The sequence below is a fragment of the Mycolicibacterium arabiense genome (assembly GCF_010731815.2).
Taxonomy (GTDB): Bacteria; Actinomycetota; Actinomycetes; order Mycobacteriales; family Mycobacteriaceae; genus Mycobacterium; species Mycobacterium arabiense.
On the sequence record NZ_AP022592.1, the window covers coordinates 1 to 115343 of the forward strand.

Genomic DNA, 115343 nt, shown 5'->3' on the forward strand with positions numbered 1-115343 from the left:
TCGAAGATCGTCGCCGACCGCAAACTTGGCACGATCTTCGTTTCCGTGGACGGTCGGCTCCATCCGGCGCTGAATTTGATATCGGCGCGGCTGATTGCCGGGGAGCCCGCAGAGCCGACATTCGTCAGCCCCGACGACCTCGCCAAGTGGCCTCGGGGTCCGTTGGTCGGCATCGAAGGCGCCCCCACCGAGCCTCCTCGAGTGCTGACGCCAGAAGTGTCGCGCTGGGCAGTGTGCGACACCGCGTCGGAGTCGATGAGCGGCCGCCCCGTCATCACCGGGATCAACGGCGAGCTGACCATGGGGGACCGGGCGCGCGATGTCGGCAGCGATACCGCCGTGCTCGGCACATTCAATGGGCAGGCGTATGTGATCAACAACGGCGTGCGCATGCCGGTGGATCTGTCCGACCGGGCGGTGACGGATCCGATGGGCTTGGATGCCGGCGCGCCGGTGCAGTTGTCGCAGGCCATGGTCGATGCCCTTCCTGCCGGGCGTCCGCTAACGGTGCCCGCGGTGCCGGGAGCCGGTGAACCCACCACGGTAAACCTGGGCACGCCTGCGCCTTTGGTCAACGGATCGGTAGTGGTGTCCCAGGACGTCGCCTCGGGCAACGATCAGTTCTACGTCGTCTTCGACGATGGCGTACAGCCGGTGTCGTCGGTCGTGGCGGCGATGCTGCGGCAACGCGATTCGTTCGGTGCCTCACAGCCGCCCCGCATCTCGCCGGACATCTTGGGTGACGTGCCGGTTCGAGAAGTCTCGACGTGACGGGCTATCCCGCCGAGCCACTCAAGGTAGTGGACTGGCGCGCCGACCCGTGCTGTGCGTCGCATGGGAGCGTGGAGCAACGGACCGGCAAGCCCGCCAGCGTCTCGTGGTCGGTCGCGCCCTGCCGGTGACCGCGGAGCAGGAATCCCACCTGGTGCCCTCGTCGTCGGGGCTGAGGACCAGGGCCGCTTAGCCGATCAAGTCCTCCTGTCCAACAGTGCGGCGACGTGGGTGTCAACGACCGGTGCAAGCGCTGACTCCACTCGCCGAGAAACACTGTGGCTGATCAGCGAGTCCGGCGCGCTACGGCGTCCCCTTCGATGATGAAGCGCTGCAGGGACTGGGGCTCAAGAACGAGGCGCCACGCCTTGCGCCGTGGCCACTGCTGAAGGTGTGGCCTGCGGGCCCCGAACTGTCTCGGCAGGCGGCGATGACGATGCACGACACGTTGGCCGGCTCGGCCCCGATCACCGAACAAGGACGGTAACGCAGATGGCGACAGTCAAGCCCCGCCAAGGCGCGGTGAAGGTGCCGCCCACGATGGGTGGCCGGGTATCAGTGGCGGAACCGCTGGAAGCTCCGCGTCCGATACCCCGAAGTAAGGCCGCGATCATCCTGCCGGTGGTCATGGGGGTTGCCTTCCTCGGCATCATGGCACTGATGCTTTCGCAGCCCGGTCTGCGCAGCGGGACGATGGGCATGATGACCCTGCTGTTCCCCATCATGATGATTATCTCGATGGGGTCCTACATGTTCACCAATCGTGGCGGCGGTGGTGACAAGCAGCTGACCGGGCCTCAGCTGGAGCAGGCGCTCCGCGACTACGCCATGAATCTCGATGAGACGCGTGAGGTCGTGCAGGATGCCGCCCGCGCTCAGCACGCTCAGTTCGAGTACCTACACCCGGAGCCGGCGCTGCTGTCCGGGTTGGTGGGATCGGCGCGGATGTGGTGCCGCACCCCCAATGACCCGGTGTTGAAGGTGTTCTACAGTCAGGTTCGCATGGGGTGGGGCACCTCGAAGGTGGTCAAGGAGTTGGAGACCAACGAGCTGGGCCGCCGGGAGGACTACGAGCCGGTCACCTATGACGCCTCGTCGGCGTTCCTGCAGACCCAAAGCAAGCTGCATAAGGCACCAAAGCCGTTGCTGCTGCGCACACCGCTGGTATGGCGCTGATCGGCCGCGACGGCATGGACACGGTGTACGGGCTGGCGCGCGCCATGATCTGCCAAGCGGCTGTTGCTCATTCGCCCCGCGACTTCAAGATCATGATCGTCACCGACGACATTGCTCGCTGGGAATGGTGCAAGTGGCTGCCGCACTGCGCGCATCCGACGCAGCGCGACCGCGGCGGCCCCACCCGGATGGTGTGGTTGACCGGGGAGCAGATGGACGCGGCAGTAGGCACGGAGTTGCACGGCCGCGACGCCTTCCGCACGGGCGCCACCACGACACCGCACTGGCTGGTGATCGACGACCGCCGTCGCCGAGGCGATGATCGGCATTGGGAAACGATGACCCGCGCCAGCGGCGTGGCGGGGGTGACGTTCGTGGCTCTCTCCGATGAGCCCGGCCGCGGTGTCGGATTCGAAGACACCAATACGTTCTGGGTCTCGCAGAATGAGGTTATCCATCGGGGCCAGTGGTTTTGCCGCCCCGACACCATGGATCTGGCCAGCGCGCGGGTGCTGGCGCGCAAGATGGCCCGCTACCGCGTCGAGGGCGAACGATCACGCAGCGTCATCGACGACGACGCCCTCGACGCCGATCTGTACAAGATCATAGGCATCGACGATCCAGGCAACCTGGATGTCGAGAAGCTCTGGGCGCCAACGTTGTCGGGTCCGCCCTTCGAGGGCAATCCGTGGGGCGCCAAGTGGATGCAGTTCCCGATCGGTGTGGATCCCAACGGAGCACCGGTCTATATCGACTTCAAAGAGACCCATGAGGGCGGCATGGGACACCACATGGTGATCGCCGGAACGACGGGCTCGGGCAAGTCCTCGTTTCTGACGACTCTGATCCTGTCTGCCGCGTTGACTCATTCACCGGAAACGCTGGTGTTCGCGTTCTTCGACTTCAAGGGCAAGACGACGGCCAACATGGTAGCCGGGCTCCCGAACGTCGTTGCCGCCATGGGCAACTTGAAGGACGATTCACTGTGGATCGAGCGCATGGGCGACGTCATCAACGGCGAACTGGAGCGCCGCAAGTCACTGCTCGACCGAGCCGGGATCAGCGAGGTGGCCGAGTACGAGTATCGCCGCATCCATCTCGGGCACCGCCTGGAGCCGCTGCCCGTGCTCATCATCGTCATCGATGAGTTCACGCAGATGTTCATCGAAGCACCCGACTCGAAGAAGATCGTCGATGAGATCGGCCGCCAGGGCCGCGCCTTGAACGTGAAGATGATCTTGGGGTCCCAGCGTCTCGGACACGAGATGCAGTCGGGCATCATGGCCAACATCCCGATCCGTGTGGGTCTGCGGACTCTGGACGCGGGTGAGTCGATGGCCATCATCGGAACCGACGAGGCCAAGCACCTTCCCGAAAAGCCCGCGGGCGCAGGTCTGTTGCGCGTGCAGGGTCGCGATCGGCTGGTGCGCTTCCAGTCCGCGTTCGCCCGCAAGGTTTACCACCCGCCGCGACGGGTGGTCGCCGAAGCGGTGCGCACCCAGGCGGGATACATGGCGCCGGAGGTGTTCACCGCCGCACCGATGGCAGCGATTCCCACCGCACCCAAGCTCGCGGCTGCCCCGGTGGAATCGACCGACACCGTGCTCGGCGCGGACGGTCAGCCGATCCGCGAGATCGAGGCCTCCATTAAGTCGCTCCGCGAGCAGACCAGAGTGCCTGTTCACCAGATGTGGCTTCCGCCGCTTGAGCCGGTCCCGGTCGGGGAGCTGGTGCGTCGTCTGCGGCGCAAGCCCTGGTACCAGGACTACGGACACACTGCGGGTCTGCAGTTCCCCATCGGGATGGAGGACCGACCCTTCCAGCACGCCCAGCGGGTGTACTCCCTGGATTTCTCCTCGGGCAATTGCGCAGTCATCGGCCAGCAGAGTTCCGGTAAGACCACCGCGTTGACGACGATCATTACCGGCGCCGCGATGATGTATCACCCGAAGCGCGTCCAGTTCGTGGTGATCGCCATGGGCGGTCCGCTTCTCAACGACGTCGAGGCCCTGCCCCACGTCAGCTCGTTCGCTCGGGCGGGGGACCGGGAGCGGGTGCAGCGCACGATCGCGGAGATGAAGTTACTGGTCGAGGAGCGCGAGGAGGCGTTCAGTCGACTTGGATTGACCATCGAGAGCTTCCGCGCCCGCAAGTTCGGCGGGGAGGCCGGCCCGGTACCGGATGACGCGTTCGGTGAGGTGTTTCTCGTCATCGACGGGTGGCAGCAGTTCCGGACGACTTTCGGTGAGGACATGATGTCCGAGCTTGGTGTGATCATGGAGCGCGGCAACAGCTTGGGCGTGCGCGCCATCGTCGCCGCGGCTGGCTGGATCGCCGGCGGATTCCCGTCCTGGATGTCGAACTCGTTCACCCTCAATGTTGAACTGTCGCTGGGCAGTCAAGACGATCCGTCGAAGAACAATCGCGATGTCGCCAAGAAGGTTCCCTTCGGTAAGCGTGAGCTGATCGCCGATCCCAACGACGAGAACGCCGAAACCGTGACCGAGACCATCAGCGGTCGCGGTACGTCGATGGCGGGCTACCACTTTCAGGCCGCATTGCCCGTCTTGTCCGCACCGGACGGCCGGACGATAGGCCCCCGCGAAGCCGCTGCGGTCATCACCGAAATGACCGGCATCGAGCAGGTCGCACGGGTCAGGATGCTGCCCAGCACGGTAGGTCTCGAGCAGGTGTTCGCCGCCCAACGCGACGCGCGCCCGGGACTGGTCCCGTTCGGCATCTCCGAGGTAGGCCTGGTGGCGGCGGAAGCCGACTTCAATCGGTCACCACATCTGCTGTTCATCGGCAATCCCGAGTGCGGCCTCTCCAACTCGCTGGCAGCGGTCGCACGATCGATCATGCGGTGCTACCGGCCTGAGGAGGCCCAGATCTATGTCGTCGACCCCGGCAACTCCTTAGTCAGAGTCGTTCAGGGCGAACACCTTGGGCGCTACATCGGCGAAGACGGGGTGGAATCCGAGGGCTACACCTACTACGAGGACGATGTGCGGGCGATGACCCGACACATCGACGCGCTGCTAGCTCCGCGAATGCCCCGCGGCCGAGCCGGGCAGGAAGAACTCGCCCAGGCCACGCGGTCGTGGTCGGGACCGGAGATCTTCGTCCTCGTCGACGACGAGCAGATCGTGGCGGGATGGAGCGCTGGTGCCAACATGTTCCGCGCCGATGGGAAGGGCCCCGCGGTGGAGGGATTGACCAAGTACATCGACCGCGCACGCGAGGTCGGGCTGCACCTTATCGTCGGACGGCGCTTCCCGTGGGGACCGGCCATGTCGTCCCCGCTTGCCGGCCGACTCATCGCACAGACCGCACCGACCGTCGTCTTGGACGGCGCGCGCGCATGGGCGAGCCATCAGAGGCGTGCGCGCAGCCAGGCAGCCGGTAGGTCGCGGCATCTACGTCACCGACCGGCTCTCTGCACCCGCCCAAATCGCAAAGGTCCTGCCCTTGAGTGATCCGGGACAACGGCTCGGAGAGGTCGTGGACGCAGCAAGACTGGATTTGGGCTTGTCCAAGATGGACCTGGCCAAGGTCGCCAGAGTGGGGCGCTCCACCATCACCGACCTAATCAACCGCGGAAAGGTCCCCGGGAAGTCACGCGCGCCCGCATAGAAACCGCGCTCGGCTGGACTGCAGGCAGCTTCGGGACAGTCCTCGACGGCGCCGATCCGAAGCTGCGCTCAGATACCGAGTATCCGATGAGCGGGACCACGAAGGTCCTCGTGGAACAGCTTTCGCAAATCTCGCTGGAAGCCCACGCCGGGGCGGCGGCCGCGGAGACGCTCAGTAGGCGCCTAAGCGTGATTGGCGAGCTTGCGGAATCGGCAGCGCAGCTCGCGGCACGCACCCGCTAAAACAAGTGTCGAGACCATGGGCCAGTAGCGGGGATAATGACAAAGTGACGAAAAGTCCGCACTAAGAGCGGACAGCCGGCGAATACCAAAGTTGTTGAATGCCAATGTGGCTGCGCTGGTGGCAGCCCTTGGCGATCCGCTCTAGTCTCGGCTTATCAAGTTCCAAGGTCCTTAGGGGGCTCATCGTGACCTTTTCGTCGATCCGGTCGGGGTTGCTGCTCAATCCGTAGCTGAAGCTACCGGGACAGCGACAACCGCCGGTGTTCTCACCGGTTCCGCGCCGGCCATGACCGCAGTCGTCCCGATGGGAAGTGAGGAGGTGTCGGCCCTCCTGACGACCGCCATCCAGGCGCACAACGCGCAGTTCCTCGCCCAGACCGGAGTCAACGTCGCGGATCGAGCGATGTTCGCCAGCGACGTCGCGATCTCCGGGGTGATGTCCACCGCGACCGAGGCGGTCAACCAAGCCTCGCTGCTGCTCTGAGAACATGCCGGTCCAATATTGGGGACTGACCCCGGAGGTCAATGCGATTCGGCTGACCACCGGGCCCGGGGCCGCGGCGATGGCACCTGTTCTGACTGGCTATCAGGCCGCCGGGATCACGCACATGCAGCAAGGTGCGCAAATGATGACCACGGCCGCCTCCACTGCCGCCAACAGCTGGTGGGGCCAGGGCGGTACTTCCATGACGGCGGCGGCTGTACCAAAGTCGGAGTGGCAGATCGAGGCCGGTGCTCACGCAGCGAAGGCGGGCGCGCTGATCGGCGAGGCCGCGGCGGCTCACTCTTGCGCGGTCGCCGCGACCATCCCGTACCCGGTGGTCGTCGCGAACCGCATCCGCGAGGCGACGCTGCAGGCCACCAACATCATCGGGCAGAACACGCCGGCCATCGTCGAAGCGGACGTCGAGTACGGCGAGTACTGGGCCCAGAATGCGACGGCCATGACCGGCTACGCCACCGCGGCGGCGGGGATCGCCTCCGGGCTCAGCGTCCCGTTGCGGCCACCGATGGCGACGGCGGGGAATCCCGCGGCTCTGGCCGCTGGGATGGCCAGCATGGGCGCTCAAGGGGTTCAGTCAGGCGTACAAGCATCCATGCAAGGGCTCAGCGCCCCGCTGCAGGCCGCCGGTCAGGCCGTCTCCTCGGCAGCTCCGGCGGCACTGTCGGCGGCCACCAGCGCCGGAACGGGACAATCGGGAGCACAGTCGGGTGGCGATGTCGGCACCACGGGTGCCCCGCAGCTGGGTCAGCCCGGCGGGAGCGAGCTGCTCGGGTCTAGCCAGTCGATGATGGGCATGGCCAGCTCGCTGCCCCAGATGGCCCAGGGCATGACCCAACCTCTGTCCCAGCTCGCGCAAGCACCCCTGCAAATGGGTGGCCAGCTCAGCGGCTTGATGGGATCGATGGGCGGCATGGGTGGCGGGCCCGGTGGCGGCCTGTCGGCCAGCTCGCCCGGCGCCAACCTGGCTTCGTCGATGAGTGGGGTCAACGGAGGGTTCGGCGCTGGCGGTGGACCGGTATCGGCGGCGCTGACCAAACCCGCTGGCACCGGCATGAGTAGCGGCACCATCGGCATGCCCTCGGCCTGGTGGGGCCCGGCCTCAGCGGCGGACGGCTCCGGGGCTACCGGGCAGAACAAGCCGACAGCAGCAGCGCGAGAGGGTATGCCGGCCATGGGATCTGGTGCACCCATGGGCTCTGGAATGCCCGGGGATGATGCCAATGGGCGCGGCCCAGGCCGGACAGCGCCGCGACCAGGGCGCAGGCCGCAGCGAGGACGACACCTCGCTGTCGGTGGTCCTCGACGACGCTGAGGCGATCCCCATCCTGACCGCCAATGGTGTGGTCTACACCGACGGGGGGAGGGTGATCGGCTCGCCGGCAACCGGCGCAACACATGACGACAACAACTCGCACACATCCCACGCGGGAAACGAAAGGAAGTGGACATGTTCCAGACCGACTCAACCAAGCTGCGCAACGCGGCAAGCAGCCTGGACGAAATCAAGAACCAGACGCTTAATGCGCTGGGTCGCTACGTCACGATGAACCAGGACCTCGGCGGTAGCGCATTCGTCGGTGTCGCCTCGGTGGCCTCGATGAAGACCACCGAAGAAGTCGCCACCACCGGCCGCAACGTGTCGGCGCGATTCGATCAGGTGATCCAGGCCATGCAGATCGGCGCCAATGAGTACGACCGCGTCGAGGCCGAGAACCAGGCCCAGCTGTCCAGCGTCGCCACCCAGGCGTAACCCACCCACCGACAACGAATTTCAAAAGGAGATCCCCATGGAGGGTATGCGGTACGACCACGCGAAGATGGCTGACCACGTGGCTGCGCAAGCCGGGTTGGTCGCCCATCTGAACGGCCTCAAGGACCAGGCGCTCAACACGCTTGCTCAGACCCAGGACTTCTGGACCGACAAGGGCGCCAACGCCTACGCCGAGGCCCAGCGCTCCATCGTCCAGGCCTACGAGCAGGTCTTCGAGACCATCAACCGGCACGGTCACGCGACCGGCGGGGCGTCGAGCAATACGTCGGTCGGCGACGCAGCGAACGCCGCCCGCTTCGTCGGCATCTGAGTAGGGACTGACCCATGGGAGCGCAGCTGTCGACCAACTCCGAAGGACTGTGGCTGACAGCTGCGCTCTCTGGGGTCACCAGACTTCCCGCAGCACTGCGGGTCCGACCCGTGGGCGACACCGAAGCCATGCTGGCCTCCCATCCGGGCCTACCCGTTCTCGAGGAAGCGGGGGTGTGCCAGGGGCGCACACTAGATCCCGACGTACAGGAATGGCTTCTCACCCTGGGCCGCTGCGACATCGACGTGTCGATCAGGGTGACCCGACCGGTTGAGCGCGCCGAGCGCCTCACCGGCCCCCCCGAAATCTTTCAACCGCCGGCGGATCCGCTCAAAGAGCCACTCGCCGCTGCCGCCGCGCTACGCGAATGGCGCGCACACCAAGCAGCCGATCGCACAGCGGTCCTGTGCCGCCGAGACGGCAAATGGGTTGTCGCAGCGCGCGTCTGGCAGACCGGCGAGGAGCTCGTCGACGAGGTGACCATCAGCCCTCTGGAGGGCGAAACGACGCTGATCCAGGCCGTCAACGACCTACTCGGCGAGGAACTTCCGGCCGACTTCGAGGGCATCAACATCGAGGCTCAACGCCTGGAGCCGGTGCTGGGGAGCTGGCAATCCGACCCCCAGGGCTACGACGTGATCGGCGAGCTGCTGAAGTTGGGGCTGACCGCCCGCCAAGCTCGCGTCGTCGTCGCAGTCTCCGACACCGGCGCGGTACGAGCCGCCATCGGCGCCACCCAGTATTCACTCGATGGCCCGGAGTTTGCGGCCACCGGAGCGATGGTTGTCGACTCCCTGATGGGGCGAGTGGTCGTCTCCTCCAGCACCGGTGACGATCAGCAGCGCTGGACGATGCTGTTCCCCGGCACCGCGGCGCGCGTCGGACGCGCCGTCAGTGACGTCCTGCAGGCTCTGCCCAGCGGCACGGGCTGGGAGCGGCACCAAAGAAATCAGACATTTCACGCACGCTAATGTGCCTAACGTCGTGGACGCCTGAATTCTGAGATTGATAGCCTCTGTGCGACACAGATATTCACCGATTCGAGGAGCCTTCAATTGCTCCCCGGTGGAAGTCGGCAGGAGGGCGGGGCTAAATGACCGAGTCCAGAGATCAACGATTCTTCGACGCACTGAACAACGCCGGAGACGACGAAGACGACGACCCGACGATGGTTGTACCGAAGACTGCAAGGCCGGGTGGTGAAGCGCGGCCAGCAGCACCGACCGATCCGCCGCCAGGGCTTGCTGGAGATGAGTCGCAGGACGACCCGGCCAGCGGCAGGCACCACATCGACCCTCCGAACGGCGCGGCCGGTGATGCATGGGGTCAGCCGGCGGGGGCGGCCGACTGGGGCCAGCCCGGGCAGCAGGCAGGATTTGACCCGCAGCCAGGGGCACCCATAGAGGCCCACGGTGTGGCCGATGCCTCACCCTCCGATCGTGCCCAGCAGCCCAAAGAATCCGCGGCACAGAACTTCACACCTCCGCAGGACTTCACGCCGCAGAACCTTCCACTCCCGACGAGGGAGCCGGTCGGCCCACCACAGAGCTTCCCGCAGTCGGTGAGCGAGCCGGTCGGCCCACCACAGAGCTTCCCGCACTCAGCGGAGCGGTTGCGCGAGACAGCGGAACCAGCGTGGCCGCCTCGCGGTCCGACCGACCAGGGTCGCGCGCCAGCACCGCCGCCGCCGTGGGAGCAGTCCCGGCCCAGCGGACAACAGTCGCCTCCCACAGGGAGCGCGGACTCGCAGGAGGCACCGGCGGCGCGGCCCGAGCCGCGCCCAGTCCCTCCGGAGGAGCGCACCCAATTCTTGTCGCGAGACATGCTGCGAGAGGCGCTGCCCCGCAATGCAACACCGCCTCCGTCTGCGGGTCGGCCCGGCCAAGGCGGTCCGCCGCGCCCCAGCGCAGGACAACGACAGCCAGCCGCCGGCGGGCTGGACCGGGCGGGGGCCGGAACTGCCGCCTGCAGAACCGAACGCCAGCGGACCGCGTCCGCCGGAATGGGACTGGTCCCAGAGTGGGGGAACTGGTTGCGCGGAACTGCGTAGCGAGCAGATCTCGGCCTCGGAGAACAATGTCCCTCGGAAGATCCCGTCGTCGCGAGGGTGGCGAAAATGGCTCTACTACGGCACGTTCAAGCTCATCAACACCGGCGAGTCGCCAGACGAACAGTTGCTGCGCAACCTCGACGCCACGGTCGCCGGCCATCTGCGCGGCACGTACTCGATCGTCGTCCTGGGCGGCAAGGGAGGCGTGGGTAAGACCACCACCACCGCGGCAGTGGGGTCGACATTTGCCTCGCTGCGCAAGGACAAGACCATCGCCATCGACGCCAACCCCGACCGTGCATCGAACTTGGCCGACCGAATCGACCCCAGCGCGACGAACTCCTACAGAGACGTGCTGTTGGATCCGAATCTGCAGCGGTACAGCGATATTCGCTCTCATGTCGGACAGAACGACCCCGCAGGTCTGGACGTCCTCGGCAACCGGCATCAAAGCGATCGCCAGCCATTGACGGCGCGAACCTATCTCGACACCCACGACCGGCTGCAGCGCTTCTACAGTGTGCTGATCAGCGACTCGGGCACCGACGTCGACCACCAGGTGATTCCCGGCTTGATGAGCCGGGCGGACGCGCTGATCATGGTGGCGTCGACGGCTCCTGACGGCGCCAAAGGTGCTGCCGAGCTGATGGACTGGGCGTATGAGGCTGGCTATCACCGCCTGCTTCAGCGCACCGTGGTCGTCATCAACGACGTGCGGGGGGAGAGCGGAAAGTCTCACCGCAAGTTGGTCGACTCGTTGGTGGAGAAGTTCTCCCGGTGGGTCGGCCAGCAGCGGGTGTTCGTGGTGCCGTTTGATCCTCACATCGCCTCGGCCGGGGTGATCAAGCTCAACGAGCTGCGTCCAGAGACTCGGCGACGGTTCTTGGAGATCACGGCCCAGGTGGCGTCCGGTTTCAACGCCAGCGAGGACCGCCGGTGAGCCGGCCGAGCCCACCGCCCCGGCATTGTGCCGGGTGGCGCTTCTGGTGGGGGAGGACTTCGAGATCGACTACTCGCTGCCCGCTGGGGTGGCGCTGATCGCCGTCACCGAGGATCTGGTGGCGCGGGTCAACGAGGTACTCCGCGAACGGGGCCGCACGATGCTGGACCCCGAGCGGAGCTACCGGTTGTGCCGCGCTGACGCACAACCACTGGACCCGCAGAAGACGCTCGACGAGTGCGGCGTCCTCGACGGTGAGCAGCTGTGGTTGTTGCCGGCGGCCTCGGCCGAAACCTACGAACCTGTCACCGAAATGGTCTCGACCGCCATCGCTCGCGCGGCCAATCAGCTGCTGGCACCCTGACCCCGACGTCGGCCGCAAGGTCGTGGGCTGGCTCACCGCAGGGATCGTGGGGTGGGCCTGCCTCATCCTGGTGAACTGGTGGTGGAGCATCGGCGGCACGGACGCTCACTACGGCTGGATCGGCGCGGCCTCGGCCTCGGCACTTTTGTTGGCGCTGCTCGCGGCCGCCCGCGGGCTGAGCAAGGCCAACGCGGACACGGTTGCTGGCCGGGAGCGCCGCGCAACGGGTCACGCGCTGTCCTGGATCGCCCTCATCCCCGCCGCCGCCGCAGCGGCGATGTCGCTGCCGGGAACACCGGGGCTCTGGCATGTGGCCGCAGCGCTTGTCGCGGTCATCGTCGGCGTCATCGTGCTTGCGACGGTGTGGGGGCGCCACATCGTGGCCATCGCCGCGATGCTGACCGTGAGCGTGTTCGCCTTCGCTGCCGCCGTGGTGGCCGCCTCCACCTGGGAGGTCCGTCCAGAGCGCGTCGCGGTCATCGCCTTGATCGGGGTTATCGTGGCCGTCACCTGGGCCACGACCACGGCCGTCGCGGCATCGGGCGTGCCGACACCACTGTTTCCGTCCGTCACCAACCGCGGAGTGTTCGAGCGACTGCCCGGTCAGCCCGCCGACACGGTGTCACCAGTCGGGCCGACCGGGGTGGCCACCGCCGAGCAGGTGCGGGCATGGGTGATGCGCGGCAACAACACCATGACCGGAATGATGATCGGCCTGGCCGTGGTGACTCTGGTGGCCGCGCGTTACGCGGTGGTCCCCGGCCAGCCGGGCGGATGGCGCTACACCGCGTTCGTCGGCGCGGTCTGCGTGATCCTGGTGCTGCGATCGCGGTCCTTCGTCGACCGCTACCAGTCGGTCACGCTGATGATTGCTGGTGTAGGAGCAGCCGCGGTGGCAATCGGACGTTACGCCGCCAGTGATGCCACCAGCCTCAAGGTCGCGCTGGTCTGCGTCGGGGTCACCCTCGGCATCGCGGTCATGGGTTTGGTCACGGCGCTGGTTGTGCCCTTCCGCGAATACACCGCTCCGATGCGACGTTTCGTGGAGATCATCGAGTACGTGCTGCTGCTCGCGCTGCTGCCGTGGGCGTTGTGGCTGCTCAACCTGTACCCGGTGATCCGCAACGCCGTCAGGCACGGGATATGACCGGCACGCCCCTTGGTGCACGGATGCGGGCCGGTGCCGGTCTGGCGGGCACTGTCGCCCTGCTCGCCGCCACCAGCGTGGGGGCGAGCTGGGCGATCACACCACCGGTGGTCCCAGCCGACCCCGCACCCGCCCCCGATCAGCCGATGAGACAGACCCGAGCCTGCACGCTGACCGGCGTCACCCGGGCAGCGATCTGCGTGAGCTTCCCCGGCGCTGGCGCTGCTGGACATGCCCGCGGCGTGGCAGGAGTCGACCGGAGCGGGGGTCGTCGTCGCCGTGATCGACACCGGGGTCGCACCGTCCCCGCGCCCCCACCTCGTGGCAGGCGGCGATTACGTGATGGGTCAGTACGGCGACGGGCTGGCTGACTGCGACGGTCACGGCACCCTCGTCGCGTCGTTGATCGGCAGCGCACCCTCAGGGGCGCGGCTGCCGGTCCGCCCGGCAGGCGCTCAAGTCGCACCGCCGCCGCCGGCCGCGCCTGCGCCGCAACCGATCCCGCCGCCGCCTCCACCTCCCACGATCACCGTCACCAAGACAACCACCGAGCCGCCGCCACCGCCGCCGCCCGGGCCGCCGCCGGCGTGGGGGCCCGGGCCGCAGGTCCCGCAGGCACCGCAACTCCCGCTGCCACAGGTGCCGCCTCCCACCGGTGGCCCGGATGGTTTGATCGGGATCGCACCGGATGCGGTGATTTTGGGGATCCGCCAGAGTTCGCAGAATTACGGGTTAAAGGACCCTCGGCTCGATCAGGACCAGGAGCAGGCGCGCAGGACCGGTGACATCAACACGCTGGCACGGGCGATCGTGCATGCCGCCAACCTCGGCGCGCGGGTCATCAACATTTCGCTGGTGTCGTGCATTCCGGTGACCAAACCAGCCGATCAGGCGGTGCTGGGCGCTGCGCTGCGCTACGCCGCCGTTGATCGCGACGTGGTGATCGTTGCCGCAGCTGGCAATGCTGGCACCCAGGGCTGCACGCAGAACCCGCCACCGGCGACCGGAGCGTCGGGATGGGACGACGTGGTCACCATTGCCTCGCCAGCCTGGTTCGACGACTACGTGGTCGCCGTCTCGGCCACCGACAACTTCGGTGCCCCCTTGATGAGTCAGGCCGCGTCGCTGCATGGGCCGTGGGTGGATCTGGCCGCACCCGGATCCGACGTCGTGGGTCTGTCGACCTCGGGCAACGTCATCAACGCCTCGATCGACGAGGACAAGTTCAAGCCCCTCATCGGATCGTCCTTCTCAGCCGCCTACGTCTCTGGTGTCGCAGCCCTGGTGCGCGCGAAGTTTCCGCAGATGCCCGCCACCGAGGTCATCCACCGGCTCACCGCCACCGCACACGCTCCCGCCGGCGGACGGGACAACGTGATCGGTTACGGCGTGGTCGACCCGCTCGCGGCGCTGACGTGGGACGTTCCACCCCCCACCGGCCAAGGCGCCGGTGCCCACCGAGGCGCCCTTGCACGTACCGCCACCGCCACCGCCACCGGATCCCCGGCCTGCTCGCATGCTGGCCGCTCAAATCGGGGCCGGGATGGTCGTGGTTGGCGCGGTGTTGTGGGGGGACGACTGTCTGGCGAAGGAAGCATCAGCGATGAAGGAACGCACATGGAGTGCGCGAGCCGACCTTGGCGCCGCGCTGCCCACCGAAGTCCTGGCAGTGCTGGGCACCGCGATCGCCGTCGCCTTCGACGGGCCGTGGTGGGCGGGCGCGGCCGGCGGTGCTGTCGTGGGTCTGCTGCTGTTCGTGGTGACAGTGTCGCGGCTGACGCCGTGGCAGTGGCTCAAGCGGGCCATCGGGCGTCTGCGCCACAAGGAGCACCGCGTCGAGGCCGCAGAGTTCGTCGACGTCGACAGCGACGGGAAGCCCCTGGGTGTGCGCGTCGACGAGCACACGACGGTGACGATGGTCCATGTGTGGGGGCGGCCCTACATACCCACCCTGTTGCGACCGCAGGGCGCGGAGACTCCAAACACTCTGCCGCTGAGCGTGATCGCCGAGCAGATGCAGCGCTTCGGGCTCGGTGTGGACGTCGACGTGATCGCCCAGGGCCGCCGCACCTCCGGCGACAGCTACGGCCAGTTCTACGCCCAGCTCCTGGCTGACCGACCCGCGGCCGGACAACGCAGCACCATGCTGGTGATCCGCATGGACACCCGCTCACCCGACACCACCGCCGGGCTGATGTGGCGCACCGACACCGCGGCCGCGGTCGCGGCAGTAACCCGGCGCATCACGCGCGCTTCGCCAGAGTGGCTGCCGCGCAGAGCCGATGACGGCTGCCGACATGCGCCAGGCGGTCCTGGACATGCACGGTGGCAGCAAGGAAGACATCGAGAGCACCTACCGGGAAGGGTGGAAGGACCTCACCCACCGCGGGAATCACGTCACCAGTTACTACCTCAGCGCCGAGGACCTGACTGCCGAGCGGCTCGACGACATGTGGGCGATCTCCTCCGAGCACACGCTGCTGGCGCTGCACCTGCGCCGCTCGAGCGAGGGGATCACCGTATCGGCGACGGTGCGGTTCACCACCGCTCAACCGCTGCTGGCGCCTCCGGCGGTCATCCTCAACCGCTACAACGGTCGGCAATGGTGGGCGCTGTCCGCGCTGCTGCCCGGCGCTGACCGCATCAAGGACATGCCGACACGAACGTTGACCGCTGACCTGGACACCGCCGTGGCCATCGGCTCGTCCGGGGTGATGCTCGGCAAGGTCGACGACGCGTTCATGCTCATGCCGTTGCGCGACCCGGCCGGCCCCACCCGCATCGTCATCGACTCCGACGACGACCTGGCGGTCCGCCAGCTCATCCGCCGAGCCTCGGCCAGCGGCGAGTTCGTCGCGGCGTACGACCCCCGCCGCCGCTGGACCATGGCCGCAGCGTCCTCGCGGATCTGGAACACCACCGATCTGCGCGCCCAACCGCCACGCCCACCAACGGTGGTGGTGCACAACGGGTCGGCCAATCCCTACCCCGGCGCACTGGTCAGCATCAGCGTGGGCGCAGGTCCTCGGTCGGTCGAGCCCGATGTCCGCATCACCCAGCGCAACGGACGAATCCGGGTCGAGACCGAACGATTCACCGCTCGCCTCGACGCGGTGGCGTTCCGCAACGAGCAGACATTTCTGAACTAGGTGAATGATGATGACCTAGTAGTAGGTTCCGTTGATGTGTGTCCGATTGTTGGACAACATCTTTGAGACACCGGTAACGCAGGAGCGACCCGGGACCCGACCTCGTCCAAGACCGTGGTCGAACGCCGGGTACAGCCCAGCCAGGGCATCTGAGGTGGAGTACGTCTACAACGTGATGGTGCGCAGGCACTTCAACTTCCCGAACAACGACGCACTCGGATATGGCTGGGGTATCTGCGACAAGCTCGGCCGGGGCGTTCCATCCCCGGTGGTCATGGGCAACGTGAGCGCGAGGTCTTCCCCAACGACGAGCAAGCGGCCAACTACGTCGTGTCCTACGCGGTCGCCATACTCTGTCCAGCTCAGATCTGGCAGCTGCGCACCTCGGCCGCAGGCTACGTACCGTCAGGATGACCCGACGAGTCGCCGATCAGTGCCGAGTTGGTCGAATGCAGGTCCGCAGGTCGTCCGAGATCGCCGATAGGAGTCCGTCCTGGCAGTGTTTAACGACCCACCGATCGTTTGACTTCGCCTCGGTTTGAGGAGACTCGACGCAATGGGGTGGGTAGCTACGCGAGTACTACCGTGGCTGCGATCGCATGCGGGTCATATCAATCGCCGATTCGCGTTTGCTGATCCAATTTTTGACGCTACGCTCGCAGCACCATTTTGGGGAGATCGTCAAAGGGGGGAGAGTTCGACTCGATGATTGCCATCGTCGATACCGTCGATGATGCCGTCGACGCACTTCTCGGTCACCAGCCTTCCAAGGTGAAGACCGCCAGTAGGATCGAATCTCTTGGCCTCGGTCCGATTATGCAATCGGCTCCGTCGATAAACTTGCGGTGAAACTGACGGTGAACCAGGACGATTCAGGGTCTCCGGCGGCCGTAGGGCCCGAACCAGCCGCTCCCTCTATCTATCACCTGTGGAGGACAGCCGACGCCGCCGAAACACCGCGTATCGCCGCGCAGCTGCGGGTACCGGGGCCTTAGCGCTGCGATGCCGCTATGAGCTGCTTGTCGGCGGTAGCACCGTGGGCGCGCCGAGCGCTCTATTCGACATCACCGAGGAGCAGTGGCGAACCGAGTTGAATATCTTTGACCGTGCTGAACGCGCGCTGCAGTCCGGCGACTCGACCTCAGCTCGGGATTCGTTCGCGGAGGTGATCGATTCTCATGATCGGCAGCGACATCCCTTGCCGGCTATCGACGCTCGGATCGGGATGGGTGACGTCGACCGCCAAGACGAGCGCATCTCGCCGGCGCTGCGCCATTATGCTGCGGCCCTGAACGACGCGCGCGAATGCGGATACCAGTATGGGCAAGTGCGCGCAGCGATACCGCTTGGGTATCTGCATCTACGAGTCGGCAGCGCCGAAAGCGCTCGCGAAGAATTTCTCGCCGCAGAAGAGCTTGCTCGCCAACATGACTGGAGATTGGACCGCGCAAACGCGTCGGCCGGTCTCGGAGAAGCGCACCATCTCCTCAACGAACCCGTCAAAGCTTTCAAAGCGCTGCTGAACGCGCTCTCAATGTACGAGGCGCTCGGATCACGCGAAGGTATCGCCAATGCGACAGTGCAGTTAGGCGAGACGTGTCGCCGTCGCGGATGGCTGGAGGACGCCAAAGGTTGGTATCGACAGGCTGTCGATGCTGCGGCCGGACTTCCTGTCGCGCTGACCAATGCCTGGGATGGGCTCGGGGAAGCGCACCTCGCCGATGGTGATCGCGAAGCGGCGGTCGCTGCCCACACGACTGCGCTGTCGACCGCCGGGCCCAACTATCCGCGAGGAAGGGCGCATGCGATACATGGGTTGGCTCGGTGCGCGGCTAACGCCAAAACCTGGCGTTCGGCGATTCCGCACTACACCGACGCGGCTGAGTTGTACCGAGAAATCAACGACCTCACAAGCGCGGCCAGCGCCGAGTCCGGACTGGCGCGATGCTATGAGGAGTTGGGCGACATCAAGCAGGGATTGCGCCACCGACTCGCCGCGGTCGGACATGTCGAGACTGCCCGTGCGTCGCAGGCCGCCCATGCGCAGCAGGGAGAGTACTTCGCGAGATTCAGCACCGCCCATGAGATGGCCTTACGTGCAGCGGTGATGGCAGGCGACCCTGCCGCGTTCGTCGCGGTGTTCGAGTCAATTGCGGGCCGTCGCCTTGCGGGCCTGATTGCCAACATTCCAGAGGGTTTCTACGGGCCGCAAGGGTTGGGGCGACTCGTGTTAGAGGCCGAATCTCCGGTCAATCGCAGGCGATTGCTCACGCGCACGCTTAACGACGTCGGTCTGCGGCGAGACGCGACCGGCACTCGCCGAGACGAGTTCGACGAATCTCTTGCAGGCTTGTATACGCCGTTCGATCCCAACCATGTGGATGAACTATGGACTCGCGTCGAGACGGGCGAGGCATACGTATTACTCGTCGTCGTCTTGCACAAGCTCGAAGCCCTCGCCTGGTTCCTCAGGCCACCGCAAGCTGGCTTGGTGCATATCGGGCTGACCGACCTTTCAAATACCGTCACTGAGCTGGTCGGTTCGCTGCATTCGGCGGGGCTGCCGCTCGATGCTCTCCCTAACGACGTCGCCGCGCTCAGCGCGCTCATGCCAAACGAGGCGCTCGAATTGGTCGAACGCGATGTGCCCTTAGTGATTGTGCCCGCGGGCCAGCTGTGGGCTGTGCCGTGGACCGCGGTTCCGGTTTCGGTTTCGGAATACCTCGGCGAGCGCAACCCGCTGTCGGTCGCCCCCTCCTTGACGGCCGTGGCCCACAGCTGCGGCGGGCTTCGCGATCCCGCTGGACCGACCACGGCACATTGGCGCAGTCCACTGGTCAGTCAACACCGCCTCAATGTCTACGCCGGGCGGGCTGGATCGACCCGAGCGTTGACGACTGCCGCCGATTGCCGATCGGCGATCCTGCACGCCGAACACGATCTCGTTGTCGTGCTCTCCCACGGTCGGCCAGTGGGAGATCTGATGCATTGTCTGGAACTTGACGAACACGTCGCGCTGACTCCCGCCGACTTGATGCGTGCCGAGCCACCACCGGCCCTGGCATTGATCGCGTGCTGGGGGGCACATTCCCCGGGGCAAGGGTGGGGTGACCCGTTGTCGATCGCCACCCTCGCGTTAGCGCGGAACAGCCGCAGGATCGCCGCCACAGTTTCGGAGCTGCTCGACGACGCTGCCAGTTCCCGTTTCGTCAACATGTTCCTCGATTACGCTCAGGCGCAACCGATGCCGCAGGCACTTCAACGGGCGACCCAGCGCTGGATGTCGCACCCCGGCTATCGCAACGGCTACCTATCGCGGTGGGCGCCGCTTGTCGTTGTAGGCACATGGTGAAAGGACATTGATGACCGCACTTCCCAATTACGAGACAGACAATCCGAGCGCATACGAGTGGACGGACAAGGCGTTCGATTTGCTCGTTGCGACGAAACTGCGTGCCTCGATCGTGAAGCGCCCCGGCGGGGTCCATGTCGCTGAAGCCCGCGGCGACTGCCCGCGTTGCGAACACGACGTTGACTTCTCCCAACAACTCAGCGCCCCGTTGCCGGGTAAGTCCGGGGGGCTGGGTCGAAGCATCATTACCCTGCCGGCACCCGCCGAATACGCAATTATTGACGTGCGCTGCGACTGCAACGGTTCCCATCCCGGCCGACCGGAGGGAGTGCACCGCGGCTGCGGTGTCATTTTCTCGGTTGAGGTGCTGCGACCGTGACTGCAGCCACTCCACCGCCCTATCGGAAACCCGTCGAAGGACCGGGGGCAGCAAGCCGAGTCAACATGGAGCAATGGGACGCACTCGTCGACAGCAGCATCGAACGTGCCACCGCCACCGCGGAAAAGTGGCGCACCGGGCTCGCCGCCTTCGTCACCGTGGTCACCTCAGTGCTGCTGTTAAAGGGTCCTGACGCCCAGAAGATCGCTCTCCCATGGAATCTCGCCGTCGTCATCCCGCTGGTTGCCGGAGCCGGCCTGATGATCCTGGGCCTGTGGCGGGCACTGGAAGCCAGCGCCCCCAGCCTGACAACCGTTGACTACACGTCGGTTGTGGCCACCTACGGGACGGTGCGTGCTTATCTGGTTGCCGCCGCCACCGCGGTGACAGCGCAGGTGGACAAAGCGAAGTTCTGGGTGGCGTGGGCCTTGGTCGCCTTCGCCTTCGGGATCGTTGCCTGGTGGCTCGTCCCGATAAAGGAAGACGCACCGAAACCCCTCATGACGGTGACTGACCATCGAGGCATCGTGGTGGCTTGTGGCACCTTCGTCGAGTCCAAAAACAACACCATCACGCTGCGTCCGAGGGGGACCGATACCACGGTCACAGCCGTGTTGCGTGATGTTAGCGCCATTGCCGTCGCGGACAAGTGCGGTGAAAGCAGCGACGGCGGGTGAGCCTCTCTGTGCGCCGAAGTCGTGGGCAGCCAACGGCGAGTCTTGAAGGCGACGGAGTTGGGCGTTATCGGCGAAACCGCCGCGTCCCTGCAGAAGAAGTCGTGGTGACGAACAGACCGGCGCGAGACTCGCCCACGGGTCCCGATCCGAGTCAAGATCTGGCTGGAATGCCCGGGCCGGCCCGCGCTCACTTCGTTGTCTGCTGGGCGGCCCTGTATTCGGCGCGCACGCGGTCGTAGTCTTCGTCGGTCAGCGAGACGAGGTGGGTCACGGCGGCTGGTGACCACGCATACGAGACCCCCTTGCTGTGTTTCCAGGCATACGTCTCTTTGCTGCGCAGGTCTTCCTTCCAGGAGAGCACCTGATGGTCGTAGGTGGTGAGCGTGCGGCCTTTTCGTTTGGCGTTCACCCGATCCAGCAGCTCCTTCAAGCTGAAGGGGTGTGTGACGTTCGGGTCGGTTTTTTTCACCACGACCTGTCCGGTTGCGTCCGGGGACACCGCGACGACGAGATCAGCGCTGGTCATCTTCTTCACCGACCGTAGATTGATGTCGTAGATAGTCGCGATTCGGGCGACGTCACCGCCGGCGGTCTCTACCGCATCCATCATGGAGCGCAGCTCGCTGATGAACTCCTGAACCTCTCTGACCATCGTGGAGCTCGTATCGACACGCATGAAGGACACAGCATCTGCGGGCGCCGTGGCACCTAACGGGAGCAGCTGCCAGGTCATTGAGTTGGCAAGATCTTTTTTAAACGTCGCCAGCATGAAATCTCGATAGTTCAACACGTTCTGCTGCAGGAACGGGTGAATGACCGCACCCAACCCTCGGGCGTTGTAGAGGTGAATGGCGCGGTTGCGGTACTCGGACAGGGCTTTAACGTTGGCCGTGACCCCCGTGCCATCGATGCCCTGGGGCCACAGACCGTAGTGCCCCACGCGATTCAATGCGTCGTCCAGCCCGATCGTGCGGTACTTCTCGTCGGGCTTCTTGGGGTAGTAGATCGAGGACCGGTTGCGGCGCAACGCCGCCTTCAGCGCCAGCTCCCACGCGTTGACGACCAGCATGACTGCCAGCTCATCGCGGTAGGTGATCTGCGGCTTGTTGTACAGCTCGACCGCGGCGAGCATTGCGGCCATCGAGTTGTCCGCCAGCCGCCGGATCGACACATACGGCGCCGCCATGGAGGCTCCCTCCCAGTGATCAGTCGGTGAGACCGCTCCATGCGCCGGCAACTGGTGCCAACCCATTGAGCGCGCAAGCCCTTGAAGTTACTCGCGGGGGTGACCGTACCGGGCAAGGGTGCGGCGGTGCGGAGTTAGTTGCACTGGGAGTGAGCGCTTCATTGGCGTGAAACGACAGGCCGGGTGAGTCGTTCTGAATTTTGGACACGAACGTGAGACAAATCGCGGTGGACACGGGCTGAGACGCCGCGCGTCACCGCAGTTCAGCGACATGCGATTGGACATGAAGTTTGAGAAGTCACAAGGGTAGCCCGGCTTTGGTCACACGGGCGCCGTCGGCGAAGGTCGCTGACTCCCGGGATCGTGCCGACTGTTTCGGGGGTTACTATCATTCGCCCCGTGGCAACAGCGAACGAGTTGAGGCGGTGGGGGATGGTTTTGGATCAAATCCTCATCCCCTACGACCAACCCATGTCCGTCGTCCGCATGCTCGCGGAAGCCGGCAAGCCCTTTCCCCACCCCCAAGCTGTGCACGTTGCAGCTCAGATGCTTGTGCGGCCACTTATTGCAGCGTGGGAGGCGAATCCTCCAGAGGAAGGCAGTGACCTGTGGAAATGGATTTTCCCTGCACGTGCAGCCGCCACAAACATGGATCCGCGCTCGACGAACACCAACCAATTCGTCACCTATATCGAACTCGCCAGAAAGGCGCGTGAACTGTTGGCAACAGGCGGTGGTGAACCGCTCTCCCTAGACAGCCTGCTGAATGACCTCACCCTCGACGTCAAGCTCGCAGTGCTCGTCGCACGCCTCGGCCATAACGGGATCTTGCAGCTCATCGACCGCCGAATCTCAGCAGCTGCACGCGCCGCCACCCGGCAAGAGGCCGAGCCTGGGCCCCACCTGGACCTCTTGACGCTAGAAGCCACCGAGGCACCAAGCTATCGGACAATGAGCTACTCGGACATCCGCGCTATGGCAGATCCGGGCGTCGCCACTATAGAGGAGTACCTGCATGGCGATCCAAAAGCAGAACAAGCTCCCATTCTCAAATACTTCGCCGCACAGTGGGTCACGCACATAACCACCCTCTGGGACGAGCACTACAGGCCCGCGCTCGCCGAACTGCATAGATGCGAAAAGAACGACATTGGATCAGAACTGTTCGCCGATCTGAACAAGATGCGACAGGATTACGTCCACAACCAGGGAATCGCGAGCAGTAGACAGTCAAAGAATAAGCGGCTGAACTGGTTTGAAGAAGGCGACCAGATGATTCCGACTTCCGAAGACTACGAGAAGTTGTTCGCGGAAGTACGAGCAGAGTTGGAGTTCCTGCGGAAGGCGCCCACGCCCAAGACGACACCCAATCGAACGGCGATCAAAGGGACGGTCCCGGTCGACCTTCGCAGCATGTTCAAGACGACTGCGGCTGCCGCGGGTTTAGGCGCCAACGCAGCTTTGGAAGAAGCGGTACAGCTATGGATCTCATCCAAGCAGGCGGACTAAAAGTTTCTGAAAACGGCTACCCATTTGGACCACGCTCAGCGTCGTGGCGTGCCCCCGCTACGCGCACGGAATGACCACAGGTTAGTGGCTAAGAAGGTCGGCGGGGTAGGTCATGATGGCACCGCCAACCGCCGCGATGAACCACATGGTTCCGATCGCCGCGATGGCTGCGGGGATCGCCAGCCGTACCGATTTGACCGGCGCGGGACGCCGCCGTGGGACGCGGGGGGCGTCTGCAGGTCGGTTGCTGGTCGGCGGCGAAGGGTCGAGCAGAGTCGGCATGGACACCGGAGTGGGGCCGAGGATCAGGGTGTCGTCGATGTCGCGCTGGGCGGGAGTCATCGGCCACCAGTCGCTGGAGCCGTCGATGGCCAGCCAGCCCTCCAGAACGCCGTACGCGGCGGCGGCGGCGAAGGTGGCCGGCACTTGGGCTAGCAACCACGGAACGAGCAGTGTGCTCATCAGTGACGGAGTGGGGTCGTATAGCAGCGGCAGCGGTGCTCCGCTGAGGACGGCGGCCCAGGTGAGCGCAGCGATGGGGTAGGACTGGAGGCGTTCGGGGATCAGCCCGACGATCACCGCGTAGAACACTCGCCCGACGGGCCATCCGATCGGGGCGGCGGCAGCGATGGCGGCGACGACACCTGTCTCCAGCGCCCCCGTGGTGGTGGATGACGTTCGAAACACCAGGGGTGCAGTGACCTGATCGTCGTGGGGGTCGGGCCGGGCACCGACTCTGGCCCGACTGCGTGCCCGGATGCGCTTGCCGAGCAGTTCGGCGCGGCGCTTCTGGAACATCCAGATCCCGGCGTGCGCGGCTATCCAGGCGCGACGTTCTTCGTCGAAGACCTCAGCGGGCATGGCTTGACCCGAGCAGATCCGCGACGAGCTGGTCGGCGGTGTGCAGCTGCGTGCGGAGGCTTTCCAGGACCGCGACCACGTGTTCGTGCGCGGGGCACCCAGCCTCTGGCGCGGGGATGTGCGAGGTCGGCGTACCGCCGTCCATGGCAGTTTCGGCCGATCCCGGCGCCCAACCCAGGGCGCGGTCGATGCGCTCAAGGGTGGTTCGAGACAGCCCCCGCGTGCCGGTGAGGGCCTTGTTCATCGTCGATGGCGAGGGGCCGCCGCGGGCGAACATCTGCGCCCGACTGATGCCCAAGGCGCGTCGACGCTCGGTGACGAAGTGGTGCAGTCGCTCGATGCCGTGTTCTGGTGCCTCCATGGCCTGACAGAATCATATTCACCCTTAGTCGTCCATGACTGTGGATATATTTGGCCCTTAGTAGATACGGTTCGGGCACTGAATTGAGTATTGGTGGCGCGAGGAGGCTAGACGTTGAAGATCGTGCTGATGGTGGCGGCGGGGATCGCAGTCGGGCTGACCGTCGTCATCGCCGTCCTCGTCCAGGTAGTCGCTGCGCTTCTCCAAGCACTCGAGCGACTGGCACCTCTGCTGGTGGCATTGGCGGTGCTGGTGCTGGTGTTGCACGTCGTCCGGCGGCGGCGTGGCGACGGGGGCCATCGCCCTGACACGGCGTTCCTGCTGCCCGCGACTCCGCTGCCCTCGTTTCGGCCGGAAGTGCCCGTGGTGGTCGCTCCCGAGCTGCCGTGCGTGGCCGACGATCAACCGTATCTGCGGTGGGGTCCACGCGTGGACGGGGATCTCGATGCGCCGCCGGTCACCTACAACGCTGGGGCGCGCGTGGCTCGCACGCGTGCGGGCACTCACCCGTCGCGCCCGGGCCGGGGTCGCCGACCATGACGCGCGGAATGAACAACGACGAGTGGCTCAAGCGCATCGGCGCAATCACGGTCCACGACGGTGATGAGGACGACGTTCCCGCGGTCGACGAGGACCCGCAGCCAGCGCTGGCAGGTGTCGACACCGCCGAGGAGGGCGCGCTCGACGAGACCGGCGACGATTTCGGCATCGCCGACGAGGAACCACCTTTCACCTCTGACGACGACTACGACTATCAGAGCCGCGACGTGCTGCTGGGCTCACCGTTCGACGGCGTCGATTCAGTGGTCGACCTCGACGACGCCGTCGGAGGTGAGTCCAGCTCCGACGATTCATCGCCGCGGCGCTTTACCCCGTGGGTGCTGGCGGCGTTCGGTGCCGTAGCAGTCATCGCGACGATAGTCACCCTGGTCGTCACGATGGCCAACTCGTCGGGCGCCGAATCCGCTAGACCCGCTCCGGCTCCGGTAGCACCTCGCGTGGTCGAGGTGGCTCCGCCAACTGCGCCCAACGTCGATGGGCCGCTGCCCTTTACGGCGTCCTCTGATTGCCCGCCTGGGTCCACCGCGGCCCAATCGGTCGCTGACCCGAACTCCACCACGCCGTGGGTGTGCGTGCGTTCGGTCGACGGTCAGGTGCTGGAGATCGACCTGGGCCGCACCTTCGTCATCACCGCGGTGTCCATCGTGCCGGGCGCGGTCAACAAGACCGAGACCAATCCCGACCAGCCTGACCCGTGGCTGCAGCATCGCGTGGTCACGCGGGTGCAGTGGCAGTTCAACGACACCGACCGCACGGTGAAGAACCAGAACACCGGCAACGTTCGCGGCGAAGCCGTCGAGCCGATCCGCCCCGGCGTCCTCGCGTCGAAGATCACGGTGATCATTCAAGAGACCAACCGCCCGCCGGCCATCGCACCGACGAACACGGCAAGCCCGCCCCCGCCTGGTGCGGGGCCGTCGATCCTCGGCGACATCCTCGGCGGCAACCAGAGTACGGCCGCTCCTGCGCCAGAACCAGTGCTGCCTGGCATGGGCGGCTCCGAGTCGTCACGCGATCCAGCAGACGGGACGTTCGCGGTGTCGAGCATCAAAATTATTGGCCACAAGGCGGTTTGACATGCAACTGACCAACACCTGGCGGCGACGGCTCACGACCACCGGCCTCGGGAGCGCCAAGGTCATCGTGACGATCCTGGTCATTTGCTCGGTGATCAGTGGCGCGTCCACCGTGTGGCGGTGGGTGTTTCCGCCCGACGTGACACCCGCGGCGGTGACAGCCCGCTCCGTCGGCAACCAGACCGCGATGGTGGAGAGCTACGCGATCGACTGCGTGACGGTGCTTCTGACCGCCAGCACCAGCCGCGCCGCAGAGGTGGCGCGCTGCTTTCCCAACAGCACCGACATGGCGCTGCCCACTACCTCCCCGCTGATCGTGTCCGCCCAGGCCGCATCCGCGACGTTCGTCGGCCAGACCGCGCCCGACGTGGAGACCTACGGGGTCATCGTGGCGGTCACCGAGCAGTCCTACACCAACGCCCCGCCGGTGCGCAGCTACTACCAGCTGCCGGTCAGCGTGTACGCCGGCGGTGCGCCGCGGGCGATGGCCAAGCCCGCCCGCCGTGACCCGCCGCCCCCGGGAGTGGATGTGTCGCTGGACTATCCGGTCACCATCACCAACGACGCCGCCTTGGCGGCGGTGATCAGCGGGTTCATCACGTGCTACCTCACTGACGCCGCCGGAATCGAGCGGTTCGTCACCGTGGACTCCGGGCTGGGCCCGCTGCGCGCCTACTCGGCCGCCACCGTCTCCTCGATCCGAGCCCAGCAACCGGTTCCGGAAGCTCCGGCCGAGGCTGCCGAGCTGCGGGTGTGGGTGACGGTCAGCGCTCGGGCAGCCGACTACACCACCACTCCGTTGGAGTACCCGCTGACGCTGCGCGCCACCGGGGGAGCGTGGTCGGTGGCCGGCATCGACACGGTTCCGGCGATCGACTCTGACGCCCCTGCGGTCCCGGTCGCCACGGGTAGCCGATGACACCCACGCGTGGCCAGCGGCACCAAGCCGCCGGCTCAGTTCAATCGACATCACCCTGAAAGGAACACCCAATGGATATCTCCACGAACACAACGGTTTTGGCGGCGCAAGGAATCGTCGGCATGTCCCAGGAGCTGTTCTCCATCGTCGTCGTCGTGGGCGGCATGGCGGCGATGGCGCTGGGCATCGCCGTCGGGCTGCGCAACGGCTTCAAGCAGGGGATCGGGTCGGCGATCGGCGCCGTGGTGGGCGGCATCATCTTGTCGCTGATCATCGCCAACGTCGCCGGATTCCAGGAGTCCGGCAACCAGGAATTGGAGCAGCGCGGCATCGTCTCGGTTTACGGGCACTGACACATCGCCATGTCTGAACTGGCCGCGTCGCTCGTCGGCTGCCTCACCGTCGCCGCACTGATTCACGGCGGAACCGGGCTGATAGACCACGCGAACGACAGGCCGATCTCCGTGAGCTACCACCACCTTCGGGAGAGCTGATGCCCATCAACGACGAGGTTCCTACCGGCGAACCGGCGAAGGTCTTCACCGGAATCCGCGACGTTCCGATCTACGCCGGGGAGTCCTCGACCGGCAACCGCCTACCGGGCGGTCCCTACCGCAGCGCCGAACTCATCGCGATAGGCATGATCATGCTGCCCGCGCTGTGGTGGTTCCGAACCCACCAAGACGCCGGCTTCACCGTCCTGGGTGCCGCAGCGGTGCTGGCCCTGGCCGTCACCGTGATTCTGCGGATGTTGCTGCCCAAGCGGCGGCCGTCATTGGCCGCCCGCGCCAGCTTCGCCCTGGCCTTGATTCTGCCCAAGCACGCGTGCGCAGCAGCGCCTCAGACCAGGAGCGGTCGTGGCACGCAACGCTGATCCGCGCGTCGATCACCTCTTCGATCCGCCGCTGGCGGTGATCGGCAACCTGCGCTTCACCCGCGGCGGGGTCTATGCCGACTACCTCATCGACGGACTACCGCTGGTGCTACGCCCACTGCGCACCCACGAACGGGGCAGCCGGTTTTATCGCAACCTGGCCCGCGCCCTGCCCTCGGGGTGGTCACTGTCGGGCCTGCTGGACACCACCGACCCGAATCGCCTGATGCGCAACATCGTCGGCAACCACGGTCACCGACCGGGATGGGTGGAGCACTGCCGGCAGTGGGAGCCGACGTTCAACCCCGCCGCAGCCCCCGACGGCGCATCGATCTTCGTGGAGGAGCGCCGGCGGGGCTGGCTGACCTTCCCGGTCGACAGCGGTCGCGCCGGCCGCACCCCGGCCGGGGCCGCGACCAAGGCCAAGGACTGGGTGGCTGGGCGCGACGTCGACTCCGACACGTCGGTGGCCGCCTACGCACGCCTCGCTGCTGAGGTGGTCGCCTCACTGCCCCAACAGTTCAGCGTCCGCCCGGCCAGCCCCCTACAGGTTCAATGGCACCACCGCCACAACCTCTTTCGTGGAGCACTGCGCGACCCGATGCCCCCGGCCGCAGCCGGCCCGGACCGGCTCACCGCAGCGGACTTCCTCCGCCCAGCCCTCGACGAAGGCGCCAACGCGGTCCGCTCGTCGTGGTGGCCGACGATGCGCCCCATCGTGCGCCTCTACGACGCCGACCACCCGGAAGGACCGTGGAGCTATCAAGCACTGCTACCGGTGACGCACTTCCCCGACACCGGCCTGCGGTTCACCAAGGCGGCCTACCTGTACGCGCTCGACAACGTCGACACCGAGGCAGCCATCGACTGGATCCAGCACGTCACGGTGCGCAGCCCCGAGCGCGCCGAGGCGCTCAACGCGCGCGCGGCCAAGAACATCAAAGACCAGATGCGTCAGCGCGGCCGCATGATCGAAGAGGACGACGAACTCGATAGCAAACTGGCCAACACCCGCGAGTACAACGCGCAGATCAAGGCCAACCCCAGCGAGCGCGAACTAGACGTGGCCACCCTGATCGCGGTGGGCGCACCCACGGTGGAGATGTGCGAGGACGCCGTGAAGCAGGTACGCCACGAACTCGACCAGGCCGAAATTGCAGTCAGCCGGTGGCGCGGAGCACAGGCCAAGCTGTGGGTGGCCTTCAACCCCGGCAGCGAGAAGCACGCCCACCTCGACGAGTTCCGCGACCCCACCTCCGCGCACCTGTGGGGCCGATTCACACCGCTGATCTCGACCCGCGTCGGCGACTCCCGCGGCACCCCGCTTGCGGAGAACCAGAACACCCTGCGGCGCAGCCTGATCCTGCACGACCCCGAAGGATGCGCCCAGCGGCAACGCAATACCGGCCTGATCGTCATTGGCGATCCCGGCGCCGGAAAGTCCAACCGCGCCAAACTCTCCGGCATCGAAGTCGTGCTCCGAGGCGGCAAAGTCGACGTGTTCGACCCCGGCACGCACGGCGAATGGGGACAAGCGTTCCGCAACGTCACCCACACCACCGTGATCGACCTGGCCGATTCGCGGTTCAGTCTGGATCCGCTGCGCATGTTCGATTTCGACGAGGCGGGCGCGGTGGCCGCCGACCACATCCTGCCGATGATCGGGGTTCCCGCCGACAGCGACATGGAGAACCGCTTCACCCTCCTGGTGAGCCCGCACATGCGGCAAGCCAACGGTATTCACTCGATGCGCTCGCTGATCGGCTACCTGCGCGCCCAGCCCGACGCCAACAACGACATGCTGCTCGCGCGCCTGGAGGCCTGGGCCACCCAGCCCGCAGCGTGCGCCATCTTCGACGAGACCCTCCCGCCGTACTCGCCGTCCCAGTCGCTGGCCACGGTCTGGCTCACCCACCGTCTCGGGTTGCCCGACGCCGACGACATGCTCAACCCGCACCTCTACGACAAGCTGCCCAAGGGTGCGCGCGCGGGCATGGCCATCTACGGCCTGATCATCGACACCGTGCAGCGCCACCAGTTCCTGCACCGCGAGCAGTTCTCCACGATGATCTTCGAGGAGGCCGCCGAGTTGATGGTCTACCCGGCCGGCGCTCGGACCGCACACCGCATCACCCGCCAGGGCCGCAAGCATGCCACCGGAATCTGGCTCATCTCCCAGGACTACCGCGACTTCGCCCGCATGGGGGACAAGTTCATCACCCAGAAGTGGCTGTTCGCGATCCGCAACGAGGAGCTGGCGACCAAGACACTGGAGTGGGCCGGGGTGGACCCATCGCTGTACCCAGAGGTGGTGCAGTCCTACTACGAGGACACCAGCCCCGCCGAGTCAGCCGACGACGAAGACAGCGACGACGAAGCCTTCGGCAAGGTTCACCCCTCGCGGATGGGGGAGGGCTTCATCGTCGACGAGCGCGGCCGCCGGGCCCGCTGCCGCTTCCTGGGTGCCCCGACGACGCAGCTGGCCGCCGACGTCGACAGCACTCCGCCCCAGGAAGTGTTCGCATGACCTCCTCCGGTGCGCTCACCCTCTGGTTGGCCGACCATCCCCGGGTCCGCCGCACCGTGGTGGCGATGACCCTGACCTACACACTGTCGCTGGTTGGCTTGCTGTGCGCCCCCAACGCCGTCGCCGCCGGCGGATCGGCAGCCCTGGGCTGGACCGGGCTGCGCGACACCGATGGAGTACCGATCGGCTATTACTTCCTGTCGCTGGTGTCGGTGCGCGAGGCCGCGAGCAACAACGGTCAAGAAGTCTCCATGATCGACCCGAGCACCTGGATGCCATGGATGGCCGCGGCGATGGAGCGCGCGGTCGACAACGCCACCGCCGCATGGTGGTTGGGCATGATCGCCGGCACGTTCATCTTCATCATGGCCGCCGCACTGTGGTTTCTGCGGTTCGCACTCTCCACGGGCTGGCTGGTCGCCATCGCCACGTTCGGCCTGCCGCTCTACAACGCCGTCAGCGCGCTAGTCAGCTCGATGATGCTGGGACCCATCGCCATCACCATCTGCGTGATCGTCGCCGGCTATCACATACTGCGTGGACACCCAGGCCGAGGCTGGGCGATGCTCGGCACCGCCATCGTCCTCACGGTGCTGTTGGCTACCGTGTTCTCCGACCCCATCGGTGACCTCTACAGCGAGCACGGCCTGCTGGCCCTGGGGCGCGGAACCGGCCTGGAGATCGCTCAAGCCGCGATCGGGGCACCGTTCGCTTCGGGTGCATCCCTGGACGCCAAGCTCGATGCGCTGATGTCCCACGTCGTGACCGCCGGGGTCCGGCACCCGCTGCAGGTCCTCAACTTCGGGATGGTCGTCGACGACATCGGCGGATGCCGTCAGGCGTGGAGCGCGGCGACCATGGCCGCCCGCGGCGTGGACGGTGATGGGCCCGCCCACGCGATGACCACCTGCGGCGCACCCCAGGCGCTGGCCTACGCGCAGCGCCTCGGGGGCTCCGACGCCACCATCGGCCTAGCACTGCTGGTGGTGGCGATCGTGGTGGCGTTCTTCTACTTCTACGTCGGCCTGTCGGTGATGCTCGTCGGCATCAAGTCGCTGTACTTCGGCATCCTGGTCGGACCATCCTTCTTGCTCGGCATGATGGGCTTCGGACGGGCGCTCGCGTTCGCCAAGCATTGCGGCACAGAGCTATTCATGCACGTCATCCAACTGATGGTGTTCGAGGTGTACCTCGCGGTCTCCGCGATCGGTCTGACCTGGGTACTGACCACCGACGCCCTTGGCGCCTCCACGGCGACCGCGATTCCGCGCGTGCTGATCATGGCCGTTGCCGCCGGGGTGCTGTGGCTGGGCTTCCGGTTCGTCGACCGCTCCTTCCACACCGACAGCATGGGCACCATCGGTCGCCAGGTCAGCGGCGCGTGGCACGCCGGCACTGGCGCCGTGCGTGACGAAGCGGGCTCCTACCGCGACAAGGCTCAAGGAGTGAGCGAGCGCCTCGGGCGCCGCGGCCGCGGCGAGCCTGCAGATGCCGGTGATCAGGACTCCGGCAACGGCTCAACGACACGGCCCATGCCGGGCATGGAGTGGTTCAAACCCCGCGCCACGAGCGCCGCCCGCGCACACCACGCCCCTGCTGATGCGACGAACACCAGCGGCGGTGGCGCGGCGCAATCGGGGGTGAAGTCCGCGGCGACGTCCGCAGCTGCCACCGCAGCGATGACGGCGGTGAAGGTGGCCGCCCCCGAGGTGGCCGTGCCGGTCGCCGCAGCGACGAAAGCGGCTGGGGTGGCGGGAACGGCCGGGCACGTGCTCAAGACTCCCAAGAGCGCCAGCAGCGCGGCCTCCGGGCTTGCTGGGCAGGGTGGCGCAGAGCCCTCCCCGGGGGCACCGCTGCGGCCGCCACGTCCCGATGCGGTCAGCTCATCACCACCCGTTCGCGAGCCCGCGCAGGCATCGACGATGGCCAGCCGCAGCACCGGCCAGCCGTCTGGCGCGCAGCCCGCCACCAATGCCCGACCACCGCGCACGAACGCGGCCTCGACGGGGACAATCGACACCGACACCCCACGTCAGCACGACGACCCGCAGCCCCGCGCTGCCCGACCGCCGCGACCACCCCGAGAGATTGGGTCATAGACGATGAGTGATGCGCGTGACTACCTCGACGCTGGAATAGATGCCCTGGGCTTGCTCGGCAATCCGGCCGACCCCTCCGCCGCCCGTGACAGGTTCCGTAGAGCGGTCAGCATGGACCCGAGTATGTGCGACGCGTGGCTCGGCCTGATCGCCACCGGCGACCATTCCAGCGAGACGCTGCGCCACGCCCACGAGGCCAGCGCCACGGTGCACCGCGAGACCCGCCGACTGGGATTGCAGGACACCGCCCTAGACGCGTCGGTGGCCTCGCCGGGCTTCATCGAGGTGTTTCCCTACACGCCGGCTTCGATCACGCTGGCCTACATTGCGGCCCTGCTCACCGAAGGGGACTACGACACCGCCGAGAAGCTGCTGGAGTCCTACGACACCGCCAGAGAGCCGCAGCAGTCCCCGATTTGGCGCTGCCTGGGCGTAACCCTGCAGTACGTCACTCAACGATGGACCGACGTCGCCGAATGGGCTGCACGCCCGGTCTCGGGGACCTCGCCGGTCGTGGACGCCGCCACGGATCTGATGGCCGGTATCGCCCATGTCGGTCTGGGGGAGTTCGACGCCGCCCTGGCTCTGCTGAGCGGAATCCCGCCCAATCAGGTCAGCCCCCAGGCCGCCGCCTACGCCGCCCTCTACCGCGGACTGGCACTGCGCTGCTTGGGCCGCGACGGCGATGCCCGTATCGAGCTGGGCAAGGCCAGTATCGGCGGGCGACTCCTTCCCGACGCCAGCGCCGCCCTGGCCGATACCACGTTCGGGCCGAAGGTCACCACGGCCGAGGCCATCGCCGCCCGGACCAGTCGCTGGGATCCGCAGTCCGGGCCGAGCACCGATGAGCTGCGCGAGGTCGAACAAGCCAAGGCCGCCCAAGCCGTCCTTGAGGAAGCCGAGCACGACCTACAAGCGTTCATCGGGCTGGGCAGGGTGAAGGCCCACATCAACAAGCTGAAGTACGTGCAGGTCTATGACCGGGCCATGGCAGCACGCGGCGAGGGGGTCGGGCAGCGCAACGCCCTGCACATGACCCTGATCGGACCGCCGGGAACGGCCAAGACCTCCATCGCACGCGTCATGGGCAAGATGTACTTCGGCCTGGGCATTCTCAAATCCTCAGAGTTCATCGAGGTTTCGCGCAAGGACCTCGTCGGCGGGGTCATTGGTGAGACCGAGGCCAAGACCGGGGCGTACCTCGACCGCGCCAAGGGGAAGACGCTGTTCGTCGACGAGGCCCCCGAGCTCTACAAAGCCGACAACGAGCGTGACTTCGGTCGCATCGCCCTCGACGTCATCATGAAGTTCGCCGAGGACCACCGCGACGACACCATGATCGCGCTGGCCGGGTACGCCGGCGGGATGAACCGGCTGCTGTCGGCCAACCCTGGCCTGCGGTCGCGGTTCCCCACCCAGCTGGAGTTCAGCTCCTACAGCGCAGACGAGCTGGCCCAGATCGCGTCCCTGTTCGCCGAGAACTACCGCGTCCTGGTCGACCCCAACGCCGTTGAGTCCTTTCAGCGGATCACGCACTGGCTCACCGCCACCTCGACCAACAACCCCGAGGACCCCAGCGAGACACTTATCGACATCGCCGGCAACGGCCGCTACGTGCGCAACGTGATGAGCGAGGCGGTGGAGAAGATGAAGGCCCGGGTGGCCTCCGACACCTCGATCGACCTGGCCACCGCCGACTTGAACATGCTGCGCACCGTGATCGACGCCGACATGATCGACGCCATCAAGGGAATCCTCGCCAGCGCGGGAATTCAGCCGCGCGAACAGACTTCCTGACCATGGCCCGCGCCGCAGAAGTAGCCGCGCTGAAGGCGATCGAGGACGCCTACGCGCGCTGGACGGTCGTCAGCGAACAGCTGCACCAAGCCGTCGGCGAGGCCGCCGAACTGCACGCCGGTGCTCCCGTGGCTGCCCTGCGTGCGGACTTCGACGCCCAGATCGCGGTCACGCGGTCTGTGGCCGCGTTCGCGCATATGTGCCCGAGGTCTGGTCCCGACGTCGTAGGTCTGCCCGGCGCCGCGTTCATTCAGGCCCTCTATCAGGTCGTCGAGAGCCAGCCCGGCCTCGACCAGGATCTGGTGGAATTGACCCGCCGCTGGGAGACATGGTTGGCCGCGGTGGGTAATTGGGCAGCCGACGGGGGCCACCCACCGCCGGCGCGGCCCACCTCACCTGCCCACAGCAGAGTCTTGGCCGCAGTGGACGACTGGTGGGGGTTCGGTGCCGATCGCCTGCATGACCAGATGGTGCTGTCACTGACCACTCACGGGCATCAGCTCACCGAAGCAATCACCACCGGCGCCGAAGGCGAGGTCATCCAGTCGGCCCACGTGGTGTTCGACCGCGGCCCGCAGACCGGTGACGACGACCGCACTTCCCGCGGACCGCTGGCCCGGCTGCGCGCGCTGCTCGGGCACCGCGACGGCCTTTGAGCCCCCCAGGAGCAGCATGAGCGCATCGAACACACCCGGCTCTGCAGCTTGGCCAGCGTCACGGGTAAGCGATGCTAGGTCTATGTTCGCGGTCGGCTCTCTGGTGGCGGGATATCGGATAGAGCAGGTTCTCGCCACGGGTGCCACCGGAACGGTGTACCGGGCCAAGCATCCGACGTTGCCCCGCCGTGATGCGCTCAAGGTGCTCAGTGCCGACCTCTCTCGCGATCCCGCGTTCCGTGAGCGCTTCATCCGCGAGGCCGACATCGCCTCGCTGCTCGATCACCCCAACATCGTCTCGATCTATGACCGAGGCGAGGCCGAGGACGGTCACCTGTGGATCGCCATGCAGTACGTCGCCGGCACCGACGCAGAAGCGGCACTACAGGCCGGAACGATGACCGCCGCACGGGCCATTCGCATCGCTGGTGAGGTCGCCAAGGCGCTGGACTACGCCCACCAGCGCAACGTCGTACATCACGACGTGAAGCCAGGCAACGTGTTGTTGGCCAGCGGGTCCCACGCCGACGAACACGTGCTGCTCACCGACTTCGGGGTGGCGCGTGCAGCGGGAAGCTCCCACGAGCCCGGCAGGCCCGACAGCGATTCGACCGTGGCCGTGACACTTGCCTATGCCGCTCCCGAAGTCATCGCCGGGGACGCCATCGACCGGCGGGCCGATATTTACTCGTTGGGGTGCACGCTGTTTCGCATGCTGACCGGCAAGCAGCCGTTCTACACCGCCGAGGGAACCACCGCCGTGGCGCGTGCACATCTCTACCAAACACCACCGCGGGTCTCGGACCACCTCCCTGGGGCAACCCGACAGCTAGACGTCGTGGTGGCCAGAGCCTTGGCGAAGTATCCCGAGGACCGATTCGGCTCGGCGCGGGAGTTCGCCGCGGCCGCCGCCGCGTCGGCGGCGTCCCTCACGGGCGAACGCCCCGACCCTTCCTCATCGCGTGGCGGCCAGGCGCGACATGGCACCACGTTGTCGTTGGATCCGCTACGCCGCAACGTAGCTGAGCGCGTGCGAAGTGTTTCCGAGCAGATCCGCAGCGCGCACGGACCGCTGCGGCAGGTACGAGAGCGGCCCGTCGTCGTCATCTGGGCGGTATTCGCCGTACTTGCAACCATTTCCGTCATCCTGTGGGCGAAGCTGCTGTGGCCGCCCTCAAGCGAGCCCGAAGGGACCTCCGCAGCGACGTCCCCCGCCACCACCACGTCGTCGGCCACTGCTGGACCAGCCGCGCTCGTACGCCTGCTGCCGCCGGGTTATTCGCGCGGCACCTGCGCACGTGTTCCTACCGCTTCCGACGTGACAGCCGCCGTGTCCTGCGGACCCAACGCAGACCCCGGCGGTCCCACGACGTCGACCTACACGCTGAGCCGCGATCTACCCGCGCTGCGCAAGGCCTTCACCGACGTCGTGAACCGATCCGCTCCGGTGATCTGTCCGCCCAACATCCAGTCACCCGGTCCCTGGCGGCGTAATGACAGCCCGACCGTGGTGCGGGGGACGCTGTTCTGCGGGGTTCAGGCGGGGCAGCCGATCGTGGCATGGACCGATGAGCAGAAACGGCTGCTCGGCGTCGCCCGAGCCCAGGCGCCGGGGGCCGCCCTCGACGCTCTGTACGCATGGTGGTCCACCCACTCATAACGCCGGCCCGACCTGGCCGCGTTCAACTGGGCAGAATCACCAGTTGCACACTCCCTGCTGGCATCCGGAGGGCTAGGTGTGGTGGTGTCTCGGCACGTTGGTTACGCGGTCGGAAGATGGAGGGCATGGATCTCACCCCCCTAGCCGCGGACGTGAACGCGGCCTGCCGCCTGTCGGGTCAGTTCCAGCTGCGGTCGGGCCAGAACTCGAATGAGTACTTCGACAAGTACCTCTTCGAGACCGACCCAGCACTACTCAAACGCGTTTCCCAGGCAATGGTCCCGCTGATCCCGTCCGACACTGAGTTACTCGGCGGGCTTGAGCTAGGCGGAGTGCCAATAGCCACCGTTCTCAGCCAGTTGACCGGGTTACCAACAGTATTCATTCGCAAGGAAGCTAAGAAGTACGGTACGCGCCGGCTCGCTGAGGGAGCCGATGTTGCTGGCCCGAGCCGTCACTCTCATCGAAGATGTGATTACCACCGGCGGCGCCGTGCGCAACGCCGCGCTCGCACTTCGCAGCGCCACCGCGGACGTCTCGACCGTCATCTGCGCTATCGACCGACGACCTGAAACTGGCAGTGTTCTCGACGACGTTTCAGTCGCCGTCCTGGCCGTTATGACCAAGAACGAGCTGGACACCGCCCACAACCTTCGTGCCTGACGCGCCACCAACCTCATGAGACGACACAACTAGGCCGAGGCCCTCGCGGTGCGGTTCCTTCGTGCGGTGACGGCGTTGTCGTAGATGTCGAGGAACTCGCTCCAGTCTGGAATCTGCACGCGGCGTCCTGCCGTTCCGCGCAGCAGCACTTGGGCCTCTTCGAGGCTCTGGGGCAGCAGCTCTTGCCAGTCGATGATGGAGCCGAGTTGTGAGGACTGTGACCGGCTTCCACCGTTCGGTTCATAGGATTCGGTGCGCCGCGTGGCCAGTCCCTGCCAGTGCGAGGCCTGTTCGAGCAGGTGACGTTCGTGGGCGCCGTACATCACGACGGTGCCGGGGAAGATGTCGCGCAGGGCGTCGGCGTACTTCGGTCCGTAGACGACGTCGAAGTGGCTGGAGGCTTGCACGGTGGCCATGATGTTCACGCCCAGGCCGGCTGATTCGCCGACGTAGTTGAGCAGGGCCGGCAGTGGGCAGGAGTTGCATACCTCGTCGAGTTCGAGCAGTAGCCGGTGTTCGAGTTGGTGCTGAGCGGTGCGCTTGCGGAAGTGGCGGATGATGGAGTCGATGAGCGCTACCGCCGCGCCGGCGACAGTGCCGGTGTTGGGGGCGATGACGAACAGGCTCGCGTCGGGAACGTCGAGCATCGACACGTCGAAGGCTTCGATGCTAATTTCATCGACCGCACTGAGGCCATCGAGGTGGGCGGTGGTGCTGAGCCCGAGGCGAACCCAGGGGGTGACGGCTTTGGAGACGGTGATCGCCACGCTGTCGCGCATGCGACCGTCCAAGGTCAAGACTCGCTGCATGGGGTCGGCCAACTGCGGGTGCGGACACAGCGCCGCGGCGGTCACCCACGATGGGGTGGCCTCCAGCGTCATCTGCGTACCGGCTTGGTCGTCGTCGTCGATGCCGAGGTTCTCCACCGCTTCGAGCACCCAGGGCATCCCTTTGGTGTTGCCCTGGGGGCTGGCGGCGTAGAGCAGGCACGCCAGTGGGCGGCTGGCGGTGGATTCCCAAAGCCCGCCGGCGGCCACGGTCTGGCCGCTGGAGGCTCCTCCGAACCCGACACCGGAAGTGGCGAGCATCGTTTCGGCGACGGTCAGGGCTTCGTCGGCCGAGGTGATCGACATGGTGGGGTCGCTGACCATTGACCGCACGCCGTGGGGCCAGACCAGAGTCTTCTCCGGCCGCAGGTCGATCACGCCGGTGGGACCGAGACCGCGGCGCATCAGGACCAGCTCGGCGAGGTCTTCCTTGCTGGACACTGCGACCAGCGGCCCGGGGTGCAGTACGGCCGCCGGAGCCAGCAGGCGGCGTGTTTTTCCGGTGCGGGTGGGGGCGCTGATCGCCAAATGCGGTGCGCCTTGCACCTTCTCGTACTGCTCTTTGTCGTTGACGACCAGCCCGCAGTACGGGCTGTAGGGCTCGTGGCGCGTGCTCATGGGGTCATGGTGGCGGGCGGTGCGCGCGAGAGTCCACCACCAGAGCCGGATTCGTGGCTGTTAGTCCTCGATGCTGGCGCCGAGGGCGGGGTCGCGGTCGGCCGAGCGGGTCTGGGTACGCCACCCCAGGGCGAGGTGACGACGTTGGGCGGAGCGGACCGCCGAGGCTGCGGTGTCGTACTGGCTGAGCAGCTGCTGCCACGGTTCGCTGAGGCGTGCGCGGCCGAGGCGGTCGGCCAGGGTGACCGCCGGAGTGGGTGCCAGGAGCGGATCTTCGGGCGCGACCGGGCCCACCGTGAGCGCAGAGTTCGACGGCAGCGAGTGAGTGAGGAGCTGCAGCGCGGGGGCGCTGGGCCCACGGCTGGCGCCGTGGTCGAGGAGGATCACCCGAGCGTCGGCCGCGGCGGCGTGGCGGGCGATGTCTGCGAGCTGATCGGGTTCGGCGGTGGCGGGGTCGTCGATCACGACGATGGCCCCGGGCGCCAGAGTCCAGTGCTGCTCGCTGACCTGGCGGTGGGCGTGACTGATCGTGGTGATGGTGTCGGCCAGCTCGGCGCCACGGGCCGTCGCCGCGCTGGTATCGCTCGCTGCGAGCCACAAGACCTTGCGATCACCGGCGTTGGCGGTGCTGCGCAGGGTGGAGAGCGCCGCGGTTGTCTCCCCGTCTGCGATGTCGGCGCGGACGATGGCGAGTCGATATGGCAGTGCCGCTAGGGATTTGAGTCGGCCGGCTGTTTGGGCGTCGAGTGCCGAGACAGCCGCGTCGGGGATCTGCAGGGGAGTGCGGTTGAGGTCGAGGTCACCGGCGACCTGGAGGAGAGCCACTTCGGAGCGTGCCGAGTACAGAAGCTGCTCGAGGGTGTCGGAGGTCGCGGTCTGAGCGGCGGCGAACGCGCTGGCGATGTCGCGGTCGGCGCGTTCGATGTCGCGGCGCAGCGCCTCACGTCGCTTGCTGAGTTCGGCGCGGGCGGTCAGGTCCGCGCGTTCGGCGTCGCCGCGTGCGGCGGCGACGTCGCGCTCGGTGACGATCTTGTCGGCACCGCCGGCGGCGGCGGCCCGGGCGGCCTGGGCGTCGGCGAGGGCCTGCTGGAACTGCAGCGACGGCGGCTGATCGGGGAGCAGACCGGTGTAAAAGGCGAGGTGCTGGCGGGCGGAGGCGATGTCGAGTTCGTCAGCATCGGGGGTGGCCCGCAGGAGGTGGAGTTGGGCTCGGGCGTGTTCGACCAGGAGCAGGGCGTCGTTGTATGCGGCGTCGGCGTCGGCCCACTGCTCCATCACCGCGGTGACGGCGTGGCTGTAGGGGCGATCGGCATCGACTTGGCGGCGCATGCGCAGCAGATCGTCGGCGGCGGCGCGTAGCGCCGGGCCGTTTCCGGTGCGAATTTCGGCGTCCAAAGTTTTTATTTTCTCGCTGACAGTCCGGTATACGGCGCGCAACGAAATGAGTGTTTCCATGGTGATGCCCCATTCCGGTGCAGGGCGATTTGCTGACAGGTCTTCGAATCGGAGATCCTCGAATTCCTGGGGCCCGTATTCGAATGCGTCGAATTCATCGGGCGGGGCGATGTCGAAGTAATCGTCGAAGGGCGGGTGCTCGTCGATGTGCGCGTAGGGGTGCTCGGGGTCGGGCGGGAAGAGGACTTCGTCGGCGGGATCCGGCGGGGCGTCATCGGGGACGGGCAGGTCCTGGAAGTCGGTGCCAAGGCGGGCGTGGAGGCGGTGGGTGAATGCATCGACGGTGTAGGTGATCAGGCGGGCGTAGTCGCCGGGCGGGATTGGGTGGTCCTCGTCGCTGGCGTCGGCGAGGTGTTCGGCGGCGACGTGGAGCAGGTCGCGGGGCGTCCACGTTCGTGGGTTGGCCGCGCTGATGGCAGCGACCAGACCGGGCCAGGCGGGATCGGAGGTGATGGTTTCGGTCAACGCGGCGCCGAATACGGCGTCGACGTCGGTGATCCAGGCGGGCCGCAGCCGTGAATGGGTGGTGGCCAGGGTGGCCGTGGGGGACAGGGCTCCAGCGATGCGCCACCACAGGGCCGCGGCGGGCAGCTCGTCGGGCAGCGGGCCTTGGCGTGCGGCGGTGGTGATGATCTGGCGCAGATCGGGGGTGGTGCGGGTGGCCTGGGCGAGCTGAGCGGCCAGTTGGGGCCAGTAGGCATCGGCGCGCAGGCGCGGATCGATGGCGTCGATGAGGTCGTTCCACCGGGTGGTGTCGGCACTGCGCCGCCCAATGCCGGCGGCGGCGTGGCGCTGCAGCAGGGCCTGGACGGCGCGCGTGCGCACCGGGTACTGACGGGCGCCGGTGAGGCGGGTGTCAGCCTCTTCGACACCGGTGGCGGCGCGGAACACCGCGATCTCGGCGGTCAGAGCCGGATTGACCGTGATCAGGGGCCGCGCCCAGGTAGGGGCGGTCGCATTGGTCCAGCCGCGTGCGCGCTCGCGGATCTCCTCGGCCAAACTCTCGACCAGTTCCTCGCGGCGGGCCAGATAGCCGCCCCACTGCGGGTCGTCGGCCAATGCTCGGGGGACGGCGGGAAGCCAGCGCAGGACCCCAATTCCGGCGGAATGCGTGCCGGCGGGGTCGATGCGGTGATCCAGCACCGCCGCGGGGTCGGCGGCGTCATCGACGCTGCCCTTGGCTAGCGCCTCAGTCAGCAGCTCGCGCGGATCGGCACCACCGAGGGCCAGGACCGAAAGGTTGCGGCGCAGCACCGGCCAGGCGTCACGCTGGCTGAGCCGGGGAATCACCTCATCGGCCAAGGCGTCGAGACGGTCCCGCGCCCCGGTGCCCAGCCGGTTCTCGGCGGCAGCGCCGAGCGCGTCGTAGTACATGTCGGCTGCCGCCTGCAGACGCGCGGCGGGATCGGCGGCCTGTCGGGCGGCGGTGGTCGCAGAGACCTGTGCGCCGTCTCGGGCCAAGATTCTGGTCAACACGTCGACAGCGGTCTCGGGGTGGGTGGCTTTGGGGGAGAGCAGCCGGTGCGGGTCGCCCTCGGCGGTCGAGAGGTATAGGTGGTTTTCGTCGGTGCCGCGAGTCATCGCGACGTAGAGGTGCTGGCGGGTCAGCATGTCCGAGCCGACGATGTGGCAGGTGCCCTTGGTGTCTCGGCGGCCGGCGGTCAAGCCTTGGGCGGAGTCGATGGTGGCCGCGTAACCCAGGGTGACGTGCTCGGCGGTGTAGTCCGCCGGCAGTGTGACGATGCGCCCGCTGCGCAGATGACGGGCCTTGAGCGCGCCATTGGGGAGGACTTCGGTGATGGTGTAGCGGTAGCCGTTGCGGACGAAGTCGTTGCGGCCGATCGTGATTCGGCGGTTGTTCTTGCGGGTGCGGATGGTGTCTCCGACGCTGCCGTGCAGCTGATCGGCCAGCACCACCGTGGCCGCCCGTGCCGCTTCGGGGTCGGCGGCCAATCGATCGGCACGGGCGCGGGCGTTGAGTTCGTTGATGACGTCGTTGGTCGGCGCGAGCAGGATGGAATCCCCACCCGCAGCCAGGTCGGCCCGCCAGGCCTCGTACGCCATGTCGGCGGCGGTCTCGTCGGTGCCGACGTGGATGCGGTGGCGGTCGATGTAGAAGCCAATCCCGGCCGGGTCGGCGTCGTGTAGCGCGAGCCCGGCGGCCGCTTCGGCCGGGGATTTGAACCGCACCACTTCGCTGAGGGTGAGCGCGTCGGTGGCCTCGGCGATGTCACGCAGAACCCCGCCGGCCGAGATCGACGAGAGCTGTCCGTCATCACCGACCAGGCGCACGCTGGCGCCCTTAGACAGTGCGTCGGTGATCATTGCGTCCAGCCCGGCGGTGGCGGCCTTGCCGGCCTCGTCGACCACGATCAACGTCTCAGGCCCAACGTGGGTGAACCATTCGGGCACGGGGGACGTCGCGGCCTTGGCCGGGTCGGCCGACCACACGTACTTGTCCAAGGTGTCGGTGGTGGCGCCCAGGTCCTCCCCGAGCACGATCGCCGCGTCGGCGGTCGGGGCCAAACCGATGACGTGTCCGCCCGAGCTGCGCCACGCATGCGCCAACGCCGCCATCGCGGTCGTCTTGCCGGTTCCTGCTGGGGCCAGCGCAAGCGCGACACGGCGCCCGCAGGTGGCCATCTCCGAGACCAGCGCAGCCTGACCGGGATTGAGCGTGCGACCCCGCGCGGCCGAATCTGCGAGCGCCATTTCGACATCGGCGGCGGTCGCGACACGGCCGTCGCCGCGATGCACCGCATCCAGGATTCGACGCTCGGCGGCCAGCGTTTCGCGGCTGGTGTAGAACTCCACACCGTGACGGCTGTAGACGCTGGCACCGTCGCGGCGACGCATTGCGACAGGCTCACCCAGGTCGGCGTCGGCCACGCGGGCATGCGGCACTGAGAACGCGTCCCCGAGGGCGGTATCGGTGAGCCTCTCGACCAATGCGACATCGTGCGCCACGTCGTGTGCGCGGGCCATCCGCAGCGCTTCGGCGCGCACGTGATGACGCTGCCAGGTGGCCCGGGTTTCGGACACCGTGGCGACGAGTTCGCCGGCGCGCGACGCGATCCACTCCTCGTCGATGACGGGCGCGGAGCGGGCACGGTCGGGGCCGGCGAGTACACCGGCCAACATCTGATGCAGACCGTCACGCCCAAGGACCTCAACGGCTTGCGTGCGCCAGACGTCGCGCTGCTCGGCCAGCGAGCGTGGCTCGTGCTTGGCTTCGCGCGATTCCAGGGTCGCCTGCTGAGCCAGGGCGATGATCTCGATGTTGGTGGGTTCGCGGCCGTGATCGGTCTGAAACGCCTTGGCTAGCTCGGCTGCGCGGGCCTCGATCGCGGCGCGTCGGCTCGACCACCGAGCCATCAATTCGGTCGACATTCCGGCGATTTCGCGGACCGGACGCTTACCGCGGCCGCGGGCCTGTTCGACGAACGGAACATTGAGCCCAGCGATCATGTGGGCTTCCAGCCGTGTGTTGTACAGCTCCGAAGCTGCGACGGTGACCCGGTGCAGCGGCTGACCGTCCAGGGCCATCCAGCGACGCACGCCATTGGCGTCGACGTGGGACACCTTGTTGGAGATGGCCACGTGGGTGTGCAGGTCGGGATCCCCGGCGCGGGAATCGCGGTGGGTGAACTCTGCGGCGATGAGCCCTTCGGTGTCGACCTGGGCCACACCGTTGGTGCCGGTGCGGGTGAAAGTGGCTTGATCTTGCAGCCACTGCAAGACGTCGGCGACGGCCGCATGATGGGCCGCTTCGATCTGCTCGGCCACCGGCAGCGAGGCGATCGCCCACAGTGCCGACACCGATTTCACCGGTGAGAACGTCAGGTCGTAACCAGCCACGGCGGTGGTGCGGGCGCGGGTGTTGCGGGCGATGAACCCGGACAGTTCGCGGTCATCGGCGGGCGGGCGACCGTACTGCTGGGCGAACAACTCCACCGCCACGCGTGTCCGGATGTCGGCACGTATCTCGGGGGCGATGGTGGCGTTCCAGTGGGCGCCGACTTCGGCGTTGTGATCGCGGAAGGCCACCGCTAGGCGTCGCGCGAACTCAGGTTCGCCGTCACGTACGTGGAACTTGCGGCCGAGGTGGCTGGCCGCTTTTTGGGTGCCCATGTTGCGCCCGGCGACATAGGTCTCGATGCGCTCGGCGTTGGGGTGCAACCCCTCGCCGTAGAGGGCGCGCATCTGGGCTTCGCTGACTCCGGAACCCTCCTCGACGCTCCAGATCTGCTCGCGGATCTGCGCGTTGACGTCACAGCGGCCGGTGTCGGACAGAGCGGCCAGGCCGCGACCCGTCCAGCGGCCCGGCGTCTCGCCCTTGGCCGAGTAGTAGTCGGCCAGTGTGGAGCGGCCCCGCTCGGTGCTGTCAGCGGCAGCGACCTGACGAACCAGGTACAGGTACCCGTCCCCGGCAGTCAGCTTGTGCAGCGTCATCACCATGACGAGCACCCAGTCGACCGCATGGCTCGGACGCTACGAAGTCGCGGCCCAGAAAAGCCACGACCAAACCGGGGGTTCTTAGCCAAATCTCAGGATTCGATACCTGAATGCAAGAGGTGTGTGGTCTGCCGGTGGGCTCTGGAAGGGCGCTGTGAGGGGGTGAGCTGAGTGGGCGTAGAGGCGGTGGGCGCGGAGCAGGGTGCGCCGCGGGTGAGTGGTGGGCGTTGGTAGCGGCAGGCGTGGCGACGAAAAATTGGTGGATGGCGAATGTGGTTGTGGTGGTGGCCCGCGCCGCCCGACCGCTTCTAATGTCCCGGTCATGACAGCAGCAGGTACGTCCAAGGTGGAGGCCCGGCGGCGGGCGCGCGAGGCGACCAGGCGCGCCAACGAGGCCCGCGCGGCTCGGGAGAAGGCGAACATCGAGAGCGCGGCGAACTACATGGTGGCCAAAGCCAGGCTGGCCGAGATCGACGCCTGGGAGACCGAGCGCTTGGCCGCGGTGACTCAACAGGTGCGCGCCGAGGCCGGCAAGCGGCGTGCCGACACTCGAGCCGAGGCCGGCGCGGCGATCAGGCTGCTGCAGGAAAGTGGTGAGACGCTGACGACCATCGCCGAATTGACCGGCGACGGCATCGGCGAAGTCCGGGCCATGCTGCGGCACGCCCCGAAGGTCGAAAAGCGCACGGCGAGCAACGGTTCGCATGCACTAGGCGTCGACGGCGAGAAGGGCGGCGAGCGCGCGGGGGATTCCTACCCTGGTGGCGTCGAGCCGAACGCGGCCACGGCCTGATGCAGGAGACCACCGGAGGGCGACCGATGAGCCATGAGACGACGATCGTGGTGCACGACTGGCAGGGTTCCACCGCCAGCGGGTGGGATCCGCCGGCCGTCGCGCACACCGACGACGCGCTGCGCCAGGTGCGCGCGGACCCTCGCGACGTCGAGCGCTTCGGGTCCATGATCGAGCGCGAGCTGGAGAGGCGACAGGCACTGGTGGACGGGGAATCAGATGCCGCGCCGAACCGGTAGCTCCCCGAGGCGCGCGGCGGCGCTTTGGCGCCCGCCGTGGGGCGTGCTGAACGTCAGTGCGCGGACGTAGGGTCAGCGGCCATGAGAAGCGCAGGCCAACTGATCGTTGATCGGCGGCTGCACGCCGCGGAGATCGCGCGCTTCGACAGTCACGTCGTCTGCGGGCCAACGCGTTCGGACTGCGACATCTGGATCGGTGCCATCGGCGCCGATGGTTACGGCCGGTTCTACCTCACGCGCGACGGCGTGGGGTTCTGCGTGCGGCCGCACCGTTACGCGTTGGCGATCGCCACCGGAACCGTGGCTGCGGGGGTGCTGGGTTTGCACGAGTGCGACAACCCGGTGTGCGTGAAGATCGCGGCCGACAGCGACGTGCGGCAGCACGTCGTGTCGGGTTCCCAGGGCGACAACATGGAGCGGATGGCGCGGATGCGTCGCGGCGGTGGCCGCCATGCGGTGCGGCGCTTCGACAGTCGCGGTGTGCGGCGCGCACGATCGGTGGCGCTGCGCGATGCGGTGCGCGACGGCTGGGATGCCGCCGCGGTGCAAGCGGCGCTGCTTGGCGACCAGCCCACGCTGTGGTGAGTTTGGTATCTCGCTGAAGAACCGGGCGATTAGCGCTGCGGCCGCGGCGCCCTGGGCGACGCTGGGTGCCGTGGCGCGCGTTGTCGCAACGTCGAGCTGGAGCGGCTCTGGGACACCGAGTTTCCGCGTGCTGGGGGCGCTCAGCCGCGCTGCATGAGCGCGGCGGTGCGGGGCGGGCGCACGGTGCTGGCGTCGAACCACACGGGCACAGCGGCGACGCCGGCTGTGCGGGCCCAGCAGATGCGGTGCTGGCCGATCGACTCGAGGTGGCCGTGGGCGTTGAGGAAGTACTTGATCGGGTCGTGGGTGTTGAGCAGTGCCTGCGCCAGGATTCGGTCGGCTCTCGCAAGGCCCGTGACGCGCGGGTCTTCTTTGCGTGCCCGGTAGATCGCAGTCGGATCGGCTGTCGGGGGGAAGGGTTCGAGAAAGGCTGTCACTGCCGGCAGCACCGCGGCCCAATCTCCGGCGTGGACATCGCAGACCTGGCGGCGCTCGGCGATCGCGGTGTCGGTGAACAGCTCTCGGTAGCCGTCCTGCCCGGGGTGCGCGCTCGTGGTGCGCAGTACGCGCGACAACGCCAGGGGACAGTTGGACGGCCTTCCGTCCTGGTGCGGCCGCTCGCCCATCGTGTGGGGGTAGGGCAGCTCGGCGACGTCGGTCAGGTAGTAGGGCATGGCGCGCGGTGCGATGTTACGACGCCAGGGCGCGGACGGGGCTCGCGGCGAATACCGCCTCGAGGTCGCGGCGGGCGTCGAGTTCGGAGTAGGGCTCGATGGTGGCCACCCCGACGGCGCGCGGCTTGGCCTCGCTGAGGGACACCAGCTCGAACGCCGTGTGAGTGGCGCTGAGCTGAGTGGGCCGGTGGTAATAGTCCGCCAGCACCAGGTAGGTGTGAAGGGCGGCCTGGGCGGCTTCTGGGGTGTCGTGCAGCGTGGTCACGTCGAGGCCGTGGTCGTCGATGGTCAGCGTGTACATGGGTGTGGCTCCGGGGTTGAGTGGTTGGCGGCGTGGATGCGGGCGGGGTTACGCGGCGGCGGCGTGGGTGAGTGCCTTGATCCGGTCTGGCCGGAAACCCGACCAGTGCTCGTCGCCGGCGACCACGACGGGGGCCTGGAGGTAGCCCAGGGCCAGCACGTAGTCGCGCGCCTCGGGGGTGGTGGTGGTGATGTCGACGACCGAGTAGTCGACGCCTTGTTTTTCGAGCGCCTTGTAGGTCGCGTTGCATTGGACGCATGCGGGCTTGGTGTAGACGGTGACCGTTGCCGTGGTGCTCATTTCATTCTCCTTAAATGGTAGGTAATTCGGGTGTTCTCTGTACGTTCTATCCTAATTGCTGGGGGCCGACGAGACAACGGATAGAGCCATATTTTTAGGCAATTTGTGGCGCTGAACAGCCATTCTATACAGCGGCCGAATGGCACTAGGAATGGCGGTGATTTGCACTAGGAACCACTCGGGAATTTCTCGTCTTGGCGCTTTTGATTTTGAGCGGGGCGCCGAAGGTCCGGCCAGACCGCATCGGCTGGCCGGACGTTCGGCTGCTCGTTTCAGAGGTCGCGATTGACCATCTCGGCGGCGGTGGCGACGTCTTCGAGGATTGCGACCTGGTCCTCGTCGAGGCGGGTGACGGCGCCGTGGTCTGCGGCGTCACTGGCGGCGGCGCGTTCTGCGCGCAAGGTGTGGAGCCGGCGGAGCGCTTGGTCGAGTTCTCCGCGCGGGTCGGTCTCGAACTTGACGTGTGCGGTGGCCAGGTCGAGGTAGTCGAGAAGTTCGCGGCTTCCCAGCAGGGCTAGACCGTTGCCGTCCTCGTTGGATAGGTCCAAGACCCAGAGCCCACCGTAGGTGGGTTCGCCCTCTCTGTAGGAGTTGTACTCGTCGACCTCGGTGGCGGTGGCGGCGCGGACGTTGTAGAGGGCGCTGCGGGCGTAGGCCATTTCGGTGCGGTTGGTCCTGGTGTGTCGGGTTCCGTTCTGTGGGTTGATCAGTACGCCTCGTGGCGCGGGCGCTCATGGGCCGGGTACGCGGATTCGGGCCGGGAGCCCGGGGGAGCTGGTCTTCTTCCCCGGGCCCCGGCGGCGTGCCTAGTCCTCCTTGCAGGCCTGTCGATAGACGGTCTCTGCTTTGCGCTTGCCGAGGATTACCTGCTCGATGTCGCTGAGCGGGTAGCCGTTGTCCTCCAGGAAGCGCAGGTAGGTCTTGGTGATGTCCTGGGGGGCACGCCAGGCGTCTTTCGCCGTGCGGGCCTCGGTGGTGGCGAGCACCATTCCGAGCAGGATCACCAGGGCTCGTCCGTCGCCGGTGGCGGGGAGCTTGGCGACGGCCATTTTCGCGGTCTCGTTGTCGGGCAGGCCGAGCAGCTCGGGCGCGAGCTTCTGACCGTGGTAGTCGTTGAACAGGTCGGCTCGGGTGACGATCACTTCGGCGAGGTAGAGGGCGGCGCCCTTGGGAGCGGTCTTGCGAGACAGGAGCTTGTCGCGCACCCACTCGCGGCGCACGGTCGCCGCCGCCTCGCCGAGCTTGTTCAAGGCGATGAGCTTGCGGCGCTCGGCGCGTTCCTTGTCGGCCTCCGCCTGGCGAGCACGTTCCCGTTCGGCCGCGCCATCGGGGTCACTGGCATCGGCGAGGCGGTCGGCGTCAAAGCCGTACTGACGAGCTGCCCAGTCGGGCATGGTGATCTCGGCCACGCGCGGGTTGCAGCAGTAGAACTCGGGGCTCCAGACCGTGGTCTCGGTGACGGTTCGTGCGTGCCGGTAGCCCTCGGCCGGTTCCAGGGTCGGATCGTCGGCGGTGTCGAAGTCGATGTCGTGCTCGTTCACTGACTCGCCAGTCGTCACGTCGAGGTACACGTCTTCGCTTTCGAGCACGACGGCCCAGTGCTGAGGGTCCATCGCAGCGATTGCCTCGTCGGTGAGGGTCTTGCCGTCGGCGTCTCGCAGGTAGTTGGTCGGGATGTAGGCCTTGTCGGACCAGCCGGGGCGGCGGTCGAGCACGGTGTAGCCCTTCGCGCTGAAGGTTGCCGCTGTCTCCTGGTAGCGGCGCCGGTCTTCGCGCTCGGCCCGCAGCTGGGCGACGCGGTGGTCGAACTGGTCGGTGCCGGCCACCTTGATCAGTTCGGCCTGGGCCGCCTCGTCGCCGTCGAACTCGACGAAGCTGGTGGCCTCCACCAGGTTGAGCTGCCCGGTGTCCAGGGCGCCCATGGCCGTTTCGGACTCGATGGCCACCGTGGCCGCCGCCACGGCGTCCTTGGTGATCGAGAGTTCCTTGGCCACCTTGGTCATTGAAACCCCGTCCAGGAGCAGCTGGTTGATTCCTCGCGCGCGTTCGCCCGCTGTCAGCTCTGCCCGGTGGTTGTTGAGGACCATCTGCTCGATGACGCGGTGACGTGACGTGGCTTGGTGCACGTAGACCGGGATCGTCGCGAGGCCCAGCTGGCGCGCGGCCTGGGTGCGGCGCTGGCCATCTCGCAGCGTCACGCTGCCGTCTTCGAGCCGGACGGCGGTGACGGGGGCCAGGACTCCGTGCTCCTCGATGGAGGCGAGGAAGTCGCGGTCGAGGCGGGGGTCGAAGCGAACGTTCGCGCCCACCTCAATCTCGTTGGGGTCCAGGTGAAGCAGCTCGGGAGCGGCGGTGGTGGAGGCGGTGTTGGTGGTCATCGGGGTTCCTTCCTCGGGATTTGTCCTGTTGCCTATAGTTTACAGTCGGTGTAAACTATAGGCAACACTTCAGGACAAACGAAACGAGCGAGAATTCCGATGAACGCGGGCAACGAACAGCTCCCCGGCCTCGCCGAAACCGACAACGGCGCAACGGTTGTGATGAGCTACGGCATGGGCGTGGACTCGACTGCGATCCTGCTGCGCTGGCTCACCGACCCCTCCAGCCGCGACTTCGACCTCCAGGACCTCGTCGTCATCACCGCACATACCGGCGACGAATTCGATCAGACGTTGCGCGACGTCGAGGAAGTCGTCCTTCCCGAGCTGCGTCGGCACGGGGTCCGGTTCATCCAGGTCGGTCGCACGCAGCGCAAGACGACCGCCAGCGGGGAGGGTGTTGCCGTCCTCGACGACTCCACAGCGCCGCAGCGACTGCACGTCGATGGCCACAAACTGTCCGACGAAATGCTCGCGGCCGGAACGCTTCCCCAGGTCGGCGGCGCGCGGATGTGCTCGGTGCACGCCAAGGGCAACTGCCTAGATCCGATCATCGCGTCGGTGACCGCCGGGCGTCGCTACCGCCACGTGCTCGGCTTCGAGGCGGGGGAACGGGCCCGTGCGGCCAAGGATGCGCTGTTCAACACCGAGCACCGGACGGGGTGGTACCCGCTGCTCGACTGGGGCTGGGATCGCACCCGGTGCTCGGACTTCATCGCCGAGACGACCGGGCGTCGGTGGTCCAAGTCGGCCTGTTCGTACTGCGTGTTCGCGATGACGACCGCATCCGGCCGCCAGGCCCTCGTCGAGCGGTACCGTCGCGAGCCGCAGGCCGGTGCGCGAGCCCTGTTCCTCGAGGCCGTCGCGCGGACCCTCAACGAGCGCCAGACCCTCATCGCGGGCAGCTCGGCGGCCGCCCTGGTGGCCGGCGCCGGGCTGACCGAGGTGCAGGCCCAGTTCGACGCGATGCTCGACGAGTGTGAGCACGCCGTCTACGAGGTCCGTCGGCTTACCCGCAGATCGTCGGTGCGCGCCCATGGGCGGGGGATTACCGCACGTTCGGTGCGAGCGGTGGCACGCGGCAGCCGTGAGCAGATGGAGGAGGAACTTCGCGAGTGTGCCGGTGAGCGCCGGATCGGCGCCGATGGGATCGTGCGCCATGTCGTGCGCGCGCGCAGTGAGCAGCTCCCGGCGCTGGAGCACTTCTTCGTGGTCTGCCCGGCCGTGGTGGAGGACAAGGCTCGTCCTGGCTTCGAGGTGTGGTGGCAGGAGGCGACGACCGATGCCGTGCTGTTCTGAGGGCACGAGAGCCCACGATGGCGGTGTAACCTATAGGCAACGCCATCGGAGGGAGTTGGGCATGGACAGTGCGTCCACGGACGACGGTTCGGAGATCGTTGCCGCCCTCGGCGCGGCCATCCGTGAGCACCGCACCGCAGCCGGCCTATCGCAGACCAAGCTCGCCCAGCTCGCGGGGATCAGTCGTCCCTATCTCAACCTCGTCGAAGCAGGACACAAGTGCCCGACGGTGGTGGTGCTGGTGCACTTGGCCCGCGGCCTCGACATCGAGCCTGCACTTCTGCTGGAGACGCAGTCTCTCAGTACGGCGCCGCACTGAGGTAGCGCTGCCACTCGATGCGCTGAATCAGCTCGCGCGTCGAGACGTGATCGGGGTTGCCGTCTTCGTCGGCGCCGGTCTGAACAATCGCCACCGGCTCGCCGGCCGCGCGTAGTTCGTAGCGGGCTGCCGGTGCCGCGGTCACGCGGGCATCGTCGATGGCCTCCTGGGCGGCGGCCAGCACCTTGGTTACGGCCGCCTCGTGATCGTCGGCGCTGCCCATGGTGGTGGCCATCCGGCATGGTGACGTGATGGTCAGAGACCAGGACACGGTCATGGTGAGCCTCCTTGGATGCGAGAACTGCTCGGTCGTACCGTGATTGTGCGGCCTCCGACGCCAAACGCCGGGCCTGCCATCCGTGGTTGTGGATAACAAGCCCGGCGCGAGGGCTACCTGTGGATAACCGCTAACTGATGGTCGGCGGCGTGTAATCGCTTAGCGTCGGATCTTCCGGATGATCGGGACCATCCAAGAAGACCTGAATTGCGGCGTGGTGGGCGGTACGCAGCAGCGCCACCGCACTGCGGCATCCCGCCTGGTCGAGGATCTGGAATGTCACCGGACCCATGTGCAGATCTAGCCAGCGGACCTGGCGCGAGCCGTCGCGGGAGAGTTCCTGCCGGTCCACCACCGCGTAGGCGGGGCGCCGCGTCCAGTCGATGGCCACCGTGGGCAATGCGAACGCGTCCTCGACGAGGGGCCTCGGGGCGGGGATCTGGCGGGGGAGGAGGGCCATCTTCTCGCGGGCCGCGCTGAACCCCTCCAGTACGCCCTGGATGGCCTGTGCCGACAACATCGTCATTAGCATGCCGCCCCACTGCATCCGCAGCCGGGCGTTCGGCGAGCACGCGTGGTAGACCGCGATGTCACCGTTCTGTTCGCCCTGGACCCGAATCGTGGTGTGGCTGACCAGCGCTGCGGGGATCACATTCGCTTCGGTCTTGCGAGTTGTCATGAGATTGCCTTTCGGTTGCTGTTATCTATAGGTAACAGTCTAACGCCTATTTTGATGTATGGCAATCTTTTTCGGGCAAGGCGACCGCCAATATGCACCCGCGAATCAACCTTCCCTCTAATGCCTTTCGTTTCCCAACCCCTGCGTGGTTGGGTTCATGCAGCAAATGCGCGGCGTGAGCCTGACGCGGCGGCAGGTGAGGTGAGCCGCAGCGAACAGCGCCTGCATGCAAGCGGCATTTGACTACCCCGGAAATTGGTTGGTCGCGAAGTTGGCTGTGGTGGTGGACTCGACGGCCCACTGATCCGTAGCGTCCGGCACGTGACCGCACCCCTACCGGGCGCCCTGGACCACGCCGAAAACGACTTGCGCACAGCACAGTCCGAAGCCGACCCGCATCGGCAGGGTCAGTACGCGCGATCAGCTGCAGACGCAGCCGCCGAAGTATCCCTCGACGCAGGCGCGAGCGCCGAGGAACGTCAGCGCGCACAGGCCGTCGTCCGGTCCGCGCTGACGATGATCCCCGGAAGCCTCTTACGAGAGGCTCAGTCCATGCTCACAGCCGCCCGCAGGGAAACCGACCCTCACAGGCGCCGAGAGCTAGCCGGGTCTGCTCTGTCCAAGGCCCGCGACGCCGCGGGACGCCGTGAAGTGACCGACGAGCAGCGCGCGCAGGCGCGCCAAGTGATCGGCAGTGGACGGATGATCTCGAGCACCATCGTGGAGGCGGCGATGCGCCGGAGGCGCATAGAACGCGAGCAGGAACGCGAAACCCCCGGCGTAGCAATGTGATCAGCGCCCCGTGACTGGCAACCCACCTATCCGCCGCGCGCCTTTGGAGGGCCTCGTGGAACTTTCCGTTCGCACTTATCTCACTGCCGGCGTCGCGTTGACTGCGGCGAGTGCGATCGCCCTGACCCCGGTAGTGGCGACTCCCGGTGACCACCATCTCGCGGTGCCGTACGCATCGGTTTCAGAGGTTCAGCTCGAGGCCGCGATCAAACCAGCCGACGTCGCCGCCCTGGCGGCCAACCTCGATGCGGCAATGGCATCGGTCACCGCCACGGTGACCTCCATGGTCGACGGCTCCGGTCACACCCTGACCGGAGCGTTGACCTCCGCGGCCGCGCCGAACGACAACCTGTGGGACGGCCTGATCCGCGCCGCAGGCGCCAACCCCACCCTTGGGTCGGTGCTCATCGCGCTCAAGGCTGCGTCCGCTGGCGGGCTGTCGCAGCTGGCGCAGTCCGTCGAAGCCACCGACAACACCATCGCGTTGTCGAGCGGGCAGCTGGCCGGCATCTTGACCTCGACGGCCACCGGATCGTTGGGTTCGGCTACGCAGGCCGTGGCCAGCGTCAACAACCCGATCTCGGCTGAGAGCTACCTGGGCCTGCTGAACACGTCGTTCGGCATTGCGGGCATGGCCCTCCGAGGCGGCATCAACGCGGCCGCAACACTCGCCACCGGCGGGGTGCACCTGACCAGCACCCTGGTCACCGTCGTGAGCGACCAGATTATCAACGCCGTGTCCTTGGTGAACGGCCTGCTCGACGCGGGCAAGTCACTGACCGACGTCGCCCTCATCGACGGCGCGCTGACCGCCGTGCAGGGCATCGTGTCAGCGCCCGTCACCGCCGTGCTGGCCGGGGTCGCCGGCATCACCGGCGCGGCCGCCAACGCCGCGACGTTGGCGCTGGGGCGGGTGGCCGGCGGCGCGTCTGGTGTGGTGTCGACCTGGTTGGGCAACGGCTCCACCGCCGGTGCACTGCAGAACGCGCTCGTCGCGATCGGTACCGCACCGTTGAGCCCGGCCAGCTACACCAACGCGGTGTCGGTTCTCCTCGGTGCTGGTGTGACGACCGTTCAGACCGTGGTCGGAACGGCCAGTTCGTTTGCCTCCCTGCCGTTCCGGGTCGGGGCGGATCTCACCGGTACGGCCGCCGAGGTGATCAACTCGTTCACCGGTGGGTTGGCGACCGCGGCCAGCGGCCTGATGCGGGCTGCCGGTCTGCCGTCGTTCGTGGCCGGTCCTCCCTACGCCGTGGCCACCGCCGTGGCTGGGGCGGTGAACGTGGCCGCGTTCGCCACGGCCGCTGCGCTGTACACGATCTCGACCGCGATCGACATCGGACAGGCGATCGGCGGGATACTCAACGCTGGCCCGCTGGCGCTGTCTGCGACCGCAGCGGACCCCGCGGCTCTGCCGGACTCGGTGCTGCGATCCTCGCTGGTGAACACCCTGACCGTGCCCGGGGACGTCTTGGACGCCAACGAGGACGGGGGCACCTCGGTCCCCGCCGCGTCGACGACCGAGGACACCGCCACAGCGGCAGACGACCCGACGACGGCAGCGGAGGCAATGAGCGACAAGCCCACCACGGACGAGTCGCCGCCCGAGACCTCTCCATCCGACTCCGTTGCGGCTGAGGTCGTGGAGCCGGCGGCCCCACCCACCGATGGCCTCAGCGAGGAAGTGGCGACTCCCGCCGAGACTGCGGCCGACGACCTGGGCACCGACGACGCCATGCGGGCACCGGGGGAGCGCACAGACGCGGACACGTCCGACAACGCCACCTCCGCGCCCGCTACGGACACCGCTAACCCCGGGACCGGGCGGCTGAAGTCAACCGGCAGCACAGGACGTCACGTTGCGTCCAGCGAGCAGATAGGGCCCACTACCGGGGCCAAGGCAGCGGGGGACGGTGGCGAGTCGTATGGCCGGCATGCATCCGGCACCACCGCATCCGAGTCGTCGGCGTCCTCAGGAGGTCGACACCGCAGCGACGCCCAGCCGGCCGGGCGCCGTTCCGTTCAGCATTGACTGCATCGACCAATGAGCCGGCAGTTGTGCGTACGCGCAAGTTGCATAGCGGCTTTGGTGAAATCCTGGTTGCAGACAACCATGCTGGCGGTGCATTGATGATGCATCGAACCTGACACCACCTGTTGAAGCGCTGACACTCTCACCGGCTTCCCGTAACGCTTGCATTGCACCGCAATGCTCTCCCCAGCTTTTCGGGCCACCAGATCAACCCCCGTAATCTCCTGCCGTCGCGGTCGTTGAAACCTTCCAACCGTGCGCGCGCAGCCGCGCCGCGACGTACTTCTCGAACTCGATTCCCGGCATGCGATCCACCTCAGCAAGCCCCGAACGCAGGTACTCGCGATCCAAGTTCTTCTGGTGCTCGATCGCATAACGTCGACGGAACTCTTCCGCGGCCTGGCGCTCACGTGCTTTGGCCTCGGCTACCTCTGATGCATGCTGTGCGGATTGTGCCCAACTGCGAATCCGGGAGCGAGTGATGAAGGTGGCGAGTGTGCCGAGGATCGCTCCCCCAGCAGGCAGAGGGTCCAATGTGACCCGGCCATGAGCAAGGCCGTGAACGCCAGAAACCCCGCGGCCGCACCGCAGGTGAGTGCTACAGCCTCGTCACTCGGCTCAGTCCACAACGTTGCCCTTCCACTTTCACAGGCGCCCCCGCGAGAGCCAGTCGCGACTGTAGGTACGCGACAATCACCGCAACCATGAGTTATCGCGGCAAAACGGCGTGTCAGGTGTCTTCGATGTCCTGTTTCCGCGTTCTGTGGTCTGGCCGGAGTGGGCCCCGATGCCTGGCGTGTCTCCTTTATCTCAGACCCAGCGGTGATCAACGTCACATGGTCTGGCTCTCATGGCGGCCGCCCTAAATTGATGGGGCCACTTTGGCATTGATGGGGTCACTTTGGCAGATTTGTAACTCGAAATATGTTGTGCACGTCGGTACTTCATGGTGTCCCCGCCTGCGCACAGATGGGATGCTTGGAGTGGCTTTTGATGGGTCAGGCGGTCCTGAGGTCGTAGGCGCGGTTCGCGGCGTCGTTGGCTGCCGGCAGGTCGCGGGCGTCAAAAGCGGTGCGCAGTTGCCGCCGCAGTGCGGGGGGAATGGTGGGGTAGGCCGGTATGCGGACTCGTCGAAGGTACTGGGCGCTTACCCTGAAATAGCCGCTGGCCATGCGCACCGAGTAGGTGCTGACGAATTGAGTGGCTATGTCGGACATCAATATTCCGCCCAGGACCCGCAAGTCCCACGTGGGCGCTACGACGTAGTAGAGGTTGTGCATGGGGAGGAACTGACCATTGTCGAGTACCGGGAAGATGCGTTCCTTGATGTCGGGAATGAGCAGTTTCGGGGTGGCGGCCATCTGTGGGCGGACCCGGTCGATGGTTCGCCACCACTGGTCGGGATGCGCGCGGGCCGTGTGACGCTCTAAGAGTCGAGGGCGGTGGCGCTCGACGTAGCGCTTCAACCCCGGGTACTGACCGAGGTCGACCAGGCCGTCGTCATCCCATGGGTTGATCAGATGTCGTCCTATCCACTCGAGTTCGCCGCGGCGAACCTCTTGTGCGCCGATGGCTGGAATGAGCCGTTCGGTCTCGATGCCCGCGGTGTCGTGGGTGACGTAGATCGTGTCGGCCCCGGTAGCGGGACCCATGGAGACGTGGACGCCCGCCTCGGCCAGGGTGGGTAGGCGCCGCTCGGCAGCGGTCACGCGGGCCGACCTCCGGGTAGGCCAGCCAGCGGGTCCGGCGTGCCAGCCACGCGTCCACTGTGCGTGGGCGGCGCGGGCGGCGGGCGTATCGGCGGGTCCCTGGCGCCAGGCGTGCAGCAGCGTTGCGCCGTGGTCCTGGTCCAGGGGGGCTTCTCGATCGAACAGCAGTGTGCGGCGCTGAGTTCCGTTGCGCATGACGGTGATCGCCGGGTAGACAGCCACCGGCGTTTCGAAGGCCGCGGACCCGTACATCGAGATGCAGGCGTCTACTGCGTAGCGCTGGGAGATCACGCTGCGCAGAGTCGCTCCGTATTGATTGCGCATCCAGCGGTCGGCGCAGATGGTGGTCATCGTGGCGTCGTCAGCGAGCACTTCGAGGCCCGCCTGAAGGAACCCGACGTACACGTCGGCGCGGCCGCGCATCGTCGACCACAGCGCCCGGTAGCTCAGCAGCCGTTCGCGCCCCACGTCCTCGACGCGCACGTACGGCGGGTTGCCAATCACCCACCGGATCTGGCTGAGGGCAGGCGCTTCCAATAGGAAGTCTCCGTGACGCACCCATCCGGTGACCAGTCGCCGTGTGAGCGCGGCGCTTAACCCGTGCGCGCGCAGCAGCACGCTTGCCCGGCGGCGAGATTCCTCCACGGCGCGCGGATCGAGGTCGTAGGCGACGATGGCCGAACCGGTGGTGGAGATGGGACGTCCGTGCCGTCGGCACGAGGCGATCAGGCGCTCGATCATCGGCACCAGGAACGCTCCGAACCCCACTGCCGGTTCGACGGCGGTTCCGCTGCCCAGATCCTCGTCGTCGACGTAACCGGCCAGATCGAGCATCATCGTCACCACCCACGAGCGGGTGTGTACGGCCCCCAACCCAGCGATGGGGTCCTCCCGCGGAGTGGCCACGGTCACGGCGTCCACCGGGCTGTTGCACTCACGCCCGCCGCCATGGCCGCGGTATCGCGGCGGGCGGGACGGCGGCGTCGCGTGGTGACCAGATCGAGGATGGTCTGTGCGGCCGCGGCGGGGTCTTGGTGTTCCCACACCACGATCACCGTCCACCCGTTGTCGGCCAGAAGCTGAAGTGTCACAGCGTCTCGGCGGGCGGTGCGCACCCTCGCCTCGGTGAGCACTTCGGTGACCGGGTCGCCGTGGTGTGGGCAGCCCTGGCGGCAGCGGCGTACGTCGACGGCCACCCGTGCGCCGATGAAGACGATCTCGAAACGTCGCCGAGAGTCGCGCAGCGGCCGGTACTGCAGGCGGTAGCGCAACCCCCGCGCGTGCAGATGCCGGCGCAACGTCAACTCGGGCGAGCAGGTGCGCCTGTCCCGAACGGGCGCGGGGCCGACGTGCGTTTCGGGCGTCGCCCTCGCTGGCGTGTAAGGCAGGGCGGGGCGGGTGCTGCCCTGATGGTCTTCCAGGTCGGCGTAGAACTCGTGGGGCACCCGCAGTGCACTTGCGTCCAGGCGCCGCAGGAACCCGGTGGTGGCGCGGTGTGACAGCGCCGCGGCGAACGGTGAGATGAACTCGCTCAACGGCTTGGGACGGGTGCGGTGCGGCCACGGGGTCACGGGGGCGGCGGTGGCCTGGCGATCGCAACCGAACGCCGCGGTGGGCCAGCGCCGCGTCAGTGCCGTGTCGAAGGGCTCTCCCCCAATAACCACCTGTTCGGCGGTCTCGGCGTTGGTGATCCGCCGAGCGATCCACGTACCCACATCTGGTGGCACCGCGTTGCCGACCAACTTCCACCTCGGATTGGGCTGGCCAGAGGTGACCGCGGTCCGTGTCCATCCCCTGGGCAGTCCTTGCAACGCTTCGCCGTCCTCCACGTCGGGCAGCACGAAGCGGCGCCCCGGCTCGGCCGCGGGAAACCACACCGCCGGTGCGGAGGGCAGCCCGATGGTGGAACCGCCCTTGAGCGTGGGGATCGCTCCCGGAACCAAGCCGACACCATGGCGGCCCTCGGTCCAGTAAAAGCCGCCGGCGGTGGGTTGCGGCGGCATGTCGGGCGGGCCGGCGTCCTCACCGAGGAGCGCCGGCGCCGGATCGAAGTGTCGACTGGCCAGCATCAGGACACGGTTACGGCGTTGGGGCAGGCCGGTGAAACGCGTGTCGACCACGCGGTAGGCCCAGCGGTAACCCAGCTTGACGAAGTGGTCGACGAGGTACCGCATCCCCGCACCACCGTGCAACGCCAAGAGATTGGGCACGTTCTCCAGCAGGACCCACGTGGGGTTCAGCGCGGCCATCACGCGGAACACGTGCGACACCAGTCCCGATTGTGGGCCGCCGATTCCCGCCTTGGCGCCGGCGTGGGAGATGTCGGTGCACGGAAATCCGGCGGCCAGCAGATCGACGTCGGATAGTCCGAAGTCGGCCTCGGCAATGTCGGGTAGGACGGTCATGCCGGGCCAGTGTTCGGCGAGGACCCGGCGTGCGGGACTCCATGACTCGCACTGAGCCACGACGTCGCATCCGCCTCGCTCCAGCCCGAGATCCAGACCGCCCACACCGGAGAAGCAGGAAACGGTCCTGAACGTCGTCACGTCGCTCCCGGGCGCATCGAGGGTCACCTGACGGCAGGTTACTCGAGTAGGCCGTCAAACCCCGAGTGATGACCGACGTTTGCGCGCGGCGGTGTCGTCATACGAGGTGGTGGCGCTTCTGCGTCCTACACTCGCTGTGTGAGGGGTGGGGACGGCGCAAGGAACTGGGACGTGATCATGCGGTCGCGAGCGCTGCTGACACCAGGGACTCGATGACGACAGTGAAGCTCGGCACCCAGGCGATCGGCGCGGCAGGGGAACTGCTGGTGCAGTACCAGCTGCTCAAACTCGGCATCGACAGCGCCCGGCTGACCACCGACTCCGGCATCGACCTGGTGATGTACGTGCCGGGCCACCAATCGGCCGCCACCATTCAGGTGAAGGCGAACGTCGCTCCCAAATCCGCCGGCGGCAAGGGCAAGCTGCTACTGAGCTGGGCATTCCCGGATGACTCTCCGGCGCAATGGCTGGCGTGCGTTGACATGTCGACCGACAGCGTGTGGCTGTTTCCGCTCGATGAGGCCCGCCGACGAGCGCAGCAGAAGCACACCAACGGGACGCGGCTGCTCTACTTCTACATCGACGAGTCCATCGGGCCGAAGGCGCTGCGCCTGAGCGACATGACCGGGCACCGCCTCGAAACCGTCGTGACCACACTGCTCGACGAGCCCGCCAGGGAGTTGCCGTGACCACCGAACCGATCGACCTGGACGCCTTCTCCGGGTGGGTGCCGTTCGCCGCGCTGCCGACCGCCGACGTGCCGGCCGAGCCGGGGGTCTACGTCATCGTGCGACCCACTGACGATGCCCCGTCATTCCTCGACGTCTCGCCCGCCGGCCACTTCAAGGGCAAGGACCCCACCGTGCCCGTCGCCGACCTGCAAACGCTGTGGGTCCCCGGCACCCGCATCGTCTACATCGGCAAGGCCAACGCGGGTAGCAACGGACGCCGCGGCCTGCGTAAACGGCTCGATGAATTCCGCCGGTTCGGTGCCGGTGAACCGGTCGGCCACTCCGGAGGCCGACGGATATGGCAGCTGACCGACCACGCCGACCTTCTCGTCGGATGGCGCGTCACCGACGACATCGAGGCGGCCCAAATCGAGACCGCCATGATCGTCCAGTTCCGCAGCCACCACGGGCTGCGTCCCTTCGCCAACATGCGCAACTGAATTCGATGTCCACATTGATCAGAACAGACGACGACACCGCGCTGCCCCATGGGTGCCATGGCAGTCGAGGCTCGGGAGCAGCGAGGTGAGCGAACGGCCGCTGCACTTCACCGTCGACGCGCAGCTGCTTCAGGAACTCGGCGAGCGGCTCGTCGGACGCCCCTACATCGCGTTGGCCGAACTGATCAAGAACGCCTACGACGCCGACGCCACGCGCGTCGAGATCTCCGCATCCCACGACTGCATCGTCGTCAGCGACAACGGGCACGGCATGTCCGAACGGGAGTTCACCAACACGTGGATGCGGGTCGGGTCCACCCACAAGGCCCGGCAGCGTCACTCGCGGTCCTTCAAACGGGAGATGACCGGGTCCAAGGGCGTGGGCCGGTTGGCGGTGCAGCTATTGGCGCGCGACACCACGATCGTGACCGCGGGCGGGGATGGGAACTCCGGACAGCGGCTCGAAGCGAGGGTGAACTGGGACGACGCCACCCGTGAGGGTGATCTAACCTCGGTGACGGTTCCAGTCACGACCGGCTCCGCGGGCAACCCCGAGTTCGCTGGTGGTTCTACGAACGGCACGCGGGTGGAGCTGCGCCGTCTCAGTCAGGTGTGGACCGCCCGCGACTTTCGCCACCTGGCTCAGGAGATCTGGGCGTTGCAGCCGCCCCACGACGTCGACCCCGACTCTCCGGAGAGATTCCAGATCGTGTTCGACAGCGATCTGCAGGACGCCTACGACGCGTTCAGCGCCCAGATGCGGGCGATTCTCGACATCTGGTCGGCGCAGCTGACCGCCAAGCTGGTCGACGTCACCGAGTTTCAGGGCACCGTCGTTGGTGACCTTCCAATGAGACTGTCCGACACCGACGACGACCTGCCCGACCTGGAGACCTCCGACGAGGGACCCACCGGGGTGCGGGTACGCGAAGGGCTCGACGACAGAGTGCTCGAAGTCAAGGTCCGGTTGCGCGATCAGGAACCGGTGACCGTCGGATTCCTGGTGCGGGGTTGCCAGATCCACCGGATGCGTTGCGACATCAGGGTGTTTACCCTTCAGCAGCGACAAGCCGGCAACGTCAAGGTGTCTCAGGCGCGGCAGTACCTCGAGCGTTTCGGCGGGATCGGGGTCAGCGACGGGGCCTTCCGACTGCCCTACTACGGGCCCGATCAGGACTGGATCGACCTCGAAGGCTCGCATTCCGCGCGCCGGTCGACCTCGAAGTTGCTGCCCGCCGAACTGAACGTTCAACGCGGTCTGCTCAACCTGCCCACCAACCGCAGGGTCTACGGGCGGGTGGTGATTAACACCGCCGAGGAGCAGCGGTGGTTCCGTCGACGCGAGCAACTGCGGGCAGGCTCCGACACCGTCATGGAACCGCCGCTGAGCATCCAGATCACCCGCGACCGCCTCGTCCCCAACGACGCCTACGAGCGGATGCGCGTCATGGTCCGCGCCGTGATGGACGTCTATGCGATGGAGGAGACCAAGCGCCGTTTGGAAGCGACCCGCGACAAGCGCCGCGACAATCCCAGCTCCCCGACCGACGCCCTCGCCGACGTCAGCACCGCAGTCGAGGAAGTCGCGGCCCACCTGCCCGAGCGGACCGTCCGCGAGATCACCGCCAAGGTCGACGCCGCCTCGCGCAGCGTGCGGGCGTTGCAGGAATCCACCCGTGAACACGCCGCCCTGCTGGGTGCCCTGGCGACCGCGGGCATCTCGGCGATGGCCTACAGCCACGAACTGAGCCGACAGAGGATCGGTCTCGACGACGTCGTCGAGCGGCTGCGGTCCCTGCTCGACGACCTGCCCACCGAGCGGCACGACGACGCACGCGTCGTCGTCGACGATCTCGACGCGTGGCTGCGCCGCGCCGCGGGTCTGCGCAAACTGCTTCAACCGGTGCTGGATGAGGAGACCCGCAAGGACGAGAAGTCCCGCGGTGCGTTCAATGTGCTCAGGGGTGTCCGCGACAACGTCACGCCGGTCGCGCGTGGCATCACGATCGACCTGAGCGCAGTGCCCCGCGGGTTGATGCTGCCCGCGGCGAGTGCGGCGGCGTGGTGGGCGGTATTTCAGAACCTGTTCATCAACTCCTTCAACGCCTTGTTCAACGCCCACCAGCCCGCCATCGCCGTCGACGGGGGCAGCGGCGACGACGGCCGGGAGTGGGTGCGCGTGCAGGACAACGGCGTCGGAGTGGGATCCGACCTCACCGAGGCCAACCGCTTCTTCGAACCGTTCCGGCGCAAACTGAACCTGCCACCGGAGAGTGCGGCCCTGGGGTTGGGCGGCACCGGCCTGGGGTTGACCATCGTCAGGATGATCACCGAGGAAGTCGGTGCTCGGGCTGAATTCACCATCCCCACCGACGACTTCAGCACCGCCGTGACAATCAGTTGGGAACCATGACGACCACCGACACCACCACCCCGACGATCCTCATCTGCGACGACGACCCTCGCCGCGCCGCAGGATGGCGCGACAAGATTGCCGGCATCGCAGGCATCCGCTCGTTCGACTACGACGTCGTCGACGGAGACGAACTCGTCACCGAGATCGAGGTCCTGAGTCGACGGCGCGACGCCGCCCGCGACACCGCTGACCCGTCGGATGCGCCGTCGAAGTTCGACACCGCCGACATCGCGATCTTGGACTACGACCTCACCCCCGATGCCTCCATGAAGGAGGACTACCAGCGCGCCGACGACCAGTCCACGTTCGCCGACCTGCAGGACCGGCTGCGGGGCAACACCGGTGAGATGTTGGCCTATCTGGCCCGGTGCTACTCCGGGGTGGGATACCTGGTGGTCGTCAACCAGGGCGTAGCCGATGCGGCCTTCGACCTGACCCTGCAGCGCTTCGCGTCGTCGAAGGCCGACCTCAACGTCAGTGCCACCGAGCTGGTGTCTGCAGCGCTGTGGACCGGGCAGCCTGCAAGCGAGCGGTTCAACGCCTGGTCCTGGCCCAGCCTTCAGGACGCCGCGGAACTGTGGGAGCGCCGCCACGCCGCCATCACCCTGGACGGCAGGGTCTTCGAAACGCTCGGCCTCGATCCCGAACGCGACCGCCTGGCGCCACGCCAGATCGACGTGCTCACCGAATCCTTGAGCGACGTCACCCCGACCACGCCGGTGAACCTGAATAGCGTGATCTTCGAGGACCTCGTGTCGTCGTCCCTGGGGCTGCTGCCCAAGGACAAGCAACCCAATCCCGAACTGCGCCGCCGCATCGCCGCGGCGGCGGTGGGACGGTGGCTCGATCATTGGCTGCTCCCCGGGCAGAACGTATTCATCGACCGACCACACGTCGCGGCCACGTTCCCCTCGGCGCTGCCCGCCGACACCGCCGACGTCAACTGGAAGACACCCGACGCGCCGGCGGCCGCCCCCGCGCCGCTCGATGAGCTGGAGGTGGCGGCGCAGACCTTCCTGGAACGGCCCGCCTGGCGGTTGTCTCAAGTCCGCGAACTGGCCCGCCAACACGACATCCCCGACCGTGACGTGGAGATGGTGTTCTGCGAAGACGTGTCGGCGTTTCGTCCCTTCGACAAGGCATGGGAGGTCGACACCGACGTCCCCGGTCCGTTCAGTCGCCGCTACGTGCAGAAACTCGACGAAGTGCATTACTACCCGCTGACCCGCCTCTACCAGTAACCCCGCCGTGACTGCGAACAATCCGTCGCGTACCGCGCTCAGTGAGGTCGAACTGGTCGCCACCGCTTGGAACGATTTTCCGGGCACCGAACGGACCCCCACCGCCACCGAGGTCCGCATCGAGACCGAACGCGCCCGGTTCCCGACCTTTCAGACACAGCAAATCAGGTCATTCGCCACCGGCACTCACGGCAAGTGGGACGACCGCGGATTCCTCACCCCGGCACCGGTCACCACCACCACGCCGCACCTGTACCCGGTGGTGTGGCCCCGGTTCTACTGTGAGGATCAGAAACTGGAGATGATGGTGCGGGTGGCGATGTTCTGGTGGGACGGTGACGAGGTCCGCGCCGATGGATGGCGTTTCGAGACCGGCGACCCCTACGACTCCCGCAAGGTCACTTACCGAGGTCACTACCGCCCGCACGTGCAACGCGTTCAGCGGTGGTGGCGAACCGGACCCGCCGGTTTCACCGCCGACCTCTATGAAGCCGGCCGGCGAGCCCCCGACGCCGTGCCCGACCCCGAACCAGACGCCGCGCCGGTGGTGTCACCGTTCAGCGAGGTTCGTCCTGCCATTCCGCTGCCGTCGAGCAGCCTGGCAGGTCTACTGCTGTGCGCGGCGATCGCGGTGCACGGAGCTAGGGCGGCCCAGGAGATTATGGAGGTGGCGGGGGCCAAGTTCGAATCCGAGTTCCGCAAGATGGCCTTTCCATAGGGACCGACCGCCACCCCCGAAGCTTCGCAGTGCCCGCCCGGCGCTCAGACCTCACGCGGTGATGCATCGCCCCCCCGAGGCGCGCGCTCGTTACCATCACCCGGTCACGCCGAACCAGGGAACCGCCTGCGCGGCAACCCGTCGTGCGCGTCGAACCCGTCGATGAAGGGCATGTCGAGACCACCTCGTCGTCCTCGTCGAACGGGCACCCGCAACCACGCGTGGCTGGCATACTTCGGCCATGGCTCCAGACGTCGCCGGGGTGGGCGGCTCGGCCGCGGAGCGGCGACTGCGCATCATCACGGGCCAGAAGACCTACGCCAGCGATTACCGACCCAAGGATCTCGGGTGGCCCGAGCACTGCGCCCACGCACTCCTGCTGCGGGCGAGCGTCGCCGGACGGGCGTACACCGGGATCGATCTCGGTCGCATCCGGCCCGACTTGCGGCCCGACCTGGTGATCACCGCCACCGACCTGAGACCCCCGTTCCAGAACTTCATCTCCACGATGCCGATCGAACTGTTCGTCACCCCCGGTCAACCGATCGACTACGTGGGTCAGCCGATCGCGTTGCTGCTCTACGACGATTTCATGTGCTTCAGGCGGGCGGCCCAGGAGATCCGGGAAGACGCCGGTCCCATCGTCTATGCACCTCCACCGGCCGAGCCGGTGACGGTGACGACGATCGAGGAGGAATTGACGCAGTGGCGCAATCTCCGATGTGATAACGGCCCCAACGAAACTCACTATCTGCTCGACGTCGACCGAGACTACTCCCAGTGGACCCGAGGCCAACTCACACTCGCAAACGGGAAGTTTCAACGCGGCCAGCGGCCCGACCCGGACGCCGACCGGATGTTTCAGGAGATGTCCGCCGACGGGGACGGCCGGGCGGTGCAGACCACGACCTACACCCAGACGATCGATCCTGCGTTCCTCGAACCCGAGGCCGGTCTGGGGTGGCTCGATCCCGCCACCGCCACCCTGAATCTGGTGCTGGGCACGCAGTCCCCGTACAGCGACGTCACCGAAGTGCGGGCGGTCCTGGGAGCGTCGAATCCGAGGATCCGCGACATCCGCATCACGGCCAAGGACATGGGCGGCGGGTTCGGTGGACGCGACAAGTCGCCGTTCACGCTGTACCTCGCGGTGGCAGCCGCGTTCGCCGGTTCGCCGGTGCGGCTCGCGTTCGATCGTCGCGAACAGTTTCAGGGTGGTCTCAAGCGGCACGCCTCGGCGGTGCACTCCCACATCCGCGCCGCCGCGGACGGCACCCTGGATTCGATCCGCACCTTCACCGTCTTGCGAGGTGGTCCCGAGACCAACCTCAACGGGGCGGTCCTGTCGTTAGCGGCGTTGCACGCGACGGGCCCCTACCGCGTTCGCCGCGCCGGATCGCATGCGGTAGTCGTGCAGCGACCCATACCGACCGTGGGCTCGATGCGCGGCTTCGGCATCCCGCAGGTGGCGTTCAACGTCGAAACCGCCATCGACCGGCTCGCCGTCCTCGAATTGGGGGAAGATCCCATCGCGTTCCGCAGTCGCAATGTCCTGCGCTCGGGTACCGACCGGGATCTCGCCGGCACGCCGTTGCGGTTTCACCTTCCGACCGCCGAGATCTGCGACGCGGCGCACGCGCATGAGCTGTGGCAGGGACGCCACGACCTGAGGTGCGGTGAAGGCGTGTACCGCGGCGTCGGGTTCGCCTGCTGCATGGAGGCGTACGGCACCAGCAGCGACAGCGTGTACTGCGCGGTGCGGGTGACGGCCGACGGCGGGATCGAGGTGTGGTCGCAAACCCTCGACATGGGGCAAGGGGCCCGTCAGAGTCTGGAACTGGTAGCCACCGAGGAACTCGGCCGGCCCGCGCGGGCGGACCTCGGCATCACGGGCTGGTTCGAGAAGTTCGCCGGCCACCTCGCCACCCACCATGCGCACGACCCGACGTTCAAGAACTGGTCGCTGGTCCACGGCGCCAGCAGCGCCTCGAAGACGGCGTTCTTCCACGTTCACGCGCTGCGCGAAGCGTGCCGGGCCTTGCTCCGGCTGCGGCTACTCCCCGCCGCGCGGGTCATCCTCGGCGAGCCAGACCTCGCCGACGAGGAACTGCTGAGCTACTGGAGGAACGGGGAGGTCCAGCTGCCCGGCCGACCCAGCGTGCCGCTGGCAGACCTCGCCGCCCACGTGCACCAAAGCAACGCCGAGCCCGGAGTCATGGTTCACGGATACTTCAACAACGGCTGGTCGAGCGCACGCTTCACCGTCGACGGCCACACCCTGGACCTGTGGGTCGACGGCTTGGCGTTCATCCGGGAACCCGGCGACGACATGACGATCCTCGCGCCCCAGGGTGATATACGCATGCCGCCGCTCGCACCTGGGGGATCGAAGATCCCGCGGTCGGTGTACGCCTCGGGTGCCCACCTCATCGGCGTCACCGTCGACACCCGGCGCGGCGCGATCACCGTCACCGACGCAGTGACCTTCCTCGACGCGGGCGACGTCATCGCCCGCCCGGTCGTCGACGGACAAGTGGAAGGCGGGTTGGCGATGGGCATCGCGCACACCCTGTTCGAGGAGCTGCCGCCGGAGACCGGTGCCGGCCCGTTCGCGAACTTCGACCGCTACCGGCTTCCACGGTGGAACGACCTGCGCGCCATCACCAGACAGACCGTCCCCGTGGAACTCGGTCCCGACGGGATACTCGGGCCTGACCAACCCAACGTGCGGCACAAGGGAATCGGAGAGGTGACGATGACCACCGTGGCCCCCGCGATCGCCAACGCCGTTGCCCACGCCCTGGGCCACGTCGATGCCCGGTGCTGGCCGACGCGCACGCCGATCCGCGTCGCGGACCTGTCGCTGCCATGAACTACGAGCCGACCGTCGCCCTCGACATCATCGTCAACGGCGAACACCACCACGGGCGCCGCGTCGCCGCCGACATGACCCTGGTGCACTTCCTGCACGAAGACCTGGGGCTGACCGGCACCAAGATCGGCTGCTCCATCGGCGAGTGCCGCGCGTGCACGGTAGCGGTGCAGGTGGAACCCGACGGGCCACCGGTCACCCGCCAGGCCTGCATGACCGGGATGCGCCACACCGCCGGGTGGAAGGTCACCACCATCGAAGGCCTCGGCGAACCCGACGAACTGAACCCCGTGCAGAAGGCGATCTTCACGCGCCAAGCCTTCCAATGCGGTTACTGCGCTGCCGGTTTCGCCGTCGCCGGGACCGTCGCCCTGGCCGGTGTCCGGCCCGGCGACGACGCCAAGGCCGTCGAGAGGCGCGTGGACGCCGTCCTCGGGCCGCACCTGTGCCGATGCACCGGCTACGGCCGATACCGCGACGCCATCCTCTCGGCTGCACCGTCGCAGGCAGCGGCACCCGAGGTCAGACTCTTCGCCTCACCACCGACCGGACTCAACGCCTCACCGGCGATGAGGCCATCCGCGGCACCGATAGCCCGACCCGTCATGCAAGCGCTGACCAAGGCCGACACCGACGAACTGGGCTACACACCCGTCTTCGACGACCCCACCCTGGAACTCGTCCGGCTCCTCCGCGACGGCGCCGAGATCGAACACTCCCTGCTCGTGCAATACCTCTACGCCGCCTTCTCGGTGAAACTCCCCGACTACGCCCAGCTGGCGGGATGGCCCAACCACCGCTACGGCGGGCGTCCCCTGCACGTCATCGGCGTGGCCATCGAGGAGATGACCCACCTCGACGTGGTGAACGAACTGCTCGTCGCACTGGGCGCCGCACCGCACCTGGGCAGACAGCAGTTCCCCTACGAAACCGACATCTACCCGTTCGACTTCACCCTGGAACCGCTGAACCTGCACAGCATCGCCAAGTATCTCTACGTTGAAGCGTCCACCACCGCCGTCGACCTCGACGCGCCACAGGACCCCGAGCACCGCGCGATGCTCGAACGCCTCTACGCCGCCCTCAACAGCACTGCACCCCACCACATGCGTCCCAACCAGGTCGGCAGCCTCTACCGAAAGGTGGTGCGGGTGTTGAAGCTGCTCGAACACCGCCACCCGAGCAGTCTGGACTACGACTACTGGGGTGCGCGCCTGGGCGTCGTGCTCGAAGAAGGCGAACACGAACACTTCGACTTCTTTCGCACACTGTTCGACGGAACCCATCCCGCCCTGCCCGCCGGTGGACCCGACATATGGGACCCCACCCACCCCGAGCACCCCGTCCTCGCCTTGAAACTGGAGTCCGGGCTACCGCGATCGGGCGAGCCCATCGTCGACGAGCTACTTCCCGCGATGCGCCACCTGTCCAACCTGCACTACTGGGCGGTGTGCATGCTGCTGGACCTGTCCTACCGCCACCGTGGGCGGTTCCACAGCGCGGCGCGTCGACACATGACCGGCCCGCTGCGCAGCCTGGGATCGGCGTTGGCCACCCACGGCCACGGCGTGCCGTTCGACGCGTTCGTCGCCGGCTACGCACCCGGACTGGACAGCCGACGCAACCTCGAACTCGCGGTGTCGATGCTGCAGCAGACCCTCATCGCCCAACAGCGCTACGCCCGCCACCTCCCGCCCGACTACGCCCACACCTGCGTCACCGAGACACTGTGGGAACTCAGTGACCTGTGCTGACGGCAACGACCTGCGCGCCGGTGGCGGCGGGCCGGTGAACCCGTCCGCGCCGCGAACGGCCGACGCGTCACCTTGCGCGTTTTCGGTCCGGCGGCGCGCTGGCTGACGTAGCGTCGCAGCACGGGATGACGACCGCCGCGCCGGTACGGGCACGTCGAGTGCCGGCGTCGCGCATAGGGGGACCACGCGCCATGTCCAACATCTACGCAGGTATGCGCCGCACGTTCGGCCAGGATGACGAGGGTCTACGACGATGCGCTCAGCGCCTGGTGGCACTGCGCGCCGGCCTGGGCGAGGTGCGCGACCTACGCACCGACGACTCACTGTTGCTGGCTACGTGGAACATTCGCGACTTCGACAACAACAAGTTCAAGTTCGGGCCCCGCAAGAAGGAGTCCTACTACTACCTCGCCGAAATCATCGCCAGCTTCGACCTGGTGGCCATCCAGGAGGTCAGCCGTGACCTCGGGCCGCTGCGCGATCTGATGGACATCCTCGGTGGCGGCTGGGACTACATCGTCACCGACGCCACCGAGGGATCCGGCGGCAACAGCGGCGAACGGATGGCCTACGTGTTCGACACGCGAAAGGTGTTCTTCCGGAAAATCGCCGGCGAGGTGGTGCTTCCCGACGGGCAGGTCATCGTCTCCGCCGACGACGCCGAATTAGCCCCAGAGCGGGCGCCGATCGGCAACGGCCAGTTCGCCCGAACCCCCTTCCTGGTGGCCTTCCAGGCCGGGTGGTTCAAGTTCAGCCTGTGCACCGTCCACATCTACTACGGCTCGGAATCCGGTGAGGATCTCGCGCGCCGCTCCGAGGAGATCGGTCGGCTGGTGGGTTTCTTCGCCAAGCGTCAAGACGCCGAGGAACGCGCCGACAAGAAGGCGGCCAAGGCCCGCGGCGGTCGATTCGCCTCCGCGCAGACCGAGAACTACATCCTGCTCGGCGACTTCAACGTGGTCAGTCCCGAGCACGAGACGATGTCGGCGCTCAAGGCCAAGGGATTCGAGGTTCCCGACGCCATCGATGGTGCCGCCGTGCGGCGCGACGGCGAACACTTCTACGACCAGATCGCCGTGCGCGTGAAGGACGATCGTTTCACCGTCACCGGCGGCGGAATGATCCGCCCCTACGAGCACGTGTTCCGCGACGAGGACGCCGACATCTACGAATCCGATTGGCGGCCGGTCAAGGAACGCAACCTCGAACCCGGCGACGTCGAGGCCGACGACCTGTCGTTCTATCGGAAGTGGCGCACCTGGCAGATCTCGGATCACCGACCCCTGTGGGTGCGGATCACCACCGACTTCGCCGACGATTACCTCACCGACCTCGCCACCTGACGTGTTGGGTCCCGCTTCGGGAGGAACCGACGACGACCGCCCTACAACGTCTTCGAGACATTGCCCGTCGCGCATCGCGACGCACGGCGGTGCATCAATCCGCGTCGTCGACGACTAGTTCCTCACCGCGTCGCAGTTCCCGCGCCCGCACGTGGGCGGTCACCGGGGTGCGGTCGAGCACGGCGTCGACCATCCGCATGAGGAACCGGTCGACCGCCAGCTCCGCCGGCACCGGGTCGCTGCCGATGGAGACGTGCTCGCCCGCGTCGATGTCGATCTCCCCGCCGTTCCATGACGCCACCACCACCGAGGTGGCGTCGTACAAGCCGGTCTCGGCTCCCAATCGTGCGATGAGGTCCACCAGTCGCAGGGCGGGCTTGGCCGAGGTGTCGAACACCGACGACCGCAGCACCATCACGTAACCCAACGCCGCCAACGGGTGTCGGCCGCGCAGATTGTGCGCATCACCGTAGGACTCCTCGATGCGGTTGAACGCGTTGTTGGACAGCGATCTGTCCATCCTCTTGGTGGAGACCAGCAGCTCCGGTCCACGCGACCACCGCGCCATGACCACGTCCACCTGTTTCTCGTAGGCCCGTCCAAGGATCTTGGCGTCGCTGGACCCCACCTTGGGCACCGAATTCGACGCGATGCGCGAGGCCACCTGCTCGCGCAACGTCCGCGGCAGTCCTTCCAGCAGTTGCGTCACCTCACGGGGCAGAACCCGAGGCGCCCTGGGCCGCGGCCACACCTCGTCGGCGCCGAAGCCGGCGCGGCGCAGTTCATAGGACAGCCACACGTCGACCGCCTTGGCTGGTAGCCCCGTGGTGTGCGACAGCTCCAACTGCAGCGGCACCTCCAGCAGTTCGGCGAACGTCTCGACGTCCGGTACGTAGCGCCGCGCGTCACCAGAACCGGTCCAGGGGTCCGTCAACTCCCGGTCGACGATCCGGTCGAATTCACCCCACGCGTCTTCACTGGCCGGCACCGTTATTGGCTATCACACATCGCCGGTGCACCTGCCCGAGACGTGCCAGCCCGGATGGCCGCCCACGCGGGGGGCGACGAGCACCACGGCCCCCCGCGGCGGGGCGACCTCGCCGTCGACCTCCCGCCGCGCAGCCCGACGCCGACCCGATCCCGTCGAGCGCGTTCGCTCCCGCTACACGGTCTCCCCGCGGTCCGGCCCCGCGGTGGACGGGTACGCGGGCCCGGTTGACCCGTCGCCCCAGGGCACTATGCGCGGGGGGATGAGCACGGGCTCGACCTCCCCGTGGAGGCCGGCGTGCAGCTTCGCGAGCAGGTCGATGGTGGCTTCCATCTTCTCCCGCTCAGGAGGGGCCATCGTGATCCAGCGCTGCGCGGGCGGCAGCCACGTGCGGTGGTGGGAGTTGTCGTTGCCGGTCAGCATCACACTGCGTTGCCCGTCGTCGTGCACGGCGCGGGGATCCTGGACGGTCGAGCGGCCTGCCGACGGTGCCGCGAGGTGCACCATGTAGGCCAGTGCGTCGCTGTCGCAGATCACGGCGTCGACGTCTTCGCGGCGCAGCCAGTCGCGCAACTGGGAGCGGTGCCGTTCACTGCTTGGGGTGAACGAGTCCAGGTAGCTGATGGTGGTGCGAGGGACCTCACCGCCCACCGCGTCCGCGACGGCCTCGCGCCGATCGCGGGTGACGTGGCTGGTGTCATCGGAGAAACCGACGTGACCGAAGGTGCGGCACCCCGCCTCACGCAGACGCCGAACCATCTCGGCGATCGCGCTGTGGTTGTCGGTCTCGACGTAGGGATGCCGGGGCGCGGGCTCACCCGAGGTCGAGCGACGAGGTAACCCGAGCGCGACGTAGGGCACCCCCTGCGCTGCGAGCATCTCCAAGCGCGGGTCATCCACGGACAGGTCGTTGACGACGAACATCCGCACCAATCGTTCGCGCATCACCTCCTGATAGGTCCAGGGCGCCAGGGTGTGGGCGTAGTCGCGGTGCCAGCCCTGCAGGCCCGATTCCCGCTCGGCGCGTTCCTCGTCGGTGCCGCCCACGACGTCGTCGACGCCGGGAACCCGGGGGTCGACGACGAACGGCACGAGGTGCGCATCGGCGGACTGCGCCGCGTCGAGCAGTTCGTGGAACTGCACGTCCATCACCGGGGACTGCATCGACCACGACCGCGGCATCTGGTAGCCGATCGCGACTTTGTCCAGAGAACCGCGCCCCCGGCGGATCGGCCGGTAACCGGTCTCGGCGACCGCACGAGCGATGCTCCGCCGCAATTCGGTCGACAGCCGCCCCGGGCGGTTGAAGAAGTTGCGAACCGACTCCGCACTGGCCCCACTGCGTTCCACGACCCTGTTGAACTCGGCCTCACGCGACGGCCTGCCCACCGGACGATTCATGATCACACCTCGGAAATAAGTCGGCTATTTACATGTACAAGATGTGGGCAGCCGGGATAACCTGGTACACGGTAACGCACGAAACAATTGAACGAGGTCAGAACCCTCCCCGTACCCCAACTCACGAAAGAGCTAGCCATGGAACACGAATTTCGCACCGAGGCCTTCGAGGACATGAAGACCAACGAATGGTTCGGCCCGGCGATGGAGGTCTACTGCCTCAACGACCTGAGGGCGGCCGGATATCAACGACCGCTGACCGGGGTGGTGAAGGCATCCCGCGACAACCCGGTCACGTTCTTCGAGCGTGAGAACCATCCCTACGTGCGGTTCGCCAGCAGCCACTACTTCGATGAGATCCAGTGGGCCGCGCTGCAGGACGATCCGGTCATCATCTCGGCGATGGGTTCCTACGCACCCATGCACGCAGGGCACGTGGAGATGGCCGAGGCCGCCGACACGGCGCTGCGTGCGGAGGGGTTCACACCGATCGCCGCGGTGTTCTCCCCGCATAGCGAACAGTACGTGCGTGCGAAGATCCTGCCGACGCGTCGGGACGCGCTGATTGCCACCGACGCCCGCATCGCGCAGGCCGAGGACGTGCTTCCCCCTCGCCTGCGCAGCGGGACCCCGACGTTCATCGACACCTGGGATGCGAGGATGCCCGGCGGTCCGCGCAGCTTCACCGATATCATGATCCGCCTGGTCAGAACTCTGGAGGCCGCCCAGATCCGCAACGTCACGCCCGTCGCGGTGTTCGGTCCGGACAACGGGATCTCGATGCGTGCCTTCGCCCGCGCGGGTCAGGCGGTGTGCGTCATCCGACCCGGCCACGAGGACGAGGCCAAGCCCTACGAGGCCGAGCCGCAGATGAAGGCCGCGCTGCGGCAGAAGCGGGTGATCGTCGCCACCCGCGAGCACAACACAATAATCTCCTCAAGCGAGATTCGCCAACGCAGGGCGGCGGGGTAGCGATGACGATCGCCGGACTCCCCGAACCCGCCGAGGTACTGCGCGACGCGCGGTTGCCGAGGGACGCGACGACGTTGGCGCGCCAGCGCTTCCACCTGGTCGCCTCGTCGGCGTCGGTGGGGCTCGTGTTCCGCGTCGGCCTCGCATCGGTGGACTCGGCCGCAGCCGACCCCTGCGATGTCGGACGCTCCCACGAACTGGCCGCTGCCATGGCCGATGCCGGGCTCAACGTCCTGGCACCGACGACGGCGGCACCCGAGCACCGCGGCCGCTACGTCGTGTCGGCCTTCCCGCTCGCCGAACCCCTCGGTGGCACCGGATGGCGCGCGCAGGAACCCACCCTGCTCGGGTCGGCCATGACCCGCTGGGCGGACTTCGGCTCCCCGTTGCTCGCGCCGCTGGACATCCCCGGATACACCGCGGGCAGGATCGACACCGCCGCCGCGTCGGCCGACGACGACCTGCGCGAGGCCGCGCAGTGGTGCCGCGCGCAGCGCGAGTCCCTGGACCGCCGTCATCCGTGGGGGCAACTTCTCGACGGGGGCGGATGCGTCCACGGCGACCCGAATCTGGGCAACCTGGTGCGCGTCCCGACGACGAGGACCCCGCTGTTCATCGACCTGGACTCGGTCAAGTACGGGCCGCGCTGGTACGACCTGGCGGTCATGTCGACCTACGCCGTGCGCTTCACGTCGCACTACCCGTGGAGCGAGATCATGGCCGGCTACCAGCGCGTCGCCGGCACCGTCGACGTCGACGTCCTCTGGGGGCTGCGCCGGTGGAAGGAGTTCTCCTCGGCGACCCAGCTACTCACGCGGTGGTCGGAACCGGGCATCGCGCAGGAGTTCCGCAGGCGCACCGGCCTCGACGACACGGGTCGCTGGCGCAACGTCACCAGAACGCTGGTTCACGTCCGCCCCGTTCACGCCGGGCAGCAGCACCGGGGGTAGCGACGCTCCACGGCATTACCGATGGAACGAATTGTTCCGCCACGGAGCCGACAGTCGCAGTGCTCGAGGCCGCAGTGCTCGTCGCAGCACCGACGCCACCGCCGGGATGCGGGCCTCGGTCGCCGCGGCCGTCGAGAAGGCCCGATGAGGTCGACGTAGATCCCGCCGCGGCAGCGTCGCGCCGACGTCACGCGCCGCCGAACTCGTCGGCTGCACGAGATTTGCCCAATACCCGTCGCGGTGGTAGCCGCGGTCGTACGCTCGGCGCACGTTCACCGAACTGTGATGGGGGAGAAATCATGGGTATCCGCGACGTTCGCAAGCAGCTCGACGGCGAGGGCGACGACACCGTGCTGGATCGGTCCGATTCCGCCGAGGCGCTGTCCACCCGCGACCAGGGCGGCCAGGAGGCGTCGATGCAGGACGGCTCCGACGCCTTCGAGTCCAACCGCGCGACGCTCAACATGATCACCCAAGCCTGATGTCGGTCGCCGCTGACCCGGCGACGAAACCCGCAGGCAGCGCGGCGCGACGGTTGATCGCCGACCTGCACGCTCGCGACGTGCTGGTACCCGGAGACCGGCCGGTTCGGCCGTCGGTGGTCACCGGAATCGACGTCGACGGGTTGTTCTTCGCCCCCGCGGAGCTGATGGGACTTCTCGACCGCAGCCTGTTGCGATGGCCGTACGTGACGGTCGTCCACCACGGAGCCACGTCGTCGATCGGTGAATTCACCCGCACCCGCAACGTCATCGGTCATCGCCGAGACGGGTTCGTCGACCGCGCCAAGATCCGCGCCCTGATGAACAAGGGCGTATCGGTGAAGTTCAACTCCATCTCGCACTGGCACCGCCCGGTACGGGAGCTGGTGACCGCGCTCGAGGCCCAACATCCCTGGGCCGTGTCGAGTTACGCCTTCTGGACGCCACCCGCGGAGTCGGGGATGCTCCCGCACCGCGACCCCGGGCACGTCGTCGCCATACAGCTGGCGGGCCGCAAACGCTGGCAGTTGTTCGACGCGGTCGACGACGAGCGCGGGACCCCCGGCATCGACGTGGACCTCTCGCGCGTCACCGACGACTTCGTCGTCTCCGCCGGCGACGTCGTCGTGCTCCCGCACGGAACGCCGCACGCCGCGCACGCACTCGACGAGGAGTCCCTGCACCTCACCCTGACCCTGACAGAGCCCTCCGCGATCGACCTCTTGGAGGGGTTCCGCCAGGTGACCGTCGAATCCGACCGCCCGACGTTCGTCGAATTCGACAAGCTGAGCCTCGATGAGCGACCGAGTGCCGTGATCGCCGCGATGCGGGCGCGTGTGCACGATCTGGACACCACCGCCTGGCTCGACGCCACGCTGGCCCTGATGCGCGAAAAGACCGGTTAGACATGACAATCCACGACACCACGCACACCTCGAGCCCCCGGCTCACCACGACCGCGGCTCTTCGCGCGCTCGTCGGCGACGTCGCGGAGTTCGACGGGCAGTTCTGGGAACGCCGCATCGGGATGTTCTCCGCGGCTCCCGAACTCACCGACCTGGTCACCGAGCAGGAGATGTGGGAGGCCGCCGAGTGCGGGTTGCTGATCCGGCCCTACTTCACCTGCTTCAACAACGGCGTCCGCGAGCCGCTCGACGAGATCGCCACCACGCGGTGGGTCGGTGAACGCGAGATTCCCGGTTACATCGACGCCGACGCGATACGCACGGCCTTCGCCCAGGGTGCGACCTACAAGTGGAGCCAGGCCGAACACTGGCATCCCAGGATTGGCGAGTTCATCGCCGACCTGCGGCACAGCTTCCGCGGTCAGACCGAGGCGTTCGTCTTCCTGTCCCCGCCCGGCATCACCGCCATGCCCGCCCACATGGACGGCTCCCACGTGTTCATCCTGCAGGTCGCAGGAACCAAGGACTGGAACGTCGCCGCGCTCGGCGACACCACCACCGGTCTGCCCGAACGCTACTGGCGATCGCGGATCGAAGAGGACCGCCGCATCGAGTTCAGCCTGACTCCGGGCGACGTCCTGTACTTGCCGCACGGAACGCCGCACCACGCCCAGGCCCGCGACGGCAACTCCATCCACATCGCCATCACCGTGGAGGAGCCCACGACGCTTGAGCTGGCCGACGTCGTCCTCGCGGACTGCCTGCAGCACACGGCGTTGCGCGCCGTAGAACGCCGCTACCCCCTCGACGAGCCCCGCCGCTTCGCCGAGCAGGTGCGCGCGGCGCTCAGCGACTTCCTCGACGACGGGATTCGGCCCGACGACGAGTACATCGCCGACGCCGTCCGCGTGATCAGCCACCACCTCGACGACTGATCCGAGTTCCCCGAGCCGTGGCGGCCGTCCCCGACGTCGAGCCAGACGAGAGGCCTCAGGGTCGCGCGGACCTGGTCGCCGACCTGGACCACCTCGGGGTGCGTCCTGGTGACACTCTCATCGTGCACGCGTCGATGCGCGCGGTCGGCCGACTCCTGGGCGGCCCCGCCACCCTGCTCTCGGCGCTCGAGGACGCCGTCGGCGTCGCCGGGACCATCGTGGCCCCGGCGTTCACCACCTATTTGGCCGACCCCAGCATCTGGCGTCGGCCGCCGCCCCCCGACGATTGGGGCCGGATTAGGCGTGACACACCGGCATTCGACCCCCAACGGCACCCGGCGCAACGAAGTTTGGGGGTGTTCCCCGAACTGCTGCGCACCTGCGGCCGCGCGGTGCGCTCAGCGCATCCGTTGTACTCGTTCGCCGCTGCGGGCCGATTGGCGGCGACACTGTGCGCCCCCCACCCCCCGGACTTCGCGTTGGGATGCCACGGGCCGCTGCAGCGACTGCACGACGCGGGTGGTCGCGTGCTGCTGATCGGCGTCGGGTGGGATCGCTGCACGTTACTGCATCTGGCAGAACACCACGTGCCCTACCGCGGCCGGCGCAGTTATCGGTCGTTGGCGCCGTCGGCGGCGCCGCAGGGGACCACGGCGTGGAACCCCACGCGCCAACTCGTTCTGCACGAAGGCGACTTCGCCGAGATCGGCCGCCGGGTGGAGGCCGCCTCCCGTCCGCATCCGGTGATCCGATGGGGCACCGTGGGCTCGGCCGAGGCCGTCCTGGGCGAGGGGCGCGACCTCACCCTGGATGCCGCGCGGCTGCTGATGAGATTTCGCGACCTGTCGAGCGCGACCCGTTCCGAGCCGTATCCGCAGCTGCGCGAGGAGGGGATGGGCCGTCGGTGATGCGGTTGATCGACCGAGGTGTCCTACCCCGCCGAGGCCGAACCGACCGCGGGGCGCGAGGACGACGCACGCGTGCCCGCCAGCCGCTGCCGCCGGTGCAGTCACACCCGACCGGTGGTGTGAATTTTGAGCGCCGACGCGGGGGAGGCCCCGGCCGACCATGACGCGTCACCGGCCACCGCATGAGCCTCCGTCGTCGCGTTCGGTCGTGCGGGGCGAGGCAGGGCTGCTGTCGGTGGGCCAGCGCTTGACGAGGGCCACGATCGCCGTGACGAAGGCCGACACCGCGGCCCCGACGGCAGCCAGCCCATCAGTGTTCCCGGTGCGCAGGAGGACGACTGCCAGCAGCAGCAGGTGGGCGACGAAACAGCCGGCCAGCACGAGGGCGATCTGGGTGACGATGTTCACGGCTCGCATCCCTTTCGGTGGGTGGATGCGAACAGTCAATGCGCTAGGGAGTCGTTTCATCGAGACCTAGAACGGCGAGTGGCGCGTAGGCGGGCCAGCTTGCGGTCGCCTCCGTCGGTGTCGCCCCGGTCGTGGACGGTGACGATGTGTTGGGATGCTCCAGGCCGGCGATCGAGTCGGCCTCGCGAATGAAACGTTGGCGGAAGGTGTCGTCGGTGGAGATGTCTGGGCGCAGGATCTCCAACGTCTCAAGGCGGGGGAGTCGAGGGTGTTTGGCGAGGTAGACCTCACCCATGCCGCCGCTGCCGAGCTGACGCACGACGGTGTACCCGGCGAACTCGTCGACCGGCCCTAACGTCATGGCAGGATCCTATAGCTGTCCAGGCGAGCAATGAGGCGGCGTGGCGGAAGCCGCGGCAACATGGGAGACGAAGGTGCGGTCCATCGACGGCGACTACCGCTTCGTTCCCGCGGCGACGTCGAATTGGGCACGAAATCCGTCGACGACCTGTCAGGACTGGCGGTAGATCCGACGCGGCCGCTTGGGCATCGGCCGGACGTTCGAGTCATCGGGGCGATGCACGAAATGCCCCAAAGCGTCCGCCGCGGAGGCATATTCACGCACTCAAGCGTCGCGGTGACGAATCGTCCGTTGTGGTGTATCCCGTGTAAGCGTGGCGTCTTGGCTGTTCGCTGGTCGTTCCCACCCGGAACGCCCAAAAGCGTGCAGCACCCCCCTGTGAGGGCTCATCGACAGACACTCTCGTTGCGGGTCGAGCACCGAAGTGATCGCGCGACTAAATCGCAAGCGAGACAGTGAGGTTGACCCATAATCAATCGCATTTTGCGTTTCGCGTCCTTGACGCCTCGCGCGAAGCGGCAGTCGGTGACTTCGCTGACGGGAATCTGCAGTGTGGACGGCAGGTGAGGACGTCACAGTCGGCACTGGTCAGGAGGTCAGTTGTGGGCACGAAACTCGAGAAGCCGCAGGGGCCGGCCGGCGGCGGAGTGGCTTCTCAAACTTGATGTCCAATTCTCAAGCGAAATGTCCACCCGATGTGCATTGGACACCTAAGTGAGAACCTGCAGCTCGGCCGACGGTCCGCGCGCAGACGCATCGATCCGCGGCAGCCACGTGAGCACGCGTGCGAGACGAGAAACGAGACGCCCCGGACTGGTTCAACACCTTGGGGGAGTGGCGCCTAGTGGCTGTCTCGCTTACCCAGTAGTGACGGCGTTCGAGTTCTACAAGCTGTTGGTGACCGACGCGCAAAAGGCGCAGGAAGTCGTCGAGTCGGTCACAAGGGACACCGTCGGTGTCGCGGACTGCCGCGTGGGAAACCTGCCCGTCGAGCAGACCGTCGAGGCGTAAGAGTAGTGACATGCCCTACCTCACCGACATGTACCACGACCAGAACGCGACGCGGCAGCACATCAACAAAACGTCGCGGTGAAATCGGTCGCCGCGTTCGACCGCGACACCTTCGTCGCCCGACTTGGGCAACGGATCCTCGGTCAGCCTGACGCCGTCAGCGCAGTGGCCCGGGCGCTGTCGATTGCACATGCCGGTGTTCACGATCCCGGTCGTCCTCTAGCGAGCGTGCTGCTCGTCGGGCCGACCGGGACCGGCAATACCGAACTCGTCCGTCAGGTCGCCGCCGAAATCCCCTCTGGGGCTGACGACCTGTGCCGGATCGACATGGCGGTCCTAGCCCAAGAGCATTACGCAGCGTCGTTTTCCGGCGCGCCCCCGGAATACCCCGGAAGCAAGGAGTCCTTCACCTTGCTCGACAAGGACAAGATCGAAGGGGACCCCTATACCCCAGGCATCGTGCTCTTCGACGAGGTCGAGAAGGCCGATCCCACGGTGATACGTGCACTGCTGCACGTTCTCGACAGCGGGGAGCTGCGGCTCGCGAATGGACGCGAACGCATCTCCTTCCGTAACAGCTATGTCTTCATGACATCCAACCTGGGATCCAGGGACGTCGCCGAAGCGCAGCGCGCATCTCGCTGGTCGTCGCGATGGCGCCGACTGCGCCAACCCGGCTCGACACAATCCGCCCCGCGACTGCCTGGGCCCACGATCTGGTGACGTCCGCAGTCGAGAAGTTTTTCAACCCCGAGTTCTTCAATCGGATCGACGAGACAGTTGTCATGAAACCTTTCGAGACCTCGACAGCCCGGCAGGTCACCGAGCGTGAAGTCGGTCTGTTCACCACACGGTTAGCCCGTGAATCCGTAGAACTTCGGATTGACGACACCGTGGTCGACTTTCTGCAAGCTTGCGGGTTCGACCCGATCTACGGTGCCCGCGGATTACGCAGAACGTTCCAAACGCATCTAACAGCCCCCGCAGCCGACTGCGTATTGCGCAGTCGCACCACGCCAACCGCGCCCATCGTGGTCGACGCGACCGTGGTCAACGGGGCCATCGTAGTGACCTCGGCTCTCCACGTCGCCGGCTCGCAGCACCAGATCGTCGTCGACGCCGCGAAAGCCGTCGTCGTTGTGCGATTGAGACGGTGGCAATTTTCCACTGTCTCAATCGCGATCGCACCGAAGTGTCAAGCCTCGGCGGCGGTGTCGTTTCATCACGGTGACAAAACTTAGTGTCTAAGAACATTGCAGCGTGGTACTGGACGACTGCGTTGAGCGCCGGGCGAGGCGCCCAGTTGCCGCGGGGTGGCGCCGTGCGTGATCGCGGGTGTCCTGGTCAGTGCCACGTCCTCAGTTGACTCGCCCCTGAAAGCCAGCTGGCAACAACAACGCGGTCAGCATCTTGGCACACCTGAGATACGCTCCACAGAGAGGCTCGCGGCCGGCACGCGTCTGACTACTGATGCAGAAGTCTCTAGTGCGAAACCAATTGCAGCACACCTATTTCGACTACCGATAAGTTATATTATGGTCAACCGCGCTGTCCTGCACAGGAATTGGGGTTGCAACGAGATCGTCAGCCCATGGCGCGCCCTCGAAGGGATGCTGCGCGCAACGGGGTCCGCGGAGCTTCGTCAGGTGTAGACACTGACGTGGCGTTGGCGAGCGCGGTGGCGAAGGTGTGGCCATCTGGAGCCTCTCACCTGGGTTAATCCCCACTAACTGACATAAGGTACCTTATCGGTAGTCGAAAAATATTGTGCTGCAGTGGGTTTCGCACTGTAAATCCCTGCACGGTGGGCCGCGTGCCTCTGTGTGTTCTAAATGTGCCAAGATGCTGACCGCGTCGTTGCCAGCTGGCCTTCGGGGCTCGCCAACTAAGGGCGCGGCACTGAGGAAACCCGCGATTGTGAACGGCGCCAAACCGCTGCAACTAGGTGTCTCGGACGGCGCTCAACGGAGTCATGCGTTGCCACGCTGCAAGGTGCTTAGGCAGAAGGTTTCGTCACTGTGATGAATGGTGCAGTGCCCCAAGGAAGTCAGCAGCCAGCCGTGTCGTCGTACCCCTGTTGGTTCAGCGACTTCCTCGCCGATCGCGCGATGCGCAAGCCGTCACCGCACACACATACACAGTACGGTGGTACGCCGGGCTAGCACGGCGACCCGGGCGCCGCGATCGGTGTGACACGTAGCGGCGGCCACACCGACACCGGAGCTTGCGCCGGTGATCACGATGCGTTTTTGCCCGCTGTACTTCTTCGTCACTGTCAACCTCCAGGGCAAATCAATAGAACGGCGCGGTTGCGCCGCGGGCCGTTAGTGCTGATCACACCTGCGCGGCCATGCTGCGCGCGGTGTCGGCGAGGTGCTCGGCGCTGCGCAAAGCCAGTGCGGTGATGGTGGCAGTGGGGTTGACTGCACCGCCGGTGACCATGACGCTCCCGTCGGCGATAAACAGATTCGGGCAGCATGCAACCGAAACCGCGCACTGGCCCTCCATTCGTCACTGTGACACCGCAACCTTGGGTCCGTTCACGTTGATGGCGCGCGAAACATGAGCTGTGACAGTGTCTTCTCCATTCTGCAGCTCTGCCTAGCTCGCAATTACCGCGCCTGCTGAACCGGTCACCTCACCCGTGGAGGTGCCCGGGCTACTCAGCGTTGCTCTGCGTCCTGGGTCACCGCTTCCAGTTCGGAGCAACGGCAGCGACCGCACACCCTGGGGTGATCCTCGAGGCGCGAAGACGACTTGAGTATGTGTCGTTCACCTGAGACTCCGCGGCAGTCGCCCGATTCTTGCGCACACCTCATGCTGATATGGCCGGGAAAGAGTCGCCGACCACCGCCCAACTGCAACCCTCCGTCTCGGCATGCTTGGATACCCACGATCGCCCGTCCCGCGAGTTAGCGCGAGGTATCCAGTTTTGTTGACCGCGGGTCTGGAGGCGCCGCTAGATCAACTGATGGAGGGGCGGCCAATAGGGTGCTCCTCGCTAGGGCCCCGCCGGAAAACCGTAAGTCAGAGTAGCGATTCACGGCCTCTGTCAGCAACTGGGCGTGTATGCGGGTCCGATGCCGTTGACCGACGTCACATACGCAACCACGCTTTCCAGTTCGTACGGGCCGCGGACGTCATCGAAGGACTTCGTCTCGAAGACTCGCTGCTGACCGACCTGCAGGCAGTCCGAGAACGTCGTCGACACCACCGTGCCGACCGCTGTCTTGACGAACGCGACAACGAGAGCATTGAGTGGGCCGCCTGCATCGAGCGACACTCGACCTGTTACCGACGGGCCGGAGTATCCGGCGTCGTCGACTACGGCAGCGTCAGTCACCGTGGCCTGTGGTGCATCGACATCGCTCCACTCCAACCATTGTCCGGTGATCGTCAGTTCCAACGATGCCACGGTTCTCCCCTTCGGAGCATCCAGGCTGCTGAACCCGAAGTCGCCGTTGGGCGGCAGTTGATAGATCGTGCTGACCGGAGATCCGGGGAGGCCTTGGTCACCCAAGTTCGCGATAATAGCGCCGCTATCGTCCAGGAGCGCCAGCTCGAAGGGCGAACGGACCAGCCCCACATCGAGATTGGGATTGTGCAGGCGAACATTGAGCGAATCGCCGATCTGCGTGAAACTCACTTCGACTTGGCGTGCGGTGTTGCCCGGAGCGGCGGGCTCGGCGTTTGGGTCGACGGCGGGCGCCGGGACCGGTTTCCGTGTGCCGTTGACCGCACCAGCGGTACTGCTCGCGGAGGGCGGTTGATCCGTTGAGCCGGAACGCGCCAAGACGAAGTAGAGGCTTGCGGCCACGAGCGCGACGACGGCCACGGCGGCGGCGCCTACGATCACCGGGCGACGCCGTATCGGTCGCTGTGTGGATTCGACGAGCGGCTGTGCGGCTGGCTCGCGGTACTTCTCTGCTGCGATCGTGTGGGCAGCTTGGGGTATGGCCGAACGGGTTGGTGAGGTGCCAGCGGCTGTGGTGAGCGCTTGGGCGAACGTCATGCAGTTGGCGAAACGCTCAGCGGGATCCTTCGCGAGGCCGGTGTGGAGCACACCGTCTAAAGGCGCGAGGTCGGGGCGACGCTCGCTCAGCGCCGGGGCGGGTGTGCTGAGGTGTCGGCTGATCACGGCAACTGGGTTCGTGTTGTCGTATAGCGGTGTGCCGGTGAGGAGGTGGTGTGCGGTCGCCGCCAACGCGTACTGATCGGCGCGGCCGTCGAGGTCCTCACCCATCAGTTGTTCTGGGGCGGCGTAAGCCACGGTACCCACGGTCAGGTTGGTTGCAGTCAGACCGCTGGCGTCGGCGATGGGTCGGGCGATGCCGAAGTCCGCCAGGTATATCCGCCGCTGCCGGTCCTTATCGGGCTGACTCAGGAGTATGTTGGCCGGTTTCACGTCCCGATGCAGCAAACCTCGGTCGTGGGCGTAATCCAGGGCATTGGCGATCGCGGTCACGATGGTCAGAACCTGATCCACTGACATGCCCGCCGGATGCTCGCGCATCAGCTGCGCGGCGTCGATGCCGTCAATGTATGCGGTAGCGATCCACAGCTGCTCGTCGTACTCGCCACGATCATGAACGGTCAGGATGTTCGGATGTGACAGGGCTGAGGCCAGGTCGGCCTCTTGTATGAACCGCTCGCGGAACTCACCATCGTCGGACACATCGGTTCGAAGAACCTTGAGGGCGTCCTGCCGCGGCAAACGGGGATGTTGCACAAGGTAAACATGCCCCATTCCGCCTGAGCCGAGAGGCCGGACGATCGTGTAGCCAGCAAAACCGGTTCCGGGTGACAGAGGCATGGAAACGGAGCGTAACGGAACCTGTCACGTTGCTGTGCAAGACCCTGCGAACCGCTGAGCACGGGCTCGACGAACCCAAACCGGCGGTACCAGTCGGTCCAGCTCCCGTCAGGTTTTTCCTTGAGATGGAATGTCATACAGAGTTGTTTGGGACTGCATGTGAACTCAACCCATACTCGACTGCGTCCTCGCCGGCCTGCACTGAGGAGAAGTCACCGACGAGGTTCGCAACATAAGCTGTGCAGGGTCCTTGAGGCGGCTGCCGGAACGCCTCGATTGATGCGGTTATCCGCCCTCGGCAGGATTGCGTCGGGGGCGGGTGAGGTTGTCGGGCTGAAGAATCGTCTCCAGCTCGGACGCGGTCAATAACCCGCGGTCGAGGACGAGCGACGCGATGTCGGCCCCGGAGTTCAAGGCGTCGGCGGCAAGGTTTGTTGCCGCGTCATAACCGATGTAGGGATTGAGCGCCGTCACCAAGCCGATCGAGTGGTCCACGGTGGCCCGCATGCGCGCGACGTTCGCGGTGATTCCCACGACGCACCGGGTGCGCAGCGTGTCGCACGCCGCCGTCAGGTGTGCCAGGGACTCGAACAGGCTGTGCGCGATGATCGGCTCGAAGGCGTTGAGCTGCAACTGCCCCGCTTCAGCTGCCATGCTGATCGTGATGTCGTTGCCAATCACTTCGAACGCCACCTAATTGACCATCTCGGGAATCACGGGGTTGACCTTGCCGGGCATGATGCTCGAGCCGGCCTGCACCGGCGGCAGGTTGATCTCCCCGAAACCGGCACGCGGCCCCGAGGACAGCAGCCGAAGGTCGTTGCAGATCTTCGACAGTTTTACCGCGGTGCGCTTGAGCGCACCCGACAGCTGGACGAAGGCGCCGACGTCCTGGGTCGCCTCGACGAGATTGGAGGCCGTCACCAGCGGCAGTTCGGTGATGGTCCGCAATTCTTCGCAGGCGGCCTCGGCGTATCTGTGGTGCGCATTGAGGCCGGTGCCGATGGCCGTGCCGCCGAGGTTGATCTCCGCGATCAACAGCGCTGCTTCACGAGGCGGTCGGCGTCCTCGCCGACCATGACCGCGTAACTTCCGAACTCCTGACCGAGGGTCATCGGGACTGCGTCCTGCAGCTGCGTCCGTCCCATCTTCAGGTGCGGGCCGAACTCGACGGCCTTGGCGGCGAACGCCGCGACCAGTTCCGTCATCGCAGCCTGGAGTCGGTGCACTGCGAATTGGAGCGCCACCTTGAGGGCCGTGGGATAGACGTCGTAGGTGCTCTGCCCGAGGTTGACGTGTTCGAGGGGATGCAGGCGCGCGTAGTCACCCCGCCGGCGGCCGAGCAGTTCCAGGCCGCGGTTCGCGATCACCTCGTTGGCGTTCATGTTCGTCGAGGTCCCCGCTCCGCCCTGGATGACGTCGACCACGAACTGATCGTGCAGCCGGCCAGACTTGATCTCCTCGCATGCCGCGACGATGGCGTCGGCGCGGTCGGCATCGAGCAGGCCAAGCCGCCTATTTGCCTGCGCTGCAGCGAGTTTGACGCAGGCCAGCGCGACGACCAGCTCCGGATACCGCGATATCGAAACCTCGGTGATCGGGAAGTTGTCCAGGGCGCGCGCGGTATGCACCCCGTAGTAGACGTCGTCAGGCACCTCGCGGTCGCCGAGGAGGTCGTGCTCGAGGCGCATCGCGATCGACGTCATGACGACACACCCTCGGAGTCGATCAGACGGCGGCGTGTGCCGGGATCCGTCGCGGCGTCCAGCAGCGTCAGCGCGAGCGCGCCCGCGCCGTCGACCACCGCCCGGTCGGCGGCCGCGGTGACGGCGGCGGCCGCGAACTCCGGTTGATGATTCACGGCGGGCAGCGAGTCGATGCCGATGTAGGGGTGGATCGCCGCGATCCGCTGTGACACGTTCCCCATGTCGGTCGACGCCCGGTTCATGAGGGAGTCCGCCCCGGTGCTGAACCGGCGGCCCTGCTCTTCGGCACGGCGGACGTAGAGGTCGAGCAGGGCGTCGTCGTTGCGGAACTCCGCGTACGGCTTGCTCTCCGGGGTGATCGTCAACTCGCATCCGGTCGCCCACGCGCCGGCTTCGAAGCACCGGTTCACCCGCTGCTCCAGCCCGTCCAACTCCATCAGAGAACCCGCGCGCACGTACCAGCGCCCCTCTGTGCGTTGCGGGATGGCGTTGGGCGCCTCGCCGCCGCTGGTCATGATCCCGTGCACCCGGACTCCTTGCGGAAGCTGTTGCCGCAGCAAGCCGATTGCGACCTGGGCGACGGTGAACGCGTCGGCGGCGTTGACACCCCTGTCCGGATACGCCGCCGCGTGTGCGGCCTTGCCGTCGTAGCGAATGTGGCTGTGAGACACGGCATAGGGTTCGGCGCGGGCCACGTCGACGGGACCGGGGTGCACCATGGCGGCCGCGTGCACCCCATCGAACCCACCGCGGTCCAGCATCTCGATCTTGCCGCCGCCGCCCTCTTCGGCAGGAGTGCCCAACACCGAGAGGGTGATGCCGAGGTCGTCGACGTACGGCGCCAACGCCAGTGCGGCGCCCGTCGAGATGGCTGCGATGACGTTGTGTCCGCAGGCGTGCCCGAGGCCGGGCAGGGCGTCGTACTCGGCGCAGACCGCCAGATGCAGCGCACCGGATCCGCGGCGTGCGGCGAAGGCCGTCTGCAGCCCCGCGTAATTCTCCTCGATCGCGAACCCGGCGTCGGCGAGGTCGCCGGCGACCCGTGCGCTGGACCGCACCTCCTCCCACGCGATCTCGGGGTGCGCATGCAGGTCGTGCGACAGCCGCAGGATGGTGTCGGTGGCGCGGCCGGCGGCATCGCGGACGCCGTCGGCGAGTGTGGTGCTCATAGGTCTCCCGGCACTCCGTAGGAGGGCGCGGCGGTCGGATCGAGGCCGCGGGTGCGGTAGTCGCTCTTCTGCGGCGCCCAGACCGACCACAGTCGCCGGAGTTCGTCGGCTGGGTCGTCGTGCCAGTCGACGCGCAGGTCGGTGACGGGCCACGGGACGTCCTCGGTCACCTGCAGCCCGGCCGATCGGATCGGGCCCGCCTCCCCGCCGGCGGCGATCGCAGCGGCCAACCCGTCGAGTAGCCGTTGCTCCAGGAACGGCGAGTCCGACGCGGTGTATCCGTCGAGCAGCGCGTCGACGACCGAGGCCTCGTGGAGCATGTTGCCTGCGGCAGCGGCGTTCTCGGCCGTGCGGTGATGGTGGGTGCCCAGCGCGTGGCGACCGGTGTGGACGGCGGCGCTGCCCGTGCGGTCGACGACGATCAGCTGCCGGTGGTCGGGGTGGCCGTCGGCCGCGGTAGCGGCGTCCAGGGCCGTCCGCGCGTCGGCCCCGCCTGCGAGCGCGTCGAGGGCGACCACGCCGAGGTGGGGATTGGTGACGTTCTGGCTGGCGACCGCTCCGACGCCGGCACGCAGGTGCACGCACCGCGAGGCGACGGCCGGGCTCGACGACGCCACGATCATCCCGAACGCGGTGCCGTCGCGAACGACCAGGGACATCGTCACGAGGTGGCTCCGCTGAGAACGGCGGTGGCGTCGATCTCGACCAGCCACTCCGGGCGTGCGAGGGCATCGACGACGAGCCCGGTAGACACCGGGTGAACGCCCTTGAGCCACCGACCCATGACGCGGTACACCGTTTCGCGGTACCGGACGTCGACGAGGTAGACGGTCACCTTCACGATGTCCTTGAGGCTGCTGCCGGCTTCGTCGAGGAGCATGGCGATGTTGCTCATCGCCTTCTCGGCCTGGGCCTCGACGTCGCCGATGCCCACCGACTCCCGCGTGTCGAGGTCCTGTCCGATCTGCCCGCGCAGGTAGACCACTCCGCCAGCGACCACCGCTTGGCAGAGGTCGTTGTCGAGGCTCTGCTCGGGGTAGGTGTCCTTGGTGTTGAAGGGACGTATCCGTCGGTGCGTGGCCTGTGGCGGCGTGGCGTCGATCATCGGGTTGCACTCCTTTCGGGTGGGGCGGTTCAGTGGGACGCGAGTGCCGGAGTGTGGTGCGCGAGATAGCTGCGCTGGATGGCGATCTGGTCGGCGATGAACTTCGCGTCGTGCCACACGCCCCAGATGAAGCTGGATCCGCGCCGGGACTGCCACGGCAGTCCGAGGAAGTAGATGCCGGGTTCGGTGGACACCCCCCGCTGGTGGCGGGGCTTGCCACTGTCGTCGAACGCGTCGACCTTCAACCAGCCGTAGTCGAACGAGAAGCCGACGGCCCAGATGACCGAGGTGATTCCCGCTGCGGCGAGGTCGAGTTCGCGGATGGGATGAGTCATGCACTTGGGGTCGGGGCCGATGATGCGGGCCTCGGGCTCCTCGGGAAGGTCCAGGCCGTTGCGGGTGACGTAGGCGTCGGCCTCGTCGAGCATCGACAGATAGTTGGTGTCCCCGTTCTCGACGTTGGCGCGCAGGTCGGCCGCGAAGCTCAGCACTCCGTCGTCGAACGACTCTGCCCTTCCCAGCAGCGTGATCCCGTCGGCTGCGAGGTCGCGGAAATCGACGGTGTGCCCGCCGTGGGCTCCGCTGACGGCGATGGTGACGTGCTCGGCGCCACGCGGGGGCGCTGCGGCGTCCCACTTGCCGAGAACCCCGAGCCACCAGCAGAAGTCGCGGCCACGGTAGCTTCGCGGCGGCCTATCGTGCGGGCCGACGGCGAGGTAGGTGCGCCTACCGGACCGGCGGAGTTCGTCGGCGATCTGAACCCCGGACGAACCCGCTCCGACGACGAGGACGGCGCCCTCGGGCAGCTGGCGCGGATTGCGGTAACCGCTGGAGTGGATCTGGTGGAGCCCGGCGTCGTCGGGGACGAGGGAGGGAAGGACCGGCTTCTGGAACGCGCCCGTCGCCGCGACGACGTACCGCGCATCGATGACCCCGTCCGAGGTCTCGACGCGGAAGCCGAGGCGTTTGTGGAGCTTCTGCACCGACCGCACCTCTACCCCTGTACGGATCGGTGCATCCACCTTCTCGGCGTACGCCACGAGGTAGTCGGCTACGTCCTCCTTGCCAGCGAACCCGTCCGGGTCGACGTCGAATTCGAGCCCGGGGAACCGGTCGTGCCAGGCTGGGCCGTTGGCCACCAGCGAGTCCCAGCGCCAGGACCGCCACCGTTCGGCGATGCGGTCTCGTTCGACGACGAGGTGCGGCACGCCCTGGGCGCCCAGATGCTCGCTCATGGCGATGCCGGCCTGGCCTGCGCCCACGACGAGCACCTCGGTCTCTTGGATGGACACTTCGACCTCCTGCTGGCGGGTGGACTCTGGTGTCCATGATTCGGCCGCCCGGTGCATCTGTACAGCGCATTAAGTCGATGACTGGCATCGGTTGAACCGGTTTACGCAGTTCACTGGCGTGCTGGCGTGCCCGTTAGGTCGACGTTCGACCCAGCGAGCCGCTGCTCGAGCCGCCGAACAGGTCCCGACAAAGCTCGGCAACGACGGTCGCCCGCCGGGTGGGCCGCGCCGCGGCGGAGGTGAAGAGGACGACCGTGATGCCGGGCGGATCGCCACTGATCGGAACCGCCGCCACGGCATGGCCGTCGAGTGCCATTGGAACCGCCGCGCGCAGGTTGAGCACGGTGTACGCCAGGTCCCGCCCCACGAGTGCCCGGCAGGTTTCGACCGTCGTGGAGCGGAAGCGGATCTCGGGATCGACGCCGGAGGCCTCGAACACGCGCCGGAAGTAGTCGCGGCTGTGCGGCAGGTCGAGCAGCGCCATCGGCTCGTCCGCCAGTTCGGCGAGGTCAAGCCGATCACGCTGGGCCAGGCGGTGCGACCCGGACACCAGCGCGTACGGCGACAGGGTGAACAGTGGCCACCGCTTCAGCTTGGTCTCGTCGACCAGGTCGTAACCGATCCCGAGTTCGAACGTTCCGTTGGCCACTCCCTCGGCTAGGTCGGCGAGATCGACCTCGGTCGTCTGCAGGTGCAGCCGTGGCAGCTTCTCGGCGGCGGCCGACAACAACTCGGGCAGCAGGTAGGGCGCGGCGACGGCGTAACACCCGACCGACAGCGTGCCGCCCAGCGAGGTACCCAGCCCCTGGGCCACCGCGCGGAGATCCGACGCCGAGGTGAGCAGCTGACGGCTCGCGACGAGAAGTTCGCGGCCCGCAGGAGTCAGGGTCACGCCGCGGGCGTGATGCCGCACGAACAACTGCACCGACAAGGCGCTCTCCAGGTCGGCTAGTGCCGCCGACATCGCCGACTGCGAGAGATGGACCGAGACGGCCGCCCTGGTGACGCTCCCGGTCTCGGCGACGGCGACGAAGTACTCCAACTGCCGGAGTGTGTAGTCAGGCATCGCACCCCCTCGCATCGTCAAAACCGATCTCAAAGTTCGGAAAGACCGGCTGTACAGGATTGACGATACGGCGCAGTGTTGGGCATCACACAGCCGCCGCGCCATCAGGCGAGGGGTCACCGCGATGACAGCACGGAGAGCACCGATATGACGGACACGACGCCCGGGCCGCTGGTTTCAGAAACCTTCGTAGATCAGAAGAGCATTCGAAAGAGCGTCGTCGCGGGATCCGTCGGCGTTTTCGTGCATTGGTTCGACTGGGCGATCTACGCCTACCTCGCGTCGACCCTGTCGATCGTGTTCTTTCCCGACCAGGACGGGACGGCCGGGCTGCTCGCGGTCTTCGGTGTGTTCGCCATCTCCTTCGGCGCCCGACCCATCGGGGCGCTCCTCTTCGGCGCGCTGGGCGACCGCATCGGCCGGAAGAAAACGCTGACCTACGTCATCCTCGCGATGGCCGCCTCGACGATGTTGCTGGGTCTACTGCCCTCCTACGCCAGCATCGGGATCTGGGCGCCGATCCTGCTCCTCGTCGCCCGAATCATCCAAGGACTCGCTGCCGGCGGCGAATTCGGCAGTGCCGCAGCCTTCCTGGCGGAGTACTCCCCGACGAAGCGCCGCGGCTTCGGCGTGAGCTTCCTCGAGGTCGGGTCGCTGCTCGGCTTCCTGGGTGCATCGCTCGCGGTTCTCGTGCTGAACACGCTGCTCATGGCGGACGACGTGAACTCCTGGGGATGGCGAATCCCCTTTCTGCTGGCCACTCCCCTGGGCCTGATCGGGTTCTACATCCGCAACAAGATCGAGGACACCCCGGAGTTCCGAGAACTGACCGAGCTGGACGCGGTACCGCACAGCCCGATCAGGGAATCGTTCACGCGCGGCTGGAGGCAGATGCTCCAGACGAGCGGCATCGAGATCATGATGAACGTCACCTTCTACATCGTGCTGGTGTACCTGCTGACCTATCAGGAGATCGAACTCGGGATTTCGACGTCGGACGCAGCGCTCTTCTCCACGGCCGCATCCATTGCCGCGTTGATCACCGTTCCACTGTTCGGCGCGCTGTCGGATCGGGTTGGTCGCAGGCTGCCGCTGATCGTGGCCTCGGTCCTGCTGATCGTGTTCTCCTACCCCTTGTTCCTCGTCATGCACTCCGGAACTTCCTGGGCCGGTCTGGTGAGCACGGTCGGGCTGGGGCTGATCCTCGCAGTCATCCTGGGGGTGCACGCCGTAACGGTCGCCGAGCTGTTTCCCACCCGTACGCGGCAGACCAGTTTGTCCATCGTCTACGCGGTTACGGCGGCGATCTTCCCCGGGACCGTGCCCTACGTGCTGACGTGGCTCATCGCCCACACCGGCAATCAGATGATGCCCGCGTTCTACCTCATCCTGGTCGGACTCCTCGGGCTCGGGACGATGCTCACGGTGAAGGAGACCCGCGGCATCGACCTGCTCCGCGACGACGTCGCCCTCGCCCAGAAGAGCCGCGTCACAACGGTTTCGCCCACCGCATCGGTGTAGCGGTACGGACCTCACGTACCTGGGGATGGTGCACGTCGAGGTAGTGGAGAACGACGTAGCCAGAATGGGTGCCGTTTCCGCGTCCGACCAGCTCGGGGTGCATTCCCAAGCCGACATCGATGATCGCTGGATCCTCGACCAGGCCTGCAAGCCGGGCTTCAATACCGTTGCAGCAGAAACCAAGTAACTCATCGCCCGAAGCGATGGCGTGTAGCTGGGGAACCCAGCCCGACGCAGCCCGGCGGCGATGATGTCGGCGAGTTGCTCGGCGCGCGCTTTGGTGAGGATGGTGTGCCCCCACAATCACCATCTCCAGGATCGAACGCGGTTGCCAACGCAACGACGCCCTCGTCAACGACTACCGCCAGTGGCTCACCGCCGCTTGACTTCTAACACCAATAGGAGCATGAACTCTCGCACACTCAGGCGAATTACTACGGACGCCAGCGGGCGCATCACCGCAGATCACCGACTTCCACAAATGCTCACGAACTCGCCTGGACGCCTCAAATCAACTTCCCCCAGCTGATTGCGCCCCGGCAGCTTCGATGTGCCGAAATCCCCTCGTCCATCTGGTTAAGAGCAGTTCGACGATGCTAGCGGCTCGAACAGTTGGCATCGCGGTACGCGAGAACTCCGGATTCGTCGAGATCGATAGCCCCAGAAGCACGCCGCCCGGTAGTCCGTGGACACCTGAATCTGTCGATCGCCGCGGGACAGCGGTGGTTGCGGGCGGACATCGACTGCGAGGATGTCTTCTGAAAGCTCGCTGGCATCGGGTTGGCGGCCAACGAGCCGGGCCAGCAGGAGCGCGGGGAGTCATCGATTTGATGCTCGACGCGCTGCGCTACCGCTCTTAGCGTTAGCTGTCGTGAAGTCCAGTCACGACACTATCGCTGAGCTGCTCATCGAACGCATGAGGGAGAAATACGGCCGCATCTCGGGTGATGCGACTGCTGCCGACCGCCAAGGCGCTGGATGCGCCGCTTCTACCGGAGGGCGTTCTTCGATCGCAACTTCGTGTGTTCTCTACCGTTCAACGGCATCCGCCACGTTAACGCTGATTGCTAAGGCCAACGCCACGATCGGCCGGATCCCTGCGCGGATGTGGGCCGCCCGGAGGACCCGGCCCGTAGACGGGGTTGTCGCCAACGTTGTCGTCTGCGGCTCAACTCGGCGGTGACAGCAAAACTGCGTAGGCTCCCGGCGGCGATACGGGCAGCTCGATCGACGCGAACGCAGCCCTTCGAGCGGATGCCACGTACTACTCTTCGGAGGAGGGCGTAGCCCAACCCTTCAAGCGCCCCTGGTTGCTTTGAACTCTCGGCGGCGGCGGTGGAGGATCGGTTCGGTGTAGCCGTTGGGTTGCTCGCCGCCTTCGAGGATGAGTTCCTGCGCTGCGGCGAAGGCGATGCTGTCGTCGAAGTTAGGTGCCATCGGCAGGTAGGAGGCGTCGCCCTCGTTCTGGCGGTCCACCACCGGAGCCATGCGTTCCAGGCTGGCCCGAACATCGGCAGCGGCGATTACCCCGTGACGCAGCCAGTTGGCCAGCAACTGACTCGAGATACGCAGTGTCGCACGGTCTTCCATTAAAGCGATGTCGTGGACGTCGGGCACCTTGGAGCAACCGACACCCTGGTCGATCCACCGCACGACGTAGCCGAGGATGGACTGGCAGTTGTTGTCGACTTCCTGCTGGATCTCGTCCGGAGACCAGGTCAGTGACGAATCGGCCACCGGAATGGTCAGCAATTCCGCTAGCGAGCTGCGGGCCCCACCTTCCAACTCCCTCTGCACCGCGAACACATCCACCTGGTGGTAGTGCATGGCGTGCAGTGTTGCTGCGGTGGGCGAGGGCACCCAGGCTGTAGTGGCGCCCGCCTTTGGCTGGCCGATCTTCTGTTCGATCATGTCGGCCATCAAGTCCGGCATGGCCCACATGCCCTTACCGATTTGCGCCCTGCCCGACAGTCCGGCGTTCAGGCCGATGTCGACATTCTGGTTCTCGTAGGCGCCGATCCACGGCTGGGCCTTCATCGCGCCCTTGCGGATCATCGGGCCGGCCTCCATGGAGGTGTGGATCTCGTCGCCGGTGCGGTCTAGGAAACCGGTATTGATGAACACCACCCGGTCGGCGGCGGCCTTGATGCACGCCTTGAGGTTGGCGCTGGTGCGGCGTTCCTCGTCCATGATGCCCACCTTGATGGTGCCCTGCGGCAGGCTGAGAACCTCTTCGACACGGGAGAACAGCTCGCAGGTGAAGGCGACCTCGTCGGGGCCGTGCATCTTGGGCTTGACTATGTAGATGGATCCTGTGCGGCTGTTGGACAAGGGACCGGACGCCCCCCCGTTGTGAGATGAGTCCTTCAGGCCGTGGATGGCGATCAGGCTGGTGAACAGCGCATCCTGGATACCCTCGGGAACCTCGGAACCATCGTCGAAGGTGATGGCGTCATTGGTCATCAGGTGTCCGACATTGCGGACGAACAGCAGGCTGCGACCGGGCAGCGTCAGCTGACCACCGCCTTGTGCGGTATACACCCGGTCCTGATTGAGCACGCGGGTGAACGTCTTTCCACCCTTTGAGACCTCTTCGGACAGATCGCCGCGGTTGAGTCCTAGCCAGTTGCGGTAGCCGAGGACCTTGTCGTCGGCGTCGACGGCGGCCACCGAATCCTCGAAGTCCATGATCGTGGTGATCGCGGACTCCAGCACGACGTCCTTGATGCCGGCCGGGTCGTCTGATCCGATGGGCGAGTCGGCGTCGATGAGAATTTCGATGTGCAGGCCGTGATTGGCCAGCAACACCGAGGTGGGTGCGTCGGCTTCGCCTCGATAACCGGCGAATTGGTCGCCGGTGGCCAGACCGGTGGTGGTGCCCTCGCCGAGGGCGACCACTAGGGCACCGTCGGTGACGTTCAGCTTGGTGGCCTCGGTCCAGGATCCGGATGCCAGAGGAACGGTGTCGTCGAGGAACGCCCGCGCGTAGGCGATCACCTTGTCGCCCCGGATCTTGTTGTAGGCCGAACCCTTCTCGGCGCCCTCGTCTTCGGGGATGGCGTCGGTTCCGTAGAGCGCGTCGTACAGCGAGCCCCAGCGGGCGTTCGAGGCGTTCAGCGCGAACCGCGCGTTGAGAACCGGCACTACCAGCTGAGGTCCGGCGGTGGAGGTGATCTCCGGGTCCACGCCGGAGGTGGTGATGGTGAAATCATCGGGTTCCGGCAAGAGATAACCGATTTCGGTGAGGAACGTCCTGTAGGCGTCGGGGTCGTGGGGCTCGACGCTCCGGTGGCGGTGCCACTTGTCGATGTGGGCCTGCAGTTCATCGCGGCGCCCGAGCAGTTCAGCGTTCCGCGGCGCCAGATCGGTGATGACCTTGTCCACTCCCGCCCAGAAGCTGTCCTGGTCCAGATCGGTGCCCGGCAACGCCTCGTTGTTGACGAACTCGAGCAACACCTTGGCGACCCGCAAGTTGCCCACGGTCACACGCTCAAACATAGATCCTCGCTTCGGTCTGGACTGATGAATAGGCAGTCATCGAGTGGTGTGTAATCCGGCGGCTTCGATTCCCGCGAAGGCGGCTGTCTCGTCGTTATCCGAGCTGTCTCCGGAGATGCCGACGGCACCCACGACGGTGCCTTGTGCATCGCGTATCAGGACACCACCTGGAACGGGGATCAAGCTCCCACCGATTGCTGAGGTGGCAGCGGCGATGAAGTAAGGCTGTTCCTCTGCACGCACCATGAGGGCCCGCGAGTCGCTTCCCAGCGAAACAGCCCCGAAAGCTTTGCCGAACGCTATCTCGAATCGCTTGTTGGAGGCGCCGTCCTCGCGTTGCGCGGCGACGACGTTGCCGCCGCTGTCCAGGACGACAACGGTCAGAGGTTGAAAACCGCGGGTTCTGCCCGTCGCTCGGGCGCCGGCGACGACGGCTTCTGCTGATTGCAGGCTGATGGACATCTGTTCTCCTCGAACGTGCAGGACCGACGCATCACTGGCGGCACAGCGCCGACTAATCTCAGCCAAAGATCAAGACGATACTGTTCAAGGTTGTGCCGCAAATGGAATACTTATTCCGAATACAGAATCATGTGAGGTGGTTGATGTCAAGCCGTAGTGGTGTGGTCAGGGCGCTGCCGTGACGAGCCAGGGCGGGGTGCAGTCGCTGCACAGAGCGCTCGACATTCTCGAGACTGTTGCACGCAGGGGTGGGCGAGTCACTGTTGCCGAGGTCGCCGAATCGACGGCGCTGCCGATGCCGACGGTGCATCGCGTGCTCCGGACGCTGGTGGAGCGCGGGTACATGCGGCAAATGGCCAATCGCAGTTACGTGTTGGGCTATCGATTGATGCCGCTCGCGTCCGTGGCCAACGCCACTGTCGGAGCCGGTGCATCTCCCGTCCTGGCGGATTTGGTCACCGAACTCGGCGAGACCGCCAATCTGGCCGTTCTCGCGGGTGAGGAAGCCGAATACATCGCCCAGGCCCCTTCCCGCTATGCGATGCGGATGTTCACTGAGGTTGGTCGCCGCGTCGAATTACACAGCACCGGCGTGGGGAAAGCGCTACTAGCGCAACTCGATGACGTTGCAATCGATGCGATTGTGGGCCGCGGGGGGTTGCCTGCTCGTACTGAACACACGTTGACCACCCGACTCGCGCTGCTGGCCGAGGTCGACCTGATCCGCCGACGCGGGTTCGCACTGGATGAACAGGAGCAGGAGATCGGTGTCCGTTGTGTCGCAGTACCGCTGGAATCAAATGTCGTTACAGGGATGGCGGTTTCCGTATCCGGGCCGGTGACACGAATGACCGACGAACTCGTCGACCGAGCAGTACCGCTACTCCAATCGGCGGCGAGGCAACTGGTGACGGACATGGTAGGCCTGGTCAGCGAGTGACGCTTGACACCTAACGATCCAACCTGGACATTTGGAATCCCTATTCCAAATATGAAAGCTGGTTATGGACGTTTCCTCGACCTCACTGGACCTGACCCCGCTGGAGTCGGTGCTTCCCGAGGGCTGCCTGATCACCGATCCCGCTCGGACGGACAAGTACCGTTGGGATCGCGCGCTCGACCCCAACGCCGGTGTTCCGATGGCCGTCGTACGCGCGACGTGCACTGCTGACGTGCAGGCGGCGGTCTCATTCGCGGCGGCCCGTGGAATCGCTGTGGTGCCACGCGGCGCCGGCACAGGATTGTCCGGCGGAGCGTCCGCTGTAACCGACTGCATCGTCATATGTACCGAGCGGATGCGTTCGATTGAGATCGACCCTCTCACGCGAACAGCAGTCGTAGAGCCCGGCTTGCTCAACGCCGAAGTCAAGCGCGCCGTAGCTGCCCACGGGTTGTGGTACCCGCCGGACCCATCGTCGTACGAGATCTGCTCCATCGGCGGAAATGTCGCGACCAACGCTGGCGGGCTGTGCTGTGTCAAGTACGGAGTAACCACTGATTACGTGCTCGGCATGACGGTGGTGCTGGCCGACGGATCAGCAGTCAAACTGGGTGGAAAACGAATCAAAGATGTTGCAGGCCTGCCTCTTCTGAAGCTATTTGTCGGATCAGAAGGCACCCTGGGCATTGTCACCGAAGTGATCCTGCGGCTTCTGCCCGCTCCGCGGACACCCACCACCCTGGTTGCTACATTCGCATCCCTCGACGACGCCACCCGCGCGGTCCTCGAGGTCACACAGTCGATGCGCCCGTCGATGCTCGAGTTCATGGACAACGTGTCGATCAACGCGGTCGAGGACGTCACCAAAATGGGTCTCGATCGTTCGGCGGAGGCGCTGTTGGTGGCCCAATCCGACGAAGCCGATTCCACCGCGGCAGCCGAGATCATCCGCATCGAGTCGCTGTGCGAGGCGAACAATGCGGCCGAAGTTCTGGTGGCTCCCGACGCCGAAACCGGTGAAGCGTTCGTGGCGGCAAGGCGGATGGCGATTCCAGCGGTCGAACGCCGAGGAACCCTTCTCCTTGAAGATGTCGGCGTCCCGGTTCCGCACCTGGGTGGCCTCGTCCGGGGGATCGCTGACATATCGCGCGCTAACGATGTCGAGATCGCGGTGATCGCGCATGCTGGCGACGGGAACACTCATCCGCTCATAGTCTTCGATCCCATGGATGCCGACCAGGGTAGGCGTGCGCAGGCCGCCTACGGTGAGATCATGACCCTGGCGATCGGACTGGGCGGAACCATCACCGGCGAGCACGGGGTCGGGCGTCTCAAAAGGCCGTGGCTGGGTGCGAACATCGGCGATGACGCCCTTGCCCTCAACCGTCGTATCAAGCAGGCGCTTGACCCAGCCGGGATTCTGAATCCGGGAAGCGGATTGTAGGGCCCGCACCGTCACCGATTGAGGCCGACTCCAGCAGTACCCTGTCTGCGGCGAGTCGGTGCAGCCGTCGCGTGACACGGTGCGCGAGATTTCGATCACCGCGCGAGCCCAGGCTCAGCGACGGTGGACATCTCGACGAATCGGGCGTACCCGTCGATGCCGGCGATCACCATGCACTCACGGCCGTCGACCAGCAAGACCCCGCCCGTGATGACGATCTACCAAAGCTGCATCGGGGCGTCGAGCTTCCAGCGCCGGCACTGCGTTTGTGGTTCTGCTGCTGGGCGGCGACAAGGCCGTGCCGTACCAGCATCCGGTACACACTCGACCGCGAGGGCGGCGCGTCCACCCCGCGCAGTGCCAGCTCGTGGGCGATGCGTTGGGCGCCCCAGCGCGGATAGGTCAGGCGCAGTTCGCAGACCGGCGCCACCACCGTCGGGGGTGTAGCGGTTTCGGTTGTCTCGACGAGGTGGAGATTGATGGTGTGCGCTATCTCGGTGGCGAGCGGCCGACTAGCTCGTGAGCTTGCTCATCTTGCGGAGCTGCCTGTCGAACACCCCGGAAGGCGCGAAGCGGCGAAAGGCGCCGATGCGTGGAGCGAGGGCACCGGCGGCGTAGCGCAGCTTGGGGTTTTTGTCGGTTGCGGCCGCCACGACCACTTTGGCGACCACCGCGGGATCCTCACCGTTGGCAACCGAATCCGCGAGCAACTGCTCGGCCGCCCGGCGTCGTTCGGCATAGACCTGCACCGGCGCGTCGGGCTTCACACTGTTCACGTCGATCCCGGTCTTGATCCACGAGGGCTCAATCAGAAGGACCCGCACACCGTGCTCGCGCACCTCGTGATCCAGCGACTCCGAATAACCTTCGACCGCGTGTTTCGAGGCCGAATAGATCGCCATGTACGGCATGGGCACCAGACCGCCGACCGAGGAGATGTTGATGATGCGGCCGTGGCCTCGGGATCGCATGTGCGGCAGAACGGCCTTGGTCATGCGAATGAGCCCGAAGACGTTGATGTCGAAAACGCCCTGGTCGTTGGAGACCGAGCTGTCCTCAGCCGCGCCGATGAAGCCCACGCCGGCGTTGTTAACCAAGACGTCGATTCGCCCGAACCGCCCGATGACCTGCTCGACAGCGGCGGCGACCGATTCGTCGTCGGCCACGTCGAGATCGAGCAACGTCACGCCGGGCGGAGGTGTGATGCCCGACGTGCGGCGGCTAGTGCCCACCACCTCGTAGCCCGCGTCACGCAGCGCTAGGCCGACCGAACTGCCGATACCGGATGCGCCGCCCGTGACGAGGGCGACCGGCCTGATTGTTGTCACGTGTGAACCCTCTCGATTCGGAGATCGGTACGGACCGACCGGATACTGACTGTCACCGATCCAACGAGACCGACGTGGTCTCACGCCTCACCAGTTGAGCGACGAGGGTCACCGCCGCGGTGACCACCAGGTACAGACCCACCTCGCCGACCCGTGGTGTGCGGTCAACCACGTCGCGATGAACGGCGCGACCGCAGCACCCAGGATGCTGGCGAGATTGAACGACACACCGGAGCCGGTGTACCTGACGTTCGTCGGGAACATCTCGGGGAGAACCGCGCCCAACGGCCCGTAGGCCAATCCCACGAGTGCCATCCCGAGGATGAGGAACGTCAGGGTGAGCGTGGACGAGGATCGCGCGGGGTCCAGGAAGAAGCCGAAGCTCGTACCGTAGGCGATGGCGACGCTGGTGCACAACAGGATCGGGCGGCGGCCGAAGCGATCGATCAGCCTGCCGGCCAACGGAACTGCCGCCGCGAAGAACAGCACGGCGATCAACTGCAGCCGAAGGAAGTCCACGAACCCGAACCCCAAGCCGTGCTGGGTGGACTTGGCGGTGCCGTAGCTGAGCGTCCACGTCGTCACCACGTAGAAGATCGTGAACGTGGACACGACGGCGAACGTACCCACCACCACCTCGTACCCGTTCCGGCTCAGCAACCGCGCCTTCGGTGTGCGCACCGCATCGCCACGGCTGGCGGATCGGGCGAACACCGGAGTCTCTGTCAGGCGCAGCCGAACGTAGAGCCCGACCGCCACCATCGCCGCACTGAGCAGAAACGGGATGCGCCAGGCCCAGCTGAGCAACGCCTCGCTGGACGACACCGAGAGCAGGACAAGGAGCGATCCGTTGGCGAGCAGGAAACCCGCCGGCGCGCCCAGCTGTGGCCACATCGCGGCCCAACCGCGGTGGCGCTGCGGTGCGGATTCGATCGCCAGCAGCGCGGCGCCGCTCCATTCGCCGCCCAACGCCAGACCCTGGGTGAACCTCAATGTCGCCAACAGGATCGGCGCCACGACACCAACCTGAGCGTAGGTCGGTAGCAGCCCGATCCCGAACGTGGCCGCACCCATCAGGAGCAGCGACGCCACCAGCGTGGACTTGCGACCGATCCGGTCGCCGAAGTGCCCGAAGACGACCGAACCGACTGGTCGCGCCACGAATGCCAATCCGAACGTGGCCAGCGACGCCAGCAGCGCCGTCGTCGAGTCGCCGGTGGGAAAGAACACCTGGGGGAAGACCAGGACCGACGCCGTGGCGTAGACGTAGAAATCGTAGAACTCGATGGTAGTGCCGATCATCGAGGCCGCAGCGATACGCGCTGGCCGAGTCTCCGCGACAGTCGTCACCGGCGATCCAGTTCCGTCTCGGGCATCGGTGTCGCCAAGTACGCCCACGGATTGGGTACGCCCAATACTGTTCGCACAGTTCATTCTGTCCTCCTTGCGAGGTCGTAGCGCCATTACCTTCTACCGTGCTGGCCCAACCGCGACCGAGGTTGCGGGCCAATTGTCGATCAAGGCTGCTTCAGCGCTTCGATGTCGAGTGTGATGGTTACCTTGTCCCCCAGGACCACACCGCCGGTGTCGAGCGGCGTATCCGTGCCGACGCCGAAGTCTCTGCGGCTCAGTACCGCTGACGCGGAGAAGCCGGCGACTTCCCCGTGCCCCATGCCGGGGTTGGTGCCGTTGAACTCGAGCTTCAGATCCACCAGCTTGGTGACGCCCCGCAAAGTGAAGTCCCCGCTGACGACGCAGTCGTTGCCGTCGGCACGCACCCGGGTCGACACGAACGTCGCGGTAGGGAACTGGGCGGCGTCGAAGTAGTCCGGGGATTTGAGGTGCTCGTCGCGGGTCTCGTTGCCGGTGTCGATGGAATCGATCGCGATCTCGGCGGCGACAGACTGCGCGCCATCCTCAGCGATAACGATCGCACCGTTGATTTCCACGAAGCGCCCGCGGACCGTGGTGACCATGAGGTGGCGGACGGAGAAGCCGACCGACGAATGCAGGGCATCGATCACCCAGCTGCCTGCCGTCAGATCGGTGGGTTCAGCTGCAGGGGCTGATGTCACGGGGCGTCTCCTCGGATCGGGCGTTTCGGTTCATTTGGGCTGCACCAGGATGACGATGGAGCCGGCCGTGGCCCAACAACCGCTGCGAATGGAGGTGGTGCGAACGACGAATGCGCCGTCTCGGTCGGTGGGGTGACGGTCTGGTGATCGGCGCGATCTCCCGTCGATTGGCGATATTCATACCGCGAACTCCACCACTACCGATCTCGACCTAGTCTTCAGCCATGCCCGAATACATACTCGTTCACGGCAATTGGCACGATGGCTCTGCCTGGAACGGTGTCTCCGCCGCACTGCACGACCGCGGCCATCATTCGTTTGCGCCCACCCTGCCCGGCCGCGGCGACGGGGCGCCGAAGCAGACGACGTACGCGGAGTGCGCGCAATCCGTCGTAGACGTCGTCATGGCGGAAGGACTCACCGACGTCGTCCTAGTAGGCCACAGCAATGGAGCCGTCGTCAGCAGCAAGGTCGCCGAGGCGATTCCCGAGCGCATCCGGTGGCTGACCTTCGTCTCCGGAGTCGTACTGGAGGACGGTCAGTGCCTACTCGACGCGGCACCGCCCCCCTACCGGCCGATGTTCGACCAGCTCGCGGCTGAATCGCCCGATCACACCGTGACGATCCCCTTTGACATGTGGTGCAACAACTTCATCAACGACGCCGCTCCGGACCTCGCCCGCTCGACGTACGAAGAGCTGTGCGCCGAGGGCTATGACCTGATGACGGAGCCGGTCGATCTGAAGCGGTTCCCGTCACTCGACATTCCGATTAGCTACATCAACCTCGCGGATGACGTTGTCTTCCCCAGTGAATGGGCTTGGCACCCACGGCTCACCAGTAAACTGCCGTTCCGTCGCATCATCGAAATGCCCGGAAGCCACGAGGTCATGTACACCAACCCGGAGGGTCTGGCCCGAACCATCATCGAGGCGAGCGAAGGGCCGTGACCTTCGCTTCGCCGCTATCTCCCGATCCGCGGAGCCTGCGTGCAGCGCCGCGCGGCTTCCAACGGCGCCGAGCCCAGTGATCGTTCGGTGGACGAAGGCTATTCGCGTATCAGGACAGCTCGAGCCCGCGATCGCCACGCGCGGCGAGCCGCTCGGCGATACGGACGCCCGCGAAGGCGCGTACGGATCGACTCACCACGTGCTCGTCGGTCATCTACATCTGTTCGCGCAGTTGCATGAAGCATGACGTGCCACCTGTACAGAGAAAATCGTGCCATCGACACGATCGACCAGCTTCCTGCTTATGCTCGCCCGGTGCGAGCAGGGCATCACCGACTTGCTGCGCCCGACACTCAATGAGGTTGGTATCAGCCTCGAACAGTGGCGAGTGATTGGGACACTGCGCCAAGTCGAGTACATGTCCATGACTACTTTGTCCGAATTGTCGGCAGTCCCGGCGAGTTCTCTGACACGACACGTCGATCAGCTCATCGACATGGGCGCTGCGTTGCGCCAGGTGGATCCTGCCGATCGGCGGAAAGTCGTTGTTGCCCTTACCAAGCAAGGATGGCGGTTCGAAGACAAGTGTGCCGAAGCCGAAGCGGAGAATCTCGCCAAGGCGATGACGCCTTCTGGAAACACCGCCAAGAATCTGGCCGAACTGATCGACTTCGTTGGAGAGGCAGTAGCTGACCAGCGGCGCTCCCCCTAGAGCCGACGTGGGCCGATTCCCACAGCGCCCACGATTGTCCCGATGGTGCCCTTCAGACGATTGACGAAACACCGGGGCAGATCACTGATTCGCAACGTGCACGCGCTCACGCCACGTCAACGGGAACGTCGTGCAGCCGGATGGCATCGTCTTCGCCATAGTGGGCGTCGACACCGGTGTAGTACCAGCAACGCTCGGTGAACCGTCGCCAATAGGTGTAGATGAATCGGTCGTCGTCGCCCCAGATCCCTCGTGCCATGGACGGCCACGGCCGGTCCATGACCAGATGTCCGTTCTCTCCCGGTACGACCAGGTCGGCTTCATCATCGACGATGTGCGCACTGATGCCGGGCAGCGGGCTCATCGATGAGCCCGCCGAGCATGCGGACGCACCCGGCAGCGGGGCGACGACTATCGTCCCCGTTTCCTCCTGCCACCAGGTGACTGCGACAGGGCATCGCTCACCGCCGAGAATGTCGCGGCACCAGCGGCGTGCGGGCTCGCTGTGAGGTTCACCCAATGTGCCGACCAGACGCAAGGAGGTAAGAGAGCTGGCAGCAATGGCTCTCGGCTCCGACCCGACAAATGTGCGGACGGCGTTCGGCGCCACGTAGTAGGTCGTCACGCCGTAGTCCGCGATGATCCGGACGTGTCGACGTTCATCGAGGAGGTCCGCGCCGCCCTCGTAGATCACCGATGTCGCACCAGCGGAGAGCGGGCCGTACACCTGATAGGTGTGCCCCGCGATCGTGGCGAGTTCGGTGTCGCACCAGAAGACGTCCGCGTCCTCCTCTTGGCCGAAGACGAAACGGAAGGTATACCGGGCTTGAGTGAGGTATCCGCCTGAGGTGTGCACGATGCCACGCGGCTTGCCCTCTGCGAACGACGGGTAGAACAGGAACAGCGGATGCTCCGCGTCGAACGAACCAGGGTCGTGATGTTCTCCGGCCGACCCCACGGCGTCGTGCCACCAGACATCGCGGTTGTCCACCCACGTCGATTCGACACTGTCACCCGTGCGACGGACCACGACGATCCGCTCCACGGAAGCGCGGGGTGCGTCGCCATGAGCGAGTGCCTCGTCGAGGACTCCTTTCAACGGCATCGCGACTCCTCCTCGAAAATGACCGTCTGCGGTGATCACCAGCCTTGCTCGTGAGTCGTCCAACAACAGTCGCGTGGTCGCTGCGGATGAGGCGGCATCAACGAGCACGTGAACGAGACCGAGTCGGGCGCAGGCGAGCATGGCGACGACGGCCTCCGGGATCATCGGCATGCAGATGGCGACTCGGTCTCCCGCCCGAAGCCCGATTCCGTCAAGATAATTCGCGGCCTTGCCGACCTCGCTCAGCAATTGGCCGTAGGTGATGTCACGACGATCACCGTGCTCGCCAACCCAGTGGATCGCGACCCGGCCACCCTTACCTGCGGCTACGTGACGATCCACGCAGTTGACTGTCACGTTGAGTGTGCCGCCCACGAACCATTGGGCGAACGGCGCCTTCGACCAGTCGAGCACCTCACTGAAATCGGTGGTCCACAACAGTTCACGAGCTCGCTTAGCCCAGAAGTCCATGCGATCGTTGGCGGCGTCCTCCCAGAGTTGACGCCGCGAGGCGGGGCGTGAAGGCACGTCGGTGAGCCGCTCGCGCACCTTCTGTGCGCGCCGCCGCGTTTCACCGGAGACAGCACGCCGAACGCTGAGCCTGCGGGACCGTCCTTGACTCACCCCGGCCGCCGCCGCGACGTCGCTGGTGACCACACAACCTGTACGCATCGTCGCTCCGCCCATGCAAATCGATTTGTAACAATGGCCTCCTGATGCTGCGCCGCTGCTCTCCGGGGTGTCAATGGGGCAACCGATGCAAAGTCCACCAAAGGTTTTGCATCGTTTTGCATACCTCGGGCGGGGGCGCCCCCGCGGAATCTCCTGCACAATCGTCCTCGGCGTGAACCTGAGGAGTCGCATGCTGGAACCGGCACCGGGCGCGGATACGCGATGGGTGGTGGTGGACACCGACACGGGACTGGACGATGCGCACGCCCTGCTGTACCTCCTGGCCCAACCGGACATCGAAATAAAAGGCGTTACAGCAGTGTTCGGCAATACCACGGTGCGTCAGGCTGCGCGTAACGCCGCGACCGTGCTGGAGGTCGCCGGTCGCACCGACGTGCCCGTCTACCTCGGCGCCGCCGGACCACTGCAGGGCGACGCGGTCATCGACACCGTCTGGCACGGCGAGGACGGCCTAGGCGATCGCGGCCTGTCCACGTCCATTCCCCACATCCAGGCGGAGTCCGCTGCCGACTTCCTGGTCCGAATCGCCAACGCCCATCCACAACGCGTGGACCTTCTCGCCATCGGACCACTGACCAACCTCGCACTCGCCCTCGAACTCGACCCCGAGATCCTCTGCAAATTGCGTTCGGTGGTCATCATGGGCGGCGGCGGCCCGTATCCCCCACCCGGTGGCCTCACCCTGACCGACTCGAACTCCAACCACGACCGGATCGCGGCCCAAAACGTCTACACCGCTCCGAACATCGAGAACGTCGTCATGGTTGGCGTGAACGTCACCCTCAGAGCGCTGCTGGACGAAGACGCCTACGATCGGCTGCGACGCCAGCCCGGGCCGTGGGCCACCTTCGCCGCCGCGGTACTCGACGCCTCCAACGGTACGTATCAATACCTTTGGGGACGTCGCGTTTCAGCCGCGCACGACGGGCTCGCGGCCGTGATCCTCCACCGTCCGAATCTGGTGACGAAATGGGTGGAGGGCCCCGTAACCTTCACGGCCACGGCTGGATCCTTCGCGGTGCAAGTGGCTCGCACCTACCACGGCGATCCTCTGACGTTCGATACCGATAGCGGACCTACGATCCGCGCTGCCACGGGCTTCGATGAGGAGGAGTTCTCGCGGTCATTCCTCCGGGCTCTGATGCGCCGAGATTCGTTTGGCGTCGATGACGAGCATGCGCCCCCCGCAATGAACGACAGTGGTTGAAGACGTACTTCCGTGAGCGCAGACGTCAACCCATACCGTCGTTGGGTGTCCTTCAATCAATCACCGCATTTCGTCGTGGCGGGCGTGAGCCGACCCCTCAACTTGCAGCTATTGATCCCATGAACACCTCGAATTCTCTTTCGTTCTGTGGCGCAGCTTGATTGGCTGGCTACCGGCCCACTAACAGCAGATGACCATCCGCAGCATGATGACCGAGGAAGCGACATGAAGAAGATTGCCCGTCAACGAGCCCGGCTTCGGCTGGGTCAATCACATCAGCCAACCTCACGTCCACGTCCCCCACGTCGATACGACCGTCCATTACTGACGTAAGCCTGGCGTCTCAGCCGCGGTCGGCTTCTCGAAGTGGTAGACGGGCTCGCCGCGAGCGATTGAGGCCCGGACTGCCGCGTTCAGCCCGTCTGGCCCAGCGGAAGGCAGGCGGTGAAGCGCGTGTCGCCGGGCCGCGACTGGACACCGAGCGTCCCACCGTGCAACCCCACGATCGTGCGCCAGGCCAGATCCAGGCCCATGCCGACCCCCTCACCGACCGGCTTGGTCGTGAAGAAGGGCAGGAACACCCGTTCCCGAATCGCCGCGTCGATACCCACCCCGGTGTCCTCGATCTCCACGCGGACGATTGCGGGGTCGACGAGCGCGGTGCGCACCGTGATGACGCCGGTACCCGTCGGTGTGGCCCGGATGGCGTCGATGGCGTTGTCCACCAGGTTGGTCCACGCCTGGTTGAGTTCGCCGGCGTAACAGAGCATCGGTGGAATGTCGGCAGCGTAATCCCGGCGGACGACGATGCTTCCGCCCGTGGCGGCGGACATGACGGTCAGCGTGCTATCCAGCAGATCGTGCAGATCGCATACGGTGAGCGGTGATGCGTCGAGCTGGGAGTACTGCTGTGCCGATCCGACCAGCGCGCTGATCTCGGTGCTCGCACGGCCAGGTCACCGAACAGTAGGAGTTTGTCGATGCGTTCGGTCAACGCGGACACCACCGCCGACAGTTGGTCCGCGGCTTCCGATCCGGTCAGCGCGTCGGCCATGATCTGGAGCGCGGCCGGCGTGAGGCCACCGGCCGCAAGGGACGGCGCCCATGCCCACGTGTCCTCGACGCCATGGACAGTCAGCCACTGTTCGAAGTCCTCCTCCAGACGAACACGTTGAGAGGCCGAGAGCGGCGACTTCAGTACGTTGTCGACCGAGTCGACGACCTCGCATCGGAGTGCCTCGTACACCTGCGAAGCGACCGGCGGAAGCCGACGGTCGGTGCGGTACTGGTGATCGTCGTGAAGACGCGTCCGGAGTTGCGCTGCGATGCGGACCATCGCCCCAGCCGGATTGTTCAGCCCGTGCATCAGTCCGGCGGTCAGTGTTCCGGCCGCTTGGATTCGACGCTGCTGATCAATGAGTTGATGAACGCCCTCGTGGTCGACGATCATGCCCTGTAACAGGTGCACGGCCATGGGATACCGCGCGCGGACGAACGCACCGAAGTGGTCGGCGGCGATCCGAACCATGCGGGTGGCTTGGTCGTACGCACCGAGAAGCCGTACCTGGCGGGAGGGTCGTCGATGAAGGAGGCGGTCGCGCCGCAATACGCGCCGCGGTGACCGGTCCGCATCGTTTGGACGTCTCGGTCCCGCATCGCTTGCTCAAGGCGAGTTCCCCCTCGACCTAAACATAGAAATCGCGCGCGGGCTCGCCCTCGCTGATGAGCCGGCCCACCCCGTAGTCCACCAGCGAAGCCTGAGCCGCCACTGCTTCGAGATCGGCATCCGTCAAGGCCTCGAAAAGAAACGGCGTCCGCAGCGTGGCCGGATTCAGCGGTGACTCCAACTCCACACGCGCCGGTTCCGTATCCGCGATCCTAACTCCGAATTGGGTTATATCGCCCATTCTGAGATAGCAGCCGCCGCGCGCCGCGGCGGTGCTTTCGGAAGCCTGCGACAAGGTCACGGTCGTGGAGCGCGACTCACCATTCGACGACGACGCCGGGAAGCGAAGGGGTGTTCCCCACGGTGAGCAGCCGCACCTGCTCCTGGCTCACGGTGCACGGCTGTTGTCGGACATGTTTCCGGGGTTCGTCGACGGGTTCCTGGCGGCTGGTGTACCGGCGTGGACCGACGGCGACCTCACGACTCGGCGGGAGCCATGATCGAGTGCGGTTCGTTCAACCACAGCTCGCTGTCACGCTCGATGGCGAAGATGTCGGCGTGTTTGGTGACGGCCCAGAACGGCCGATAGGGGGCGTGGTCGACCCAGACGACGGGCGCGTACTCACGAAGCCACGCCAAAGCCTCGTTGAGACGGGCCTCGTCCACGTACGACTGCGGATTGGCGAGCAGTCCAGCCGCTTCCTCGACGATCAAGACACCCACCTGAATCCTTCCCACGGTCGTCCCGAGTCCAACACGGACGTGAGTTCGTCGGGACGAAATATGCTGTACTAGTTGAGCTTAAGGTGCGAAGTCGCCGTGTTCATTAACAGCCTCGATCGGTCCTATCGATGGCATGAGCGATGCACGAGGTGCGATCGAGACACCGTAGAGGGGGTGCCGGCACCCGCGTGCGCAGGGCTGAGCGGACCGATAGACGAGCCGACACAGTCGCATTCGCAGGGTTGCCGTAGCCGGCGCGGCCGTGGTGGCACCATTCCGGACTGAGGACACCCCACCTGAAGCCACGCGAGCATCGCCCGTACGAATAGGAGACTCCGGTGAGCGAGAAGCCGTGTAACGCGCGCTCGTCTACTGCGGCGACGCGCGCGGAACACGATGCCGTATACCGAATCATCATGGCGTATTGAGGAAGTCAGGTGGCCCGCGTTGTCCGAGCTGGATGTAGCCGAGCACCTGAGAGCAGACGCGTTGTCCAGCAGTGATATCGCCTCCAGGATGAACATCGACCCGTCGATGACGCACCGCCTGTTGCGGGCGGCCGCATTGGGCTTCGTGGTCTTCAATCCGGAAACCTCCCGGTTCGCTCGGACCGCCATGCTCGATGTCCTCGACGGCGAATCACCTCTTTCGTTGAAGCACTATGCACAGACCGCAGGCAGCGAAGTGTCCTGGATGCCCGGTATGCGTATGACAGACACCGTGCGGGCCGGCCGCGATCACACTCAGGACGTTCTCGGCTGTTCGCCGTTCGAGTTCTTCGCCGAGGACGACTCAGCAGCGCGGGTGTTCAGTCTCGCGATGACCGAGATCTCCACACCCGTGATTGCCGAGGCGGTTCTCGCGATCGAGCCTGACGGGGCTCGGACCGTCGTGGACGTCGGTGGGGCCGACGGAGCATTCGTTGCCCACCTGCTGAAGATGCACAATCAGCTCAGCGGTGTGGTCTTGGATCTGCCCCAGGCGATGTCGGGAGTCGAATCCGAATCACGCCGCCGTAGTCTGCAGGACCGCATTACGGGGGTCGCTGGTGACTTCTTCCGCGAAATCCCGTCCGCGGATATCTATCTCCTGAAGTTCATTCTCCATGATTGGGATGACGAGTCGTGCAGACAAATCCTGACCAACGTCCATACCTCCATGGGCCCTCGAGCCCGTCTCTTCGTCGTGGATATGACCACCGACGACGGGTCAGTCGAAGCTGCCATGATGGACATGGGCATGATGGCGGCGTTCACCGGGCAGGAGCGCAACACCGATCACCTGCGATCCCTCCTAGCTTCCGCGGGACTGCGCACCGTCCGCACGTCCCGTCTGCATCAGCCTTACATCGTGATCGAGGCCATGCCGCTTGATGTTGAACCCTGAGTCGCTGCAGGCGCTTTCAGCATCGGATCTCAAAGCATCCGACCTTCGAGAGGAAGTTGGCGAGTGACATTGCCAGAACAGCGTGTGATTCGACCGCTCGGGGCCCTCGAGCGACTCTTCTACCGCTATTCCGAGGCACATCCCGTGCACTTCACATTGGCCGCGGAGTTCGCCTTCGAGATACCGGCTGAGCAATTGCGTCACGCCCTGGCAAAGGTTGCGCAGCGCCATGCTCTGCTGCAGGTACGTGTCGGCGAGGCTTCTCAGGATGGACCGATCTTCCTGCATGATTCGCAGGTCGTCGGGCTTCCGTTGTCCGTCTCGGATGCTGATCCCCGGGAGTGGCCCTTCGTCGCCGCCGAGGAGCTCGCTGCACCGTTCGATCGTCAGACTGCGCCCCTTGCGCGTGCCATTCTGCTACGCAGAAGGCGGCACAGTGTGGTGCTACTCACCCTTGACCACACGGTGGCCGATGGGATCTCGGCAGCACTAGTACTGCGCGATCTCATTCTGGCGCTCAACGGTATTGGACTGAACACACTGCCGCCGCCGCCATCCCAGGAATCGATGCTCGCTCGCCACTGCGCCGCTGTCGACAGCGGCTACGACGACGCCGCGGAGTCGCCAGCGCAGGATGCCCGCATGAACCGCGTGAGTAGCGTCCGGCCGTTCGACGGCGTCACGCCTCACGTGGCCACCGCTTCCCTAACGGAGAACGCCACCGCGCAATTGGTCTCGCGGGCGCGCGCCCAACGCAGTACGGTCCACTCGGCGCTGGTCTCGGCCACCGCCAGGGTTCGGCGGCAGATCTCGCGACGGCTTCACACGTGTAGTGTCGCCGATCAACTTCCGGTCCTTGATCGGAGAGCCCGAGAGTTGCGCCGATTACTTCATGTCGATGCGGACCGGGGTGGATGCTGACGACGGCGCCACGTTCTGGGAGCACGCCCGAATGATCAACCACCAACTCCGGCAACAGCGCTCTCGGGAAGGCATCCTGACCGCATCTCGGATGGTCGAGGCGGCGATCACGCCTGACGCCGACTCCGACTCAGCGAAGCGATTCCTCATTGCGGGGCTCAGCAACGACCTCTCGGTCACCAACCTCGGTGTCCGCCTCGTACCGAGTCACTGCAGGCTTACACCCAGCGCGCTCTGGGGGCCGGTTCAGTTGACTCAGGTGGCCGAAGAGACAGTCACCGGTGTGATCACCTACGGAGGTCGGATGCGTTTGACCAAAACCGGTTACATGACAACCGACGGCTTCCTCGCGACCCTGGTGGATACGCTGCAACGGTGCTGACATGCCGCCGCCCGTGAATAATCATCGCGTACCGACGTGGCGCTTTCGCGGCATATTCGGAGCCTCGCCCTGACGGTCGAAAGCGCGATCGATGGTCGACATAACCCCGAGCGATACCCGCATCTCAGTCAGGACCGGTAGGACTTATGCGGGTGCTGCGAGTTCGGACAGTACCGCCCCGCTCGGTCGGCGCGGTAGTGCCGATGCCCGATCGTCGACGACCTACCAGAGGGGACCGCACGATGTCGAAGGCATCTGCTGCTGCTCGACCGCTTGACATCGGGGTGTCGCAAGAGGACCGGCTCCGGCACCGAGTCGACCGCCTTCTGGCCTGTGACCTCGAGTTCGCCGCGGCCCGGCCGGATGACGCCGTCCAGCAGGAGCTCTTACGGCCGGATGTTCGTCTCTTCGATGTCGTACGCACGGTTGCACATCGGTACGCGAGCCGTCCCGCACTGGCGCAACGAGCCACGAGGCTGACGACCGACGGGTCGGGGAACACCGTCGCCGAACTACGGCCGTCGTTCGCGACGATCAGTTACCGCGAGCTCTGGCGGCGGGTGGAAGCGATGATCAGCTCCCTCACCAGCGGGCCCGCACCGCTGAACCCCGGTGACCGCGTCGTGATCCTCGGTTTCTCCGGAATCGATTACACGGTGATCGACCTCGCCGCAACGCTGGCTGGGGCACTGGTCGTACCGCTGCAGAGCGGAGTTGCAACTGAGCAACTGAGTGCCTTGGCGGACGAGACCCAACCAGTGCTGATCTTCACCGACGTCGACCTGATCGAGAAGGCCGTCGACCTCGCTCTGGTAGCACACGCACCTCCTCGCATCATCGCGTTCGGTTACGACGAGCGCGTCTCAGCACACCGCGAGAGTCTCGACGCCGCGCGGGTGCGCGCATCCGGGGAGCGGTGCGATCTCGTGGTCGAGCCGCTCGGCGACTTCAGCGCTCGCGGATCACGATTCAGGGCGCCGAACAGGCCGGACGGTGACCTGGACGCACCGGCCCTGCTGATCTACTCATCGGGTTCGACTGGAACGCCCAAGGGGGCGACGATCTCGGAGCGGGCCGTCGTCGGCTTCTGGAAGTCGTTGTCCAGCGGGGCGTTCGGGGATGCGGCCCGGTACCCCGCCATATCTCTGTGTGCTCTTCCGTTGAGTCACGCGGCCGGGCGCATCTCCGTCGCCATGGCACTGTGGTCCGGCGGCACCGCGTACTTCACCACCAACGGCGACCGTCCGGCTCTCATGGACGACATCGCGCTCGTCAGGCCCACCCATCTGCACCTCGTTCCGCGCATGTGGGAGATCGTCCACCACGAGGTCCAGATCGTTGTCGAGCGGCTTCTCGCCGAAGGTGGCGGCGCCCACACCTCCTCGAGTGACATCCGCTCCACGATCGAGGAGCAGCTGTGCGAGTCGATGATCGGCGGACGTCAGATCCTCGCCGTGGTCACGGGCGCGCCGATATCGACGGAGCTGAAGCACTGGGTGCAGTCCTTCTTGGATGTGCCCTTGATCGACCTGTACGGCTCAACAGAGGCGGGCATGATCTCCATCAACGGACGCATCGTCCGACCGCCGGTCACCGAATACCGCCTCGCCGACGTTCCCGATCTGGGCTATTACTCGACTGATGAGCCGCATCCGCGCGGCGAACTCCTCATCAAATCCGGAGGCCTGTTCGGTGGTTACTACCGGCGACCCGATGTGACGTCCTCGGTGATCGACGCCGACGGCTGGTACCACACCGGCGACATCGTGGCGCAAATCGGGCCGGACCACGTCGCCTACGTGGACCGAACGAGTAACGTGCTCAAGCTGTCCCAGGGCGAGTTCGTCGCTGCGGCGACCCTGGAGGGTGCATATGTCAGCCACCCCATGATCGGTCAGATCTACGTCTACGGCTCGAGCACCCGCTCGTATCTGCTGGCCGTCATCGTGCCCACCGCCATCGCCCTGGCTCGTTCCAAGGGAGACCGGAGCCTGCTGCGGTCGCTGCTCACCGAGGCGCTCAGGGAGACGGCACGCCACAACGCTCTGCGCGCGTACGAGGTGCCCGGCGACTTCCTCATCGAGGAGCTACCCTTCGCTCTGGCGAACGGACTGCTCACCGGACCGGGGAAGCCGGCGAGGGCGGCGTTGAAGCGCCGGTACGGGAAAGTGCTCGAGGAGTTGTACGCCGCGAATGACGAATCCCTTGGGCAACGTCGCCGTGCACTGGCGGAGAACCGAGACTCGAAATCGACCCGCGAAACGGTCCGCGACGCCGCACTCGTCGTGACCGGATCCCCGGAAGCCGACCTGCCTGCCGATTCTCGTTTCGCGGACATCGGCGGTGACTCGCTGTCCGCGGTGACCTTCCGCAACGCCCTCCGTGATCTCTTCGGTGTCGAGATCCCGGTGAGTGAAATCCTGAGCCCCGTCACCGATCTGAGCGTGATCGCCGACCGGGTGGACGCACACCGGCGGAGTGACTCGGTGAGGCCCACCTTCGCCTCCGTGCACGGAGCGAATGCGCGTGAGGTCAGGGCTCGGGACCTCGCCCTCGACGCGTTCATCGACGCGCCGACGCTGCACGCCGGACCGTCGCTCCCCGTGACACTGACGGGCTCGACGGTGCTGTTGACGGGTGCCACCGGATTCCTCGGCCGCCACGTCGCGCTGCGATACCTCGAGACCGCCGGCTGGCCTGTGGCCAAACTGATCTGCTTGATCCGCGGTCGCGACGACGCCGATGCCGCGGCGCGCCTGGACCGAAGCTTCGAGGGCGGTGACCCATTCGTATACGGTAGGTACCTGACCCTGGCGGACACGCGCCTCGAGGTCGTCGCCGGCGACATGA

97 protein-coding genes and 8 pseudogenes (1 of these 105 running past the window's edge) are annotated in these 115343 nt (G+C 66.3%); 66 read left to right on the forward strand and 39 right to left on the reverse strand.

The genetic code is table 11. The features are described from left to right. The first annotated feature begins 45 nt into the window (after positions 1–45). The 13 genes and pseudogenes from eccB to G6N61_RS00050 form a co-directional block, all read left to right on the forward strand. A complete protein-coding gene (gene eccB / locus G6N61_RS31060) occupies positions 46–771 on the forward strand; it encodes a type VII secretion protein EccB (RefSeq protein WP_268968285.1) in 726 nt (241 codons plus the stop codon). A 49-nt stretch (positions 772–820) separates the two neighbouring features. Beyond that, positions 821–1258, forward strand: a pseudogene (locus tag G6N61_RS31275) (type VII secretion protein EccB). Positions 1259–1263: 5 nt separating this feature from the next. Beyond that, positions 1264–1947 carry a hypothetical protein gene (locus G6N61_RS30565; RefSeq protein WP_235887107.1) on the forward strand — a complete coding sequence of 228 codons (684 nt, stop codon included), beginning with the start codon at positions 1264–1266 and terminating at the stop codon, positions 1945–1947. Then, on the forward strand, positions 1938–5423 hold the full coding sequence (eccCb, locus tag G6N61_RS00010) for a type VII secretion protein EccCb (RefSeq protein WP_235887108.1): 3486 nt from the start codon (positions 1938–1940) through the stop codon (positions 5421–5423). Before G6N61_RS30565 ends, eccCb begins: the two co-directional genes overlap by 10 nt. 604 nt (positions 5424–6027) lie before the next feature. Continuing rightward, positions 6028–6306 (forward strand): annotated as a pseudogene (locus G6N61_RS00015) (hypothetical protein); the annotation flags it as partial. Between the two features lie 4 nt (positions 6307–6310). Continuing rightward, a complete protein-coding gene (locus tag G6N61_RS00020) occupies positions 6311–7639 on the forward strand; it encodes a PPE domain-containing protein (protein WP_456152510.1) in 1329 nt (442 codons plus the stop codon). Between the two features lie 135 nt (positions 7640–7774). Further along, positions 7775–8077 (forward strand): hypothetical protein, encoded by a 303-nt coding sequence (locus G6N61_RS00025; RefSeq protein WP_163916032.1) that lies wholly within the window; start codon positions 7775–7777, stop codon positions 8075–8077. Positions 8078–8114: 37 nt separating this feature from the next. Further along, the gene (locus G6N61_RS00030) at positions 8115–8408 is read left to right on the forward strand and encodes a WXG100 family type VII secretion target (RefSeq protein ID WP_163916034.1); all 294 of its coding nucleotides are present in this window, start codon (positions 8115–8117) and stop codon (positions 8406–8408) included. 14 nt (positions 8409–8422) lie between these two features. Further along, positions 8423–9379, forward strand: a complete 957-nt coding sequence (locus G6N61_RS00035; protein ID WP_163916036.1) for an ESX secretion-associated protein EspG — start codon at positions 8423–8425, stop codon at positions 9377–9379. 876 nt (positions 9380–10255) lie between these two features. Then, positions 10256–11398, forward strand: a complete 1143-nt coding sequence (locus G6N61_RS00040; protein WP_163916039.1) for a MinD/ParA family ATP-binding protein — start codon at positions 10256–10258, stop codon at positions 11396–11398. Between the two features lie 34 nt (positions 11399–11432). Continuing rightward, entirely contained in the window at positions 11433–11762 is a 330-nt protein-coding gene (locus tag G6N61_RS30570) for an EsaB/YukD family protein (RefSeq protein ID WP_235887109.1), read from the forward strand. 22 nt (positions 11763–11784) lie between these two features. Then, entirely contained in the window at positions 11785–12909 is a 1125-nt protein-coding gene (eccD, locus tag G6N61_RS00045; RefSeq protein WP_235887110.1) for a type VII secretion integral membrane protein EccD, read from the forward strand. 342 nt (positions 12910–13251) lie between these two features. Then, a pseudogene (locus tag G6N61_RS00050) lies at positions 13252–14238 on the forward strand (S8 family serine peptidase); the annotation flags it as partial. 268 nt (positions 14239–14506) lie between these two features. On the opposite strand, the gene G6N61_RS30575 reads toward G6N61_RS00050, so the two are convergent. Continuing rightward, positions 14507–15043 carry a hypothetical protein gene (locus G6N61_RS30575; protein WP_235887111.1) on the reverse strand — a complete coding sequence of 179 codons (537 nt, stop codon included), beginning with the start codon at positions 15041–15043 and terminating at the stop codon, positions 14507–14509. A 148-nt stretch (positions 15044–15191) separates the two neighbouring features. Here G6N61_RS30575 and G6N61_RS30580 point away from each other — a divergent pair, with 148 nt between their 5' ends. The 4 genes from G6N61_RS30580 (at position 15192) to G6N61_RS00070 (ending at position 20466) form a co-directional block, all read left to right on the forward strand. After that, a complete protein-coding gene (locus tag G6N61_RS30580; protein ID WP_235887112.1) occupies positions 15192–16058 on the forward strand; it encodes a type VII secretion EccE family protein in 867 nt (288 codons plus the stop codon). A 1036-nt stretch (positions 16059–17094) separates the two neighbouring features. Beyond that, positions 17095–19410 carry a CHAT domain-containing protein gene (locus G6N61_RS00060; RefSeq protein WP_163916041.1) on the forward strand — a complete coding sequence of 772 codons (2316 nt, stop codon included), beginning with the start codon at positions 17095–17097 and terminating at the stop codon, positions 19408–19410. A 10-nt stretch (positions 19411–19420) separates the two neighbouring features. Continuing rightward, entirely contained in the window at positions 19421–19789 is a 369-nt protein-coding gene (locus tag G6N61_RS00065; RefSeq protein WP_163916043.1) for a hypothetical protein, read from the forward strand. Positions 19790–19854: 65 nt separating this feature from the next. Continuing rightward, the gene (locus G6N61_RS00070) at positions 19855–20466 is read left to right on the forward strand and encodes a hypothetical protein (RefSeq protein WP_163916045.1); all 612 of its coding nucleotides are present in this window, start codon (positions 19855–19857) and stop codon (positions 20464–20466) included. Positions 20467–20653: 187 nt separating this feature from the next. Here the strand turns inward: G6N61_RS00070 and G6N61_RS00075 are convergent, their stop codons facing one another. Continuing rightward, positions 20654–21652: a DUF3644 domain-containing protein gene (locus G6N61_RS00075; protein ID WP_163916047.1), complete on the reverse strand. Its 999-nt coding sequence runs from the start codon at positions 21650–21652 to the stop codon at positions 20654–20656. Positions 21653–22051: 399 nt separating this feature from the next. Here G6N61_RS00075 and G6N61_RS00080 point away from each other — a divergent pair, with 399 nt between their 5' ends. Further along, complete coding sequence (locus G6N61_RS00080; RefSeq protein WP_163916049.1) at positions 22052–23161, forward strand: hypothetical protein; 1110 nt, start codon at positions 22052–22054, stop codon at positions 23159–23161. 81 nt (positions 23162–23242) lie between these two features. On the opposite strand, the gene G6N61_RS00085 is transcribed toward G6N61_RS00080, so the two are convergent. Beyond that, entirely contained in the window at positions 23243–24022 is a 780-nt protein-coding gene (locus G6N61_RS00085; protein WP_163916051.1) for a hypothetical protein, read from the reverse strand. Continuing rightward, positions 24012–24383, reverse strand: a complete 372-nt coding sequence (locus G6N61_RS00090; RefSeq protein ID WP_163916053.1) for a helix-turn-helix domain-containing protein — start codon at positions 24381–24383, stop codon at positions 24012–24014. The genes G6N61_RS00085 and G6N61_RS00090 overlap by 11 nt, the downstream gene beginning before the upstream one ends. 114 nt (positions 24384–24497) lie before the next feature. On the opposite strand from G6N61_RS00090, the gene G6N61_RS00095 reads away from it, so the two are divergent. The 12 genes from G6N61_RS00095 (at position 24498) to G6N61_RS31190 (ending at position 37215) form a co-directional block, all read left to right on the forward strand. Continuing rightward, positions 24498–24923, forward strand: coding sequence for a hypothetical protein (locus G6N61_RS00095; protein ID WP_163916055.1), 426 nt, complete (start codon positions 24498–24500; stop codon positions 24921–24923). Next, the gene (locus G6N61_RS00100) at positions 24920–26020 is read left to right on the forward strand and encodes a discoidin/SUN/FTP domain-containing protein (protein WP_163916057.1); all 1101 of its coding nucleotides are present in this window, start codon (positions 24920–24922) and stop codon (positions 26018–26020) included. The genes G6N61_RS00095 and G6N61_RS00100 overlap by 4 nt, the downstream gene beginning before the upstream one ends. A gap of 1 nt (position 26021) precedes the next feature. Further along, complete coding sequence (locus tag G6N61_RS00105) at positions 26022–26939, forward strand: conjugal transfer protein (protein WP_163916059.1); 918 nt, start codon at positions 26022–26024, stop codon at positions 26937–26939. Positions 26940–27010: 71 nt separating this feature from the next. After that, positions 27011–27292: a hypothetical protein gene (locus G6N61_RS00110; protein WP_163916061.1), complete on the forward strand. Its 282-nt coding sequence runs from the start codon at positions 27011–27013 to the stop codon at positions 27290–27292. 9 nt (positions 27293–27301) lie between these two features. After that, positions 27302–27433, forward strand: a complete 132-nt coding sequence (locus G6N61_RS31065; protein ID WP_264076762.1) for a hypothetical protein — start codon at positions 27302–27304, stop codon at positions 27431–27433. Further along, entirely contained in the window at positions 27433–27813 is a 381-nt protein-coding gene (locus G6N61_RS00115) for a hypothetical protein (protein WP_235887113.1), read from the forward strand. The genes G6N61_RS31065 and G6N61_RS00115 overlap by 1 nt, the downstream gene beginning before the upstream one ends. Then, positions 27797–30340, forward strand: coding sequence for an ATP-binding protein (locus G6N61_RS00120; protein ID WP_163916063.1), 2544 nt, complete (start codon positions 27797–27799; stop codon positions 30338–30340). The genes G6N61_RS00115 and G6N61_RS00120 overlap by 17 nt, the downstream gene beginning before the upstream one ends. After that, a complete protein-coding gene (locus G6N61_RS00125; protein WP_163916065.1) occupies positions 30337–32439 on the forward strand; it encodes a hypothetical protein in 2103 nt (700 codons plus the stop codon). The genes G6N61_RS00120 and G6N61_RS00125 overlap by 4 nt, the downstream gene beginning before the upstream one ends. A gap of 3 nt (positions 32440–32442) precedes the next feature. After that, positions 32443–34236, forward strand: a complete 1794-nt coding sequence (locus G6N61_RS00130) for an AAA family ATPase (protein ID WP_163916067.1) — start codon at positions 32443–32445, stop codon at positions 34234–34236. A gap of 2 nt (positions 34237–34238) precedes the next feature. Further along, positions 34239–34892, forward strand: a complete 654-nt coding sequence (locus tag G6N61_RS00135) for a hypothetical protein (RefSeq protein WP_163916069.1) — start codon at positions 34239–34241, stop codon at positions 34890–34892. An 82-nt stretch (positions 34893–34974) separates the two neighbouring features. Next, on the forward strand, positions 34975–36552 hold the full coding sequence (locus G6N61_RS00140) for a serine/threonine-protein kinase (RefSeq protein WP_163916071.1): 1578 nt from the start codon (positions 34975–34977) through the stop codon (positions 36550–36552). A 435-nt stretch (positions 36553–36987) separates the two neighbouring features. Next, positions 36988–37215: a type I phosphoribosyltransferase gene (locus G6N61_RS31190; protein WP_264076759.1), complete on the forward strand. Its 228-nt coding sequence runs from the start codon at positions 36988–36990 to the stop codon at positions 37213–37215. Positions 37216–37244: 29 nt separating this feature from the next. On the opposite strand, the gene G6N61_RS00150 is transcribed toward G6N61_RS31190, so the two are convergent. Further along, positions 37245–38660, reverse strand: coding sequence for a type IV secretory system conjugative DNA transfer family protein (locus G6N61_RS00150; RefSeq protein ID WP_163916073.1), 1416 nt, complete (start codon positions 38658–38660; stop codon positions 37245–37247). A gap of 60 nt (positions 38661–38720) precedes the next feature. Continuing rightward, positions 38721–44573 (reverse strand): MobF family relaxase, encoded by a 5853-nt coding sequence (gene mobF, locus G6N61_RS00155; protein ID WP_163916586.1) that lies wholly within the window; start codon positions 44571–44573, stop codon positions 38721–38723. A gap of 319 nt (positions 44574–44892) precedes the next feature. Between mobF and G6N61_RS00160 the strand changes: the two genes are divergently transcribed. The 3 genes from G6N61_RS00160 (at position 44893) to G6N61_RS00170 (ending at position 46187) form a co-directional block, all read left to right on the forward strand. Beyond that, on the forward strand, positions 44893–45363 hold the full coding sequence (locus G6N61_RS00160; RefSeq protein WP_235887114.1) for a hypothetical protein: 471 nt from the start codon (positions 44893–44895) through the stop codon (positions 45361–45363). A gap of 26 nt (positions 45364–45389) precedes the next feature. Further along, the gene (locus G6N61_RS00165) at positions 45390–45602 is read left to right on the forward strand and encodes a hypothetical protein (RefSeq protein WP_163916076.1); all 213 of its coding nucleotides are present in this window, start codon (positions 45390–45392) and stop codon (positions 45600–45602) included. Between the two features lie 81 nt (positions 45603–45683). Continuing rightward, positions 45684–46187 carry a hypothetical protein gene (locus tag G6N61_RS00170; RefSeq protein WP_163916078.1) on the forward strand — a complete coding sequence of 168 codons (504 nt, stop codon included), beginning with the start codon at positions 45684–45686 and terminating at the stop codon, positions 46185–46187. A 140-nt stretch (positions 46188–46327) separates the two neighbouring features. On the opposite strand, the gene G6N61_RS00175 is transcribed toward G6N61_RS00170, so the two are convergent. The 5 genes from G6N61_RS00175 to G6N61_RS00195 all read right to left on the reverse strand — a co-directional run bounded on the left by G6N61_RS00175 (position 46328) and on the right by G6N61_RS00195 (position 49840). Continuing rightward, the gene (locus G6N61_RS00175) at positions 46328–46861 is read right to left on the reverse strand and encodes a hypothetical protein (protein WP_163916080.1); all 534 of its coding nucleotides are present in this window, start codon (positions 46859–46861) and stop codon (positions 46328–46330) included. Positions 46862–46877: 16 nt separating this feature from the next. Beyond that, positions 46878–47162 (reverse strand): hypothetical protein, encoded by a 285-nt coding sequence (locus G6N61_RS00180; RefSeq protein WP_163916082.1) that lies wholly within the window; start codon positions 47160–47162, stop codon positions 46878–46880. Between the two features lie 48 nt (positions 47163–47210). Further along, a complete protein-coding gene (gene nrdH / locus G6N61_RS00185) occupies positions 47211–47462 on the reverse strand; it encodes a glutaredoxin-like protein NrdH (RefSeq protein ID WP_163916084.1) in 252 nt (83 codons plus the stop codon). 272 nt (positions 47463–47734) lie between these two features. After that, positions 47735–48121, reverse strand: a complete 387-nt coding sequence (locus tag G6N61_RS00190; protein WP_163916086.1) for a hypothetical protein — start codon at positions 48119–48121, stop codon at positions 47735–47737. A gap of 147 nt (positions 48122–48268) precedes the next feature. Beyond that, on the reverse strand, positions 48269–49840 hold the full coding sequence (locus tag G6N61_RS00195; protein ID WP_163916088.1) for a ParB/RepB/Spo0J family partition protein: 1572 nt from the start codon (positions 49838–49840) through the stop codon (positions 48269–48271). Positions 49841–49939: 99 nt separating this feature from the next. On the opposite strand from G6N61_RS00195, the gene G6N61_RS00200 reads away from it, so the two are divergent. After that, a complete protein-coding gene (locus tag G6N61_RS00200) occupies positions 49940–51139 on the forward strand; it encodes a hypothetical protein (protein WP_235887115.1) in 1200 nt (399 codons plus the stop codon). Between the two features lie 61 nt (positions 51140–51200). After that, positions 51201–51458: a helix-turn-helix domain-containing protein gene (locus G6N61_RS00205; protein WP_163916090.1), complete on the forward strand. Its 258-nt coding sequence runs from the start codon at positions 51201–51203 to the stop codon at positions 51456–51458. On the opposite strand, the gene G6N61_RS00210 is transcribed toward G6N61_RS00205, so the two are convergent. Continuing rightward, entirely contained in the window at positions 51439–51735 is a 297-nt protein-coding gene (locus tag G6N61_RS00210) for a hypothetical protein (RefSeq protein ID WP_163916092.1), read from the reverse strand. The genes G6N61_RS00205 and G6N61_RS00210 overlap by 20 nt on opposite strands. Before the next feature lie 130 nt (positions 51736–51865). Continuing rightward, positions 51866–52414, reverse strand: coding sequence for a hypothetical protein (locus tag G6N61_RS00215; protein WP_163916094.1), 549 nt, complete (start codon positions 52412–52414; stop codon positions 51866–51868). A gap of 321 nt (positions 52415–52735) precedes the next feature. On the opposite strand from G6N61_RS00215, the gene G6N61_RS30585 reads away from it, so the two are divergent. Both G6N61_RS30585 and G6N61_RS00225 read left to right on the forward strand, forming a co-directional pair. After that, positions 52736–53206 carry a hypothetical protein gene (locus tag G6N61_RS30585; RefSeq protein WP_235887116.1) on the forward strand — a complete coding sequence of 157 codons (471 nt, stop codon included), beginning with the start codon at positions 52736–52738 and terminating at the stop codon, positions 53204–53206. A gap of 55 nt (positions 53207–53261) precedes the next feature. Further along, entirely contained in the window at positions 53262–55238 is a 1977-nt protein-coding gene (locus tag G6N61_RS00225) for a hypothetical protein (protein ID WP_163916096.1), read from the forward strand. Here G6N61_RS00225 and G6N61_RS31280 read toward each other — a convergent pair. Beyond that, positions 55229–55561: a restriction endonuclease gene (locus tag G6N61_RS31280; protein WP_163916098.1), complete on the reverse strand. Its 333-nt coding sequence runs from the start codon at positions 55559–55561 to the stop codon at positions 55229–55231. The genes G6N61_RS00225 and G6N61_RS31280 overlap by 10 nt on opposite strands. Between G6N61_RS31280 and G6N61_RS00235 the strand changes: the two genes are divergently transcribed. After that, the gene (locus tag G6N61_RS00235; protein WP_163916019.1) at positions 55494–55673 is read left to right on the forward strand and encodes a hypothetical protein; all 180 of its coding nucleotides are present in this window, start codon (positions 55494–55496) and stop codon (positions 55671–55673) included. The genes G6N61_RS31280 and G6N61_RS00235 overlap by 68 nt on opposite strands. A 563-nt stretch (positions 55674–56236) precedes the next feature. Here G6N61_RS00235 and G6N61_RS00240 read toward each other — a convergent pair. Together G6N61_RS00240 and dcm are read right to left on the reverse strand one after the other, a co-directional pair. Then, entirely contained in the window at positions 56237–57859 is a 1623-nt protein-coding gene (locus tag G6N61_RS00240; RefSeq protein WP_163916100.1) for an Eco57I restriction-modification methylase domain-containing protein, read from the reverse strand. Continuing rightward, positions 57856–59520, reverse strand: coding sequence for a DNA (cytosine-5-)-methyltransferase (gene dcm / locus G6N61_RS00245; protein ID WP_163916102.1), 1665 nt, complete (start codon positions 59518–59520; stop codon positions 57856–57858). The genes G6N61_RS00240 and dcm overlap by 4 nt, the downstream gene beginning before the upstream one ends. Before the next feature lie 185 nt (positions 59521–59705). Between dcm and G6N61_RS00250 the strand changes: the two genes are divergently transcribed. From G6N61_RS00250 to G6N61_RS00285, 8 genes are all read left to right on the forward strand, one after another. Next, positions 59706–60182: a hypothetical protein gene (locus G6N61_RS00250; RefSeq protein WP_163916104.1), complete on the forward strand. Its 477-nt coding sequence runs from the start codon at positions 59706–59708 to the stop codon at positions 60180–60182. Beyond that, the gene (locus G6N61_RS00255; protein ID WP_163916107.1) at positions 60179–60664 is read left to right on the forward strand and encodes a hypothetical protein; all 486 of its coding nucleotides are present in this window, start codon (positions 60179–60181) and stop codon (positions 60662–60664) included. The genes G6N61_RS00250 and G6N61_RS00255 overlap by 4 nt, the downstream gene beginning before the upstream one ends. An 85-nt stretch (positions 60665–60749) precedes the next feature. Further along, complete coding sequence (locus G6N61_RS31070) at positions 60750–63077, forward strand: ATP-binding protein (protein ID WP_163916109.1); 2328 nt, start codon at positions 60750–60752, stop codon at positions 63075–63077. After that, positions 63074–64321: a hypothetical protein gene (locus G6N61_RS00265; protein WP_163916112.1), complete on the forward strand. Its 1248-nt coding sequence runs from the start codon at positions 63074–63076 to the stop codon at positions 64319–64321. The genes G6N61_RS31070 and G6N61_RS00265 overlap by 4 nt, the downstream gene beginning before the upstream one ends. Before the next feature lie 7 nt (positions 64322–64328). After that, entirely contained in the window at positions 64329–65039 is a 711-nt protein-coding gene (locus tag G6N61_RS00270) for a hypothetical protein (RefSeq protein WP_163916114.1), read from the forward strand. A gap of 241 nt (positions 65040–65280) precedes the next feature. Then, positions 65281–67911 carry a xanthine dehydrogenase family protein molybdopterin-binding subunit gene (locus G6N61_RS00275; protein WP_163916116.1) on the forward strand — a complete coding sequence of 877 codons (2631 nt, stop codon included), beginning with the start codon at positions 65281–65283 and terminating at the stop codon, positions 67909–67911. Continuing rightward, complete coding sequence (locus G6N61_RS00280) at positions 67908–69665, forward strand: ferritin-like domain-containing protein (RefSeq protein ID WP_163916118.1); 1758 nt, start codon at positions 67908–67910, stop codon at positions 69663–69665. The genes G6N61_RS00275 and G6N61_RS00280 overlap by 4 nt, the downstream gene beginning before the upstream one ends. Positions 69666–69856: 191 nt before the next feature. Next, positions 69857–71008, forward strand: a complete 1152-nt coding sequence (locus G6N61_RS00285; RefSeq protein ID WP_163916120.1) for an endonuclease/exonuclease/phosphatase family protein — start codon at positions 69857–69859, stop codon at positions 71006–71008. Between the two features lie 94 nt (positions 71009–71102). Here G6N61_RS00285 and G6N61_RS00290 read toward each other — a convergent pair whose 3' ends face one another. Both G6N61_RS00290 and G6N61_RS00295 read right to left on the reverse strand, forming a co-directional pair. Continuing rightward, positions 71103–71996 (reverse strand): hypothetical protein, encoded by an 894-nt coding sequence (locus G6N61_RS00290; protein ID WP_235887117.1) that lies wholly within the window; start codon positions 71994–71996, stop codon positions 71103–71105. A 174-nt stretch (positions 71997–72170) separates the two neighbouring features. Next, positions 72171–73397, reverse strand: coding sequence for a LacI family DNA-binding transcriptional regulator (locus G6N61_RS00295; RefSeq protein ID WP_163916122.1), 1227 nt, complete (start codon positions 73395–73397; stop codon positions 72171–72173). 138 nt (positions 73398–73535) lie between these two features. On the opposite strand from G6N61_RS00295, the gene G6N61_RS00300 reads away from it, so the two are divergent. The 6 genes from G6N61_RS00300 to G6N61_RS00325 all read left to right on the forward strand — a co-directional run bounded on the left by G6N61_RS00300 (position 73536) and on the right by G6N61_RS00325 (position 78549). Continuing rightward, positions 73536–74369 carry a nucleotidyl transferase family protein gene (locus tag G6N61_RS00300; RefSeq protein ID WP_163916125.1) on the forward strand — a complete coding sequence of 278 codons (834 nt, stop codon included), beginning with the start codon at positions 73536–73538 and terminating at the stop codon, positions 74367–74369. A gap of 2 nt (positions 74370–74371) precedes the next feature. Beyond that, on the forward strand, positions 74372–75319 hold the full coding sequence (locus G6N61_RS00305) for a phosphotransferase (protein WP_163916127.1): 948 nt from the start codon (positions 74372–74374) through the stop codon (positions 75317–75319). A 299-nt stretch (positions 75320–75618) separates the two neighbouring features. Next, positions 75619–75801: a hypothetical protein gene (locus G6N61_RS00310; protein WP_163916129.1), complete on the forward strand. Its 183-nt coding sequence runs from the start codon at positions 75619–75621 to the stop codon at positions 75799–75801. Next, positions 75801–76706 carry a JmjC domain-containing protein gene (locus tag G6N61_RS00315; protein WP_163916131.1) on the forward strand — a complete coding sequence of 302 codons (906 nt, stop codon included), beginning with the start codon at positions 75801–75803 and terminating at the stop codon, positions 76704–76706. Before G6N61_RS00310 ends, G6N61_RS00315 begins: the two co-directional genes overlap by 1 nt. Before the next feature lie 2 nt (positions 76707–76708). Next, a complete protein-coding gene (locus G6N61_RS00320) occupies positions 76709–77641 on the forward strand; it encodes a JmjC domain-containing protein (RefSeq protein WP_163916133.1) in 933 nt (310 codons plus the stop codon). Positions 77642–77658: 17 nt separating this feature from the next. Next, positions 77659–78549 (forward strand): AAC(3) family N-acetyltransferase, encoded by an 891-nt coding sequence (locus G6N61_RS00325; protein WP_163916135.1) that lies wholly within the window; start codon positions 77659–77661, stop codon positions 78547–78549. A 168-nt stretch (positions 78550–78717) separates the two neighbouring features. On the opposite strand, the gene G6N61_RS00330 is transcribed toward G6N61_RS00325, so the two are convergent. Beyond that, positions 78718–78957, reverse strand: a complete 240-nt coding sequence (locus tag G6N61_RS00330; RefSeq protein ID WP_179973465.1) for a hypothetical protein — start codon at positions 78955–78957, stop codon at positions 78718–78720. 110 nt (positions 78958–79067) lie between these two features. Then, positions 79068–79318: pseudogene (locus G6N61_RS00335) on the reverse strand (serine/threonine protein kinase); the annotation flags it as partial. 876 nt (positions 79319–80194) lie between these two features. Between G6N61_RS00335 and amiE the strand changes: the two are divergent. From amiE to G6N61_RS30605, 3 genes and pseudogenes are all read left to right on the forward strand, one after another. Then, a pseudogene (gene amiE, locus G6N61_RS00340) lies at positions 80195–80329 on the forward strand (aliphatic amidase); the annotation flags it as partial. 78 nt (positions 80330–80407) lie between these two features. Continuing rightward, complete coding sequence (locus G6N61_RS30600) at positions 80408–81052, forward strand: ATP-dependent Clp protease ATP-binding subunit (RefSeq protein WP_235887118.1); 645 nt, start codon at positions 80408–80410, stop codon at positions 81050–81052. Beyond that, entirely contained in the window at positions 81049–81570 is a 522-nt protein-coding gene (locus G6N61_RS30605; RefSeq protein ID WP_235887119.1) for a ClpB D2-like domain containing protein, read from the forward strand. Before G6N61_RS30600 ends, G6N61_RS30605 begins: the two co-directional genes overlap by 4 nt. A gap of 1093 nt (positions 81571–82663) precedes the next feature. On the opposite strand, the gene G6N61_RS00350 is transcribed toward G6N61_RS30605, so the two are convergent. The 8 genes and pseudogenes from G6N61_RS00350 to G6N61_RS00385 all read right to left on the reverse strand — a co-directional run bounded on the left by G6N61_RS00350 (position 82664) and on the right by G6N61_RS00385 (position 91480). Beyond that, a complete protein-coding gene (locus G6N61_RS00350) occupies positions 82664–82837 on the reverse strand; it encodes a GMC oxidoreductase (protein WP_163916137.1) in 174 nt (57 codons plus the stop codon). Between the two features lie 544 nt (positions 82838–83381). Further along, on the reverse strand, positions 83382–85142 hold the full coding sequence (locus G6N61_RS00355) for a serine/threonine-protein kinase (RefSeq protein WP_163916140.1): 1761 nt from the start codon (positions 85140–85142) through the stop codon (positions 83382–83384). Positions 85143–85427: 285 nt separating this feature from the next. Continuing rightward, positions 85428–86848, reverse strand: a pseudogene (locus tag G6N61_RS00360) (aspartate ammonia-lyase). After that, positions 86845–88017: a M20 family metallopeptidase gene (locus tag G6N61_RS00365; RefSeq protein ID WP_163916142.1), complete on the reverse strand. Its 1173-nt coding sequence runs from the start codon at positions 88015–88017 to the stop codon at positions 86845–86847. Before G6N61_RS00365 ends, G6N61_RS00360 begins: the two are co-directional and overlap by 4 nt. Next, positions 88014–88682: a DUF1028 domain-containing protein gene (locus G6N61_RS00370; RefSeq protein WP_163916144.1), complete on the reverse strand. Its 669-nt coding sequence runs from the start codon at positions 88680–88682 to the stop codon at positions 88014–88016. The genes G6N61_RS00365 and G6N61_RS00370 overlap by 4 nt, the downstream gene beginning before the upstream one ends. Next, complete coding sequence (locus G6N61_RS00375) at positions 88679–89122, reverse strand: RidA family protein (RefSeq protein WP_163916146.1); 444 nt, start codon at positions 89120–89122, stop codon at positions 88679–88681. The genes G6N61_RS00370 and G6N61_RS00375 overlap by 4 nt, the downstream gene beginning before the upstream one ends. 29 nt (positions 89123–89151) lie before the next feature. Next, positions 89152–90414 (reverse strand): flavin-containing monooxygenase, encoded by a 1263-nt coding sequence (locus G6N61_RS00380; protein WP_163916148.1) that lies wholly within the window; start codon positions 90412–90414, stop codon positions 89152–89154. 133 nt (positions 90415–90547) lie between these two features. Continuing rightward, positions 90548–91480 (reverse strand): LysR substrate-binding domain-containing protein, encoded by a 933-nt coding sequence (locus G6N61_RS00385; RefSeq protein ID WP_163916150.1) that lies wholly within the window; start codon positions 91478–91480, stop codon positions 90548–90550. Positions 91481–91627: 147 nt separating this feature from the next. Between G6N61_RS00385 and G6N61_RS00390 the strand changes: the two genes are divergently transcribed. Both G6N61_RS00390 and G6N61_RS00395 read left to right on the forward strand, forming a co-directional pair. Next, positions 91628–93001 (forward strand): MFS transporter, encoded by a 1374-nt coding sequence (locus G6N61_RS00390; protein WP_163916153.1) that lies wholly within the window; start codon positions 91628–91630, stop codon positions 92999–93001. A gap of 25 nt (positions 93002–93026) precedes the next feature. Beyond that, positions 93027–93188 (forward strand): hypothetical protein, encoded by a 162-nt coding sequence (locus G6N61_RS00395; RefSeq protein WP_163916156.1) that lies wholly within the window; start codon positions 93027–93029, stop codon positions 93186–93188. 1109 nt (positions 93189–94297) lie between these two features. Here the strand turns inward: G6N61_RS00395 and G6N61_RS00400 are convergent. After that, on the reverse strand, positions 94298–96499 hold the full coding sequence (locus G6N61_RS00400; protein WP_163916158.1) for a malate synthase G: 2202 nt from the start codon (positions 96497–96499) through the stop codon (positions 94298–94300). A gap of 36 nt (positions 96500–96535) precedes the next feature. Further along, positions 96536–96961, reverse strand: coding sequence for a GlcG/HbpS family heme-binding protein (locus tag G6N61_RS00405; RefSeq protein WP_163916160.1), 426 nt, complete (start codon positions 96959–96961; stop codon positions 96536–96538). Between the two features lie 178 nt (positions 96962–97139). On the opposite strand from G6N61_RS00405, the gene G6N61_RS00410 reads away from it, so the two are divergent. Together G6N61_RS00410 and G6N61_RS00415 are read left to right on the forward strand one after the other, a co-directional pair. Beyond that, positions 97140–97901, forward strand: a complete 762-nt coding sequence (locus G6N61_RS00410) for an IclR family transcriptional regulator (RefSeq protein WP_235887120.1) — start codon at positions 97140–97142, stop codon at positions 97899–97901. 64 nt (positions 97902–97965) lie between these two features. Continuing rightward, positions 97966–99345 carry an FAD-binding oxidoreductase gene (locus G6N61_RS00415; RefSeq protein WP_163916162.1) on the forward strand — a complete coding sequence of 460 codons (1380 nt, stop codon included), beginning with the start codon at positions 97966–97968 and terminating at the stop codon, positions 99343–99345. A 107-nt stretch (positions 99346–99452) separates the two neighbouring features. Here the strand turns inward: G6N61_RS00415 and G6N61_RS00420 are convergent. From G6N61_RS00420 to G6N61_RS00435, 4 genes and pseudogenes are all read right to left on the reverse strand, one after another. Next, a pseudogene (locus tag G6N61_RS00420) lies at positions 99453–99784 on the reverse strand (IS481-like element ISMva2 family transposase); the annotation flags it as partial. A gap of 73 nt (positions 99785–99857) precedes the next feature. Then, positions 99858–100673 carry an oxidoreductase gene (locus G6N61_RS00425; RefSeq protein WP_163916164.1) on the reverse strand — a complete coding sequence of 272 codons (816 nt, stop codon included), beginning with the start codon at positions 100671–100673 and terminating at the stop codon, positions 99858–99860. Positions 100674–100725: 52 nt separating this feature from the next. After that, a pseudogene (locus G6N61_RS00430) lies at positions 100726–102107 on the reverse strand (MFS transporter). 83 nt (positions 102108–102190) lie between these two features. Next, the gene (locus tag G6N61_RS00435; protein WP_235887121.1) at positions 102191–102697 is read right to left on the reverse strand and encodes a YceI family protein; all 507 of its coding nucleotides are present in this window, start codon (positions 102695–102697) and stop codon (positions 102191–102193) included. 275 nt (positions 102698–102972) lie between these two features. Between G6N61_RS00435 and G6N61_RS00440 the strand changes: the two genes are divergently transcribed. After that, positions 102973–103698, forward strand: a complete 726-nt coding sequence (locus tag G6N61_RS00440) for an alpha/beta fold hydrolase (RefSeq protein ID WP_163916168.1) — start codon at positions 102973–102975, stop codon at positions 103696–103698. Between the two features lie 271 nt (positions 103699–103969). Continuing rightward, positions 103970–104410: a MarR family winged helix-turn-helix transcriptional regulator gene (locus G6N61_RS00445; protein ID WP_163916170.1), complete on the forward strand. Its 441-nt coding sequence runs from the start codon at positions 103970–103972 to the stop codon at positions 104408–104410. 106 nt (positions 104411–104516) lie between these two features. Here G6N61_RS00445 and G6N61_RS00450 read toward each other — a convergent pair whose 3' ends face one another. Continuing rightward, a complete protein-coding gene (locus tag G6N61_RS00450) occupies positions 104517–106064 on the reverse strand; it encodes an AMP-binding protein (RefSeq protein ID WP_163916172.1) in 1548 nt (515 codons plus the stop codon). 196 nt (positions 106065–106260) lie between these two features. On the opposite strand from G6N61_RS00450, the gene G6N61_RS00455 reads away from it, so the two are divergent. Further along, positions 106261–107415: a nucleoside hydrolase gene (locus tag G6N61_RS00455; protein WP_163916174.1), complete on the forward strand. Its 1155-nt coding sequence runs from the start codon at positions 106261–106263 to the stop codon at positions 107413–107415. 413 nt (positions 107416–107828) lie between these two features. Here G6N61_RS00455 and G6N61_RS00460 read toward each other — a convergent pair whose 3' ends face one another. The 4 genes from G6N61_RS00460 to G6N61_RS00475 all read right to left on the reverse strand — a co-directional run bounded on the left by G6N61_RS00460 (position 107829) and on the right by G6N61_RS00475 (position 109804). Then, positions 107829–108248 (reverse strand): sensor histidine kinase, encoded by a 420-nt coding sequence (locus G6N61_RS00460; RefSeq protein WP_163916176.1) that lies wholly within the window; start codon positions 108246–108248, stop codon positions 107829–107831. Positions 108249–108253: 5 nt separating this feature from the next. Beyond that, the gene (locus G6N61_RS00465) at positions 108254–108943 is read right to left on the reverse strand and encodes a hypothetical protein (RefSeq protein WP_163916178.1); all 690 of its coding nucleotides are present in this window, start codon (positions 108941–108943) and stop codon (positions 108254–108256) included. Positions 108944–109100: 157 nt separating this feature from the next. Beyond that, positions 109101–109382, reverse strand: coding sequence for a hypothetical protein (locus tag G6N61_RS00470; protein ID WP_163916180.1), 282 nt, complete (start codon positions 109380–109382; stop codon positions 109101–109103). Positions 109383–109558: 176 nt separating this feature from the next. After that, complete coding sequence (locus G6N61_RS00475; protein WP_163916181.1) at positions 109559–109804, reverse strand: hypothetical protein; 246 nt, start codon at positions 109802–109804, stop codon at positions 109559–109561. 447 nt (positions 109805–110251) lie between these two features. Between G6N61_RS00475 and G6N61_RS00480 the strand changes: the two genes are divergently transcribed. From G6N61_RS00480 to car, 4 genes are all read left to right on the forward strand, one after another. Continuing rightward, a complete protein-coding gene (locus G6N61_RS00480; RefSeq protein WP_163916183.1) occupies positions 110252–111190 on the forward strand; it encodes a methyltransferase in 939 nt (312 codons plus the stop codon). Positions 111191–111253: 63 nt separating this feature from the next. Continuing rightward, positions 111254–112111 (forward strand): condensation domain-containing protein, encoded by an 858-nt coding sequence (locus G6N61_RS00485; RefSeq protein ID WP_163916185.1) that lies wholly within the window; start codon positions 111254–111256, stop codon positions 112109–112111. After that, the gene (locus G6N61_RS00490; RefSeq protein ID WP_220101426.1) at positions 112083–112493 is read left to right on the forward strand and encodes a hypothetical protein; all 411 of its coding nucleotides are present in this window, start codon (positions 112083–112085) and stop codon (positions 112491–112493) included. The genes G6N61_RS00485 and G6N61_RS00490 overlap by 29 nt, the downstream gene beginning before the upstream one ends. Positions 112494–112735: 242 nt before the next feature. Beyond that, a protein-coding gene (gene car, locus G6N61_RS00495; RefSeq protein ID WP_163916190.1) for a carboxylic acid reductase crosses the window boundary here: on the forward strand, positions 112736–115343 show its 5' portion. 959 nt of this gene lie beyond the right edge of the window; 2608 of the gene's 3567 nt are visible here — the first part of the coding sequence; the start codon lies at positions 112736–112738; its stop codon lies beyond the right edge, outside the window.

Bases quoted from the DNA above. Each gene is read 5' to 3' on its own strand.
- G6N61_RS00490 (WP_220101426.1), top strand. From the start codon at position 112,083: ATGTCGATGCGGACCGGGGTGGATGCTGACGACGGCGCCACGTTCTGG.
- G6N61_RS00075 (WP_163916047.1), bottom strand. From the start codon at position 21,652: ATGGCGGCGCCGTATGTGTCGATCCGGCGGCTGGCGGACAACTCGATG.
- G6N61_RS00140 (WP_163916071.1), top strand. From the start codon at position 34,975: ATGTTCGCGGTCGGCTCTCTGGTGGCGGGATATCGGATAGAGCAGGTT.
- G6N61_RS00215 (WP_163916094.1), bottom strand. From the start codon at position 52,414: ATGACAACTCGCAAGACCGAAGCGAATGTGATCCCCGCAGCGCTGGTC.
- G6N61_RS00020 (WP_456152510.1), top strand. From the start codon at position 6,311: ATGCCGGTCCAATATTGGGGACTGACCCCGGAGGTCAATGCGATTCGG.
- G6N61_RS00415 (WP_163916162.1), top strand. From the start codon at position 97,966: ATGGACGTTTCCTCGACCTCACTGGACCTGACCCCGCTGGAGTCGGTG.
- G6N61_RS00350 (WP_163916137.1), bottom strand. From the start codon at position 82,837: ATGGAGGGCCAGTGCGCGGTTTCGGTTGCATGCTGCCCGAATCTGTTT.
- G6N61_RS00310 (WP_163916129.1), top strand. From the start codon at position 75,619: ATGGGTATCCGCGACGTTCGCAAGCAGCTCGACGGCGAGGGCGACGAC.
- G6N61_RS30565 (WP_235887107.1), top strand. From the start codon at position 1,264: ATGGCGACAGTCAAGCCCCGCCAAGGCGCGGTGAAGGTGCCGCCCACG.
- G6N61_RS31190 (WP_264076759.1), top strand. From the start codon at position 36,988: ATGTTGCTGGCCCGAGCCGTCACTCTCATCGAAGATGTGATTACCACC.
- G6N61_RS00395 (WP_163916156.1), top strand. From the start codon at position 93,027: ATGGTGCACGTCGAGGTAGTGGAGAACGACGTAGCCAGAATGGGTGCC.
- G6N61_RS00460 (WP_163916176.1), bottom strand. From the start codon at position 108,248: ATGTCCGCCGCCACGGGCGGAAGCATCGTCGTCCGCCGGGATTACGCT.
- G6N61_RS00040 (WP_163916039.1), top strand. From the start codon at position 10,256: ATGCAACACCGCCTCCGTCTGCGGGTCGGCCCGGCCAAGGCGGTCCGC.
- G6N61_RS00275 (WP_163916116.1), top strand. From the start codon at position 65,281: ATGGCTCCAGACGTCGCCGGGGTGGGCGGCTCGGCCGCGGAGCGGCGA.
- G6N61_RS00200 (WP_235887115.1), top strand. From the start codon at position 49,940: ATGAACGCGGGCAACGAACAGCTCCCCGGCCTCGCCGAAACCGACAAC.
- G6N61_RS00115 (WP_235887113.1), top strand. From the start codon at position 27,433: ATGCCCATCAACGACGAGGTTCCTACCGGCGAACCGGCGAAGGTCTTC.
- G6N61_RS00315 (WP_163916131.1), top strand. From the start codon at position 75,801: ATGTCGGTCGCCGCTGACCCGGCGACGAAACCCGCAGGCAGCGCGGCG.
- G6N61_RS00305 (WP_163916127.1), top strand. From the start codon at position 74,372: ATGACGATCGCCGGACTCCCCGAACCCGCCGAGGTACTGCGCGACGCG.
- mobF (WP_163916586.1), bottom strand. From the start codon at position 44,573: ATGGTGATGACGCTGCACAAGCTGACTGCCGGGGACGGGTACCTGTAC.
- G6N61_RS00065 (WP_163916043.1), top strand. From the start codon at position 19,421: ATGACCGCACTTCCCAATTACGAGACAGACAATCCGAGCGCATACGAG.
- G6N61_RS30580 (WP_235887112.1), top strand. From the start codon at position 15,192: ATGACGGCTGCCGACATGCGCCAGGCGGTCCTGGACATGCACGGTGGC.
- G6N61_RS00160 (WP_235887114.1), top strand. From the start codon at position 44,893: ATGACAGCAGCAGGTACGTCCAAGGTGGAGGCCCGGCGGCGGGCGCGC.
- G6N61_RS00405 (WP_163916160.1), bottom strand. From the start codon at position 96,961: ATGTCCATCAGCCTGCAATCAGCAGAAGCCGTCGTCGCCGGCGCCCGA.
- G6N61_RS00035 (WP_163916036.1), top strand. From the start codon at position 8,423: ATGGGAGCGCAGCTGTCGACCAACTCCGAAGGACTGTGGCTGACAGCT.
- G6N61_RS00365 (WP_163916142.1), bottom strand. From the start codon at position 88,017: ATGAGCACCACACTCGCCGACGGCGTCCGCGATGCCGCCGGCCGCGCC.
- G6N61_RS00385 (WP_163916150.1), bottom strand. From the start codon at position 91,480: ATGCCTGACTACACACTCCGGCAGTTGGAGTACTTCGTCGCCGTCGCC.
- G6N61_RS00295 (WP_163916122.1), bottom strand. From the start codon at position 73,397: ATGAATCGTCCGGTGGGCAGGCCGTCGCGTGAGGCCGAGTTCAACAGG.
- G6N61_RS00165 (WP_163916076.1), top strand. From the start codon at position 45,390: ATGAGCCATGAGACGACGATCGTGGTGCACGACTGGCAGGGTTCCACC.
- eccCb (WP_235887108.1), top strand. From the start codon at position 1,938: ATGGCGCTGATCGGCCGCGACGGCATGGACACGGTGTACGGGCTGGCG.
- G6N61_RS00025 (WP_163916032.1), top strand. From the start codon at position 7,775: ATGTTCCAGACCGACTCAACCAAGCTGCGCAACGCGGCAAGCAGCCTG.
- G6N61_RS00105 (WP_163916059.1), top strand. From the start codon at position 26,022: ATGCAACTGACCAACACCTGGCGGCGACGGCTCACGACCACCGGCCTC.
- G6N61_RS00110 (WP_163916061.1), top strand. From the start codon at position 27,011: ATGGATATCTCCACGAACACAACGGTTTTGGCGGCGCAAGGAATCGTC.
- G6N61_RS00205 (WP_163916090.1), top strand. From the start codon at position 51,201: ATGGACAGTGCGTCCACGGACGACGGTTCGGAGATCGTTGCCGCCCTC.
- G6N61_RS00375 (WP_163916146.1), bottom strand. From the start codon at position 89,122: ATGATCGACGCCACGCCGCCACAGGCCACGCACCGACGGATACGTCCC.
- nrdH (WP_163916084.1), bottom strand. From the start codon at position 47,462: ATGAGCACCACGGCAACGGTCACCGTCTACACCAAGCCCGCATGCGTC.
- G6N61_RS00130 (WP_163916067.1), top strand. From the start codon at position 32,443: ATGAGTGATGCGCGTGACTACCTCGACGCTGGAATAGATGCCCTGGGC.
- G6N61_RS00455 (WP_163916174.1), top strand. From the start codon at position 106,261: ATGGGGCAACCGATGCAAAGTCCACCAAAGGTTTTGCATCGTTTTGCA.
- G6N61_RS00300 (WP_163916125.1), top strand. From the start codon at position 73,536: ATGGAACACGAATTTCGCACCGAGGCCTTCGAGGACATGAAGACCAAC.
- G6N61_RS00390 (WP_163916153.1), top strand. From the start codon at position 91,628: ATGACGGACACGACGCCCGGGCCGCTGGTTTCAGAAACCTTCGTAGAT.
- G6N61_RS00070 (WP_163916045.1), top strand. From the start codon at position 19,855: ATGGAGCAATGGGACGCACTCGTCGACAGCAGCATCGAACGTGCCACC.
- G6N61_RS00195 (WP_163916088.1), bottom strand. From the start codon at position 49,840: ATGACCACCAACACCGCCTCCACCACCGCCGCTCCCGAGCTGCTTCAC.
- G6N61_RS00400 (WP_163916158.1), bottom strand. From the start codon at position 96,499: ATGTTTGAGCGTGTGACCGTGGGCAACTTGCGGGTCGCCAAGGTGTTG.
- G6N61_RS00150 (WP_163916073.1), bottom strand. From the start codon at position 38,660: ATGAGCACGCGCCACGAGCCCTACAGCCCGTACTGCGGGCTGGTCGTC.
- G6N61_RS00355 (WP_163916140.1), bottom strand. From the start codon at position 85,142: ATGCCTCTGTCACCCGGAACCGGTTTTGCTGGCTACACGATCGTCCGG.
- G6N61_RS00100 (WP_163916057.1), top strand. From the start codon at position 24,920: ATGACGCGCGGAATGAACAACGACGAGTGGCTCAAGCGCATCGGCGCA.
- G6N61_RS00125 (WP_163916065.1), top strand. From the start codon at position 30,337: ATGACCTCCTCCGGTGCGCTCACCCTCTGGTTGGCCGACCATCCCCGG.
- G6N61_RS00265 (WP_163916112.1), top strand. From the start codon at position 63,074: ATGACGACCACCGACACCACCACCCCGACGATCCTCATCTGCGACGAC.
- G6N61_RS00320 (WP_163916133.1), top strand. From the start codon at position 76,709: ATGACAATCCACGACACCACGCACACCTCGAGCCCCCGGCTCACCACG.
- G6N61_RS00465 (WP_163916178.1), bottom strand. From the start codon at position 108,943: ATGGTTCGGATCGCCGCCGACCACTTCGGTGCGTTCGTCCGCGCGCGG.
- G6N61_RS00440 (WP_163916168.1), top strand. From the start codon at position 102,973: ATGCCCGAATACATACTCGTTCACGGCAATTGGCACGATGGCTCTGCC.
- G6N61_RS00180 (WP_163916082.1), bottom strand. From the start codon at position 47,162: ATGTACACGCTGACCATCGACGACCACGGCCTCGACGTGACCACGCTG.
- G6N61_RS00190 (WP_163916086.1), bottom strand. From the start codon at position 48,121: ATGGCCTACGCCCGCAGCGCCCTCTACAACGTCCGCGCCGCCACCGCC.
- G6N61_RS00030 (WP_163916034.1), top strand. From the start codon at position 8,115: ATGGAGGGTATGCGGTACGACCACGCGAAGATGGCTGACCACGTGGCT.
- G6N61_RS00090 (WP_163916053.1), bottom strand. From the start codon at position 24,383: ATGGAGGCACCAGAACACGGCATCGAGCGACTGCACCACTTCGTCACC.
- G6N61_RS00210 (WP_163916092.1), bottom strand. From the start codon at position 51,735: ATGACCGTGTCCTGGTCTCTGACCATCACGTCACCATGCCGGATGGCC.
- G6N61_RS00170 (WP_163916078.1), top strand. From the start codon at position 45,684: ATGAGAAGCGCAGGCCAACTGATCGTTGATCGGCGGCTGCACGCCGCG.
- G6N61_RS00280 (WP_163916118.1), top strand. From the start codon at position 67,908: ATGAACTACGAGCCGACCGTCGCCCTCGACATCATCGTCAACGGCGAA.
- G6N61_RS00175 (WP_163916080.1), bottom strand. From the start codon at position 46,861: ATGCCCTACTACCTGACCGACGTCGCCGAGCTGCCCTACCCCCACACG.
- G6N61_RS00135 (WP_163916069.1), top strand. From the start codon at position 34,239: ATGGCCCGCGCCGCAGAAGTAGCCGCGCTGAAGGCGATCGAGGACGCC.
- G6N61_RS00285 (WP_163916120.1), top strand. From the start codon at position 69,857: ATGTCCAACATCTACGCAGGTATGCGCCGCACGTTCGGCCAGGATGAC.
- G6N61_RS31065 (WP_264076762.1), top strand. From the start codon at position 27,302: ATGTCTGAACTGGCCGCGTCGCTCGTCGGCTGCCTCACCGTCGCCGCA.
- G6N61_RS00085 (WP_163916051.1), bottom strand. From the start codon at position 24,022: ATGCCCGCTGAGGTCTTCGACGAAGAACGTCGCGCCTGGATAGCCGCG.
- G6N61_RS00250 (WP_163916104.1), top strand. From the start codon at position 59,706: ATGACGACAGTGAAGCTCGGCACCCAGGCGATCGGCGCGGCAGGGGAA.